The following is a 115,343-nucleotide window of genomic DNA, read 5'->3' on the forward strand; positions in this document are numbered from 1 at the left end:
TACAAGATCAACTCGGTGGACGCGCTAAATGCCCTGCCCGTCTCGCCGGGCGGCGGCTCCGGTGTCGCCACGCCGGCCACCATCGGCGCTCCGCCGCAACCGCAGGCCCAGCTCCTGTCCAACGTGGCGCAAATCCAGCACGGCAGCTCGCCCGCTGTGACCAACCACTACAACGTGCAGCCGGTCTACGACGTGTACGTGAACCGCTCTGCACGGCGTGATCTGGGCGGCGTCGCTTCCGACATCCAGACCATCCTCAATCGCTTCCAGGCCTCGGGCAAACTGCCCAAGGGCGCAACCCTGACCATGCGCGGCCAGGTGAAGAGCATGAACGACAGCTTTACCGGCCTCGGCCTCGGCATGCTCTTCGCCGTGGCACTGGTCTACCTGCTCATGGTGGTCAATTTCCAGAGCTGGCTTGACCCGTTCATCATCCTTATGGCCTTGCCCGGCGCAGCTTGCGGCATCCTCTGGATGCTCTTTCTCACCGGTACCACGTTCTCCGTGCCATCGCTCATGGGCGCCATCATGACCGTTGGCGTGGCTACTGCCAACTCCATCCTGATGGTCACCTTCGCCAACGACCAGCGTTCCGCCGGCTTGAACAGCGTGCAGGCCGCGGCGGCTGCTGGGTTCACGCGCCTTCGCCCGGTTCTCATGACCGCGCTCGCCATGATCTTGGGCATGCTGCCCATGAGCCTGGGCATGGGCGAGGGCGGGGAACAGAACGCCCCGCTCGGCCGCGCCGTGATCGGCGGCCTCCTGGTCGCCACCGCCACCACCCTCATCATCGTGCCGATCTTCTACTCGCTGCTGCGCAAGGCTCCTCCGCTGGGGGCCGCCGCAGAGGCAGCGGAAGAACATGACGTATTGCAGGCCGTGTAACCGTTTCGCTCACGTAGCCAAACCAGCAGGCTCCGAAGCCTGAATCCAAGCAAGGGACACTCGCACGACCCATGGCACAGAACTTTATCGACGCCCCTTCCGAGCAGCAGCACGACCCGCGCACAACACCGGCCGATCCGGCTCCGCCGCAACGCGGTACCGTGATCGCCGTCGCCGCGAGCTTCCTCCTGCTGGTGCTTGTCGGCATCGCCTTCCTTATTCCAAAGCTGCGCCATCGCGACGCTCTGGTCACCGAGGCTCGCGAAACCATGGGTCCGCCAGAGGTCGATGTTGTGCGGGTGCAAACCGGCAGCGCGGAGTCCCGCCTGGAACTGCCCGGCACCGTGCAGGCCTTTGAGCAGACACCTATCTACGCACGCACCTCCGGCTATATCCGCAAGCGCTACGTGGATATCGGCGATCACGTTCGCGCCGGCCAGTTGCTGGCAACCATCGAGGATCCGCAGACCGAGCAATCACTCCGTCAGGCCCAGGCATCCTTGCTTCAACTCAAGGCCCAACTGCTGCAGGCCCGCGCCAACGCGCACCTTACTACGCTCAACAACCAGCGCTACGAGCAGCTTTATCAGCAGGGCGTCGTCTCCCGCGAATCCGCCGACCAGCAGGCCGCGCAGTCCGGTGCCAACGATGCCACCGTGCAAGCCGCCCAGGCCAACATCGCCGCCGGCGAGGCCAACGTCCGCTCGCTGCAGGAGCAGGCCGGCTTCTCCAAAGTCGTTGCACCCTTCACTGGCACCATTCTCAGCCGCGGCATCGATAACGGCTCGCTCATCTCTGCCGGTTCCGCTACCTCCGTGACGCAGTTGTTCACCATCGGCCAGTCCGGCACGGTGCGCGTCTTTACCAACGTGCCGCAGGCTAGCGCCCCGGCCGTACTCACCGCGCGCACGGCGCAGGTGCAGTTCCGCGAGCTCCCTGGCCAGACCTTCACGGGCACCATCGCCAGAACGTCGTCGTCCATCGATCCCAGCTCCCGCACCCTTCTTGCAGAAATCGACCTTCCCAATTCGGATGGCCGCATTCTTCCCGGCATGTTTGCGACCGTGCTCTTCAACACGCGCAGCACCACGCCGCCCCTGCTCATCCCGGCCAACGCGCTGCTGGTACGCTCCGCGGGGCCGCAGGCCTTTGTTGTCGATTCCAACCACATCGCGCATCTTCGGAACCTCACCCTGGGACGCGATTTTGGCGCATCCACAGAAGTTCTCAACGGCCTGCGTCCAGGCGATATGGTCATCCTCTCGCCGGGCGACAATGTGACAGACGGCGCCAAGGTCGATCCGCACACGCCAGCGGCAGCCGCGGCCAGCTAACCCGCCCGGCGTACCATCTTCCTCGGAGTCAAAGCGCGAGTGATGCAGGACAGCAACGAATCCGGAGACGTCGTCCGCCTGAGCGGACTGCGCAAGGTATATCGCGGGGCCAACGAAGTGGTCGCTCTGGATGGCATCGACCTCGTCGTCCCACAGGGCCGCATCTTTGGCTTGCTAGGGCCCAACGGTGCCGGCAAGACCACGACCATCTCCATTTGCACTACGCGCGCGCTACCTACCGCTGGAAATGCCCACATCGCGGGCGTCGACGTGGTGCGCAACGCCGCTGCGGCCCGCCGCTACATGGGCGTGGTGCCGCAGTACAACACTCTGGAACGCGCCTGCACCGTCGAGGAAAACATCTACTTTCACTGCCTCTACTTCGGCTTGGCCGCGGCCGACGCGAAGCAGCGCACGGCGCAATTGCTCGACCAGTTCCACCTCTCCGAGCGCGCCAAGGCCTACCCCAATCAGCTCTCCGGCGGCCTCGCCCAGCGCGTCCAGATCGCTCGTGCCATCGCGCACCGCCCGCGCGTGCTCTTTCTTGACGAGCCCTCCGCAGGCCTCGATCCACAGAGCCGTCTCGCCATGTGGGAGGCGGTGCGCCGCCTGCACGAAGAGGGCATCACCGTCGTCCTAACTACGCACTACATGGAGGAGGCCGACGATCTTTGCGATCGGCTCGCCATTCTCGACCACGGTCGCATCCTGGTCCAGGACACGCCCGCCGCGCTGAAAGCCTCGCTTGGCGCGAGCACCGTCTATGAACTCGCCTTGCGCGAGGACGCCACTGCTCTACGCGAACAGCTTGGCAGCCTGCCGGGCGTCACCAGCGTGGAGCAAACGGCCACCGGCTTGCGCCTGCTCGGCACCGGGCAGGAAGGGCTGCTTCCGGAAGTGGTGCGCCGCGCCGGCACCTTCGGGCTTCGCGACCTGCGCATCACAGAGCCCACGCTCGAAACCGTCTTCATCCGCCTCACCGGGCGCGAACTCCGCGAGTAGAAAGGTCCGCATGAGCACCGCCGCACCCACGCTTTCTGTACCCGTGTCCACCGGCAGCCAGTATGCCCGCGCTTTTGGGGGCATCCTGCTGCGCGACCTGCATGTGCTGCGCCGCGAGCTGGTTCCGTTCGTTATTCGCGTCTGCATGAATCCGCTGCTCTTCCTCTTCGTCTTCACCTACGTTCTGCCGCACATGAGCGGCGCGGCTGCCATGAATCCGACTGCGCACATGGCCGAAGGAACGGGAGCAAACTTCTCCACGGTGCTCCTGCCCGGGCTCATGGCAGTGGGCATCATGTTCTCCGGCATAGCCGCGGTCGCGCTTCCTCTCGCGGTTGACTTTGGCTCCACGCGCGAAATCGACGACCGCGTCATGTGTCCTCTGCCGCACGCGTTTGTCGCCATTGAAAAGGTCGTCTTCTCGGCGATGCAATCTGTCGTCGCAGCCGCTATCGTCTTCCCGCTGGCGTACTACATCCCGTCCACGCCCGTGTCGGTCCACGTCACCAGTTGGCCTTACCTGATTGCGATCGTCATCTTGGCTTCGCTCACGGCGGGCGCGCTCGGCCTCGCCATCGGAACGGCGGTCAAGCCGCAGCAGATCGGCCTCATCTTCTCCGTGATTGTCATTCCGATCACGTTTCTCGGCTGCGTCTACTACCCGTGGGCCGCGCTGGTACACCTGCGCTGGCTGCAGTACCTGGTACTGATCAACCCCATCGTCTACATGACCGAGGGTCTGCGCGCCTCGCTTACGCCTGCGCTGCCGCACATGAACCCGGCGGCGATCCTGGCCATGCTGTTGGTTTTCCTGGTGGGTCTCACCGCTGTGGGCGTGCGCGGCTTCCGTCGGCGGATCCTCAGCTAGGCCGAGGCGCCTGCTTCACGAGGCGTGGCCTCTCCCGGGCGCGGCATGCGCAAGATCACCGGCCCGCGCGGAACTCCGCCGTTGGGAAAGAACAGGCGAAACACCGTTCCGGTCGGCCGCTGCTGCACCAGTGCGATGGTCGTAGGCGCGACCGCAGCCCGGCTGCGTACCTGGATGGTGCCGCGATGCTTGCCCACGATCTCCGTGCTCACCCACAGTCCCAGTCCCGTCCCCGTCGCCTCTTTGGTCGTAAAGAACGGCTCGAAGATCCGTTTCCGGACCGCCTCCGTCATTCCCGTACCCGTGTCTGCGACGGTGATCCAAATCCCACCCTCGTCGCCTCGCGTTCCCCGCCGCACCCTCAGGTGCAGCGTGCCGCCGTGGGGCATCGCGTCCGCTGCATTGCCCACCAGGTTAGCCAGCAGTTGCCGCAGCTCGCCCGTATACCCAAACACGACCACGTCTTCGGCGATGCGCTTGCGCACCTGAATACCCGCCGCGTGCAGTTTGCCCTGGTGCAGCACCAGCACCGATTTCAGCACGTCGGCGACGTGCGTGTCAGAGGGCAGGCTCGACTGCCGGTAGAAGCGTAGCGTCTGCTGTGTAATCTCCGACACCCGGCTCAGCTCCTGCTGGGCCATCGCCACGTAGCTCTGCGAGTCCGGTGCCAACGTCTCATCCAGCGACAGCAGATACAGCAGGTTGGTGACGCTTTCCAATGGATTGTTGATCTCGTGGGCGATGGAGGCCGCCAGCCGTCCCGCCGCCGCCAGCTTCTCCGACCGTCGCAGCGCCTCTTCTGAAAGTAGGCGCTCCGTCACCTCGGTGACGATCACCCCAACCCACTGCACACCACCGTCGCGGTTGCTAATGGGATAGAACGTGTCGCGCCACGCGCGCTGCTCGCCAGGCCGCCCCGGCATTTCGCCCTTGATCTCACGATCGTGAACCGCTTCGCCTGTGCGGAAGACGTGATCGATCCAATGTTCCTTTTGCTCCGCGACGCTCAGCGAAGCCCCCGGTGGCATCAGGTCGCGGAGCCTTTTTCCACTGTGGGCCGCAACAGGCACGCCGTGCGTCTCTGCCAGGGTCTGGTTCACGCGCACGTACCGCATCTCGCGGTCAAAGAAGGCAAAACCTACTGGCGCTACGCTCAGCATCGAGTCCAGCAGCGCAAGCGTGTCCTGCGTGCTTCGGCGCTGCTGCTCCACCTCGCCCACCATCGCGTTCACGCCTTCGGTCAGCTCCGCAGTTTCACCCTCCCCGTGCACGGGCAAGGGAAACGCGGACAGATCAAGCGGGTTCGCTACGACACCCAGCGAAGCTCGCCGCAGCCGCCGTAGCGGCCGGGCTATGTCCGTCGACAGCGCCCAGATCAGCAGCAGGTTCCCCACCAGCGCGCATACCGCGTACAACCCTGCATACTTCAGCACTGCGCGGGGCGCGCGGTTGGAGGTGTAGACGTCCGGGTATGTCCAGATGATGCCGCGAACGTCACCGCGCACAAACGGCAGCACCGCAACCATGTGGCCGCCTTCCAGCGACAGCACCCGGTACCCCGGGTGAACCTTCAGGTCAAACAGCAGACCACGCTCTTCCGGCGATAAGTCGCTAGGCAGGGAGGGGTTACTCACCCGCAGCGTATTCCCGTTCTCGTCCGTGAGTCTGGCGCCGCGCAGCACCGTGGTAATCGCAACACTCCGGAACACGGAATCCAGTTGCCCGGCGTCGTGGTCCTCCATCGCCTCTCCGGCGAGCGACGCCAGCACGCCGGCCTGGCTCCGCAGCCGATCCGCGCTTCGCTGATCGTTCAGGGCCAGCTCCCGGCGCACGCCAAACAACAGGAAGCACGCAAACACCACCACCTGCGTCACAAGGGTGCCCGCGATAAACCGGCCCAGAATGGATCGCGGCATCACTCCCATGCCGTACGCTCCACCAACCCGGTAGGGCCTCGCTTACGGCCCTGTTTGGCCGGCCGCATCAGGCAGCCATTCCTGCCGGTATTTTGGCCGAGAGATCCCGTGCGATCAGCGCTCCGTGAAAGCGCCCGTTCTCAATGAAGATCTCGTTTGTTCGCTCGCCCGCCACAATCACGCCAGCAAGATAAATGCCTCGAACGTTGGACTCCAACGTCTCAGGATTCACCATCGGGCAGCGACCGTTGTCGGGGTCCAGGGTCACACCCATGCGTTCGATGAATCCAAAGTCAGGGTGGTACCCCGTCAGCGCAAAGACGAAGTCGTTCGGCACCGTCAGCGTTCCTTCCGGTGTCTGCAGCGTCACTTCATCCTCTCGGATCGACTGCACCGTGGAGTTGAAGTGGGCCCGGATCTCGCCGTTTTTGATCCGGTTCTGGATGTCTGGCAGGATCCAGTACTTCACGTGGCGATGCATCTGCGGCCCCCGGTGCACCAGAGTCACCTTGGCGCCGTGCCTCCACAGGTCCAGCGCGGCAATCGCGGCAGAGTTCTTTCCGCCCACGACCAGCACCTCCAACCCGAAAAACGGGTGCGGCTCATTGTAGTAGTGGTGCACCTTCGACAGGTCCTCGCCCGGCACATCTAGGTAGTTCGGCAGGTCGTAGTACCCGGTTGAGACGATCAATTTGCGTGCGCTCAGATCACTCTTCCGGCCGAACCGATCCGTCACATGAACCCGGAAATCGCCGTCGCTGCCGCTCACGCCATCCACCCGGTGATACTGCCTCACGTCCAGCCGGTAGTGCTCTGCCACTTTCCGGTAGTACTCCAACGCCTCGCTGCGGGTCGGCTTCTGATTCGGACTGGAGAAGGGCATGTTTCCGATCTCGAGGAGTTCGGGCGTCGTGAAGAATGTCATGTGGGCCGGGTAGTGGAACAGGGAATTGCACAAGCAGCCCTTATCTACCAGCACCACCCGTAACCCCGCATTCTGCGCGTCAATGGCGCATGCCAGCCCGGTGGGCCCCGCGCCGATCACCACAACGTCGAAAACACTTTCGGCCATTCCTTCATTCCACCACACCCAGCCGCGCTCTTTCGGCGTTTCAGCTCACCAATGTGCGCCGTCTGCGGCTCACTGCATCCTGATTGCAGTGCATCGTTCGGCGGGCGATGGCATCTTGTTCAGGCGAGAGGTCTTTGGAAATGCCTGATCTGGAACACGTGAAGCACGCCGTGACGCACCTGCCCGTCGAACGCACCATCCTGCATCGCTGGAGTCCACGCGCCTTCTCAGACAAGCCCGTCTCCGATCAAGACCTGCAGACCATCTTCACCGCAGGCGCATGGGCCGCGTCATCCCAGAACGAGCAGCCATGGCGCTTTCTGTTGGGGCGCAAGGGCGACCCCACCTACGAGAAGATCTTCAACTCCCTGGTTCCTGGCAACCAGCTTTGGGCCGGATCGGCGCCGGTTCTTTTCGCTGCATTTGCCAAGAAGACCTTCACCAAGGGCGGAGCTCCAAACCGCACGGCGCTTCATGACGTAGGCGCGGCCTGCCAGAACATGGCGCTTGAGGCTACGGCCCTCGGTCTGCACATACACGGCATGGGTGGTTTCGACCCGGTCACCCTCACCGCTTACTTCGCGGTCCCAGCCGACTTCGAGCCCGCAGCCTGCTGGGCTCTGGGCTACCTGGGCGATCCCGCAAACCTGCCCGACAAATACCAGGGTCTGGAGCAGGCTCCGCGTGAGCGGCGCCCCCTTTCCGATGTGGTCTTCGCGGAGCATTGGGAAGCGGCCGCAACACTCTAACCGCGTGTGCTTTAGCATCGGCCCATGCGGATTGTGCGCATTCTTCTGCTCGTGCTCCTGGCCTTCAGCGCCCTGTTCTTCGGGGCGCTGATCCGCTCGCGAACGTGGGGCAAGCGCTTTGTGGCGCTCCACCCCGGTGACACCCGGGCCACCGTTCTGCAGCGTGCCGGCCAGCCCTCGCGGACCATGCAGTGCGCCGCGCTGCCGGAACCGCCGGACGGCTGCCAGACGGTGCTCGTCTACTCCGGCCCGCTCTCCACGATCATCCCGGAGTTCTGGCTGACGCCGCTGGACGCGAACGACCGGGTCCTCCGCGTGCTGCACACCACGCGCGCCGATTGACGCGCCGCCGGGTCCGTACCTAAGCGAAGATCGGCACGCCCGCCAGGCTGCCTTGTGCAATGCGCTGGGACCACTCCGCCGGACCGGTGGTATGTACGCTTGTCCCGTCCGCACTCACGGCTACGGTCACCGGCATGTCTTCCACGGTGAACTCGTAAATGGCCTCCATGCCCAGATCCTCAAACGCTAAAACCCGCGACGCCTTGATCGCTTTCGACACCAGGTAAGCCGCTCCACCCACGGCCATCAGGTACACGGCACCGTTGTCGCGAATGGCTTCGATGGCCGCCTCGCCGCGCTCGCTCTTGCCCACCATACCCAGCAGGCCAGTGCGCTCCAGCATCAGCCGCGTGAACTTATCCATGCGCGTGGCAGTCGTAGGACCGGCCGGCCCAACGACCTCGTCGCGTACCGGGTCCACCGGCCCAACGTAGTAGATAAAGCGATTGCGGAAGTCCACCGGCAGCGCCTCGCCGCGCGCCAGCATGTCGGCCATGCGCTTGTGCGCCGCGTCGCGCCCGGTCAGCAGCTTTCCGCTCAGCAACACCACTTCGCCTGCTTTCCAGGTCGCAACCTCTCCCCGCGTTACCGAATCCAGGTTCACGCGCCGGGCGTTCGTGGGGTTATAGGTCAGCTCCGGCCAGTCACTCAGCGATGGCGGATCCAGCTTCGCCGGACCCGATCCGTTCAGCACAAAATGAGCATGCCGCGTCGCCGCGCAGTTTGGGATCATCGCCACCGGCAGATTGGCCGCGTGGGTCGGCGCGTCCAGAATCTTCACATCCAGCACGGTCGTCAGGCCACCCAGCCCCTGCGCACCAATGCCCAGCGCATTCACCTTGCGATAGAGCTCAATGCGCAGCTCCTCGGTCTTGTTTTGAGGCCCGCGCGCGATCAGTTCCTGCATGTCGATCGGGTCCATGAGCGCCTGCTTGGCCAGCAACATCGCCTTCTCGGCCGTGCCGCCGATGCCGATCCCAAGCATGCCCGGCGGACACCACCCCGCACCCATCTGCGGCACCATCTTCAGCACCCAATCGAGGATGGAGTCCGACGGGTTTAGCATGGCGAACTTGGACTTGGCCTCGCTGCCGCCACCCTTCGCCGCAACCGTCACCTCAACCTCGTCGCCCGGAACCAAGTCCACGACGACAACACTGGGCGTGTTGTCTTTTGTGTTCTTGCGGCTGAAAGCCGGGTCGGCCAGCACACTCGCCCGCAGTGTATTGTCCGGGTCGTTGTACGCCCGGCGAACGCCCTCGTCGCACATCTGCTGCAGGCTCATCTGCGTGATCGCACCGCTCGCATCCACAAAGCGCACGCCCATGCCCACCTTCAGAAATACCGTCACGATGCCGGTGTCCTGACAGATGGGCCGGTGTCCCTCGGCGCACATGCGGCTGTTAATCAGGATTTGCGCCATCGCATCCCGAGCCGCTTCCGACTGCTCCAACTCGTGCGCCCGGCTCAAACTCCGGATGTAATCGGTCGGGTGATAGTAGCTGATGAATTGCAGTGCGTCCGCAACGCTGGTGATGAAGTCGTTTTCCTGAATCTGCGCCATGTGTGCCTAAGCGCTATTGTAGAAGCCCTACCGGACCTGGGCGCCGATCTGCTGCAGCATGCCGAGCTGATCGGAGCTGCCCCATCTTTCGACCATCTTTCCACCCTCAAATCGTGAGATTTGCATCCCGCGGAAGCGCACGCTTTTGCCCGTGGCCGGGATGCCCATCAGCGGACCCTGGTGCGTGCCCGTGAAGGTGTAGGCGAAGGCTATGGTATCCCCGTCCTGCACCAGGGTTTCGAGCCCCACGGCCATGTCGGGGAACGCGTCTCGCATTTCCGTGAAAAGGGCGCGATAGCCGTCCGGTCCGGGTACCTGCCCTGGGCCGGGATCGTGCTCCACGCAATCGGACGCAACCACATCGTTGAAGAGCTGGTATTCACCGGTGTTCACCGCTCTGGCGAACGTTTCCAATGCTGCCGCACTCGCTTCCTTGCTCATTGTGCCTCCTGTGTTGGAACGTCTTCGCCCATCTTGCCTGACTTGGCCATCTTGCCAGACACTCGGCCAGCCTGCCTAATTTCGGCTTCTGAGATCTGCTACCCGCCTCCGAAGGCGGAGAAAGGCCGGCCAACGCCGATCTTTCCTGAATCTGCGAACTGTTCGTTTTCAGAGAGGACGCGTGTCATGCTTCAGCGAATTCAGCCTCCTCTTCCACTATCGCTGCCGTCGGATTCGCCAGAATCTGCCGCAATGTGCTCTTCAGCTTCGCCGCCTGCAGGAATAGATCGTGCTCGGGCCGGCCGCTATCCTTCACATCCGGAGCCTTGAAGTAAAAACTGAGCCAGTCCTGCACCCCTGCGTGCTTCAGCGAAGGCGTGCGCTGCGCCAGGTCCAGGAACAGGCAAAGATCCAGCGCCAGCGGAGCTGCCAAGATCGAATCGCGGCACAGGAAGTCCACCTTCAACTGCATCGGGTACCCCAGCCAGCCGAACAGGTCGATGCTGTCCCAGCCTTCCTTGTTGTCGCCGCGTGGTGGGTAGTAGTTGATCCGCACCTTGTGGAAGATGTCGCGGTACAGCTCGGGGTGTTTCTCCGGCTCCAGGATGTACTCCAGCACGCCCAGCTTCGACTCTTCCTTCGTCTTGAAGCTTTCGGGATCGTCCAGCACCTCGCCGTCCCGATTGCCAAGGATGTTGGTCGAATACCAGCCGTTAAGCCCCAGGGATCGCGCCTTCAGCGCCGGCGCCAGCACTGTCTTGATAAGTGTCTGCCCGGTCTTAAAGTCTTTGCCGCAGATCGGCGCTCCCATCTGCTGCGACAACTCACGCAGGGCAGGAATGTCGGCCGTCAGGTTGGGCGCTCCATTCGCAAACGGCACTCCTTCTTTCAGCGCCGCCCACGCGTACAGCATCGAGGGCGAGATGCTCGGGTCGTTGTCCACCATGCCGCGCTCAAACGCAGCCAGCGTCTGGTGTACGTCCGTCTCCTTCAGGAAGATCTCCGTCGATCCGCACCAGATCATGACCTGCCGGTCCGTCTTCTGCTTGAAAGCGGCAATGTCATTGCGGATCTGATTCGCCAGATCGCATTTGTTCCGCCCGGTTTTCACCGTCTTGCCGTTCAGCCGCTTCACATAGTGCTGGTCGAACACCGCTGGCATCGGTTCAATGCTCTCCAGAAACGGCTTGATCGACTCCAATTGCCACGGGTCCAGCACCTGCGCCGTGCGCGCCGCGTCGTACAGGTTGCCGCCGAAGATGTCCCACCCGGTGAAGACGAGGTCATCCAGCGCGGCTAGGGGCACGGCTTCCTTCACCGGTACGGTCGTCTCGCCCATCTTCAAGGTGTCCATTTGGGTCAGCGATCCGACAGGCTGAGCCAGCCCTCGCCGCACCGCGACCACGCCCGCAATCAGCGTGGTCGCCACCGCTCCCATGCCGGGAATCATGACTCCCAATTTGCCCTGCGCCGGTGCGATCTGATTGTCGTGCGGCGATGCCGTTCCACTCATGTACTCACTCCCTGTTACGACTCCTCTCGTTTCGAAGCGCCGTTTCCAAGCTCACCGTAGACCGCTTCCGTTGTGGATGCAAATCTTTACGGAGCAATAACTTACGTCTAATTTGGAGCGTTACCGCTAACGTAGCTTTACGTCACCGCTGTCGCAGAAATTTCACAACCGCGTACCATGGAGAGCGTGAAAAACGTGCCAGAGGTCGATTTGGTTGGCGTTGGCCTCAACGCGACCGACACCGTCATCTCGCTCTCGGCCTTCCCGGCGATCGGCGCCAAAATCGAGTTCGACGATCTGCACGTTCTGCCCGGCGGCCAGACCGCCACCGCGGTCGTTGCCTGCCAGACGTGGGGCATGCGCACGCGCTACGTCGGCAAGCTGGGCGACGACCACGCCGCGCAGATGCACCACGAAGCCTTCGCCGCCGCCGGGGTTGAAGCGCGCATCCTTACCGCACCCAATACGACCAGCGCGCAATCCATCATCCTGGTCGATGGCAGTGGCGAACGCACCGTCCTTCTCAAGCGCGACGAGCGCACCAGCCTCGCTTCTACGGACCTAAAGCCCGAGTGGATTCAGACTGCGCGCGCCCTGCATGTGGACGGCTTCGACACAGCGGCCGCTACGTGCGCCGCCGCCTGGGCCCGCGAAGCCGGCACGCCTGTCATCGCCGATCTCGATGAGATTTATGCCGGTGTTCATGACCTCCTGCCGCTGATTGACTACCTCATCGTCAGCCGCGACTTCCCGCGTCGCCTTACCGGCGAGCGCTCGCTTGAGAAAGCCTTGCAGCGCATGCAGCAAGAGTATGGTTCCAGGCTGACCGCCGCGACACTCGGCCACGATGGCGTGCTCGCCTGGGACGGCACCCGCTTCCACTATCGACCCGCGTTCCTCGTTCCTGTGGTCGACACGACGGGCGCTGGCGACCTCTTCCATGCCGGCTTCATCTACGGCCTGATGCAGGGCTGGCCTCTGGACCGCCAGCTCGACTTCGCCTGCGCCGCCGCTGCTCTGAACTGCACGGCCGCGGGTGCGCGTGGCGGGATCCAGGCAGTCGGCGCCATCGAAGCGCTGATGCAGGACGGCGATCGTTACCCCGCGGCTTACCCCGCGCCAAAACACACCGTGTTTGCATAGGCTCCGGAACCATCGCACCCCGCGCTATTCCGGGCAACCCGCTCCGATCCGGGCTGACCTGACGCCTGTGAAAGGTTGGCCTCCACCCATCCGCGATCCCGCATCCTAACCACACAGATGGAAGGGGGTCCGCATGGATCTGGAAATTACTGGCAGGGGAACGACCGTCACGCAAGTTTTGCGGCAACAGGCAGAAGCTGGGCTGGAGCGTATTGAACGCATTCTTGGCCCCAAAAGCTCTGCCAAGGTGGTGCTCACCTGCGAGAAGAACCGCTGTGTCGTTGAAGTCGCCATCCACAATGTGCTGGGTGACCTTTCCTCCCGGTGCGAGGCCAAGGTGCCCATGCACCAGGAAGCGCAGGAGTTGGCGGCCGCACTGGCCGAGGCCCTGAACAAGGTCGAGTCGCAGGCCCTGAAATCCAAGAAGAAGATAGTGACGACTCGGCATCATCCGGAGCAGAACGCTCTGGGCTCCATTCGTCTGCAGAGCGATGACGACATCGACGTAGGCGACATCGATCCGGAATCGGAAAACTTGGGACAGAGCAAGACCGGAGTCGGCAAAGCGATCAACGCCGTGAACGACGGGGAACTGCACGAAGAGCAACAGATCGCATAGATCTTTACGCTGTTTACGAGAGAGCGCGGTCACGGCCGCGCTCTTCCGTTTCCGGGACGGTGAATCATTGCACCGTCAACTGCGTGGCCCTCCCACGCAGCGTGCAGGATGCTAGCATTTGCGCATGCCGGGAGACCCAGAGCAGAACCTCTCACAGTTCAACGCGCAACCTGAGCCAGCCGCGGAGACCGCTCCTGAGACTCCCGCTGCCGGCGAGCACAAGAGCCCAGCCACTCCCACCGCGCACACCCAGCAGCAACTCATCATCCTGACCGGCATGTCCGGAGCCGGCAAGCAGTCCGCTCTGCGCGCCTTTGAAGACCTTGGTTTCTACTCCGTAGACAACCTGCCGCTGGAACTCATCCCGCAGTTCGCCGAGCTCATCAGCAGCTCCAGCGAGATTCATCGCGCCGCGCTTGGCATCGACGTGCGCGAGGCGCAACTCGATCGCTTTCCGCAGATCTTGAAGCAGGTCCAGCCGCTGCTGCCCACCACCGTCCTCTTCCTCGACGCAGCCGACGATGTCCTCGTGCGCCGATATTCCGAAACACGTCGCCCGCATCCGCTCGGCCGCGACGAAGGCGTGCTCACGCAGATCTCCACCGAGCGTCGTCGCCTGGAAACCATCCGCAACGTCGCAGACGTTCTGCTGGACACCACGCGCTTCAACGTCCATGAACTGCGCGCTCACATCAACGCACAGTTCGGCCACGAGTCGCAGCAGCAGGCCATGCTGCTCTCCGTGATGAGTTTCGGCTTCAAGAACGGCGTTCCGCCTGAGGCCGATCTCCTGCTGGACGTGCGCTTCCTGCCCAACCCGCACTTTATTCCCGAGTTCCGCCATAAGACGGGGCAAGACGCCGGCGTCGCCGAGTACGTGAAGAGCTTTCCGCAGACCGGCGAGTTCCTCGACCGCACCACGGACATGCTGCTCTTTCTGCTGCCGCACTATGTCCACGAAGGAAAGAGCTACCTGACCATCGCCCTGGGATGCACCGGCGGGCAGCACCGCTCCGTAGCGCTGGCCGAAGAGCTGGCAAAGCGCTTGACCGCCGCAGACTATCGCGTGAAAACCTCGCATCGCGACATGCCGCGCTAAAGGCAAGCCACGTCGAACCCGTCGGCTACTACAATCGAAACAAGTGTTCACGCACACAGGATCCCGCAGGATGGCTGGCGCATGAGGCGCATCTGGCGGCTGTTTCTTTACCAGCGTCCCTACCTCTTCTACACGTTCTGCTCCATGTTGCTCATGGCGGTTGTGGGCGCCATGGCCGCGCTGCGCATCCTGCTCGTCAAGCCGATCTTCGACAACATCCTCAGCGCCGAGTCCTCTGACCGCAGCATCCTGCGCTTTCCCATTCCACATACCACGCATGCGCTCGATCTGCGCCCGTTTGTTCCGTCGTTTATGCACAACGCATGGACCACGGTAGCGTTCATCCTGGTCCTCTCGGCCTTTCTGAAAGCGGCCTGCGACTACGCCGGCACTTACCTGGTGAACTACGCCGGCTTCGGCATGGTCACCGATCTGCGCAACGACCTCTACAACGCGGTCCTGCGCCGCTCCACCGCGTTCTTCCAGCGCTATACCACCGGCGCCCTGCTTTCCACGCTCATCAACGACATCGAGCGCGTGCAGATCGCCATGTCGAGCGTCCTGTCCGACTTTCTGCAGCAGATCTTCACCCTGCTCTTCACCGCAGCCATCGTGATCATCTACGGCGGCAACCTGGCATGGGTGCTGCTGTTCTTTGTGGTCATTGTGATCACCTCCGCGCGACGCATCGGACGCCGCGTGCGCGTGACCACGCGGGGCGGTCAGGACAAACTCGCGGAAATCCAGAACATCCTCCACGAGACCCTCACCGGCAACCGCATCGTCAAGGCGTTCGGCATGGAGTTGTGGGAGATGGCGCGCTTCCGCCGTGCCGCGCGCCGCCTGTTCCGGGCGAATCTGCGCAGCATCGGCGTGCAGGCGCTGTCATCGCCGCTTATGGACGCGCTTGCCTCCATCGCGATCGCGCTTCTGCTGAAACTCGGTCGCGACCGCATCGTTTCGCACCGCATGACGGCAGGCTCGTTCATCACGTTCCTGATTGCCGTCTTCACTCTGTACGATCCGGTTCGCAAGCTGGCCATGTTCTACAACAACTTCCAGCAGGCCCTGGGCGCCAGCGAAAAGATCTTCCAGTTCCTCGACGAAGAAGATGAACTGCCTGAGTCTCCCTCGGCACATCGCCTGCAGGCATTCAAAGAGTCGATCCAGTTCCGCAACGTGGGCTTCTTCTACAAGGACGAGGAAGATCTCACGCCGCGTCCCGTTCTTCGCTCCATCGACCTCACCGTCCAGCGCGGTGAACTGATCGCCCTGGTGGGACCAAGCGGGTCAGGCAAATCCACCCTAGTGAACCTGATCCCCCGGTTCTTCGACCCAACATCCGGAACCATCCAGATCGACGGCCACGATCTCCGCGAGGTGAATGTGGGCAGCCTGCGCAGGCTGGTTGGTACGGTCACACAGGAAACGGTGCTGTTCAACGACACCGTCCGCAACAACATCGCGTACGGCCAGCCGAATGTGTCTCTCGACCGCGTTCAGGCCGCGGCGCGAGCCGCCTTGGCGGACGACTTCATCTCCGCCATGCCCGACGGCTACAACACGATCCTGGGCGAGCGTGGCCATCGCCTCTCCGGCGGCGAACGCCAGCGCATCGCCATCGCGCGCGCCCTGCTGAAAGACGCCCCCATCCTCATCCTCGACGAAGCCACCTCCGCGCTCGATGCAGAGAGTGAATCCCTGGTGCAGCAGGCCCTTGCGAATCTCATGCAGGACCGGACCGCGCTCGTCATCGCCCATCGTCTTTCCACAGTGCGCCGCGCTGATCGCATCCTTGTTCTGGAAGCCGGCGAAATCGTCGAGTGCGGCACCCACGCGGAACTCGTCAACGCCGGCGGTCTTTACCAGCGGCTGTATGAACTCCAATTCGATACCGGCGATGCGTCCGCGTCACCGGGGGAGAGCATGCCCCTGCAGCCGCTCAGCACCTGAGGTTCATTTTGGAACGGAACGCTTCAACGGAAGGACGCTCCTGCCACCTCCGTGTCACTCCAAAGCTGCGCTCCGCCAGCGTATAAACAAGAGCGATGGCTGGCATTCTCTTCATCATCTCCGCCCCCAGCGGCTCCGGAAAATCCACCCTCGTCGACCAGTTGCGCCGCCTCGTGGAGGGGCTCGATTTTTCCGTTTCTTACACCACCCGCGCCCCGCGCGGATCCGAAACAGACGGCCGCGAGTACCACTTTGTCTCTCGCGAGCGCTTTGAAGAGATGATCGCGGACGATGCGTTCCTGGAGTGGGCTGACGTCTTCGGGAATTACTATGGCACCGCCCGCTCCGCGCTCGCGCTCGCCGCCGAACACCATCGCGATCTCCTGCTCGACATCGATGTGCAGGGCGCCATGCAGGTAATCGAGCGCATGCCTGAAGCCACTTCCATCTTCATCATGCCGCCCAGCCCTGCCGTGCTCGAAACGCGTCTGCGAAACCGCAGCATCGCGGAGCACATGACCGACGAAGCCGTCATTCAGCGGCGTTTGCAGCAGGCGCGTGGAGAGTTGGAGTGGTTGCGTCACTACCGCTACGCCATCGTCAATGACGTTCTGGACACGGCGGTGGCCGAGCTGCGCAGTGTGGTGCTGACCGCCCGGGGCGAAGCCGACGCCGACCTGCTCCGGGTAGCGCGCAGCTGCGAGACCCGGGAAGGCTCGATGCGGCTGGCCAACGCCCTCAGCACCTTCGCAATCGCCCAAACGGTGTAGCGGGTCGGTACAAAAATAACGTCCACTGCCTGCGCCATTTCGCGCTCTTTGGAGTAGAGTAGCGGCAAGCAGCTACTCATTTTCCCCAACGCACGCGGTTGCATAGGAGTGCATCATGCAGATGGACGACTCATTGCTGAATAAGTACAGCCTCGTCAAAGGGGCGGCACGTCGCGCGCGCCAGTTGCAGAATGGCGCAACACCGCTCATCGCCACGACCAGCATGAAGGCATGCCGGGTCGCGCAGGACGAGATCCGCACCGGCCAGGTGCGCTTCGTCGTTCCGCAGCGACCGGAGCGGGCACAGCCGACGATCCACATCTAACTACCCACCCGGCGAGCGGAACCGCTCGCCGCTACAATCGCGCTATGTCCACCGTCTCGCGTGAACCGTCCGCCCCCTTGCCGCACCCGGACGACCTTCGCGCCTATGTGGACTACCTGCGCGACCTGGGCGTCTACGATCTGATCGCGCAATCCGAAGCTTCCTCGCCGGATGCCGCGATCGCCGCTTGGCAGGAGACTCACCTGCGCGCGGCTCCTGACGGGGCAGCGAGCACGGTCGTTCGCACAGACGCTGCTTCACCGAGACCTCCGATTTCAGGGCAGGGAACCGTCGCGCGCCCTATCGCCCCGGCACGGCCGCCGCAACCTGCACCGGCAAGGCCGCCTGTGCTCAGTCCGTTCGATCAGGCGCAGCAACGCCGGGTTGCGCCTACGCCTTCTGCCCAGCGCCAAAGCTCCGGTCCGGCCATTCAGATCACGCCGCCCACAGCCGCAGGCGCGGCACCCGGACCCGCCGCTGCGCCCCCCTTGGCTGGCGTTCCGTCGGCGCTCACTCCAGACATGCCCGCACCCACACCGTTCAACCAACTGGCGCCGCTGCCGTCCGCGCGCGTCGCTCCTGCTGACAAGCCGGTGGCACTCACCGCTCTGCGCGAGTTCATCGGCGACTGCACCCGTTGTCCGCTTGCCTACGCCGGCCGCCACAGCATCGTCTTCGCCGATGGCGATCCGAATGCCCGCCTCATGTTCATCGGCGAAGGCCCCGGTGCGGACGAGGACGAGCAGGGACTGCCCTTCGTCGGCAAGGCCGGCCAGCTCCTCAACAACATGATCTCTGCCATGGGCCTCAAGCGCGAGCAGGTCTACATCGCCAACATCGTGAAGTGCCGTCCGCCCAAGAACCGCGTCCCAGAGCCGGTGGAGGCGAACACCTGCTCGCAGTTTCTCCTGCAACAGATTGACATCGTGCAGCCGGAGGTGATCGTCGCGCTCGGCGGCACCGCCGCCACCTACCTGCTTGGCGTCAAGCAGTCGCTAACGTCCTTGCGCGGCCAGTGGTTTGACGTGCGCGGCGCGAAGTGCGCAGTCACTTACCATCCCGCCTTCCTCCTGCGTGACCCGCGCCAAAAGGGCGAAGCCTGGAAAGACCTGCAGCGCGTGATGGCAGAACTCAACCTGGCACCGCCCGCCCGTACCTAGTGGCGCGGTGCTCCGCGCGTCAGGCGTCCAGCTTGCCCGCATAGCGCTGCTGCACATGCTGGCTTACGTAGGTGCTTAGCCCGCGTCCGGCCATCGCCCGCTCCCGCATCGCGCGCACGTGCGCTGCACCCGGCCTGTCGTGCGTGTACAGGTATACGCTGCCGTCGCTGAATCGCAGCGCGATGGCATCCGGCAGCAAGGCAAACGCGCGCACACCGGTCTCCCGACCTCTCCCGTAGCTTCGCCACTCGATCTGCACACCGTATCGGATGCACGCCTAAACTAAAGGCGTGGCGCGCTTCGTGGATGTGGCCCTGCCCGTGCCACTGGACCAGACCTTTACCTACCTGACGGACGGCCGGGAGCCGCAAGTTGGCGCGCGCGTGCTTGTGCCGTTCAGCGGCCAGCGGCTCATGGGTGTGGTCCTGCGTGCGCATGACGAGGAGCCCACCACCGGCTTCGAACTCAAGGCCATCCAGCAGGTGCTCGACGACACAGCCCTGCTGCCGCCGGAACTTCTGCGCCTCGCCCACTGGATCGCTCAGTACTACGTCGCGCCGCTCGGCGAGGTCCTGCGAGGCATGCTCCCGCTCAGCGCCGAGGTCCGCCGCACCTGGCTCTATCGCATCACCGACACCGGCCGCAAAATCCTGCACGAGGGGGCAGAGAAGGGGAGCAGCCGCCGCTCGCGGCTCAGCCCGGAAGACCAGAACCGCGAGTACGCCGTGCTCAACCGCCTCGAGTCCGGCGAGCCCACGCGCATGGCCACCCTGCGTTCCGCCACAGGCGCGAGCAAGGCTTTGCTGGAGGGCATGGTCCGCAAGGGCTGGCTCGCTCGGGAGGCCGAAGCCGCTGAACGCGACGCCGCGCGCACCGAGCGCGTCATCGTCACCGTTCCAGACGTTCGCCTCCCCAAACTCAACGACAACCAACTCGCCATTCTCGCCGAAATGGCTGGTGCTGGCGGCGAGCTGTCTGCGGCCGCGCTGCGCCGCAACCTGCGCGAGCGCACCGCGATAAACGCCGACGGCGCGCTCGTTCCCGCTCCGATCCCGGACTCCACTGTCGCGACCCTTATCCGTCGCGGCATCCTGCGCGCGGAAGAGCGGCCTCTCAGCTTCCACCTCGGCGGCGTGCACGCACCCGGCAAGAAGCATGCGCACGAGCACACTCTCAATCCCGGCCAGCAGGCTGCATTCGAAGCCATCCATGCCGCGATGCAGCGTGCGGCCGCCCCAGCCCAGCAGCCGGCAGATGCAAGCCCCGCTGGCTTCGCTCCGATGCTTCTCTTCGGCGTAACCGGCAGCGGCAAGACCGCCGTTTACGCGGCCGCCATGCGCTCCGCGCTCGACCTCGGCCGCTCGGCGCTCCTGCTCGTTCCGGAGATCGGCCTTACTCCATCCATGGCCGGCCAGATGCACGCCGCCTTCGGGCACGACGTCGCCCTGCTGCACTCGCAGCTCACGCCCGACGAGCGCGCCGAGCAATGGCACCGCATCCGCCGTAGTGAAGCGCGCGTCATCATCGGAACGCGCTCTGCCGTCTTCGCGCCCATCGCGAACCTCGGCCTCATCCTTGTCGACGAGGAGCATGACGGCAGCTACAAGCAGGAGGAGACACCGCGCTACCACGCCCGTGACGTCGCCGTGATGCGTGCCAAGCTGCTCGGCATCCCCATCGTCCTCGGCTCCGCCACACCGTCGCTCGAAAGCTGGCACAACGCCGAGCGCAACCGTTACCGGCTCCTGCGCATGGACGAGCGCGTTGGCAACCGCCCTCTTCCACCGGTCGAACTGGTCGACATGCGCGAGGAGTTCCGTCAGACCGGCGAAGACGCGCTCTTCTCCCGCGAACTCATCACCGAAACGCGAGCCACGCTTAACCGAGGCGAGCAGGCCATCATCCTGCTCAACCGGCGCGGCTACTCCTACGTGGTCATGTGCCGCTCCTGTGGCGAGCGCATCGAGTGCGAGAACTGCGCCATTGCCATGACCCACCATCGCCCCGCCGCCAACAGCGACCTGCACGCTCATGCGGGCGAGCGCCTGGAGTGCCACTACTGCGGCGCGCTCCGCCGTGTTCCGCAGAAATGCCCGCACTGCCAAAGCGAGCACCTCTACTTCTACGGCGCCGGATCACAGCAGGGCGAAGAACGCCTGCAGGCCATCTTTCCCGAGGCACGCATCGGCCGCATGGACCGCGACACGGTGCGCGGCCGCGCCGACATGGAGCACCTGCTCCATCGTCTGCACGCCGGCGAAATCAACCTGCTTGTCGGCACCCAGATGATCGCGAAAGGCCACGACATCCACGGCGTCACCACCGTCGGAGTTGTCGGCTGCGATCACGCGCTCGGCCTGCCGGACTTCCGCGCCGCGGAACGTGTCTTCCAACTGATTACGCAGGTGAGTGGCCGCGCCGGCCGCGGCGACGCTCCCGGCCGGGTCATCGTGCAAACCTTCCACCCCGACCACTACGCCATGCGCTTCGCCGCCATGCACGACTACGTGGGCTTTGCGGACAAGGAGAAGCAGTTCCGCCGACCGTTCCTCTACCCGCCCTTCGGCGTTCTCACGAACGTGCTCACGCTCTCGGAAACCATGGGCGAAGCCAGCGAATGGGCGCACCGCCTTGGCCAGCACCTGCACAGCGCGGCAAACCCCGGCGTTCGAGTTCTTGGCCCCGCGCCTGCGCCTGTCTCTCGCCTCAAGCGCATCTTCCGGTTCCACATCCTGCTCAAGGCAGACACGCGCCAACACATGCAGGCAGCACTGCGCCGCCTGCTTCACTTCGCAGACAGGGAAGGTGTGCCTCGCCGCAACCTCGTCATCGATGTCGATGCGATCAGCCTGTCGTAGCAGCTCTTTGCAGCGGCGGCTCGCCTGGCGAGCCCGAAGCTATTCGTCGTCCTCGGAACCGTCGTCTGCCGAACCGGCAACTCCGTCCAGGGCTTGCAACTCGCGGCCCGGCTTGAACCGCACCGCGCGGCCGGGCTCAATCGAGACCTCGCGACCGGTCCTCGGATTGCGGCCGATGCCCGTCTTTCTGGGCCGGTTGGAAAACACGCCAAATCCGCGCAGTTCGATGCGTTCTCCGTCCACGAGCGCACGTTTCATGCTGCGGAACACAGCCTCCACGGCCTGCTCCGCTCGCACCCGCGGAACGCCGCGGTCGACCACTCGCTGCACCAGGTCCTGCTTGATCACTGTGTCGCGTCCTCCGGCCGCCCGTAGTCGGCCAGTGCCCTTGATGGTAGGAACCTGTTCCTGTCATGTCAATGTGGAAGGGAAGCCTCATTCAATGCACCCTGACGTAAGATGAAGCGAACCCACTCAACCTTGAACCCTGCGCGGCAATCCCGCACAGGCTTTACCTTGGAGCAGCATGTCCATCAAGAGCGATAAATGGATTCGCGAACAGGCGCAGCAGCACGGCATGATCGAGCCATTCAGCGAAAAGCAGGTGCGCTCCGGCTGCATCTCCTACGGTTTGTCTTCCTACGGGTACGACCTCCGGGTTTCCAACGAATTCAAGATCTTTACCAACGTCAACAGCGCGATCATCGATCCCAAAGCCTTTGACGAGCGCTCCTTTGTCACCGTAGAGGCAGACAGCGTCATCGTCCCGCCCAACTCCTTCGCTCTGGCCCGGTCCATCGAATACTTCCGCATTCCGCGTGATGTGCTGACGATCTGCGTCGGCAAGTCTACCTACGCACGCTGCGGCATCATCGTAAACGTGACGCCGTTCGAGCCCGAGTGGGAGGGCTTCGTCACACTGGAAATCTCCAACACCACACCGCTGCCGGCGCGCGTCTACGCCAACGAAGGCCTGTGCCAGATTCTCTTCTTCCAGTCCGACGAGCCGTGCGAGGTAAGCTACGCCGATCGCGCCGGCAAGTACCAGGGCCAGGTCGGCATCGTGTTGCCAAAGCTGTGAGTGCCACGCTCGAACGCCTGCGTATCGGCGTCATCCTCGCAGACCCGCTTCGGTTCGAGGGGCTCGTCGCGCTCTTCGGCGACACGGCAGACCTCCTTCCCATGCTGCCGACCGATGCTGTCCGGCGCTCGGACCTTTCCCTCCTCATTCTCGAAGCGAGTGAGGAGCTTTTTGCCCTGCTGGCGGCCTTTCGCCGTGCCCGCGCCGGCTTGCGCATCCTCGTGCTCGGCGAAAGCGCCGACCCGGCTTACATCTCCCGCGTGGTTGCCGCCGGCGCCAAGGGCTACATGCCCCGCAACGCGACCGTCGCCGAGATGCAGATGGCCATTCAGGTCGTCGCGGACGGTTCCATCTGGGCACCTCGGAAAGTTCTGGCAGGCCTGATCGACACCCTGTCCACAACGGAGCCGGTGCGTCAGAGGGTGCAGTTCACCCCCCGTGAGCGCGAAGTGCTGCAGCTTCTGGTGCTTGGCAGTCCGGACCGTGACATCGCCGGCGCCCTTGGTCTCAGCGTGCGAACTGTGCAGGGAATGGTCCGCGCTCTCTTGAAACGAGTCGGCGTCAGCAACCGGGTAGCGCTGACGGTCTATGTCATGGAAAAACACCTTATTTCCTAGTTACGCATCAGTAAACCCGGAGGGTTACGGAACCCGGCTGCGGTCCGTAACTTGTTGCACCTCAAACCTCGGCGCATCCTAGATTCACGTAACACAGACCTGGGAGAAGAGGGGCTGTGGCGCATCGGGCCAACCGGTACGCTTCAGCCCCATTTTTTTGTCTGTGCGCCCGCATCCAACTTTGTGCCTTTTCGCCACATCACAAAGAAACGTGCTGGGTGCGTAACGCGTCGAGGCACAAACGGAGGAACAATGAAGCAGTTTGCGACCTGGATGTGTGTCGGTCTGATGACGCTTGGGACCGTGTCCCAGGCGGTTGCACAAGACAAGGCGAAATTGGACGAGCGTCTTACGAATTCCAAGAACGTGCTGGACGAAATCATGGCGACCCCGGACAAGGCGATCCCGAATCAGATCCTGTCCCAGGCGAAGTGCGTTGTGGTCATCCCGGCGTATAAGAAGGGTGCCTTCGTGGTCGGCGCGCAGTACGGCAAGGGTGTTGCCACCTGCCGCACGCCTAAGGGCTGGAGCGCTCCCGTGTTCGTCAAGCTCACCGGCGGCAGCTTCGGCTTCCAGATCGGTGGACAGTCCACAGATCTGGTTCTGGTTGCGACCAACCAGGGTGGTCTGCAGCACATGCTCCAGAACAAGTTCAAGATCGGTGGCGATGCCGCAGCTTCCGCAGGCCCAGTAGGCCGCAATGCCCAGGCTGGAACCGATTGGAAGTTGAACGCCGAGTTCCTTACCTGGTCGCGTTCCAAGGGCCTCTTTGCCGGCATCGACCTTGACGGCACCGTGCTGGACGACGATTCCGACGATATGCGTGGCTTCTACGGTGCGGATCAGCCCTTCAAGACCGTGCTGACCGGTGGTGTCCCCACTCCCGATGCAGCCAAGCCCTTCGTGCGTACCGTGGCCAAGTACTTCGTGGCCACCAAGTAGTTCTCGCGCTCGCGGCAGAATGCAGGAAGCCCGCCGACCCCGGCGGGCTTCTGTGCGTTCGCTACACTGACAATCGTTGGCAGCCCAGATTCCCAACCGAACCGTGAGCCTGCGGCACCGCCTCGAATACGCGGTGCTCCGGGGATTGCTCGCTCTGCTGGCGGCGCTGCCCCGCAGTTCGGCTCGGGCCCTCGGTGCGGCGTTTGCGCAGATGCTCGGGAGCCGTCTGCGTGGGCTCCGCCGGTCTGCGCTCCGCAATCTCAGCATCGCATTTCCGCTCATGCCGCTCGAACAGGCAGACCGCCTCCTGCACCGCATGTATCGCAATCTGGGTTGGCTCTTAGCGGAGTTCGCCCACATGCCCCGGTACACCGCGGAGTTTGTGCGAGACGAACTGATCCGGTACGAGGGGCTCGAACACTACGACTCCGCGATGAAGCGGGGCCGCGGCGTCCTCGTCCTGACCGGTCACCTGGGAGCGTGGGAGCTGTCCAGCTTTGCCCATTCGCTGCTCGGCCGGCCCATGAGCATGGTGATCCGCCGCCTGGATAACCCCCTGGTGGACGAGTACGTCAACCGTATCCGCTGCATGCACGGCAACCGGATCCTGCACAAAGACGATTTTGCGAGGGCGCTGCTGCGCTCCATGCATGCCGGCGAGGCCGTCGGCATCCTTATGGACACCAACATGACGCCGCCCCAGGGTGTCTTTGTCCCGTTCTTCGGGGAACTCGCCTGTACTGCGTCGGGCGCGGCGCGTGTGGCCCAGAAGACCGGAGCGGCCGTGCTGCCCGGCTTCCTGCTCTGGCACGACGACGAGCAACGTTATGTCCTCCACTTCGGCCCGCCACTCGACTTGCAGGACACGGGCGATACTGAGGCGGACGCCGTCGCTAATACCGCCCTCTTCGCCCGCGTTACCGAAGACTACATCCGCCAGTACCCGGATCAGTGGCTCTGGCTGCACCGCCGCTGGAAGACCCGCCCGCCGGGCGAACCAAAGATCTACTGAAGAGCCCTGCAGGCTGGCCGGCTCGTCGGGTCAGCTTGCGTGCCGCCTTTCGTCAAGGCCTCACGAGCCCACTCCGGACCTCTATGTTTGCGAGACATTGTCATTCGCCGCAAACATTGTCATCCTGAGCAGAGCCAAAAACTGCTCTCTTTCTGGAGCAGTAATCGCTTCAGAATCGGAACCGAATGCCAACACTGCACGAACTGTATGACTGGATCGCAGAGGCCGGCCCGGCGCAGCCTGCCTCATCCCTAGCGGCACCCGTGAACGTCCAGCGCGTAACCAGTCTGGTCGACGCCACCGCGAACGCCGCCGTCTTCGCCAGTGATGCCGCGACGCTTCAACAAGCGATTGCGACAGAAGCCGCGCTCATCTTCGCGCCGATTGGCTCGTCCGCGGATGACGACCGCGTGCTCCCGGTCCGAGACCCGCGGCTCGCCTTCACCTTGCTTGCGCACCGCCTGCGCCGCACCCCTGCGCTCGGCACCCACCTTACCGCGTCCATCGATCCGGGCGCCGAACTCGCGGCTGACGTCGAGATCGGTCCTGGCGCTGTGGTCGCTGCTGGCGTGCGCATCGGGGCAGGCTCGCGCATCGGCGCGCGCGTCGTCCTGGAGCGGGGAATCACTCTGGGTGAGCGCGTCACCGTGCAGTCCGGTGCGGTCCTCGGCTCCTATGGCTTCGGCTACGCGCGGCGACCCTCCGGAAGCTACCTTCTGTTCCCGCAGCAGGGCACACTCGTCATCGAGGACGACGTCGAGATTGGCGCAAACAGCACCATAGACCGCGGCGCGTTGGGCGAGACCCGCATCGGCGCGGGCACCAAGATCGACAATCTCGTCCACATCGGTCACAACTGCCGCATCGGACGCAACGTCATCCTCGCCGCACAAACCGGCATCAGTGGTTCGACCGTGGTGGAAGACGGTGCCATCCTGGGAGGCCAGGTCGGAATCGGCGAGCACGCCACCGTGGGTCCGGGCGTCATCCTGGGCGGCGGTGCCGGTGTCCTCAGCGGCAAAAAGCTGTTCGGAGCGGGGCAGGTCTTCTGGGGGCGTCCCGCGCAGCCACTGCGACAGTACCTGCGCGACCTCGCCCGCCTTCGCAAAGGCGCTTGAAAGGCGAGCCATCAACTGCGAAAAGCCCGGCATCTCCGGGCTTTTCGCATGAACCACTCGGGCGCTAGTTCGCTACGTTTGTGGAGGCGTCCATGTATCCCACGTCGATCGCGGTTCCCTGAACCGTGATGTCGGTGTTGTCCAGCTCAGAGCTGTCTGCCGTGTGGAAGGCATGCACCTGGCCACCATACGCCGTGTAGATCTTGTGCTGCCCTTCGACCCAGCAGATTCCGGTCAGGCTGCCGTAGTAGTACGGGTCCAGGTTCTCGTTGGGGTTCGGCACCGTCGGGCTTCCACCCGGCGTCACGTTCGGAACCACATTCGCCGTCTTCGCAGACGTGTTGAACACGCTAAGGCAGTTGTAGTTCTGGCCTTTGGCCTGCCGCTCGCCGCTCGCGCAGTTCTGCGACCCGATCCACAGGGTGTTGTCATCCGCGAAGAGCATCTTGGTGTGCGTGCCATCGCTGATGCTGTAGGTCCCGCTGGGTGCGGTCGCGCCACTCGGCAGAACCGAAAGCACGCCGCTGAAGTACCCGTCGCTCAGCAATTGCTGGCCCGCCACATACACGGTGCTGCCATCGGAGATCGCGGCCGTGGCACCGGGCACATTCACCGTCTGCACGATCGGCGTGGTGTAGGTCGCACTGGTCGGGTACGCATCCGTGCGCAGGCTGGCGGTGTTCGCGAAGTGGATCGCCGGCTGTGCGTCCGTTCCGGTACCGCCGCATTCCCGTCCGCAGCTCAGAATGTAAGCCTGCGATCCATCGGGCGAGAAATACGCGTATTGCGGACGATGGAAGGCCGGCTCGCTGATGGTGCCGTTTGCCTGCGACGATCCCACCGGGAGAACGCAGTACACAGGCAGGTTCAGCGGCTGGCAGTCCACCGCGCCGGCTGGCGGAGTCTGTCCTGTATTCAGGCGCAGCAAGCGGTACACATTATCCGTGTTGCGCGTCATGATCAGCACCACGGTGTGCGCCGGGTTCACCGCTACCCGGTAGGCTCCCGGCAACGAGAAGTTGTACTGAACACCCGCTCCCAGGTCGTCCACCAGGAACAGACCAGAGGTCTCCTCGGCGGCGTATGCAAAGGCCCGGTCGGACGGCACAAACAACGAAGTGGGCAGCGTAGCAAACACGCTGGATGCTAGAGTCGCGCTGGTGAAGGCCTCGGTCGCGTAGCTGATGGTGCCTACGCTCCTGTCGTTGGCGAAGACGACACCGATCTGCTGCTCCGGGTAGTTGAACAACTGCAGCGGCAACCCGGTCGTGCTGAAGCCGCCAATGGGGAACGTGCTGTTCGGCTGGTACACGTTGAACCGGATGTCGCGCTGCGCATCGATGATCTGCGCCGCTCCGCTCGTGAGCGCACTGCTGTTGCCCAGCACTACCAGCACGCGCTCCGTCAGCTTCGATGGCGGGATTGCCCTGCCGGCGTAGTTGTACTGGGTGGTGTGGTACGGATTGTCACCGCAACCGGCGACCAGGGCGGTAGCGGCAAGCAGCAGAAGGGCGGCAAGCCACCGCGCGGACACAAACTTTTTCAACAGAACAGACCTCAATGCAGCGCGGCGCACAGCGGCTCGCAGATGGCAAAAGTATACCAAGCAGCACCGCTCTCCCCGCCTCGGGATGGCGGTTAGACGCACGGGCGACGCACACGACACCCGATCCGGGCTTTTGCCGTGCAGGTATTCTTAAAGGCAGAGCCAGTGGCGAGTCAGCCTCCGGCTGCGCCTGCATGAGCTCACCTTTGTCAGCCAATTCAAACTCCAGGGAAACGGATCCGTTCCGCGCCCGCCTCGCCTCCGGCAAGCCGTTGCTGTGCGACGGCGCCATGGGCACCATGTTCTATGCGCGCGGCGTCTTCATCAATCGCTGCTACGACGAGTTGAACCTCTCCGAGCCGCAACTGGTCCGCGACTTGCACGAGGAATACCTGGCGGCCGGTGCGGAGGTGATCGAGACCAACACCTTTGGCGCCAACTCCGTTCGCCTGAAGCGCTTCGACCTGCAGTCAAAGGTGGCGCAGATCAACACCGCCGGCGTCCACTTGGCCCGTGCCGCCGCAGATCTGTATCGCGAAAAGCACGCGCACCAAGCGCTGGTAGCCGGTTCCATCGGCCCTCTCGGTGCCCCTGCCGGTTCGTTGAACCCCGACGCCATGCAGGCGGTCTATGCGGAGCAGGCGGCAGCGCTCGCCTCCGCCGGAGTCGACCTGTTCCTCATCGAAACGGCAACCAGCCTCGCGGAGGCGCTTGCCGCCGTGCACGCTGCCCATGCCTCCGCGCCGAACGTGCCTGTGGTCGCCATGATCACCGTTACCGACAGCGGCAGCATGGCCGACGGCACCACACCGGAGCAGGCCGTAGCCGCGCTCCAGGACGCGGGTGTGGTTATCGTCGGCTGTAACTGCAGCGATGGCCCCAACCTGGTTCTGCAAACCCTGGAACGCATGCGCGGCAGCACCACGCTTCCGTTGGCGGCCATGCCCAACGCCGGTGTCCCCAATTGCGTGGACGGCCGCAGCATCTATCTCAGCTCGCCCGAATACCTCGGCAGCTTTGCGCGCAAAGCCGCCCGCCTGGGCGCTCTTCTGGTGGGTGGCTGCTGTGGCACCACGCCGGCCCATATCAAGGCCATGCGCTCCTCGCTGCGCGCCATCCAGGCGCAGGCGGAGGGCCTGCAGGCCACCTCAACCGCGCCCACTGCGCCGCCGGTCGAGCCCGCGCCCTTGGGGCAACGGTCCCGCCTCGGTGCGCGCATCGCCAGCGGCGAGTTCGTCGCCATGGTCGAGATCGTTCCGCCGCGCGGCATCGATTGCAGCAAGGAACTCGCCGGCGCCCGATTGCTGCGCGACATGGGCGTCCACGCCATCAACGTGCCCGATTCTCCCCGCGCCAGCGCCCGCATGAGCGCTGGCAGCCTCTGCGTGCAACTGGAACGCGAGTGTGGCGGAGAGCACGGCGTGGAGACCGTCTTGCACTTCACCTGCCGCGACCGCAACCTGCTCGGGATCCAGAGCGATCTGCTTGGCGCGGCGTCGCTCGGCCTGCGCAATGTGCTGTGCCTCACGGGCGATCCGCCGAAGATGGGCAGCTACCCAGACGCAACCGCTGTCTTCGACGTCGACGCCGTCGGCCTGACCCGCATCGCCCGCGACCTGAACCACGGCCTCGACCTGGGCGGCCAGCCCATCGGCCAGTCCACCGGCTTTGTCCTCGCCTGCGCCGCGAACCCCGGTGTGCCCGATCTCGACGCCGAGGTCCGCCGCTTTGCCGCCAAAGTTGAAGCCGGCGCGGAGTTCGCCATCACCCAGCCCGTCTTCGACCTGCATCAGCTCGAAGACTTCCTCCGCCGCATCGAGAGCTTCCGCATTCCCGTGGTCGCCGGAATCTGGCCGCTCACCAGCGTCAAGAACGCGCTGTTTATGCGCAATGACCTCAAGGTCCACATGCCCGACGAAATCATCGACCGCATGGGCCGCTGCACCACACCAGAGGCCTCGCGCGAAGAGGGCGTCCGCATCGCGCAGGAGATGCTGGCGGTTGTCCGTGACAGCGTGCAGGGCGTTCAGGTCAGCGCTCCGTTCGGCCGCTATGAACTGGCCGCCAAGGTCATGGCAAACGTTCTATCGCCGCCGAACACCCAGGAGGCACAGCTTGCCGAACACGTTTGAAGACAACCTGAAGCAACTGGAAGCGATCGTCGAACGACTGGAGCGCGGCGAACTTGGCCTGGAAGAATCGTTGCAGCTCTTCGAGCAGGGCACCCATCTGAGCCAGCAGTGCAAGGCCGACCTGGATGCCGCCGAAGGCCGGGTTCAGGTCCTGCTGCAGCGCGGCCGCGAACGCGTCGCTGAAGATCTGGACCTGAACAGCCCGCCCACAGCTTAGGCCGCCGTCGCGCCTAGCTGGAGCTAACGACCGCCCTCAAGCGCGATTCGACCCTCTGCCAGGTCTCGCACCAGGCCGATGTCTGCCGCAAGAAAGTCGTATCCCGGCAGCGATTCGAACTCCGACCAGCGCACCTCCTGGAAGATGCGGTTGTCGATCTCGCCTTCAAACCGCCGGACGGCAAAGAACTGCAGGTCCACCGCGCCGCCGTTCCGATAGTTGTGCCGCACCTGCGCTACCGGTTCGCCAATCTCGGCCGTAATGCCAAGCTCTTCGTTCAGCTCCCGCCGCAACGCCTGTTCCGCAGACTCACCCGGCTCGATCTTGCCGCCGGGAAACTCCCACTTCAGCGCCATGGGTTGGTCTGCCTTGCGCTGGCAGATCAGAACCTCTCGCCGGCCTTCCGCTTCCCGCAGGATCAGCCCGGCCGAGACCATCCGCAGTGTGCGCGGGCGCGCGCCATCGCTTGCGCGAGATCGTCCGCCGTTGCTGCCCAGTCTGCGAATGCGGTTCTTCAAAGCGACGGAACTCCCTCTGTACTGGCAGGTTAGACGGAAATACTCGCGGCTGCACTCCCGTCCTTTCGCTTTCGCGGCTACGCGGGCCCGCTGGAACTCGGAAAGTACACAGGCCAGCCCCGCTGCCGGGCCACTGGCAGCAGGCCTTCGTTGGGGTTAATCGCAAACGGGAAGCGCGCCACCTCCAGCATGGCCAGGTCGTGGATGCTGTTTCCGAACACCGCATCCGGCCTCACACCCGAGCGGTGCAGCGCCTCGGCCTTCTTCTCATCGCTCGGAACATCCACCAGCCGCTCGGTCAGCAGACCGTTTTCGGTCGCGATGCAGGCGGCCAGCACCCGGTCCGGCACAATTCCAAGATCGCGAACGCCGGCCTCGATCACCCAATTGTTGGTTGAACTTACGGCCCAGATCTCCGCGCCGCCTGCCTTCAGCTCGCGCACCAGGCTGACCATGGTCGGAAAGAGGTGGGGCTCCACATGCTCCCGGAAGTACCGGTCCGCCGCGTCACGAATCTTGTTTTCGGGGATGCCGCTGTAGATCTGCACCATCTCTCCGCAGATCGTGATCTCGTCTACCTCGCCCGCGTGGTACGCGGCGTGGCGGGCCTGCAGCGTGCGCGCCCGTTCCGGCCGCAAGAGCCCGGTCTCGATAGACCAGTCCATGAAGCCCGAACCTGCATCGCCGGGCCAGAGCGTACCGTCAAAATCGAAGACTGCAATGCGCGGCTCAGCCCGCCGCACTGCGGCCAGGAACTCGGTTTCGGTGAGGGCTCCGGCGGCGGCTGGCGCGTCGCCAGCGAAGGAGGATGTCTCAGGCATACCCCTATTGTCGCAAGCGGAATAGCCCAGCGAAACCTCTACTGAACCGTTTCACCGGAGTTTGCATCTATTGTTATGTTAGGTCGGCACGCAGGCCGGCAGAAGGTGGGGGGAAATGGCGGGTCAATTCGTCGGCGAAGTGAACGATGCGGAGTTCGAGCAGGCCGTGCTCAAGAGCGAACAGCCGGTTCTGGTGGATTTCTGGGCTGCCTGGTGTGGACCGTGTCGCGCGCTTGCCCCAGTGGTCGATCAGGTTGCCAGCGAGTACCAGGGCAAGCTCAAGGTCATGAAGATGGATGTGGACCGCAACAACGCCACGCCCGGCCGTTACGGCATTCGCGGCATCCCGGCGCTGCTGCTGTTCAAGGATGGCAAGCTGGCCGACCAGATCGTCGGCTACGTGCCCAAGGACACCATCGACAAGTCCGTAACCAAGGTGCTCAGCGAAGTGATCGCGTAAGCGATACGCACTGGCACCAAGTTAAGAAAGGCCCGGCAATGTCCGGGCCTTTCTGCTGTCCGGCATCTAGGTAGACTCGTCCTATGCTCGATTGGGCACTCTTCCGCCTGTTCACCGTCGCGGTCCTGATCCTCGCGAACGCCTTCTTTGTGGCCGCGGAGTTTGCCGTCGTCAGTGTTCGCGAGACCCGGCTGGAGCAGATGCTTGCCTACAACCGCGTGGGTGCCGCCGCGGCCCTGCGGCTCAAGCGCGAGATTGATGACTTCCTCGCCGCCAATCAGCTCGGGGTCACCTTGTGCTCGCTTGCCCTGGGCTGGGTGGGGGAACAGGGTGTGGCGGAAGTCCTCGTTCAACTGCTGCATCGCTGGCACTGGTTCGCGCACAACGCCTGGCTCCAGCAGCACACGGCTGCGCTGTCCCACACTCTCGCTTCTGTTCTCGCGTTCACTATCATCACCTTCCTGGAAGTCGTTCTCGGCGAGCAGGTACCGAAGTCCCTGTCCCTGCAAAAGGCCGAGCGCATCGCCCTGGCGATTGCCGGCCCCATGGACATCTTTATTCGCCTGGTCCGGCCCGCCGTGCGCCTGCTGAAGCGATCGACTGGGCTGGTCCTTCGCCTGTTCCGCGCGCCTCTCCGTCCGGAGACGGCCGAGGTCCACTCACCGGAAGAGATCAAACTGATCGCCTCAGCCACCCGCAGCAGCGGTCTGCTGCCAGAGTTTCAGGAGCGGCTGATCCACCACGCCATTGATTCCGAACACGTCACCGTCCGCGAGATTATGACGCCGCGCGGCCGCATGTTCTGCCTGCCGTCGGACATGCCTGTCGATCTCGCTTCGGCCCGCATCGTCGAGGAGCAGCACTCCCGCATTCCCGTGTACGATCCTGCGCTCGGCGTTGAACACATCCAGGGCATCGTCTATTCCAAGGACATCTCGCGCCTGATGCAGCTTCGCCGCACCCTGCCCGCCGCCTACGCCGGCACCGGCAACCTGCAATCGATCATGCGTGAAGCTCTGCTGGTGCCCGAGACCAAATCCACCGCCGAGGTTCTGCAGGAGTTCCAGCGCACTCGGCGCCAGATTGCTATTGTCGTCGACGAGTTCGGTTCCACCGTGGGCCTGGTCACCGCAGAAGACGCCCTGGAACAGATCGTCGGCGAGATGGACGACGAGTTCGACGTGCAGGCGCGCGGCCTCGCGGGAGCCGTGGGCGATCGGCGAGTCGTCGACCTAGATGGAACCGTTCCGCTGCGCGACCTTGTGACTCAGCTTCACTGGAAGATTCCTCGCGAAAGCGGCATCGAGACGCTCGCGGGCTTCGTCCTGGCACAGCTCGGCCACTTGCCGGCTAAAGGCGAGACGTTTGTGCGCGGCTCGCGCCGGTTTACCGTCCTGGAGCGCGACGGTCGGCGCATCAGCCGCGTTCGAGTCGAGCACCTGGAATCTGCCGCACCGGTCGAGCACAACCGTGGAGCTGCACTCGCGTGAGCCGTCTCCCCGCGGTCCCCGCATCTGTCCGCAAAGTTCTCCTCGCCCTTCCGGTGCTGTGGGTCATCGTCACGCTGGTGTTCCTGCTGATTCACCTGGTTCCCGGCGATCCCATTGCACAGATGCTGGGTGAAGGTGCAAGCAGCACCGATCTTTCCGCCTTGCGCCATGCCTACGGCCTCGACGCTTCGCTGCCCGTGCAATATGGCCGCTACCTGCGAGGCCTTCTGCATGCCGATCTGGGCACCTCTCTCCGCACTCACGACCCGGTCCTCAGGCTCATCGCGCAGCGCTTCCCCTACACGCTGCTGCTCAGTGTTTGCGCGCTGGTTCTGGCGCTGCTCCTGTCCATTCCCGGCGGAGTCGCAGCAGCCCTGCACCACGGTCGCCGCATCGACCGCGCCATCGGCGTGGTCAGCCTCTTCGGGCTCTCGTTCCCGAACTTCGCGCTCGGTCCCATCCTCATCATCGTGTTCTCCATCCGCTTTGGTTGGCTGCCCGTCTCGGGCGCCGGTGCGGGGCCGCTGTTGGGCAGGGACACACTCCTGCACCTCATACTTCCGGCTGTAACACTCGGCCTTTCGCTCGCTGCGATTCTGACGCGCATGGTGCGCACCAGCATGCTCGAGGAACTCAACCAGGACTACATCCGCACCGCCCGCGCCAAGGGACTTCCGGAGCGCACCATCCTCTACCGCCACGCCCTGCGCAATGCTCTAATCCCCGTGCTCACCGTCGTTGGGCTGCAGTTCGGGTCGCTGCTCGCCGGTGCCATCGTCACTGAGACCGTCTTCAGTTGGCCCGGCCTCGGGCGCCTCACCATCAACAGCATCAGCAATCGCGACTACGCCGTGGTGCAGGGATGCACGCTCGTCATCGGCCTTACCTACCTGCTCGCGAATTTGCTCACCGATCTCGCTTATCGCTGGGCTAACCCGCGCATGCGCTCCTAGTGGTGATGCCTCGCAACTGAGCCTGCACCGTGACCGGCGTTACACTTGGGGCGTGCTGCGTCTAGTTTTTCCCGCCTTCGTGTGCACGACCTTACTCACCGCTTCGAATGCCGCTCTAGGCCAGGCAAGCCCGCCCGCTGAAGTGCGGCCCCCTGCAGTGCGGCCACAGCCGGTCACCCCGCACATGCCGCAGCGATCGCTCAAGGGACTGACCGAGCCAGCCGATCCGGACAACCCGACACCGGCCGCACGCGACTTCACCGATGCGCGGTACCACGTCAGCTTCCACATCCCGGCGGGCTGGAACTTTGAAAAGAAAGACGGCCTGCTCTCCAACTTCGGCGTGGAGACACGCACCTCGCGCGCCCGCTCCGACGTGCGCGGCGTCGCCGAGCTGAACTTCAATCCCTGGCCGCCCACCACGTTCAGCGGAGCGCTGTTCTACTACTCCGTCCTTCCGCGCTCCACCGCCGCCACCTGCGCCGCGCAGACTACGACTCGTGGCATGAAACCGCTCGCGAAGGCCGAGATCAGCGGCATCCCGTTCCACCACGGCCGTGACAATCACGGCGCCGTCTGCACCGAGGCGCGCGACGAAGCCTTCACCGCCATGCGTGGCACGGCCTGCCTCCGCTTTGACCTGGTCATCAACACCTTCTGTGGCGAAACCAGCGGCGCCATGGACATGAACCCCGACCAGATCAAGGACATTCAGACGCGCCTCGCCGGCATCCTCGGCTCCGTGCAGATCGGCAAATAAACGAGGCGGTCGAAGCTTGAGCTGTGCCTACTCCTCCAGCGTCAGGAACTCCACCGCAATCTCGCCTGCGCGCAACCGCACGGTCGCCATGCTGATCGGCAGCTTGAATCGCCGCGGCCCCACGCTGCCCGGGTTCAGGTACGTCACGCCGCGCCGCTCCTCCAGCGCCGGCTTGTGCGAATGTCCGGTCACCACGACCTGCACGCCCGCCGCGAGCGGTTCGATGTCCAGGTCCGCCAGGCTATGCACCAGGTAGAAAGCTGTGCCGCCGATCTCGATCAGCTCGGCCGCGGGTAGCAGCGCACACGATCCGCTGTGGTCGATGTTGCCGCGAATCGCCGTGACTGGCGCGAACTCGCGCAGCCGCTCCAGGATGGCAGGATCACCCACATCGCCCGCGTGCAGAATGTGGTTCACACCGTCGAGGTGCGGCAACACGCTGTCCCGCAACAGGCCGTGGGTGTCGCTCAGAACAGCAATACGCGTATCGGCAGCGCCACTCCTCATTTCGAAGTTGCCATCCCCGTTCCGCGCACGCCTGTACGCATTGCCGCATCCCACTAAAAGCATAACGACTCTGGTTCCCACGGCTGATCGTTATGCCGGGCACCGCACATAATCGGATGCCATGCAGGCCTCTTCAGCAAAGCGCGTGTCCGCGTCGCAGCGGGCCGGCCAGACCGCCGCGTCCGGCAACGCGGAGACAGTGCGCGAGTACCTCACCTGCTTGCGGGTGGAGCGCGGTCTGCGCCCCCTCACCTGCGAAAGCTACGCGAAAGACCTGGAGCAGTTCAGCGAATTCCTCGAGTCCCGCCATCGTCTGCTGCTCACGGCGCAGCACGAAGACGTCGCCGGCTGGATGGAGCACCTGCGCACCCATGACCGCACTGACCGATCTATCGCTCGCAAGCTGAGCTGCCTTCGTGGCCTGTACAAATGGGCCCTGCTCGATCGGCGCATCACACACGATCCCACGCTGCACGTCGAAGCTCCCTCTACCTGGAAAGTGCTGCCCAAAGCTCTAAGCCAGCCCGACATGGCATCGCTCCTGTCCGTGGCGGAGGTCAACGCCAACCATCCCGCAGCCTCTTCGCTTGTCCTGCGCGACCACGCCATCCTTGAAGTTCTGTACGCGGGCGGTCTGCGTGTGGGCGAGATCGTCAGCTTGCGCGTGGAAGACCTCCAACTAGATAGCGGCCGGGCGCACGTCCGCGGCAAGGGCGACAAGGAACGCATCGTCCCACTCGGCACTAAGGCCATCGTCTCACTGCGCATCTACCTGGAGCGTGGCCGACCCACCCTCGTAGGCCGCGGTGTGCAACGGGCTCTCTTTCTTTCGCACACCGGCCGCCCACTCACCAATGCGTGGGTCTGGCGCATCGTCAAGCGCCACAACAGCACCGCCAGCCCGCACAAGCTGCGCCACAGTTGCGCCACCCACATGGTGGAGCACGGCGCCGATCTGCGCACCGTGCAGACCCTGCTGGGCCACGCCGACATCGCAACAACCCAGGTCTATACGCACGTCGCCCTGGGCCGGCTGAAACAGGTCCATGCGCTGCACCACCCGCGAGGCCGGCGACGCTCGTCCTCCTCGCACGAGGAGGCGGCATGACCTGCCCGGCTCGAGACCTCGCCACGCGCTTCCTGCACATGCTCGCAAACGAGCGGGGCGCCAGCGAACACACCGTGCGCGCCTACACGCGCGAGACTTCCGCATTCGCCGAATACCTTTGCGCGACTCTCGGTGACAGCGTCGACCTCCGCACGGTCCAGCACATCCACATCCGCGCGTACCTCGCCGTCCTCTACGACCGCGGCCTCACGCGCAGCTCAGCCGCGCGTGCCCTCGCCGCCATCCGGTCCTGGTTCAAGTGGATGGCGCAGCAGGGCATCGTCGAGCAGAACGCCGCCAGCCTGGTCCGCACTCCAAAACTGCCGAAGCATCTGCCGCGCGTACCCTCCAGCGAGGATGTGAACCGCGTCCTCGACGGCATGGAGCAGGCCACCGCGCGCGCAGCAAAGCCCGGTACACCCCGGCCCGCTCCCGGCGCGGCCCGCTGGCCCGAACGCGACCGCGCCATTTGGGAGTTGCTGTACGGCTGCGGCATCCGCAACTCCGAACTCGTCGGCATCAACCTTGCCGACCTCCACTGGTCCAACGACGCGATCCTGGTACGCGGCAAGGGCCGCAAGGAACGCTACGTTCCGCTCGGCGATGCTGCTGCCGAGGCCGTCCGCGACTACCTTGTCGCGCGCGCCGACCGCCTGACCAAAGCGGGCAAGGGGAAACTCCTGCACGAGGGCCCGCTGCTCATTAACGCGACGGCACGTGGCGCGGCACGCCTCACCACCCGCTCCGTGGGCCGCATCGTCAAAGCCATCGCCATCGACCGCGGCCTATCGGCAGACGTTCATCCGCACACGCTTCGCCACGCCTTCGGCACTCACATGCTGGAGGAGGGTGCCGACCTCCGCGCCATCCAGGAACTGCTCGGCCACGAGCGCCTGTCCACCACGCAGCGGTACACCCAGCTCACCAGCAACCAGATTCAGCAGGTGTACGACAACACTCACCCGCGCGCCTGATTTCCACGACCGCACGGGGAAACCTTAGCGCGATATACTAAGGTGTCGCGCATTGGCTGCGCTGGCGCGCGTCCGTCGCTGCGCTCGCACCGGCAGGCAAGTCACCGCCGGGCCCTCACGCCCGGAGCAGGGATAGAGGCTTTGATCAACAACGTACTCGCCAAGATGTTTGGCACCAGCAATGAACGCGCCGTCAAGCGCATGCAGCCCCTGATCGACCAGATCAACGGCTTCGAGTCATCGCTGACCTCGCTTTCCGACGAACAGTTGCGCGCGAAAACGGTGGAGTTCCGCGAGCGCATCGCGCAACGGATCGCCGGCCTTGAAGACAAGGACGCAATCTACGCCGCCGAAAAGGCCGCGCTCGACGAGCTTCTGCCGGAAGCCTTCGCCGTCGTCCGCGAAGCCGGCAAGCGCGCCGTGAACATGCGCCACTTCGACGTGCAGATGATCGGTGGCACCGTTCTGCACCAAGGCAAGATCGCGGAAATGCGTACCGGTGAGGGTAAGACCCTTGTCGCCACGCTGCCCGCCTACCTGAACGCGCTCGCCGGCCGCGGTGTCCATGTCGTCACCGTCAACGACTACCTGGCCAAGCGCGACGCCGAGTGGATGGGCAAGATTTACGGCTTCCTCGGCATGACTGTCGGCGTCATCGTTCACAACCTGGACGACCGCGAGCGCCGCGCTGCCTACGCCGCAGACATCACCTACGGCACTAACAACGAATTCGGCTTCGACTACCTGCGCGACAACATGAAGTTCGAGCTAAGCGAACTCGTGCAGCGCGGTCACTATCACGCCATCGTCGACGAAGTGGACTCGATCCTCATTGACGAAGCGCGGACCCCGCTCATCATCAGCGGCCCCACCGACCAGACCACCGACAAGTACGAGCGCGTCAACCAGATCATCCCGAGTCTGGAGCAGGGCGAACTCGTCGAGACGCTCGAGACCAAGACGTGGAGCGGTGATTACGTCATCGACGAAAAGCAGCGTGCGGTCACTGTCACCGACGAGGGCTGGGAAAAGATCGAAGGCCTGCTTGGCATCGGCAACATCGCCGACCCGGAAAACTGGGATCTGAAGCACCACGTGGAAGTCGCCATCAAGGCGCATTCGCTCTACAAGCGCGATGTCGAATACGTCGTCAAAGACGGCGAGATCATCATCGTCGACGAGTTCACCGGCCGCCTCATGCCGGGCCGCCGCTGGAGCGATGGCCTGCATCAGGCCGTGGAAGCCAAGGAAGGCGTACAGATCCGCAAGGAAGATCAGACCCTTGCGACCATCACCTTCCAGAACTACTTCCGCATGTACAAGAAGCTCAGCGGTATGACCGGTACCGCCGAGACCGAAGCCTCTGAGTTCGACAGCATCTACAAGCTCGAGATCACGGTCATCCCGACCAACCGGCCGATGCAGCGCATCGAATACCCGGACGTTGTCTACCGCACGGCCAAGGAGAAGTACTTTGCCGTCGCGGACGAAATTGAGCGCCTGCATCAGCAGAAGCAGCCCGTTCTTGTCGGCACCACGTCCATCGAAAAGTCCGAGCTTCTTAGCGAGATCCTCAAGCGCAAGGGCGTTCGTCACGTTGTCCTGAACGCCAAGTTCCACGAGCGCGAAGCGGAGATCGTTGCCCAGGCCGGTCGCCTTGGCATGGTCACCATCGCCACCAACATGGCGGGCCGCGGTACCGACATTCTGCTGGGCGGCAACGCTGACTTCATGACCCGCCAGGAGCTGGTCAAGAGCGGTCGCGCCCGCGCGCTCGAAACACTCGAAGGCGAGATCTCGCCCGTTGCCGGTCCCGGCATGTTCCGCTTCTACTACCAGAACCAGGAGTACGAGCTAACTCAGGCCGAGTGGGACTCCGCGAGCGAAAAGTACAACGCCGCGACCAAGGCCGAGCAGGAAGAGGTCAAGGCCGCCGGCGGTCTGTTCATCCTTGGCACCGAGCGCCACGAAAGCCGCCGCGTCGACAATCAGCTTCGCGGCCGCGCCGGTCGTCAGGGCGATCCCGGTGCTTCGCGCTTCTATCTCTCACTCGAAGACGATCTGATGCGCATCTTTGCGCGCGAGTGGGTCAGCACGCTGCTGCAGCGCCTAGGCATGGAAGAGGGCGTGCCGATCGAGAGCGGCATGATCACCAACCGCATTGCCGCTGCGCAAAAGGCTGTCGAAACCCAGAACTTCGAAAGCCGCAAGCACGTTCTCGAGTACGACGACGTGATGAACAAGCAGCGCGAAGCCGTGTACGGCCTGCGCCACAGCCTGCTCGAAGGCATCGATCAGAAGAGCCTGATCCTCGACGACTACGTCACCAACGAACTCAGCAACATCCTTGACGCTGACGCTCCCGCCAACGTCCACCCCGACCAGTGGAAGATCGATGACATGCGCCAGAAGCTCGGTGACGTTTTCGGCACCACGCTGGACGAAGTCAATGCCGGTGAACTGAACCGACATGAACTCGGCGACTCGCTGTTCGAGAAGCTGCGTGAGCGCTTCGAAGTCAAGGAACAGATTCTCGGGCCAGACGCTCTCCGTTACCACGAGCGCGTCATCATGCTCAGCATCCTCGACGGTCTGTGGAAGGATCACCTCCTCGCCATGGACCACCTGAAGGAAGGCATCGGCCTGCGCGGCTACGCTCAGCAGGACCCGCTCGTCGCCTACAAGCGCGAGAGCTTCGAGATGTTCGAAGCGATGATGACCCGCTTCCAGCAGGACACGCTGCGCAATCTCTTCCGCATGCAGATCCTGGCGCCCAACGGCCAGCCGATCGAAACGCTGGAGCAGTTGCAGCAACTGCAGCAAAGCGCGCAGCAGCAGGCTCCGGCCATCATTCCGCCCGCCGCTCCGCAACTTCCTGCTGACCCGTTCCGCGGCGCCCGCGAACAACGCCTGAACGAGCCCGCAACGACCAACGCTGACAACGGCGTAGTCGAGCGGTTCCCCTCGCAGGGTCGTAACGGCCGCCCCACCAGCAACGGCCAGCCCGCCACCGACGCAAACTCCAGCGACGGCGCCTTCGCCCCCAACAAGGGCCGCCGCAGCCAGAAGCCAAAGCGCACCAGCCGTCAGTAGCTGAAGGTGCCGCTAGGTCTGCGGCCGCAAATCACCAAAAAGAACGAAAGGCTCCTCCTGACTTGGGGGAGCCTTTCCGTTATGTTGCCGACAAGACTTACAAGATCCAAGACGTTGACCTCACCGCAGTGCACGCGCTGACCGGGACGAACGGGAAGGCTACCCGTCCGCAGATGAGCATAGTGGGCGAAGATCCCGGGAGCTATCTCCAGGATGACGAAGTTGCCGTACACACCACGCGCGGTCAGGTTACTCTCGTCCTTATTCGCATGCATGGGCCTTCGTCTGGCTGTCCGTCTCGAGCGTCGCGGACCAGCAGAGCACTGCTGCCAAAGCGCCTTTCACCAGTCCATCTCGCACGCCGTGCCGCCTCCTGAAAACGTTCCAATGTGCAGCGTTTGAGAGGTGCCGATCAAACTTGTGCTTCAAGATATTGGACAAAATCTGGATCTGCCTTGAGCAGTTTCAGAAGTGGAAGGATCACCTTGGGGCCATTCGCGCTATTGGTAAACACAATCACTCCGTCGCGGGACCCGGTCCCGAAGAAGCCGAGCGTAAACACACCCTCGTCAATACCCGTGTGCATCAGGAAGGTCTTGCCATGCATTTTGATCACTTCCCATCCGGGTCCAAAGCCCACCTCGTCGGGGCAGAGCTTCGCTAATTTCCCGACACACATCTCCGCCTTACGATCTGTCAGCACGCTTTCTCGAAGCTGTCGAATGGCTGGCGTCTCACCTGCACCGGTCATCAGGCTCTCAACGAAGCTGGCGTACTGTGTCGGCGTTGTATAGACAAGGTCGGCAGCCACAAACTCAGTCGCGATCACAGGCTGAAGCCAGTGCCCATCCTTGTCCGTCGGCTGCGCAATGTTGCCGGCCATCTAAGGGCGCTGTGTATATGCGGTGTGTGACATTCCCGCAGGATCGAACACCAGCGTTTGCGCAAGCCTTTCGAAGGTCTCACCCGTTCTCTTCTCGGCAAAGCGCGCCACGTACTGATAAGCCTCTCCCGAATACCCGAAGCTTGTGCCGGGGTCGCGCACAAAGACCAGTTTGCCCTTGGTCTCACGTCTCCAATTTGCAAAGCCGGTCTGATGGTCGAGTGCAAGCCGAGGGGTAAGCCTCCTTGCTCTGAGATCGTCCGCAAGGTCTGGATCCACCCAGTCCTTGGACATAGGCTCATCCAGCGAAAGTCGACCTTCTGACGCGAGTCGCAGAACGACCTCGGCCGAGATGGGCTTAGACATGGAAGCGATGTTGTAGAGCGTCGTAGTGCTGGTCGTCTTACCGGGGCTCTGCAGGCCGTAGGCTTCTGCGATCGTTGTCTTACCGCCGTTGATCTGCGCGAAAGAGACGCTGGCCACACGCTCCTGCTGAAGCAGGGCGGGGATTGCCTGCTTGCGATCCGCAAGGGGCGCCTGCGCTGCGGTCGCAAGAGCCGCTACAACGAGAGCTACCGCCCCAAGCAATTGCGGGAAGCGACGTTGAATAGGGAAGGCCAAGGTGGAACTCCTGTGCGCCCTACTTGAGCGGTGAGAACACATACGCTTCGCAACCTGCTTTGTTCCCGGAATCCACCAGGGCAGTCACGCTCGCGTAGCTGTTCTCGTCATGCGCTCAGGTGTCTGAGTGTCTCCGCCGCACACAGACTGCAGATAGCGGGAGGAAGATGGGACCGCTTACTTCAAGAGATCGTCCAGCAGCACCCGCGCCTTTGTTGTCAGCGCCAGCGTCGCGGAATAGTCCGCCGCGTTCCACGAATCGGAGGCGGACTTCAGGAACCGGCGCGCCTGCTCGATCTCTCCCGGATGCGACGCCTGCACCGTAGCGTTGATGCCGGCCAGCCGGTCCCGCTCACGCCGCATTGCGTTTGCCGCACCGTCGCGTGTCGCCGCGGGGTCATCCGTCCCCGAAGTCAACTGGCCCAGGTTCACCGCTGCCGCAGGCGCGCTTGTCGCCGTTGTCCCGGGTGTGGGAGCAGCCGGGGTTCCCGCGGGCGGGACGTTGGTCGCGATGGTGGGCGGCGACGGCCGCCGCGTCACCCGGTGCGTCGGCTTTACCGGTTTCACCACTGGGATGCTGCTCCCCACTGTGACTGCGTCCGGCATGTCGCTGGAGCGGTGGCTCGGCGGTGGCACACTCACCATTACCGGACCGGCGTTCGCGGGCGGAGCTATCGCAGGTGCGATGGCACGCACGGCCGCGTGATGGTGACAGCCGGTCAGAAGGCACACCGCCGCGAGCGCAAACCCCCCCAGGACTCCACGCGCTCTCATGCGTGTGCCTCGGTGGTGCTCGCGCGGTTCTGTCTTCCTTTGCCCAGCGGCAGTTCCACTGTGAACAGGGTACCGTGAAGGTCGTTGCCCGGTGTCGTGTTTGACCTAACTTGCACCGTCCCGCCCATCATCTGGACGATGCGCCACGTCATCGCCAGGCCGATGCCGGTCCCCGTGCTCTTGGTCGTGAAGTACAGGTGGAAGATGCGGTCCAAGAGCTCTGGCGGAATGCCGTGCCCGGTGTCGCGCACGCCGATCTGCGCGGATCCGGAGCTCCGCTGCAGGCTCACCGTCAGGGTGCCGCCCTCGGTCATGGCGTCCATTCCATTCAGCACGATGTTCAGCAACGCTTGGTGCAGCAGCTCTCCATCCACATTCGCCGCTAGCCCCGGTTCGCTATCGTCCAGCCGAATCGAGATTCCGCGCTCCGCGGCATCGACTGAGACGAGTTGCAACACCGCATCCACGATTGGGCGCAGTGGCTGCTGCCGCAGCTCCGGCTCCAGCGGCCTGGTGAAGTCCGCCAGCGTCTGCACCACCCGGTCCAGCCGCGACATCTCGCTTGCCAGCACCTCCACATGCCGCGCCGGGTCACCCGCGCCGGGGTTACGCAGCTTGCCGCGCAACAGTTCCAGGTGCAGCACCATCGCGTTGATCGGGTTCTTCACCTCGTGACCCACGCCCGCCGTCAGCCGGCCGATGCTGGCCAGCCGCCGGCCTACCTCGATCTCCTGCTCCACCGCCTGCTGCGCCGCGGAGTTGTGCAGCGTCAGCATCGCCCCGAAGCCCGCGCGGGGCCCGCCCACCGAAACCGGCGGAAACGTCAGCGTCACCTCCACCTGCCGCCCGTCGGGTAGCGTCGAAGCCGCCCGATGCAGCGTTGTGCGCTCCTGCAAAGCAGTGAGCAGCAGGCTGCCCAGGGGCGTGGAGATCGGGAAGATGTGCGCCAGGTACACACCAGCCGACGCATGGCTGCCGTCCGGCAGGAACTGCTGCACGGCGTCGCTCGCCAGCAGGATGGCGCCCGCCGCATTCAGCAGCAACACACCATCCTGCAGCGTGTGAAGCATCTGCGACAGGTTGCTCTGCAGATCGGTCGTCAGTTCCTCTGACCGCCGCATCCGCTCGTCAATGCGGGCAATGCTCGTGTCCGCCTCGCGCAGCGCATCGCGGCGCCGAACCGGCGTTCCGCGCAGGGCAGGCTCGACCACCGGCTCAGGCTCGACGAAAGCGGCCGGCTTCGCCCCGGAATCCTTGCCCAAATCCTCGAGCCGCCGAACAATTCGCTCCAGCGGGCGCAGCGCCAGCGATGACAGCAGCAGCGCCGCCGCAAACGCGGAACCAAGAGCCAGGCTGCCGATCCATGCCGCTTGTTTCAGCCATGGCTCGAGTGCATTCCGCAGCAGCGTCGAGCGAATGCCGATGTGTGCAAACAGGAACGGCTGCCCGTTCCGGCGCAGAGCAAATCCGGCGTCCAGCACCTCCGGCTTGCCAAAGATCAGCGCCAGTTGCGTTCGCAAGGTGCCATGCACCGCGGCATCGAAACTGGCCCGGCGAGGCGGCCGCTGGCCTTCCAGCAACGGATCCGTGGAGACCAGCACGCGTCCATTCGCTCCGGTCACCAGCACGTCCTGCACCGTGGGAGCGTAGCGAACGATCGCTTCCATGTTTTCGCGCAGGGGTGCGTCGGCCTGCAGGGCGTCCGTCACGGCCTGTTCCAGCGCCGCTTCGCCGCCGCTGTTCGCAGCCATCTGTGCTGGCAGGCCGTTGCTCAGCGCCTGCCGCTCGGCCAGTATCAGGCCTTGCCCCAGGGTGGCGTTGGCCGCCGCGGTTGCATCCAGCCGAACCCGCAGTAACTGCACAAAGAAGATGGAAAGCAGCGCCAGCGTCAGCACCGTGGAGAACACGGTCGACGCCAGCACGAGCTTGGTCTTCAGGCGCATCGCCGGCTGTGTTCTCCTCAGCGACCGGCGTCGCTGTTGTATTCCTTCAACTTGTTCTGCAGCGTCTTGGAACTGATCCCCAGGATCTCCGCGGCCCGGGTCTTATTGTTTCGCGTCGCCACCAGCGTCTTCAGGATCAACTGCTTCTCCGCCTCGTCCACGGTGGTGCCCACCGCAACTTCGACAACGTCCGGTGCGCTCATCCCGGGTTGGCTCGTCGGTACAGCAATGCTGGCCGAAATGGGTGGATGCGAAGCCGCCGGTGCCGCCTGGTGCGGCGGCGGAATGTGCCCGGCTTCGCCAAACCCCTCGGGCAGGTGGTGCAGCGCCAGCCGCTCGTTACCTGCCAGGATCACTGCGCGTTCCATGGTGTTGCGCAGCTCGCGCGCATTGCCGGGCCAGGGGTAACTCTGCAACCGGGCTAGCAGTTGCGGTGTAATGCCCGGAACGCTGGTCCCGTGCCGCTGGTTCATGTCGGTCAACATGGCAGCCGCAATCAGCGGGATGTCCTCGGCATGGTCCCGCAGTGCCGGCATCTGGATGTGGAACACGTTCAACCGGTAGTAGAGATCGCCACGCAATTCGCCGCTCGCAACTGCCTGCTGCGGATCCTTGTTGGTCGCGGCGATTACGCGCACATTCACCGGCGTCTCTTCGCGAGCACCGAGCCGCCGCAGCTTGCGATCCTCTAAGACGCGCAGCAGCTTGGCCTGTGTGGCGGCGGGCATCTCGCCGATCTCGTCCAGCAGCAACGTTCCATCTTCGGCCAGTTCGAAGCACCCTGCGCGGCGCTCCTGCGCCCCGGTAAACGCGCCACGCTCGTGCCCAAAAATCTCGCTCTCGATCAGCGTTTCCGGGATCGCCGCGCAGTTCACCGCTACAAACGGCTTGTTCTTGCGCCCGCTGAACTGGTGCAGCGCGCGCGCCGCCAACTCCTTGCCCGTGCCGCTCTCGCCCGTAATCAGCACCGACACGTTCGTGGGCGCAATGCGCTCAATCGTGCGGAATACAGACTGCATCGCCTGCGACCGGCCGACCAGCGGGCCCAGGTGGTCCATGTCGTCCGTGGTCGCAGCACCCGTCGCGGGTCGACCACCCTCCGCGGACGCGGGCGCACTGTCGATCTGCTCGGAAGCATTCTGCAGAATCGTCTTCAGCTTCGCCGGATCGACGGGCTTCTGCAGGTAATCGAACGCGCCCATGCGCATCGCCGTCACTGCGGAGTCGATCGCGCCGTGCGCTGTCAGGATCACGGCCAGAAAGCTCTGCGGCAGCTCGCTCAGCCGGTCCAGCAATTGCAGGCCGTCCATGCGCGGCATCATCAGGTCGCTCACCACAATGTCTGGCGACCAGCGCTGCGCCATGTCAAAGCCTGCAGCACCATCCGCCGCGGCCTCCGTGCGGTAGCCCCACGACGTGATCAGTTCCGCCAGGCCCGCGCGGGCGTTGGCTTCGTCCTCTACGACAAGCACTTTCTTAGGTGGCACGATCTTCCTTTCAATCCTCTGATGCTCGCAGCAACCGGCGGTTTGCGTCACGCGCAACATCGTCGCCCGGGTATGCTGAACAGGTGCTGCCCTACGAAATCTCTCCCGCCGAACTCGCCTCGCTCCAGCGCGAAGGCAAAGCACCCACAGTTGTGGACGTTCGCGAGCCGTGGGAGGTATCCACCGCCTCACTTCCCGGTACCGTCAACATCCCCATGGGCGAGATTCCATCGCGTGCGCACGCCGAACTCGACCCCGACGCTCCCGTCGTCATCCTCTGCCACCACGGCGCACGCTCGCTCAGCGTGACCAACTGGCTGCGGAACCAGGGTTTCGATCAGGCGCAGTCGCTCGCCGGCGGCATCGACCAGTGGTCACTCGAAATCGACCACTCCGTCCCGCGCTACTAACCGGAACGGCTCACCCCCGCACTGCTTTGAAGCGCAGCCGGACGTAGTCCGCCCACCACACCCCTGCGCTGTCGCACAGCACCGGCCGCAACAGCGCAACCACCTCGCGCACCACCGTCTCGCGCGCGTCGTCTGGCAAGTCCTGCAACACACCATTGCGAAACGTCCGCAGCCAGTCCTCCATGCCGCCCGGCAGCCGCGTCGGCCGGGGGATCAGCGCCATACGGTCCACACGAAAGCCAGCACCTTCCAGCAGCGCCGTGTACTCGTCCTTCGACGGGAAGAACGAAGCCGCGTGCTCCTCCGCATCAACGCCGTATGGCCGCAACACGGCCTGCAGCGCCGTTCGAATCGCCGCGATGTTCCCCAGGCCGCCCATCTCCGCCACGAACCGCCCGTCCGGCCGCAACGCCCGAAACACACCGGCCAGCACCTCGCGTTGTGACCGCGTCCAGTGCAGCGCCGCATTCGAAAATACCGCGTCGAACTCACCGGCAAAGGGCAGGGCAGTCATGTCGGCCTGCACCGTGCGTACGCCGCGCGCCTCGGCAGCGGCCAGCATCTGCGGCGACCGGTCGCACCCGATCATCTCCGCTCCGCTCTCTTTCATTCTGTCCGTCAACGCACCATCGCCGCAGCCCAGGTCCAGGATGCGCTCGCCCGATTTCGGCGCCAGCAGTCCCACCACTTCCATCGCCAGGTCCGCGACAAATCGCCCGTTCTCGGCGTATCGCTGCGCATCCCAAGTCTGCCCGCTCATTCCTAACCCTCCATTGCCCGGCTATCCTTAGCTTGACGCGCAACGTGGTCCGGCAGCCACGTGTATGCGCAAAAGGAATGAGGCAAGAAGCATGCTTGAACAGGCGCTGGCATTCGCCGCCACACATCAGGACTCCGCACTGGAAGAACTCAAGGCATTTCTGCGCATCCCCTCCATCTCCACCCTGCCAAACCACGCGCCCGACGTGCGCCGCGCCGCCATCTTCCTGGCCTCCGAGCTTCGCCGCATCGGCATGAGCAACGTAGAGGTCATCCAGACCGCCGGCCACCCGCTCGTCTGCGCAGACAGCCTGCAGGCGCCGGGCAAGCCGACGATTCTCTGCTACGGCCACTACGACGTGCAGCCGCCCGATCCGCTGGACGAGTGGGTCACGCCACCCTTCGAACCCGACGTGCGCAACGGCAACATCTATGCGCGCGGCGCCGTCGACGACAAAGGTCAGCTCTGGATGCACGTGAAGGCGCTCGAAGCCCTGCTGCAGCAGGGGCCGCTACCGGTCAACGTGCGCTTCATTGCGGAAGGCGAAGAAGAGGTGGGAGGCGAGGCGATCGCCGCCTACCTCCGCGAGCACCCGGAAACGCTCCAGGCCGACGTGGCCCTGGTCAGCGACACCGATATGTTCGCGCCCGACCTGCCGACCCTCTGCGTTGGCCTGCGCGGCATGATCTACACCGAAATCGAGGTCCGCGGCGCGCGCACCGACCTCCACAGCGGCATGTACGGCGGCGCTGCCCCGAACCCGTTCTTTGCCTTGGCGCAAATCCTCACCGGCCTCAAGGACGCGGAAGGCCGCATCCTCATCCCCGGCTTCCTCGAAAAGGCGGAAAAGCCCACCGAAGCCGAACTCGCCGCCTGGCAACAGCTCCCCTTCGACGAAGCCGAATACCTGCAACATGAAGTGGGTTCGCCCGCGCTCACCGGGGAACCCGGCTACACCGTCCTCGAGCGCCTCTGGTCGCGCCCCACGCTGGAGGTCCACGGCATGCCCGGCGGCTTCACCGGCGCTGGCGCCAAGACCGTCATCCCCGCCAAGGCCACCACCAAAGTCTCGATGCGTCTCGTCCCGGGCATCACCCCAGCAGACGCCTTCTCCATGCTCCAGAGCGCAGTCGCGAAACTCACCCCGCCCTCGGTCACCAGCGAGGTCCGGCTAATCCACTCCGGCGACCCCGTCGTCGTCTCGACCGACAATCCATTCGTCGCCAGCGCGACCGAAGCGATGCGCCAGGTCTTCCACCGGGACACCGTCTTTGTCCGCGGCGGCGGCTCCATCCCCATCGTCGGCGACTTCCAACGCAACCTCGGTATCCCCACGCTGCTCATGGGCTTCGGCCTGCCCGACGACAACCTGCACGCCCCCAACGAGAAGTTCCACCTCGCCAACTTCTATCGCGGTATCGAATCGCTCATCCGCTTCTTCGTCCTCGCCGGACAGGCATGATCGGCAACCCGGCTGCCGACGTGACGGGCTACGTGCTGGCCGGCGGACGCAGCAGCCGCATGGGCCAGGACAAGGTTTTTGTTGAGATCGACGGCGTGCCGCTCATTCAGCACGCCGTCGCCAAGCTGCAGTCGGTCTGTTGCGACGTCCGCATCCTGAGCGGACCGCTCGATATCAATCGCGACGCTCTGCTCTCGTCCTACGCCCGTCCGGTCCCAGACTCCGGGCCGGAATACGACGGTCCTCTGGCCGCGCTCGCAGCCGCTCTCCGCGACCTCCCGACCCGCTACGCACTTTTGCTCGCCGTCGACCAGCCCCGCATGTCGGTAGACGCGCTCGCCCACCTGGTCGCCTCTGGGGTCGGCGCGCTGGCTCTTGCGGCCTGCTACTCGCAAAACGAAATCCCGGAGTCGCTCCCGCTGCTCGTCTCGCGGGAACTGCTCAGCCCCATCCTCGCCGCACTCGGGGCAGGGCAGCGCCGCCTCCTGGACACCGTTCGGGCCTGCTGCGCCGATCTCGGACAGCCGCTGCTGACCGTCAGCGCCGCCCGGTTCCCGCCCGAAATCTTCCTCAACGTGAACACGCCAGGTGACCTGAAACGCTACAGTGGGCAAACTTCATCGAACCATTCCGCCCGCGCTGCATCTGAAAACAAGAATGGATGACAAGCAGCAGGTTCCGTCTGGCGATGCCGGCCGGAGCGCGGATGCCGCGGCCTCTGGCTCGGCGGAGAGCAACGCGCCCGGTGAACAGTCTGCGTCTGCCGTCCATACCGATGAGAGCAGCGAGCACCTCTACTCGCCCCCGGTCGTCGTAGACGAAGAGGCCCTCAACAAGCCACTCATTGACGAGGTCACGCCGGACGTCGCCCAGGAAATCGGCGAGTTCATGCAGGAGACGGCCGAGCAGAATGTAGAGCCGGAGAACGTAGCCCCCACCTCCAGCTACATTGCTTTCGACAACGTCTGCAAGTCCTTCGGCGACTTCAAAGTTCTGCAAAACGTCAGTTTCTGCGTCAATCACGGCGAAACCCTCTGCATCCTCGGCCGCTCTGGCGTGGGTAAGTCCGTTTCGCTGCAGATGCTCATGGGATTCCTGAAGCCGGACTCCGGCTCCATCAAGGTCGCGGGCGAAGAGATCACCGGCTTCACCGAAACCCAGATGCTCGCCATTCGCCGCAAGGTGACCATGGTGTTCCAGAACGGCGCTCTGTTTGACTCTGTCAGCGTCGGCGAGAACGTTGCGTTCCCTCTGCGGGAAAAGGGCGAACTAGCCGACGAGCAGATCCGCCAGGTGGTCAAGGGCCTCCTCGAAATGGTCGGCGTCGCCGGCATGGATGACCTGCTGCCCAGCGATCTGTCCACCGGGATGAAGCGCTCCGTCGCCATTGCCCGCGCCCTCGCCGCCCAGCCGGAGGCCGTGCTTTACGACGAGCCGACCACCATGGTCGATCCGCTCATGGCGCACCTGCTCGGCGACCTCATCGAGCGGCTGAAGCGCCAGCTCCACCTCACCAGCATCGTCGTTACTCATGACATGCGCTTTGCCCGCAAGTTGGCCGATCGCGTGCTCTTCCTGCACGAGGGCCATGCCCGCTTTTTCGGCACCATGGACGAGTTGGAACATTCCGAAGACGAGGTGTTGCGCGATTTCCTCGCTATGGACGAATTGTTGTATCCCACCTAGCAACTTCCCGTGGCGGAAGGTGTCGTTAGTCCAGAACGGGAGAAATGCAACTTCCGTGGCAGCCTGCGTCACCTCGTCTTCCGGTATGCTCAAGGCAGAGATGTCGCTCTGAGGCGACCCGTCTTTCACGATTCAACCCTTCTCCGCCTGGGTTTCAACTAAGCCTCGCCCGACCGCCCGTGGCGGCCGGCCCGCAGTGAACCTTGGGCGTGACGCATGATGATTCGTGATATAGCGGACCAGGCTTCTTTCGGTGGCTCCACCTTTCGATTAGAGAACACGCGTTCTGCGCCCGGCCTGCTCGGCAAGCCTTCCGTTACCGGCACCGCCTGGGCCGTCCTCGACGTCATCACTGCCCTCATCGCCAGCCTCATAGCTCTTCGCTTTCGCAGCGAAGTGGCTGAAAGCAGTGGCGTACTTGACGCCATTGGCGTGCGGCAACAGCTTTGGGGCGAGTTCGGCCTCTATCTGGCCTGGTTTGCGGTCTGCCTCGTTTTCTTCACCCGCTCCTACGGGCTTTACGGTCCCATCCAAAATCGCAGCGGCCTCCACGAACAGCGCATGACGCTTCAGGCCACGCTGATCAGCGGCCTGATTCTCTGCGGCACCGTCTACCTTTCGCGCGGCGAGGTCGTTTCCCGCATTGTCGTCACCCTCTCTGTTCTTCTTACAGGGGCCATGCTTTGTGCCCGCCGCGCCCTGTGGCGATCCCTGGTCTACAGCCGCTATCGCGACGGCCTTGACACCCGCAGCGTCCTGATCATCGGTTCCGGCCGCGTCGGCCAGGCCCTCCGCAACCACCTGGAATCGCTCCGTCATCTCGGCTTCCGCTTCCGCGGTTTCATCTCCCTCTCCGGCGCGGAAGAAGACAGCCGCGAGCCCGACATCATCGGCAACGTCGGAAACTGTCTTCAACTGGCTCGCGCCCTGTTCGTCGATGAGATCTTCATCTCCGTTCCGGCCGACAAACAACTCGTCATCAACCTGGTGCAAGAGGCCCGCGCTCTCGGCATCGACGTCCGCGTCGTTCCCGACCTCTACGACGGCCTCGCCTGGAACGCTCCCGTCGAATACGTCGGCCAGTTCCCAACCATCCCGCTGCACCGCCGCGAGTTTCCCATCGGTGCGTTCATGCTCAAGCGCGTGCTCGACATCACCGTTTCCAGCGTTGCCCTTCTGCTGCTTTCGCCCATCCTGCTGATCGTCGCCCTCTCCGTGCGCCTGGACTCCGCCGGTCCCATCCTCTACCGTGCCAAGCGGATCGGCCGGAAGGGCCATACCTTCTGCTGCTACAAGTTCCGCACCATGGTTCCAAACGCCGACGCTCTGCGCGAAACCATGGATCACCTGAACGAGCGCAACGGCATCCTCTTCAAAGTCAGCAACGATCCTCGCGTCACCCGCGTCGGCCGTCTCCTGCGCAAATACTCGCTGGATGAGCTGCCCCAGCTCTGGAACGTGCTCCGCGGCGAAATGAGCCTCGTCGGCCCGCGCCCGCCTCTCGCCGCCGAAGTCGAGCAGTACGAAGTGTCCCACCTGCGCCGCCTCGACGTTTTGCCCGGCATTACCGGCCTTTGGCAGGTCGAAGCCCGCCAGGACCCCTCCTTCGACAGCTACATCTCGCTCGACACCGCGTACGTCGAAAACTGGTCCCTCTGGCTCGATCTCAAAATCCTCGTCCGCACGTTCAGCGTTGTCCTCAGCGGCACGGGCACCTAGCGCGCGGCTGGTCCCAGGTCCGCTGCCTGGACCGCCCCGGTAAAATAGCTTCAATGAAGATCGCGCTCGCCCAGCTCAACCCCACGGTCGGCGACTTCGCCGGCAATGTGCGAGATATGCTCCGGGCAGCGGAGGCCGCCGCCCAACAGGGCGCCCGCCTCGTCCTCTTTCCGGAACTCGCCGTCTGCGGCTACCCGCCCAAAGACCTCATCGAGAGCAGCGATTTCCTACACGCCGCCCAGCGCGCCGCCGACCAGATCACCGCGGCGTCAGCCCGCCCCGACATGCCGGCAATGCTCTTCGGCTGCCCGCTCCCCTTCGAGAAACGACCCGGCAAGCTCGCGAAAAATGTCGCAATCCTCTGCGCCAACGGAGAGGTCCTGCTGGAGCAGCAGAAAATGCTCTTGCCGTTCTACGACGTCTTCGACGAACAACGCTACTTCGAACCCGGCACCGAGCAGCATCTGGTCGAACTCGACGGCGAGGTCCTCGCCATCACCGTCTGCGAAGACGCTTGGAACGACAAGGATTTCTGGCCCGAGCGCTGGTACGAGAACGACCCCGTCGACCGCCTGATGCACCAGCGCATGCCCGATGGCCGCGCCCCTCAGATCATCCTCAACATCTCCGCGTCACCGTACTGGGAGGGCAAGGAAGCGATCCGCCGCGAGATGCTGGCCGCGGTCGCCCGCCGCCACAACGTTCCCGTAGCCATGTGCAACCAGGTCGGCGGCAACGATAGCCTGCTGTTCGACGGCGGCTCGTTCGCTCTGCGTTGCGACGGCGAGCTCGCCGCGCACGCCAGGACCTTCGAGACCGATCTCGTCTTCTTCGACAGCACCTGTGACCAGCCCGCGCTAGTGCCCAACTCCGAGCCCGACATCGCGCAGGATTGGCAGGCGCTCGTCCTGGGCACCCGCGACTACCTGCACAAGACCGGCTTCACGCAGGGCCTGGTCGGCCTCAGCGGCGGCATCGATTCCGCGCTGGTCGCGGCCATCGCGGTCGAAGCGCTCGGCGAGGAGAACGTCTTCGGCATCGGCATGCCCAGCGAGTTCTCCTCCGGCCACTCCATCGACGACGCACGCGAACTCGCCAGCAATCTCGGCATCCGCTTCGAGCTCCTCCCCATCCGCCCCGGGGTCGACGCGATGTCCTCCGTGCTCGACCCCGTCTTCCACGGCACGCCCTTCGGTCTTGCCGAGGAAAACCTGCAATCGCGCCTGCGCGGCGTCCTGCTCATGGCCGTCTCCAACAAGTTCGGCCACCTCGTCCTGACCACCGGGAACAAGAGCGAAATGGCCACCGGCTATTGCACGCTCTACGGCGACATGGCCGGCGCGCTCGCCGTCATTGGCGACGTCTGGAAGACACGCGTTTACCAGCTCGCGCACTACGCCAATCGCAACGGCATCGTCATTCCCGAAAACACCATCAGCAAGCCGCCGTCCGCCGAGCTTCGCCCGGGTCAGCTCGACACCGACTCGCTTCCGCCATACGAGATCCTCGATCCGCTTTTGCAGGCCTACGTCGAGCGCTACGAGTCGGCGGAACAGATTGCGACAGCACAACACCTCGATCTCGCTCTCGTCGAGCGCGTCCTTCGCCTCGTCCAGCGCAGCGAATACAAGCGCCAGCAGGCCGCACCTATCCTCAAGATCACCCGCAAAAGCTTCGGCCCCGGCCGCCGCTTTCCACTTGCCGCAAAGTTCAGCAACAGCAACGCGCCGCTCCCTTCCGCAATGTCATCCTGAGCGTGGCGAAGGGCCTGCTTTCTTCTCGGTGCGGCAGAGAGTCTTACGGCCGGACCAGGACCCGCACGAAACCAAGGATCATCCGACACATGAAGCTGCCTGCCATCCTTCTCTGCGCCGCCGCCCTCACCGCCTCCGTGGCCATCGCGCAGGGCACACCTGCGAGCCCCACTGCCCAGACCACCCCGGCCGCGCCCGCCGACATCTTCCCGCCAGCGAATCCGAAGTTCTTCGACGCCGCGTCGCCGACCACCGCCGAGGTGAACGCCTTCCTGAACGTGATTTGGGGCTACGACCAGAACCGCACCTGGCGCGTCGAGGCCATCCAGAAAACCCGCGCGGCCAATGTCGCCAAGGTGACCGTCTTCGTCGCCGACAAGAGCCAGGGCAACAAGGTGGAAAGCCTGCGCTTCTTCACCACGCCCGACGGCAAGCACGCCATCGCCGACGCCGTATTTTCCTTCGGACCGCACCCCTATGACGATCTGCGCGCCATGCTCGCTCAGCGCGCCGACGGCCCGTCGCGCGGCTCCGCCAACAAGACGCTCGAACTCGTCGAGTTCGCCGACCTTCAGTGCCCGCACTGCAAGGAAGCCGCGCCCGTCATCGCCGACCTTCAGCGCGACTTCCCGGGCGCACACTTTGTGTTCCAGAACTTCCCGCTTGTCGACATCCATCCCTTCGCCGGCCAGGGTGCTGCCTACGGCAACTGCGTCGCGCAAGCCAAGGGCGATGCGGCCTTCTACACCTACATCGACAACGTCTTCGCGCACCAGGAGTCGCTCACGCCCGAGCTCGGCCAGCAGACCCTGGACAACGCCGTAACAGCCGCCGGTGCAGACCCCGCCGCCGTCAAGGCCTGCGCCGCCTCACCCGCCGCCCAGGCCAAGGTCGCCGCGCAGATCAAGCTGGCCGAAGACGCCGACATCGAGCAGACCCCGACCCTCGTCATCAACGGGCACCCGCTCGCCTTTGGCGCGATCCCCTACGAACAGCTCAAGCAGATCATCGCCTGGGACGCCAAACAAACCGGAGCCGCCTCCGCTCTCGCCGCCAAGTAGTCCTGGACGTCTTACGGCAATCGGAGCCGGTGACGAGAAGCGGTGTTCGCCCGCATCATTGAAGCGCGGTCAGTGCGTTATCGCGGGTGTGAGTTGCTCGTTGACCACACCGGTTCCACCAGTTCTGTGCGCAGGAGAGGACCGCCGAGGAAGAGCGGGCTCTCCGACTTGATGAACGCGGTGACCTGGCCGGCGCCGATCCACACTTCGCTGTCCTCCGGCTCTTTTCCGATTATGGGAGCAACGATCCCGGCGATCCCGCCCAACTCGACGTGGATCTTGTACTTCTGCGCCCTGTTCGATAGACCTGCGCTGCGGAAGGTTTCAACGCCATCCGGTTTGAAGGACAGGTGAACCAGCCTGGGCTTGGGTGTCGCCGCCAGGTAGCTAATCTTTGTCTCGGGCGCTTGCGGGGAAAGGTTCTTGGCTAGGTCAAGCAAGATACCGTTGGACAGATCGTTCGGTAAGTCCATGTGGCTGGTGTCGATCTTCGGCTTACCACTATCCATGTAGCGAACAGTAACTTCGCCACTTCGCGCGTTGATCATCACATCCGCAGGTTTCGTGAAGCTTGGCCCCTTTTGGATGTGGTGATCGCTCACCAGCCGAAAGTGGCCAGCCTGCGTAAAGACCGTCGTCTCGTCATCGATCGACCCGTCTTTGAAGCGGTAAACCAGTCGCGACGTGATAGTTCCGCTGCGAATGGTTTGGGTCAGGTCGCCGGAGGCCAGCAGCTTGCCATCCGGACTCCGCAGCGCAAGATAGCCATGGACAGATCCTTCCGGGTAGCGAACCGCAACAGGCTCTCCAGCGGAAAGCGCGGGCAACAGGGCAGCGCCCGTAAGCAGCAGAGTGCGGAGGATCATAGGCGTTAGATGCTGCCGTGATAGCTAGGCGAAACCCTGGTAGTGGCGAAATCGGCCGAAAGAATGCTCGCTTTGCGCTTCTAGCTCGCCGCCAGGAACGCGAACCGCGCCAGGAACACTGCCGCCAAGACAAACAAGAGCCAGTCCTGTCGCCGCGCGCGCCCACTGAACAGCCGCAGCACCGCGTACGCGCACAGCCCGATGCCCAGCCCGTTCGCAATGGAGTAGCTCAGCGGGATCACCACCAGCGTGAGAAACGCCGGGATCGCCACCACCGGGTCTGCCCACTCGATCTCCGCGATTGAGCCCAGCATCAGCGCGCCCACGATGATCAGCGCCGGCGCCGTCGCCGACGCCGGGATCGGCCCGACCAGCGGCGCCACAAACAGCGCCGCCAGAAAGCATAGCCCGGTCACAATCGCTGGCACACCGGTTCGTCCGCCTGCAGCCACTCCCGCGGCCGACTCGATGTACGAACACACCGTGCTCGTTCCCGTCAGAGCGCCTGCCACGGTCGCCGTCGCATCCGCAAAGAAGATGCGCTCCAGCCGCGGAATGCGGTCCTCATCGTCAATCAGTCCGGCTCGCTTGGTCACCGCGATCAGCGTCCCGATGTTGTCGAACAGGTCGACAAACAGGAACACAAAGATAATCTCCAGCCCGCCCAGCTTCAGCGCCCCGCGCACATCCAACTGCAGCGCCGTCGCCGTCAGGTCGTGCAGCGCATAGTGCTGCGGCTGCCAGTGCACGCGCCCCAGCACAAACGCCGTCAGCACCGTCCCCGCGATCCCAATCAGGATCGAAGCCCGCACCCGCAGCGCCTGCAGCACCGCGATCAGCAACAACCCGAACAGAGCCAGGAGCGTATCCGGCGCGCGCAGGTTACCCAGCGTCACCGCCGTCGCCGGGTCCTTCACGATGATGCCCGCCTCGGTTAGCCCGATGAACGCGATGAACAGCCCGATACCGCCCGCTACCGCCGCGTGCAGTTCGCGCGGAATCGCCCCAACCAGCAATTGCCGCACACCACCCAACGTCAGCAGCAGAAACACCACGCCCGACAGAAACACCGCGCCCAGCGCCGTCTGCCATGGCACATGCATCTTCAGGCAAACCGTATAGGTGAAGTACGCATTCAGCCCCATGCCCGGCGCCAGCGCCAGCGGATACCGCGCCAGCACGCCCATCAGCACCGATCCAAAGGCCGCGCACAAACATGTCGCCGCCGTCACCGCCGCAATCGGCATGCCTGTCTTTGACAGGACCGCCGGGTTCACAAAGATGATGTAGGCCATGGTGACAAACGTCGTCAGCCCGGCCAGCACCTCCGTGCGCCACGTGGTCCCAAGGCGTTCGAAGTCGAAGTAGCGCTCGATCGCTGCGCGCACGCCTTACCCAAGCTCCGCCGAGGAACCCTGCAGCGCCAGCAGGCGCTCCCACAATTGCCGCAGGCCCTTGTCCTGCTTGCCCAGCTTGGCAGAGCAGGGAATCACCGCCTCCACGCCATGCTCGCGCTTCAGCGCCGCCACCGACTTCGCCAGCGCGTTGCTCGACAGCCGGTCGCTCTTCGTCCCGATCACCACAAACTCGCGACCTACCTCGCGCAGGAAGTCGATCAACTGCCCGTCGCTCGCCTGCGGCGGAATGTTCGTGTCCACCAGGCAGCAGCACAGCTTCAACTCCGGCCGCTCCGCGAGGTATGGATCGATGAATGCCGGCCATTCCGCGCTGATCGACTTCGAAATCTTCGCGTACCCATACCCCGGCAAATCCGCAAACACCAGCGACGGCAACGCCTTCACCTTGCCGCTCGCGGCCTCTTCATACAAACCAAAGAAATTGATCGACCGCGTTCGCCCCGGCGTCGATGACACCCGCGCCTGCGTCTCGCTCAGCAGGGCATTGATCAGGCTCGACTTGCCCACATTCGACCGGCCCAGGAACGCCACCTCGGGCGCCCCGCCCGTCTTCGCGGCAGTGGGGAACTGGCCCGCCGCAAAGGCCGACAACAAGAACTGTGCGCGTAGCCGCATGCTCCAAGTGTACGGTCCAGCTCCGTTGAGCCTCCGCATCTCGCGTTACACTCCACGCATGATTCGCCACCTGCGACAGGCTTTCAATCACAACTACACCGACGCCGCCTACCAGCACCTGCTCGCCGACCTGAATCGCATCACCCGCACAGAACTTTCTATCCGCGTGGCTGAGACCCCGGTCTTCCTGCCCCAGACCATGCTGCAGCAGATGATCGACGCCGGCGCAGCCATGACGCACCAACTGGTTAGCGATACCGAGTACCTCCAGCAGGCCGCCGCGACGATCCCACCGGCCTTTCGCGTGGCGAACCAAAGCGCTCGCCCACACTTTATGACCGTCGACTTCGGCCTCGTCCACACCGGAGATGGCTCATGGCAGGGCGACCCCGCCACTCTTGAGCCTCGCCTCGTCGAGCTCCAGGCCTTCCCCTCCGTCTTCGGTCTCCAGTCGCTGCTCGGCCAGCTCTATTGCAAGCACTTCAATCTCTCCGGCAGCGTCGCGCAATATCCCAACGATCTTGATGAGACCACCTATTGGCAGCTCCTCCGCCAAACGATCGTTGCCGACCACGATCCTGCCAACGTCGTCCTTCTGGAAGTCTCGCCCGACCAGCAGAAAACCCTTCCCGACTTCCACATCCACGAGGATCGCCTCGGCATCGCCACGGTGGACATCGCGCACGTCCGGCAGCGCGGTCGCCACCTCTTCTACGAACGCGACGGCGTCGAGACACCCATTCGCCGCATCTACAACCGCTCAATCGCCGACGAGATGGTCCGCAAGTCCATCCAGCCCGGCTTCGACCTCACCGCCGACCTCGACGTCGAGTGGGCCGGTCACCCCAACTGGTACTTCCTCATCAGCAAGTTCGCTCTGCCTTACCTGCGCCACCCCTTCGTCCCGCCTGCTGTCTTCCTCAGCGACTTTCTCAACGGCAGGAGCCGGGACCGTCTTTCCGCCGATCGTTCGCAATGGGTCTTCAAACCGCTGTTCTCGTTCGCCGGCAAGGGCATCGAGTTCGGCCCCTCCGACGAAACCCTCGCCGCCGTCCCCGCAGCCGAGCGGGCCAACTACCTCTTGCAGCAGCGCGTCGCCTTCACGCCCACCGTCGACACACCCTTCGGCATGACCCAGGTTGAAGTTCGAATCATGTACGTCTGGCCCGATGGCGGCGACCTCCAGGCCATCCAGACGCTCACCCGCCTCGGCCGCGGTGCCATGATGGGCGTCGATCACAACCGCAATCAGCAGTGGGTGGGAGGCTCGGCTGGCCTCATCGCCTGAAACTCTTCGACTTTTCGCCGGTGACTGTGGTAACAAAGGGTAAGCATGTACGTAACTCGAAGACGAGCGGTGCCGGCGCCACCTCCCGCCGTCAACGACCCATTGCGCGCCTCGGTTCGCTTTCCGCTGCAGTTGCCCGTTCAACTTCACGCTGGCGAAGCCGTAGTCGCTGCAACTACCGTCGACGTGTCCGCCACAGGCATGCTGTTTACCTCGGAAGATGTGCTCGAGGTAGGCACGGAATTGGATTGGGAACTGTTACTGCCCGCTGAAGCCATGGGCACAGCGGCCGACATCAGCGTCCTCTGCCACGGTCGTGTCGTTTGGGTCCAGCACGAACCACCCACTCGCATGGCCGTGATGATCGATCAGTACCGGATGAAGGAGAATGCGCCATGACTGCAAATGGCCCCATCAACCCCACTACCGAAGCCGCACCCAGCCCTGAGATCCGGGTCATCCTTGCAGACTCGCAGGCCATCTACCGCGTCGGCATGCGCAAGGTCTTCGCCGTCGAAGACGACATTCGAGTCGTTGCCCAGGCTGAAACCCTGAACAACCTCTACACCGCACTGCAGCGCTTTCCGACCGATGTCGTCGTGCTCGAGGGACAGTTGCTCGCCGGCACCATCGACGCCATCCCGGAGCTGGTGCGCCGCGCGCCGGACGCCAAGATCATCGTCCAGGTTGTGGAAGTGGACGAATCCACCACGGTCGAGCTCTACCGCCGCGGCGTCCGCGGCGTCGTGCCCCGCTCCATCTCGCCAGACATGCTGATCAAGTGCATCCGCAAGATCGCTGCGGGCGAAACGTGGATCGATAACCAGTCCGTAGGGTGGGTCATCGAGGCCTACCGTTCTCAAGCGCAGCAGCTCACTTCGCCACGCGCTCAGCTCAAGTTTTCGCCCAAGGAGCTTGCCGTCATCTCCTGTATCACCCGCGGCATGCGCAACAAGGAGATCGCGTACCAGGTCGGCACCACCGAACAAGTGATTAAGAACTACCTACGGAAGATCTACGACAAGCTCGGCGTCTCCGACCGCCTGGAGCTGGCTCTCTACTGCATGCACCACCAACTGCTGAAGCAGTATCCCGCCGACGCCATGTTCGACCTGGCGGGCGATCCCGTGGCCGAACCCCTCAGCGTCCGCATGTAACTACCCTGTGTTGCAACAGCAAAGGGGAACGCCCATAGCGTTCCCCTTCTTGCTGTGCTAGTGCAGATTTACTGCTTCGCCACTTCCAGGTCGATGGTGAACCGTACTTCGTCGCCCAGCGTGGGCGCGCCGTACTTCTGCCCGAAGTTGAAGTCGCTGCGCTTGATCGTACCCACGGCCGAGAAACCGCTGACCAGCTTGCCGCCCATGCCCTTCTGCGGCGCCGCGGGACCGTCCACATCCAGGGTCACCGGCTTCGTCTGTCCGCCCAGCTTCAGATCGCCCACAATCTGCAACTTGCCGTCGCCGTTGCGCTTCACACTGGTCGATTTGAACGTAAGCGTCGGGTACTGATTCACATCGAAAAAGTCCGGACTCTTCAGGTGCTCATCCCGCTTTTCCTGGCCGGTGTTCACCGTCTTCGCATCGATCACGGCCTCCACGTGCGAGGCGCCGACGTTCTTGTCGTCCCACACCACGGTTCCGGTCACGCCCGAAAAGCTTCCGCGCACCGTGCTGACACCCAGGTGCTTGATTGAGAACTCCACGCCCGAGTGCGCCGGGTCGATCGTCCATGTGGACGCCTGCGCAAACGCAGCGGGTACAGCAAGCCCCGCGAGCAGCACCGCGGCTCCGGTCGCAAAGCGACGAACGCTCTGAATCATCTTTCTCCTCCTAGTACAACGACGCCGTTGCGGCAAGTGCGCGGGTCTGAAACTCGCTCTGCCCGCACCACCAGCGGTTGAACTTACTACAGCAGATGAGTGGCCGAAATTGGCGATGCAAAATTATTTCGTTATCGTACCTTTTTCGGCGCGCGCCCCGATCCTATCCGGTGTGCGACGATGACCACACCCGTTTATGGCCACTCACGCACCCGCTGGAATCGCCTCCGCCATCCGTGACCTCACACCCCGCCAGCGGAATGCCTTCATTGCCTGCTTTCTCGGCTGGTCGCTGGACGCCTTCGACTTCTTCATCCTCACCTATTGCCTTTCCGCAGTTGCTGCCGACTTCCACGTCACCATCAAGCAGGTCTCCGAGGGCCTCTTCTGGACACTGGCCATGCGTCCTGTCGGCGCTCTTCTCTTTGGCTTACTGGCCGAGCGTTGGGGTCGCAAGCCCACGCTCATGCTCAACGTGGTCTGCTTTGCGGTCTTCGAGTGCGCCTCCGCCTTTGCACCCACGCTGACCAGCCTGCTTGTGCTGCGCGCCCTGTTCGGCATCGCCATGGGTGGCGAGTGGGGCGTCGGCGCCGCGCTCGCCTTTGAAACACTGCCAGCCAAGGGCCGCGGCTTCTTCAGCGGTCTGCTGCAGGAGGGCTACAACGTCGGCAACCTGCTCGCCGCGGCTGCCTACTGGCTTGTCTTTCCGCACCTGCACGGCACCGGCATGCTCACCAACTGGCGCGTCATGTTCCTTCTCGGCGCGCTTCCCGCGCTGCTCGTCTTCTACATTCGCAGCGGTGTGGACGAGTCACCCGCCTGGCGCGAGCGCGAAGCCGGCATCACTCCTCGGAAAGCCCGCGCCACCGGCCTCCTGCAGTACGCTGGCACGTTCGCCATTCTCATCCTGCTCATGACCGCCTTTGCCTGCTTCAGCCACGGCACGCAGGACCTCTACCCAACCTTTCTCGAGAAGGGCAGGGGCTTCACGCCCGCCGTTGTCGGCAAGATCTCCGTCGTTGCAAACATCGGCGCCATCCTCGGCGGCATGGGCTTTGGCGCCTTCTCCGAACGCCTCGGCCGGCGCTGGACCATCATCCTCACCTCGCTCATGGCGATCCCGATGATCCCGCTCTGGGCTTGGTCGCACAGCGCCGTCATGCTCGCCGCTGGCGGCTTCCTGATGCAGGTCATGGTCCAGGGTGCCTGGGGCATCATCCCCGCGCACCTCAACGAACTGTCTCCGCCGGCCGTCCGAGCCATCGTGCCTGGCCTCACGTACCAGCTCGGCAACCTCTTCGCCTCGCGCGAGGCGCCCATCCAGGCCGGCCTCGCCGCCACCCACTTCGGAGGCTCGCTACAACCCGTTTTGGGCTGGACTGTCGTCGTCGTCGCCCTCTCCGTTTCGCTCTTCACCTTGCTCGCCGGCGAGCGTAAAGGCCAGGACCTCTCGTCCGCACACTAGCAACGCCGTCACCAGGACGCCCATCGCCTAAAATAGCCGCAGGACCTCCGTTTGCCACGCATTCACTTCCAGCAACAGCTCGCCACGCTCAAGGACAAGCTCCTGGCCATGGCCGCGCTCGCGCAGCAATCGCTGGAGCTGAGTGTCGAGGCCTTCCTGACCCGCGACGCCGCACTTTGCGACCACGTCCTCGACATCGAGCAGGCCATCAACGCCGCCGAGCGCGACGTGAACCTAATGGCCTGCGAGCTCTTCGCCAAACAGCAGCCCATGGCCATCGACCTCCGCTTCCTCATCGCCGTCCTCCGCATCAACGGCGACCTGGAGCGGATCAGCGACCAGGCGGCAAACACGGTAAAGCAGTGCCGCGCGCTTATGGAAGTCGAGCCCGACGGCCTCAACCCCGAGGAACTGCCCGGCGACATTGCAGGTATGGGCGACATCGCCCGCCGCATGATCCGCAACGCCATCCGCGCCCTGCTCAACGCTGACCCGGACCTTGCCGAAGAAGTGCTCACCATGGACGACGACATCGACCGCCTGAACCGCGACTCGCAGGCGGCGCTGCTCGACGCCATGCAGCAGAACCCCGACCGCACCGACCAGGCGCTGAACTCCATCATTGTCTGCCGCAACCTGGAACGCAGCGCCGACCACGCCACCAACATCGCCGAAGACGTCATCTTCTGGGTCCGCGGCTCTGACGTTCGCCACAGCTTCTCCGTCAGCGAGCAAGCCTCCGCGGCGGTGGCGTAAGCATGGTCCTTTGCATGCAGCGATGTTGTGGTCTGCCACTCTAGCCTCCGCGCTCGGGAGACGTAGCCACACCGGCATTCTCCAACAGCCCCGTTCTGAGCACACCACCGAAGCAACGTCGCTTTGTCACTCGTACGCACCCGCAGGAGCACCACGAATGCCCAATGAATCCTTCCTCGGCGACGCCGCCGAAGGCCTCGACAAAGTTCCATCCCCACCCGCCGCCGCCAAAGAAACTAAGGCGCAAAAGGTCGAGCGCCTCAAGCGCGAGCTGAATCCGTGGGAAGCCTGGTCGCAGGTGCGCCGCTTCGCCGCCGAGGGCCGCGAGTCCGTGCTGCCCGAGTGGGCCGGCACCTACTTCAAGTGGTGGGGCATTTACACCCAGGGCGACGGCATCGGCGCCGTGGGCGGCGTCGGTGGCGAGGGCAAAGCCACCGAGTACTTCATGATGCGCGTCGGCATTCCCAACGGCATCCTCACGCCGCAGCAGCTCCGCACCATCGCCGACATCACCGAGAAGTACGCCCGCGGCATCGGCGACATCACCACGCGCCAGAACATCCAGATGCACTGGCTCACCATTGAATCGCTCCCGCTCGTCGTCGACGCGCTCGAAGCCGTCGGCCTCAGCCCCAAGGGAGCCTGCGGCGACGTGGTCCGCAACGTCACTGGCTGTCCGCTCGCCGGCACCGACCCGCACGAAATCCTCGACGCGTCGCCGCTCGCCCGCAAGGTCGCGGAGACCCTCACCGCGAATCCCGAGTTCGTCAACCTGCCCCGCAAGTTCAAGATCAGCATCACCGGCTGCCCCGTCTGGTGCTCCTACCCGGAGATCGACGACATCGGCCTGACGGGCGCGGTGCGTGACAACAACGGTCAGCGCGAAGTCGGCTACAGCATCCGCGTCGGCGGCGGCCTCTCCAAGGAGCCCCATTTCGCCGTCCGCCTCAACGCCTTCGTGAAGCCCGAGCAGGCTGAGCAGGTCTGCATCGAAGTCGCTCGCATCTTTCGCGACGCCGACCCGCTGCGCGAAAGCCGCAACGCTGCCCGCATGAAGTACCTATTCCTGAAGCAGGGCTGGACCGCCGAGTCCTTCCTCGCGGAGCTCAACCGTCGCCTCGGCTACGATCTCGATCCAGCCGCGGACGAAACGGTACCCAACGACCTCTATCGCGACCACACCGGCGTCAACCCGCAGCGGCAGCCCGGCCTGTCCTCCGTCGGCATCTCCGTCCTCCGCGGCCGCCTCACCTCCGCGCAATTGCACTCGCTCGCCGACCTGGCCGAAGAGTTCGGAGCCAAAGGCGAGCAGGGAAGCACCGGCGAGCTCCGCTGCACCGTGCAGCAGAACATCCTGCTCATCAACATCCCGAACGACCGCGTCTCCGAACTCGTCGAGCGCATCCACGCCCTCGGCCTCCACGTCGAAGGCACGAACTTCTGGCGCGGCACCGTAGCCTGCACCGGCACGGAGTTCTGCAAGCTCGCCATCGCGGAAACCAAGGGCTTTGCCCGCTGGCTCACCGACGAGATGGACGCGCGTCTGCCCGGCTTCGACCAGCAGCTCCGCATCAACGTCACCGGCTGCCCCAACAGTTGCGGTCAGCACTGGATTGCCGACATCGGCCTGGAAGGCAAGAAGATCAAGCACGAAGGCAAGATGGTCGACGCCTTCTACTTCTGCGTCGGCGGTGCTCTCGGCCAGCACGCCAACTTCGCCCGTCCTGTCGGCTATCGCGTCCCTGCGACCGAAGTCCCCGAAGCCATGGAACGCCTCCTCCGCACCTATCTCACCGGCCGCACCAGCGCCTCCGAAAACCTGCGCATGTACTTCGCCCGCCACACCGACGAAGACCTCCGCAACCAACTCGCCGGCACGGTTGTCGCCGCGGTAGAACGCGACCTGCCAACCCGCCCCACCCCGTCCAACGTGGGCTGAAATGGACAGCGCGATAGTTCCTTGGTTTAGGCGCAAGGGCTGGAAGAAGCTCGCCGCGGAAACTCTGACGCTTGCGGCTGCTCACATTGCGCTCTACTTTGTCTTCCGTAGCCAAGCAGAGACACCAACTCTTGCTTTCTGGTCTTCAGTTCTTGCTACCCCTTTCTACTATCTCGCCCTCCTGAGCCTCTGCTTAAGCAATATGTCCTTGGCTTTCATCAAAGAGGTAAGCGGACTAAAGCCCGCCCAGGGTGTGACGAATCCTTTTCAAGACACACGCGTCGTGGCTGCATACAGCACGAGCCATCCTAATTCTGTAGCAATGTATGTCTACCGCATGAAGTACCTTGCCCTTATATTCATGCTTTTTGCAGGGATCCGTCTGTGGTCCACTTGGCCTGTCCCAAATTGGGCGTGGAACCGTGCAGTTCTCAGCAGTCTGCATGTGGTGCTTGTGCGATGTTCACCGCAGCTATGCCACTTCGGGAAGTTGCGATCCTGACGACTACAGCAGAGGTCGAGACAAGCCTTGACGGCTGTCGAGGCCGCACATCCGGCCCCGACTAAGATCGAAAGAATATGCCCGGTCTCTTTCCAATCTTCCTCAAGCTCACCGCGCGCCCTTGCCTCGTCGTCGGCGCCGGCAGCATCGCTGAAGGCAAGATCGTCTCCATGGTCGAGGCCGAAGCCGACGTCACGGTTGTCGCCACGCGCGCCAGCAGTCGCGTGCAGCAACTCGCGGCAGACGGCGCCATCCGCCTTCACCTTCGCCCGTATCAGACCGACGACATGCAAGGCATCTTCCTCGCCGTAGCCGGCACCGACGTGCCCGAGGTCAACCGTCAGGTCTTCGCCGACGCCCAACAGCGCAACACACTCATCAATGCCGTCGACGATCCGCCCTACTGCGACTACTACTTCCCGTCGATCGTTCGCCGCGGTGACCTGCAGATCGCCATCTCCACTGCCGGCGAGAGCCCCGCGCTCGCGCAGCAACTTCGCAGGGACTTGAACGAACAGCTTCCGCTCGACCTCGGTCCGTGGCTGATGGAGCTCGGCCGTCTCCGCCGCGAAGTCCTGCAAATGGAACCGCTCGGTGAGCCGCGCAAGCTCCTTCTGCACCAGCTCGCCACGCGCGAGGTCTGCGGTGCCGAGGCCTGTCCTTCCCGCCAGATCGCCCGAGCCCACGCTCGCGAGCATTACCCGGATCGCAACCCGGCTCCAGGAATCGAACACGGATGAGCACCGCACCGCAGAAGGGAACCGTCTATCTGGTCGGTGCCGGCCCCGGCGACCCTGACCTGCTCACCCTGCGCGCCGCACGCCTCCTCGCCACCGCAGACCTCGTCCTCTACGACGACCTGGTCTCGCCCGAAGTTCTCGCCCTCTGCGGCCCGCATACGGAACGGGCCAGTGTCGGCAAGCGCTGCGGCCGCGCCCGCATCACGCAGGACGGCATCCACGCGCTCCTCATCGACGCCGCCCATCGCGGTCTGTCGGTCGTCCGCCTCAAGTCCGGCGATCCGCTCATCTTCGGCCGCGCCGCCGAAGAACTGGAAGCTCTCCGGACCGCCGGCATTCCGGTCGAAATCGTGCCGGGCATCTCCGCCGTTTTCGCGGCCGGTGCCGCCGTCCAGGTGCCACTCACGGACCGCAACACCGCCTCCAAGCTCATCCTGGTCGCCGGTCACCCTGCCAGCCACAAGACCCCACCCAGCAGCCGGAATCCGGCCGATCCCGAAGCCGAATCGCTGCTCTGGACCGGTCCGCTCCCTGCCGACGCCACCCTCGCCATCTACATGCCGGGCCGCAGCGCTGCCGCTATCGCGGAAGAACTTCGCCGCTCCGGTGCTCCCGAAGACCTGCCCTGCATCGCCATCTCGCAGGTCGCCACACCGCGGCAGCACATCGCCGCCGCCCGCCTGGCAAACTTTGCCGGTATCGAACTTGGCCTCACTCCCGTCCTCATTCTCGCGGGCTATGCCATGGGCGCGCTGCTCCCTGAAAATTAAAGCTGCTGCACCGGCATCGGTGCACACCCGCGCAACTCCCATCAGCACAGGAACTTACACGTAAATACCGGTAGTAGAAGAACTTAGCGTCCGTCCCAAGCGCAACTCCGCTAAAATGAGGAACTTGCAAAAAGCAGGGGAGGGGGCACCCATGCGCATCCATCTGGTCGACGGCACCTACGAACTCTTCCGCCACTACCACGCCCTGCCCAAACTGCAGGACGGCCAAGGCCGTGAAGTCGCCGCCGTGCGCGGCGTTCTCGCCTCCATGCTCTCGCTCGTCAAGGAAGGCGCAACGCACATCGGCATTGCCACCGACCACATCATCGAGTCGTTCCGCAACGACCTGTACCCCGGCTACAAGACCGGCGCTGGCGTACCCGAAGACCTGATGGCGCAATTTCCGCTGCTCGAGGAAGCCTTGCGTGCCCTCGGCTTGGCCGTCTGGGCCATGACCGAGTTTGAGGCCGACGACGCCCTCGCCGCAGCCGCACAGAAGGCCGCGGAAGACCCGCGCGTCGAGCAGGTGCTCATCTGCACGCCTGACAAAGACCTCGCACAGTGCGTCGTTGGCGACCGCGTCATCCAATTCGATCGCCGCAAGCGCGAAGCTCGCAACGAAGCCGGCGTCGTTGCCAAGTTCGGTGTGCCGCCCGCATCCATCGCCGATTACCTCGCCCTCGTCGGCGACACCGCCGACGGCTATCCCGGCCTGCCCGGCTGGGGCGCAAAGGGCACCGCAGCCGTCCTCGCGAAATATGGCCACATCGACGCGATCCCCACCGACTTCCGCACCTGGAACGTGCGCGTGACCAATCCCGCAGCGCTCAGCGAAACTCTGCAAAGCCGCATGGAAGACGCGTTGCTCTTCCGCACCCTGGCGACGCTGCGCACCGACACCGACGTCTTTGCGACCGTGGACGATCTGCAATGGCGCGGACCAACCGATGCCTTCGAACCGCTCGCCGCCATCCTCGACGCGAATGTGAAACGCGAAACTGGCCGAGGCGCCAAGCTCAAGGTTTAGCGGGCGCTCTGTACCCGTGCGTTACGGGCCAGCAGCGCTCGCCCGTTATTCTCAAGGACGGTTCTGTGTAGGCGGCAGATACCCGTAAAGCAAATGCTTTGACCTCGTCTCGCGGAAGGCCTGAAGGCCCGCTTCCCACATCGCCGCAATCTCATGCGGATCCTTGCCCGCCTGCAAAGCATCCAGCGTCGCCTGGTTAAGCAGGATCCCGTTCGCCTTCGCCAGCAAGAACTGTTGCGGGTATTGCGCGTGCAGGGCAGCAAGCAGTTCCAGGCCGAACTCAGCCGCGTCGAACCGCTCGCGGTCATTCACCGTGAAGCGCAAGCCATGCACCTGCTGACCGGCAAACGGGTACGGCTTGGTTGGCGTGAAGCTCGTTGTGCTGACTTCAACGCCAACCAGTTTCCGCGCATTGAGTGCGTCTGCAAGCTTCTGCGCTTCGGCATCACTCGCGATCCAGGCTGCACCGATCTGCTCAAACGGTGCGTCTGTTCCTCGGCCAACTGAGACGTTCGTGAACTCCAGAAATGCGAGGCCTGGGTAAAGCGTCGCCGCCTCAAGCCGCTGCAGATTCGGGCTAGGATTCACCCATACCAAGCCTGCCTCGTCGTACCACAGCCCGCGCTGGTAGTTCGCTACAGGGACGACGCTGAGATCGCATTGCAGGTGCTTCTCGCCATGAACGTAGCGTGCGAGTTCACCCAGCGTGAGCCCGTGCTGCGTCGGCTCCTGCATGTAGGCGATGTAACGTTCCGTGCCCGCGTCGTTGACCGGCCCGTTCACGATCTCGCCACTCAGCAGGGCAGGGCGATCCAGCACCATTACGAGGGGCTTGTTGCTCGCCTGCGAAGCGGCTTCCAGAAAGTACCCCACCACGGTCTCGTACGTGTAAAAGCGAACGCCCGCATCCTGCAGATCGATGAACACCGCATCCAGCTTCTGCATGTCGGCTTGCTTTGGCCGCCGGTCTTCCGGCTTTGCACCGTAAAGTGAGAGCACCGGCAGCCCGGTCGCGCTGTCGGTTGCATTGCCGATGCCCTCGCGGTCTTCGACACCGGCGAGGCCGTGCTCCGGCGAGAAGAGCGTCGTCAGCTTCGCGCCCGCCACTGCCTTCGGCAGATCCTGCGCGAGTACATCGACCGTACGGCGGCCGGCCGAGTCCACGCCCGTATTGTTGGTCAGCAGCCCAACCCGCAGCGGATGCCCGACCGCCTGTTGTAGCTGGCGAAGCCGCTCAAACCGTATTTGCTCCAGGACGTCGATGCCGGTGAGCACCTTGCCTCCGGTGGCGTTCGCGCCAGCGTATGGCTGGTACAGATGCAACGCTTGGGCGGCTGCGGTCGCGACCTTGCCACGAAGCGGTGTGATGGCTTTGCCGCCGCGGGGATGCACAGCATTCGCGAGCAGGATCACGTACGTGTTGGATCGCGGATCCATCCAGATCGACGTTCCGGTGAATCCCGTGTGTCCGAAGCTGCCCACCGGAAACACGGTGCCGCGCGGCCGCGAGAAAGGCGAATCAACATCCCATCCAAAGCCACGCAACCACTTGCCGCGCGCTGGCTGCTCCGGCTCGCACATCAGCCGCAGCGTCTCTGTCTTCAGCGGAAACACACTCGGGCGGCCGGCCAGGCGATCCAGCAGCGCCTGCGCGAAGACCGACACATCGTGCGCAGTTGAGAACACACCCGCGTGTCCGGCAACACCACCCATGCGGCGAGTAGTTGGGTCGTGCACAATGCCGCGCAACAGTTCATCGTGCGTCATGGGTTTGTCATCGTTATGCGCCGTAGGTGCAATGCGCGCCATCTGTGACGGCGAGGGCAGATAGCCCGTGTCGACCATGCCGAGTGGTTGGAAGATGTGCTTTGCGGCGTACACCTGAAGCGGTTCGCCGCTAAGCTTCTCAACCAGCGCACCCAGGGTGATGAAGTTGATGTCGGAATACTTGAAGGTGACGCCCGGCGGTCCGTACGGAACGGACTCCATGGCGCGCTTCACGCCCTCTGCCTTGCCGCTCCACACGTCCTTCAGGTTCACGTCTTCGCTCAAGCCGGAGTAGTGGGTCAACAGTTCGCGAATCGTGATGTTGCTCTTGCCGTTTGCCGCAAAGTCGGGCAGATACTTCACCACCGGATCGTCGAACTGCAGCTTGCCCTGTTCGTACAACTGCATGATCGAGGTCGCGGTACTCAGGCATTTCGAGAGCGAAGCCATGTCGAAGATCGTGTCTTCCGTCATGGGCTCGAACGCTGGTTCAATTGCCCGGTGTCCGTAAGCGTGGTGATAGACAACCTGTCCGTTGTGCCCGACCACTAGCACCGCGCCGGGCAGGTCATGCTCCGCAACCGCGTCGTTGATCAGCGTATCGAGCGGGGAAAAGTCGTATCCCGTGACGGCGGCCTGCGTCGGTGCTGGAACCTGCGACACGAGGGAGGAACCCGGCACCAAGAGGACTCCACATACGACGATCACGATTGCGCGTTGCCGAGCGCGCCCGGGCAGGCTCGCCAGCGCTCCTACGGCAAAGGTAACCACCGAACCAATCAATACATACCAGGTGTACGCCACGTGCGGTGCTGCAAGGACCACGTCATGATCTCCACGGTGAAGGACAACGTTCATGCCCGCGGGCGCGAGCCAAAGGAAGAGATTGAGCGCAAAGCCAACAATCATGCCGGCGATCGCTCCACTTTGCGTGGCAAAGCGAGTCAGAGTTCCCAGAAGGAAGACGCCAAGCAGGGAGCCGTACGCGACCGAGGCGATTGAAAGACCCGTCTCGACAACGTGCCCCTTGCCGCCGTTTTCCACGGAGTAGACCGCAATTGCGAACAGCACCAGTGCCCATAGGAGCGTGCTGGTGCGAGAGAGCAGGTTGCGTGCCCGATCGCTGCTGGCCGGCCGCAGCTTCAGGTAGAAATCCACCACGGTTGTGGAAGCAAGGGAGTTGAGCGCGGCAGATAGATTGCTCATGGCAGCAGCCAGGATCGCGGCAATGAGCAGGCCGGCAACGCCGACCGGCATCTGTTGCACGATGAAGGCGGGGAAGATGCGGTCGGCCGCATGCACGGTCTGCGCCGCCGGATGCTGGCCATAGAACGCGTAGAGGCCGGAACCGATCAGCAGGAAGAGCGTGAACTGCAGCAGCACCACGCCGCCCGAGGCGAGAAGGGCAACTCGCGAGTCGCGCAGATTCTTCGCTGCAAGCAGGCGCTGCACCATCAATTGATCGGTGCCGTGCGAGGCCATGGTGAGGAACGCGCCGCCGATCAGGCCCGCCCAGAAGGTGTACGTCGACGTCAGGTTCAGGGTGAAGTCGAGCACATGGAGCTTGCCGGCTGCGGCGGTCACGGCGTGAATCGTGGACCAGCCGCCGCTCACTTTGCCGCCCAAAGTAAAGAGGGCGACCAGTGTGCCTCCGATGTACAGGAGCATCTGCACGACGTCGGTCCAGATGACCGCGGTCATGCCGCCCTCAAACGAGTACACCACCGTCAACGCCATGATGATGGCGATGCTGACGATGTCGTTCGTGCCGATCGCAAGGCCGACAACGATGCTCACGGCGAAGACGCGCACGCCCTCTGCCGCAGCGCGTGTCAGTAGAAACAGGCCGGCGGTCACCTTGTGCAGCACAGGGCCGAAGCGGCGATCAATCAGCTGATACGCGGTAAACAGTTCGCCCTGAAAGTAGCGCGGCAGGAAAAGAACGCACAGCACGACGCGGCCGACCATGTAGCCAAAGACAAGCTGCAGGAACGTCCAATTGCCACCAAAGGCGATGCCGGGCACGCTGATGATGGTGAGCGTGCTGGTCTCTGCCGAGACGATGGACAGCGCGATGGCCCACCACGGCACGTTACGGCCTGCCAAAAAGTAGCTGGACAGCGATTTGTCCTGCTTGCGAAAGCGCAGGCCGAAGAGTGTGATGCCGAGCAGGTACGCGGCGATCAGAATCAGGTCAAATGTGTGAAGCCGCGTGGGCATAGCGTTGAGTGTAGGCGAAGGGCAGGCCAATTGGATTAGGCAAACGGCAGGTGTTCGCCCCGAAGCACTGTACCGCGGAACGCTCCGGCTTTGTCGAACACCGTGAAGCTGGCTTCGGCGCCAGGAACCATGCCGGCTTGCTCGTCGGCAAGCCCCAGCAGAGCAGCCGGATTGTGCGTGGCCAGGCGGACCGCGGTGGCGAGGGAAGCGCCGGTGAACGCTTGCAGGTTCGCAACGGCTCGCTGCATGGTCAAAACGGAACCGGCCAGCACGCCGCTGGAGGTGCACACGCCATCGCGCACCGTCACGTCCAACTCGCCTAGCTTGTAATCGCCATCGGGCATGCCGGTCGCAGCCATGCCGTCGGTGACGAGGATGGCCCGGTTCTCGCCCTTGCTGCGGAACCAGAGCCGCACCGCCTCAGGTGTGGTGTGGATGCCGTCGCAGATCAGTTCCGCAAACAGGTCCGCGTCGTCCAGCGTGACGCCGAGAATGCCCGGCTCGCGGTGGTCGAGCGCGCGCATCGCATTGAAGGTATGCGTTGCAGAGACAGCCTGTGTGGGAGCGGCCCTGCGCGCCGTCGCGATTCCACTGCGTGTCTCCGCAGCCGTGGCGTTGGAGTGGCCCATCGACAAGCGCACGCCTGAGGCAGCGGCATGCGCGATCAACTCCGTTGCGCCCTCCGTTTCAGGAGCGATGGTCATCAGCCGAATGTGACCGCGCGCTGCCTGCTGAAAGCGATCGAAAAGGCCGATCGACGGCGGCAGAATGTTGGCCACGGGGTGCACGCCACGCTTTGCATGCGAGATGAAAGGGCCCTCCAGGTGTATGCCGATTGGGCGTGCACCTGCTGCGGTTGGCTCACTCTCGATGCTGTCCGCCAACGCTTCGAGAGCGCTAAGCGTGTGATCGATCGGCGCGGTCACCGTCGTGGCGAGGAAGCTTGTCGTACCGAAGCGCGCCAGCATGCATGCGGTGGTTTCCACCGCATCCTGGGTTCCTTCCATCACGTCGCGCCCGCCCGCGCCGTGCACGTGGACATCCAAGAAACCAGGCGCAAGGGTGGCGTCGCCCAGATCGAGTGTGTTCGCGGGCAGCTCTGCTTCCGCACGCGTCGAGATGCGCTCGACGACGCCGTCGCGCACGAAGAGTAGCGGCTGATTGAGCGCTCCGTTCGGCAGCAGCAAACGCGCTGCGGTGATCGCGGTGTGCGGCATCAGCGTGCCGTTCCGGTGCTGCTTGCGGGCGCAGCCGGTGCCTGAGGAATGCCGAGTTGCGATGCTGGCGGTAAGGTGCTGGTCTCGCGCCAGCCGCGCAGTGCGGCGCGTACCTTGTCACCGCGCTCAATCCACAGATCGGTGTTCAGTGTGTAGCGCTCGCTCATGTTGTGCAGGTAGTAAGGCCGGTAGCTCTTCAGCCAGGCTTGTTCGTACAGGTCGCGCATCATGCTGTACTGGCTGCGCAGGTCTTCCATCTTGCCCTGTACGCCGTTGGGATGCGCAATGCCGTTCACGTCGCGTAGCAGCTCGCTGCGGTCGGTGCGAACCTTGCTGGCCTGCAGGGCGTATGCGTTGGCGTACATTGTGGCGATCTCGTCGCTGATCTGGAACTTTTGGCCGATCATGCCGATGCGGCGGGCAGCGAGTTCCATCACGTCGAGGGCGTCGGGTTCGCGAAGGAAATTCGCCTGGCGTGCTTCGCGCACCAGGATCAACGCCTGTTCCGCGTGCAGGCGAAGCTCGCGGTTCAGAGGCCGCATCTTGGCCGCGATCGTCTGACCTTCGGGCGTCCAGGGGTCCACCCAGAAGAGGAAGTCATTCGCGTCACCGCCCTTGGTGACCACGTCTTTCAGCAGCGCGTGGCAGGCCGTCAGCTCAAGTTGTGCCTGGTCGATTTTGCCGGTCGGGTCGCCATGAAAAGCGCGGCCGAACGATCGTTGAAACTGCGGAATCGAGGACTGCCCTGGTTGCCAGGCCGCTGCCGCGCCAAAGAGAACGCCGTACCAGTTCGCATTGAAGAGCGCCTCGCCGTCGTCGTCCCAGATAGTGTTCAACTGGCCGGTACATCCGCTGGCCTGGGCCTGCGCGGTGAAGCCCTGGATATTTGGCAGCGCCAAATTGTTGTCGGGCCAGGGCCGGTTCCAGTTGTTCACGCCGGGCGCAACCCAGCACTCCATGCCGGCGTCGGTGTACGGCTTCACGTAGGTCGTGAAGCTGGGATGCGGGTTGTATTCCCACGCAACCGCGATGGTGGAGCGCTTGAACTCCTCCGGCGCAGCCTTCAACAGGGCGGGCTCGTGCATGGCAATGTCGCCCCAGAACAGGTAGCGGCGGTTCAGCGGTTTCAACGTAGTGACGATGCGCTGCAGGAAGTCCAGGTAGACGGCGCCCAGACCGCGGGCGTCCACGTCTGCCTTGGTCTGGCCTTTGCCCAGCTCCAGCGTTTCATCGGCGCCCAGGTGCAGCAGCGGGGAGGGGAAGTCCTGTGCCAGTTGGCCGAACATGCGCTGGATGAACGGCAGCGTGCCCGGTGCGCCGGGGGCCAGCACGTGGCCATGCGGCGTTTCCGCCAGGTCGGCATACTTTTCCCAGTTCAGCATGAAGTGCAGGTGGCCAAAGGCCTCCTGCTCCGGCACGATCGTCACGTGGTACTTGGCGGCGTACGCGACCAGCTCGCGCGCCTCCGCCGGTGTTATTGAGCCGCCCGGCGGCGCTGCCAGCGGGTCGCTGGTGTACTGCAACGTGTTCTCGAAGTAAGGCGAGTAGACGTTGACCTTGTAATTGCTCAGGAGGCGGATCTGCTTCTTCTGGAACTCAAGCGTGGGGACCGGGCCGCGAGAGACGTCGTCGTGCAGGCCGCGGTACTTCAGCGCAGGCCAGTCACGGACGCTGGCCAGGTGCAGCACGGGGCCTGTGTTCGCGGCGCTGTCAACGAGCTGCTTGATCGTTTGCGCACCGTAGAACACGCCGGCAGGCGTTGCGCCGATCACAGCCAGACCGCTGCCGCGCGGAACGATGACGTAGCCCTCGGCCTGCATTTCGGGCGACAGAGCGGCGCCGCCGAGTGCGGCACGGCCTTCGCTCGAGCTACTGCGCAGAAGCGTGATGCTGACGGGCGCAGCCGCTGAGACTGCCACGCCACGCTCACGCAGGCCTTCCGCCAGGTCCTGCGCGGCAAAGCTGTCGTCCGCGTCACAGCCGTTACACAACACGCTGATGCCGTTGGAAAGCGGGACTGAGCGCTGATCCTGCATTTCGCGAGGCATGGGTACTAAGGCCAATTGGGCTCGCGCTGCCGCCGAAATCACCACGGCAGACAGGGCAAGCAGGGAAGCAAAGCGGGACAACGACGGCATATCAGCAAGCTAAACCCAAATGGGCCGTTATGTCCGGGGCGCCTGTCGGCAGTGCTGTCCCCGAGAACCTGCGATGATCCCGGGCAGCGATCCTGCGGCGTCAGCCAGTTCGCCACGCCATTTGATAGGCTTGCTGTGCCCGGAGGGGTGAAAAACGTTTCGCTCCGTCCTCTATGCTCAGGAGAACTCATTCCATGCTGTTGCACGAAGACAGGCTGTTTCCGGCAGAAGGCACCGCGCGCGAGGTCGCGCGCAAGCTGTATGCCGTGGCGCGTGATCTGCCCATCATCAGCCCGCACGGCCACACCGACCCCGCCTGGTTTGCACAGAACGATGCGTTTCCCAATCCCGCCGCGCTGTTCATCCAGCCCGACCACTACATCTTCCGCATGCTGTACTCGCAAGGTGTGTCGCTGGAATCGCTCGGCATCGGCAGTCACCGCGCTGACCCACGTGAAGTCTGGCAGATCTTCGCTCGCCATTACTACCTGTTCCGTGGCACACCCACGCGCATGTGGATCGACTACGCATTTCGTTCGCTATTCGGACTAGAAGAGCGACTGAGCGAAGCGAACGCCGACGTGTTCTACGACACCATCGACAAGGCCCTGCAAACACCGGCGTTGCGGCCGCGTGCGCTGTACGACAGCTTCCGGCTTGAGGTGCTGGCGACCACCGACTCACCGCTGGACACGCTGGAGCACCACAAGGCCATTCGCGAATCGGGATGGAAGGGCCGCGTCGTTCCGACCTTCCGGCCGGACGCTGTTGTCGACTTTGAATTTGCAAACTTCCGCGGCAACATAGACAAGCTGGGCGAGATCACCGGCGAAGACACCAGCAATTACACCGGCTATCTGAACGCCCTCCGCAATCGTCGCGCCTTCTTCAAACAGATGGGTGCCACCGCGACGGATCACGGACACCTGACGGCGCGCACCGCAGACCTGTCCAAGAGTGAAGCCGAGGCACTCTACGCGAAGATCTACGGCGGCAAGGCATCGCACGAAGACGGCGAGCTGTTCCAGGCGCAGATGCTGACCGAGATGGCTGGCATGAGCGTGGAAGACGGCCTCGTGATGCAACTGCACCCGGGCTCCGTGCGCAATCACAACTCTGGCCTGTATGAGAAGTTTGGCCGCGACAAGGGTGCTGACATTCCCGCGCCGACCGAGTACGTCCGCAGCCTGCGGCCGCTGCTGACGAAGTACGGGAACGAGTCGAACTTCACCTTTGTGCTGTTCACCCTGGATGAGTCCACGTACGCCCGTGAGCTCGCTCCGCTGGCCGGCCATTATCCTTGCTTGCGCCTTGGTCCGGCGTGGTGGTTCCATGATTCGCCCGAAGGCATGATGCGGTACCGCGAACAGGTGACGGAGACCGCCGGCTTCTACAACACGGCCGGCTTCAACGACGACACGCGCGCCCTGCTCAGCATTCCTGCCCGGCACGATGTCGCTCGCCGTGTGGATTGCGCGTTCCTCGGTCGCCTCGTCGCCGAGCACCGCATCGACGAGGACGAGGCATTCGAGCTGATCGAAGATCTGACCGTGAACCTTGCGCGCAAGGTGTACCGCCTGTGAGCACCTTGCTCGCCATCGGATCGCCGCAGACGGAGCTGACGCCCGCCGAGGTGGAGAAGCACCTGCGCGAGGCGTTGGCAAAGCTAGGCCCGCGCAAGAAGGTGCTGGCTCTTCCACCGGATTTCTCGCGCTTCCACTCGCAGGCCGGTCTGTTGACCGAGCTGACGTGGCGGCACTACGGCGACGCCCTGACCGACGTGCTGCCGGCTCTCGGAACGCACAAGCCGATGACGGATCGCGAGATCGCGACCATGTTCGGCCAGACGCCGCGCGAACTCTTCCGCGTGCACGACTGGCGCAACGACGTGGTCACGCTGGGCGAGGTGCCGGGCGAGTTCATGCACGAGGTCAGCGAGGGCAAACTCGACTACACCTGGCCCGCGCAGGTGAACAAGCTGGTGCGTGACGGCGGACACGACCTGATCCTGTCGATTGGCCAGGTGGTGCCGCACGAAGTGATCGGCATGGCGAATCACAACAAGAACGTGTTCGTGGGCACCGGCGGTGTCATGGGCATTCACCGCTCGCACTTTCTTGGCGCGGTGTACGGCATGGAGCGCATCATGGGGCGCGCCGATACGCCGGTGCGCGCTGTGTTGAACTATGCCAGCGAACACTTCGCGCAGAACCTGCCGATCGTGTATGTGCTGACGGTCGTGGGCAAGAACGCAGCGGGGCAGCTTGCCATCCGCGGCCTGTTTATTGGCGACGACCTGGACTGCTTCTACAAGGCCGCGGAACTCGCCCTGCAGGTCAACTTCGTCATGATGGATCGCGAGATCAAGAAAGCCGTCGTGTACCTGGACCCGCATGAGTTCAAGAGCACGTGGCTGGGCAACAAGAGTGTTTACCGCACGCGCATGGCGCTGGCGGATGAAGGCGAACTGATTGTGCTGGCGCCCGCGGTTCACGAGTTCGGCGAAGACCCGACCATTGACAAACTGATCCGCCGCTATGGGTACTACGGCACGCCCAAGACGCTGGAGTGGGTCAAGGAAGACCCCGAACTTGCCGGTAATCTGAGCGCGGCGGCACACCTGATTCACGGGTCCAGCGAGGGCCGCTTCCAGATCACATACTGTCCGGGTCACCTCTCGCGCGAGGAGATCGAGAAGGCGGGTTTCCAATACGGTGATCCGCAACAAATGATGCAGAAGTACAACCCGGACAAGCTCAGCGACGGATGGAATACCGTCGATGGCGAGGAGATCTTCTACGTGTCGAATCCCGGGCTGGGGTTGTGGACGTACAAGGAGCGTTTTCAATGACGGCAGGCAGCACGGAGACCGCGCGCCGTCGACAGATCTTCGTCCTCATGGGCGTCAGCGGCTCCGGCAAATCGACCATCGGCACGCTTCTAGCCCAGCGTTTGCACATCCCGTTCCTGGATGCGGACGACTTCCACCCGCAGGCGAACAAGGACAAGATGCACGCCGGTCATCCACTCACGGACGAGGATCGCTGGCCGTGGCTTGCCACGCTCAATCGCCTGCTGCGGGATCATGCGGCGCAGGGCACCGGGTGCGTGCTCGCCTGCTCCGCGCTTCGCGAGGTGTATCGCGACAAGCTGGCAGACGGCTTGCCCCCGGGCACCGTCGACTTCGTCCTGTTGCAAGGCTCGCGCGAACTGATCCAGAGCCGCCTCGCCCAGCGACGCCACGAGTTCATGAACAGCAAGCTGCTGGATAGCCAGTTTGCCACCCTTGAGACGCCGGACGACGCGATCAAGGTCACAAACGATCGCAGTCCCGACCAGGTCGTCGACGACATCCTGCAACAGGAACACCTGGCCTGAGCCAGCCGCTTCAGGTCATTGCCAAAGGAGCAAACATTTTGGGTAAGAACTTATTCGATCTGACCGGCAAGGTTGCCGTCGTCACCGGCGGCACCTCCGGCATCGGTCTGGCCATTGCACTTGGGCTGGCCGACGCAGGAGCGCACGTGATCGCTAGCTCGCGACGCATGGAGCAGGTGGAAGAGGCCGCCGCGAAGATCGAGGAGCGTGGCGTGCGCACCCTGCGTCTCGCCTCTGACGTGAAGGATCGTGCCTCCCTGCAGCAGCTTTGCGACGCCACGCTGCAGCAGTTCGGACAGGTGGACATCCTGGTCAACTCGGCTGGCAAGATCAAGCGCGAGCCTACGCTCACGGTCAGCGAAGAGACCTGGAACGACATCATGGACACGAATCTGACAGGTACCCTGCGCGCCTGCCAGATCTTCGGCAAGCCCATGCTCGACTGTGGCTACGGACGCATCGTCAACATCGCGTCATTGAACAGTTACGTGTCGCTGAAGGAAGTGACCGCGTACGCATGCAGCAAGGCCGCGGTCAACGCCCTAACGCGGTCGCTCGCAGTGGAGTGGAGCAGCAAAGGCGTGACGGTGAACGCGGTTGCGCCCGGTGTGTTCCGCACCGCTCTGAATGCGGAGCTGCTGGACAAGAGCGAGCGCGGCAAAGAGTTGCGCATGCGCACGCCCATGGGCCGATTCGGACAAACCGAAGAGACGGTGGGCGCAGCGGTGTATCTTGCCAGTGATGCCGCCAGCTTTGTTACCGGCGAGACCATTGTGGTCGACGGCGGCTTTCTCGCCAGCGGCGTGAACCAGTAGCTTCAACGAACGATCAAGGAGCCGCAATGTTTCGCACCCTTTCCTTCGCTACACTCGCCATCGCGGCTGCGGTCGCGTCAGTATCGGCCCGCGCTCAGGCCACGCAGCCGCCCATGGACACCAACCCAATCGACGTGCGCACGGCCGCGCAGATCGACAAGCAGGCGCACGAGTTCCTGGAGCAGGCGCGCACTAAGCCGGATGGCGCAGTAAGCACGACACTGGAGCGCTACCCCGGCCACCTGACCATGCTGACCGCGCGCACCAAGCCCGGTGGGGCCGAGCTTCACAAGAACTGGAACGACTTCTTCTTTGTGCTCGACGGCGAGGCCACCGAAGTAACCGGCGGCACCATTGAGGACGCGAAAGAAACCACTCCGGGCGAGATCCGAGGTAAGCGCGTGGTCGGCGGAACGGAGCACCCCATGCACAAAGGCGACGTGATCCACATTGCGCCCGGAACGCCGCACCAGACCGTGGTCCCCGAGGGCAAGTACTTCCTGTACTACGTCGTCAAAGTGCAAGTGCCCGACGCAGCCGCAGCCAGCAATTAGGAGAGCACCATGAAGTTGTTGCAGATGGCGGATGCTGTTCGCTACCCGCGCATGACCACGGCAGAGTTGCGCAAGACCTTTCTGCTGGAGGATCTCTTCCAGCCCGGCAAGATCGGTTTTACCTACGTTGACCTGGATCGCACGGTGATCGGATCGGCCGTACCGGGTGCCCAGCCGCTTTCCTTGCCCACCGACCCGGCGCTGCGTTCGGACTTTTTCCTGGAGCGCCGGGAACTCGGCGTTCTGAACGTAGGCGGCAAAGGCACGGTCAGCGTGGACGGCCAGACCTTCGCGACGGACAAGCTGGATTGCTTATACGTGGGCCGTGGCAGCAAGGAGGTGACGTTCAGCAGCGAAGCGGAAGACGATCCCGCGGCTTTCTATCTGCTCAGCTATCCGGCGCACGCGCAGTATCCTACTGCGATGGTCAAGTTTGCCGACCTGCAGCCGCTTCACTTGGGCGCTGTTGAGACGTGCAACAAGCGGTCCATCTATAAGGCCATCTATGCCGACGGTCTGAAGAGCTGCCAGCTTGTCATGGGCTTCACGCTGCTTGAGTCCGGTTCGAACTGGAACACCATGCCGCCGCACACACACTTCCGCCGGTCCGAGGTGTACCTGTACTTCGATCTGGACCCGGCGCACCGGGTCGTTCACCTGATGGGACCGCCGCAGGAAACGCGGCACCTGCTGGTCAGCAATCGGCAGGTAATCGTATCGCCTGGCTGGTCGATTCACGCTGGTGTGGGCACCAGCCGCTACGCCTTCTGCTGGGGCATGGGCGGCGAGAACCAGGCCTACGACGACATGGACGGCGCACCGATTGCGGAGCTTCGCTAGTCATGCGGACCGATCGGGAATCATCGGAACTCCTCCCCGTCCGCCCGGCCAAGGAATGTCGCTGGGATCTCATGAGTCTCGGCGAAGTGATGCTGCGCTTCGATCCCGGCGAGGACCGCATTGCAACCACTCGCAGTTTCCGTGTGTGGGAGGGTGGGGGCGAATACAACGTCGCGCGCGGTCTGCGGCGATGCTTCGGTATGCGCTCTGCAATCGTGACCGCGCTCGTTGACAATCCCGTCGGTCGCCTGGTGGAAGACCTGATGCTGCAGGGCGGTGTCGACATCACGCAGGTGCTGTGGCGAGACTACGACGGCATCGGCCTCGAAGCGCGCAATGGCATTTACTTCCTGGAGCGCGGCTTTGGCGCGCGCGGCGCGTTGGGAAGCATGGACCGGGGTCATACGGCGATCTCGCAACTCAAGCCGGGCGACATTGATTGGGGCCGTCTGTTTGGGCAGGCCGGCTCCCGCTGGTTCCACACCGGAGGCGTATTCTGCGCGCTCAGCGAGACCACGCCGCTGGTTGCGCGCGAAGCCATGCAGGCAGCCAAGCGGCATGGCGCGATCGTCTCCTACGATTGCAACTATCGTCCGTCGCTGTGGAAGGCGCGTGGCGGGCGGCTTGCCGCAACCCGGGTGAATCGCGAGCTCGCGCCCTACGTCGACGTGCTGTTTGGGCACGAAGGCGACCTCTCTCTTGAATTGGGAGAACACTCCAGCGGGCCGCCGTCGCACACGCCGGAAAGCTACGCTGCCATGGCGGATCGCGTCATGCAGGCCCACCCAAACTTCCGTGTCATGGCAACGGCCACGCGCCGACCGCGCACGGCCAACCGCAACGACTGGGGTGGCTACGCGTTTGCCAACGGCCAGCTCTACGTGGGCCGTGCGATGGAAGACCTGGAGATTTTCGACCGTGTTGGCGGCGGTGATTCCTTCGCTTCCGGTCTGATCTACGGTTTGCTCTCGGGACAGGATGTTCCGTACGCCTTGCAATGCGGCATTGCGCACGGCGCACTGGCCATGACGACCCCCGGCGATTCCAGCTTTGCCACGCTTGCTGAAGTGGAGCGCCTGATGGCGGGTGCTGGGGCGGGAGTTCAGCGGTGAGTGCGAGGGACGTCATCAATCTGCAGCAGAAGCTGAACGCCGTGAAGGAACACTGGCGTCCGCACGTCGTCGCCGAACTGAACGGCCAGGAGGTCAAGGTGGTGAAACTGCTGGGAGAGTTTCCCTGGCATCATCACGACGACGTGGACGAACTCTTCATCGGCTGGCGCGGTACGTTCCGCATGGAGTTCCGAGATCGATCGGTCAGCATCGGTCCAGGGCAGTGCCTGGTTGTTCCTCGCGGTGTCGAACACCGGCCCGTGGCCGATCAGGAAGCCGAGATCCTGCTCTTCGAGCCTGCTGGCGTGCGCAATACCGGCAACATTCTGGACGATCGATTCACCGCGCCAAGCCCCGTTCACATTTAGCACCCACCATGCCAGGAAGACCTATGCAAAAGTCCGACGTCCTGAAACGCATGCAGCAAACCGGTCTGGTTCCGGTCCTGCGCGGCTCCTCCACCGAAGAAGCTCTCAGCATTGCGCGGGCAATTGCTGCCGGCGGTGTCAACGTGCTGGAGGTGACGATGACAGTGCCCGGAGCCATGGAGGTGATCCGGAAGCTTGTGCGCGAGGAGCCCCAAGTGCTGGTGGGCGCAGGCACCGTGCTCGATCCGGAGACCGCCCGCATCTGCATGCTGGAGGGTGCGCAGTTCATCGTCAGCCCGGCTACCAACCCGGCGACCATCGAGATGTGCCGCCGCTACTCCGTTGCGATCTTGCCCGGCGCGCTTACACCGACTGAGGTAGTCACGGCGTGGCAGGCGGGCGCGGACGTGATCAAGGTCTTCCCGGCGAGCGCCATGGGCGGCGCCAAGTACCTGAAGAGCCTCAAGGCACCGCTACCCCAGGTGGAGCTCATTCCGACCGGCGGAGTTTCCGTCGCTACGGCGCGCGAGTTCCTGGAAGCGGGTGCGTTCGCGTTAGGTGTTGGAGCCGATCTGGCCGACCCTAGGGCCATCGCTTCCGGCACGCCGCACACGATCACGGAGACCGCGCGCAACTACCTGCGCGCTATTGCTGATTTCCGCGCCACCACGGCACAGGTGCAGTCGGACTAGGGGAAATCTCCGGCTGCTAGGCAGGCGGCCGCACTGCCCATAGGGCGGGCTGCGTCACTGGATGCTCGCGCCGTATCTCGGCATCTGCAGCATCGGCTGGCTTCATCGCCTGCCACAGGTCCACATAGTCCTGCCGGTTCCACGCGCGGCCGCCCAGCAGCAGCACGTTTTCACGCATCGGCTGCTGGCTGAACCGCCGTGTGTCCGCGGGGTAGGGCCACTGGCCACGGCTTTGCAGAAACGGGTAGGCCCATGCAACAGCTGCTCGCATGCCTCGCCCGTCGGGCAAGGTGAACGGCCAGGCGCTCTCAAACGGCGTACTCACCGACTCGCACACGCTGCCCATGCATTCCAGCAGCAGCATGGATTCCGCATACGGTCGCTGCGTCGTCAGCGCATACGGGAAATAGCCGTCCAGGTGCAGTTGGCGCAGCAACTTGTCCCGGAAGCGATGACCGCAGTCGCGCCACACGGCATCATTGCGCGCGAAACGCGCGAGCTCGCTCGCCTGCATCGTCCAGAAGATTGCGTCGGCACGCGTGCTGTCGCGCGCCACGGCGCCGCGCGCGGACTCGCTGAACCAGCGCAGGAGCTCGGACGCCCATGCCCGGACGCCGTCGGCCAGTGCCGGGTCTGTCCCAGGCGCGGCGCACACAAACGAAGCAGCCCGCGCGAACTCAGCCAGCGCAAGCGTGAAGCGCAGCGGATTCAGCCGCAGGTCCGTCTCGGTTTTGGCTGCGGTTGCGCTCCCATCAGCCGTGTTGTCCAGCGTTGGTGTCATGCGTGTCTGCGGTGTGATGCACCATGCCTGCAGTTGCGCCTGAGCCCGTTCGAGATACTTGCTGTCTGAGGTCAGCCGCCACGCTGCTATCAGAGCCGCCACAGCCGCCGCCATGCGGGACAGCAGATCCGCATGCCCCGTAAAGCCGGTGACATCTCCGGCCGCATCGAGCGTGGCGTCACAGAAGAACCCATTGCCGCTCTTGGCGCCCGGGGCAGCAACGCTAGTGATCGTCAGTATGGGCCCGCTGAGCGCGGCATCCGCGGCTCGAATGGTCCGAGCACGGTCGAACTCCGCTACGTTGAAGTGGACACCTGTGGCCTGCGCGGCCATGCGCCGCAAGCAGCCGAATGTGGCCGCCATTGTGGCTCCGCTGAGCGCCTCCCTGCGAGTCATGCGCCTCATGCCCTCGAGTGTAACGGCGAGCAGAGAGACTTGGTTGCGAGGGCGTCAGCGCGGCTAGCGCGATCGGGGCGCAGCACCATCCGGCGCAGTTTGCTGCAAGTGCTTCCGCGCTTCCCACACCTTCACGTATTTCCAATGCACGTAGATGGCATGGTTCAGGTGAAAGATGAGACCTTCCGGACCGTCCAGGAAACCAGCGCGCAGCACATAGTTTTTGAACCAGCCGAACGCCGGATTGACAAAGCTGGTGGCCAGCAGCAACCACGACGGCCGGTCCTGCAGCTTGCGCGTCAGGGCCGCTACGGTGCCGGTGGAGTACTCGTTCATGTGGTCCAGGTAGTTGGCGAAATCAGGGTATCCGTAGTGCTGCAGATGATGCGTCAGCCGGCCTTTTCCGCTGTCGTACTGCGGCGTACCGTGCGGGCCGATGCTCTCGTCCACCATCGTCACGCCGCGCCTCCAGAGCCGCAGCTTGTCGTCCGGGTACAGCCCACCGTGGCGCATCCATCGCGTCAGGAAGATGTTGAGCCTCGGGATCCAGAAGGCCTCTTTGTCGGCGCTTTTTACAGCCTGTTCGATTTCGCGAGCCAGTTCCGGTGTGACGACTTCATCCCCGTCTAACAGCAGGATCCAGTCGCCCGTGCACTTCCGGATGGCAACGTTCTTCTGCTCCGCGTGCCCCTTGAAGTCGCGATTGAAGTAGTGCTCGGCACCGTACTCGCGCGCAATCTCCGGAGAGCGATCTTTCGATCCGGAGTCCACAATGACGATCTGGTCGATCCATCCCTGCAGCGCTGCCAAGGTGCGGGGCAGGTTCTTTTCCTCATTCGTGGCGATCATCGCCACGGAGATGGTTGGCCGGTCAGGATGTGCGCTCGTCGGCATCGCGCTTGATTGTAGCGAAGCCGCGAGCGCAATCGCAGATCAGGCGCTGCGTCGGTTGAACGTGACTGAATTCGCCTGGTCGATGCTGGTCAGCAACAGCGACGACACGTTCACGTGCGCCGGGCGCGTCACGGCATACCGGATCGCGTCCGCCACATCCTCCGGAGTCAGGGGTGTGATGTTCTGGTACACCTTGGCCGCGCGTTCCTTGTCGCCGCGGAAACGCACTTCGCTGAAGTCGGTTTGCACCATGCCTGGATCTACGCTGGTGACACGCACGGCGGTGCCCATCAGGTCGATGCGAAGGCCCTCGCTGATCGAGCGCTCCGCCGCCTTGGTAGCGCAGTACACGCTGCCGCCGGCGTAGGCCAGCCACCCCGCGGTGGAACCCAGGCTGACCACGTGGCCGGCATTGCGCTGTACCATGCCGGGGACCACGGCCCGTGTCACGTACAGCAGGCCCTTGGTGTTGGTGTCAATCATCTCTTCCCAGTTTTCCGGGTCGTCCTGCCACAGCTTTTCCAGCCCGCGCGCCAGGCCCGCGTTGTTGACCAGGATCGCGATCTCCGCAAACTCCTTCGGCAGCCCTGCAATGGCTGCCTCGACTTCGTGGCGCTGCCGGACATCGAACGCCACGGGATGCACCGCTGCGGCACCTGCCTGTTTCACCGCTTCGACCGTCTCCGTCAAGCGGTCCAGCGTGCGTGCCGTCAGCACCAGGGCACACCCTTCCTCCGCTAGTGCCAACGCCGTTGCTCGCCCAATGCCTGCGCTTGCGCCAGTGATCAGCGCCACCTTCCCCTGCAAGTTCTGACCCACGATCTTCACTCCTGCTGCCTCTAGCAATGAGATGCAAAAGCGAAGGCCGCTCAACAGGAGCGGCCTTCGCTGTACGGGTTTGGGTCTCTACTGCGCCGGGCCTGCCGGTGCAGCCGTGCCGGTCGGCGCAGCGTTCCCTGCTGGAGTCGCGGTCGGGTCCTGCGTCTGGACGCCGATCGACGGGCCGGAAACGACCATCTCCACACGGCGATTCTGCGCTCGTCCCGCGGCGGTGCTGTTGTCGGCGACAGGGTTCGTCTTGCCATAGCCGACAGCGGTGATGTTCGCCGCGCTGACACCCTGCTGCACCAGGAAGTCCTGCGTTGCCCGCGCACGGCTGTCGCTCAGCTTCTGGTTCAGTTCGTCGCTGCCGACCGAGTCCGTATATCCCTCAATCTGCAGGCGCAGGTCCGGGTATTGCTGCAGGATCGCGGAGACCTTGGCGAGCGAGATCTGTGCGTTCTGCTTCAGCGTGTACTTGCCCGTGTCGAACAGAACATCGCCCAGGGTGACGATCAGGCCGCGAGCCGTTTCCTGCGTCGCCAGCACGGCATTCAACTGGGCGCGCAGACGTTCGCGGATGGCGACAACCGACTGCTTAGCCGCGTCCGCCTGTGCGCGTGCCTGGTCTGCCGCAGCCTGTGCGTTGGCCGCATCGGCCTCGGCCCGTGCACGCTGGGCTGCTTCGCGATCCGCCGCTGCCTGCGCCTGTGCCGCTGCTGCCGCTGCCTGCGCCGCCTCCAGTTGCGACTGCTGCGCCTGCTGTTCCGCCGCATGACGCGCATCGATTTGCGCCTGCTGCGCCAATTGCTGCTGCTTGCGCAGGCTCAGGATGCGAGCATCCTCAGACCGCTGCACGGCCTCGCGAGCATAGGTGATCTCCATCTTCTCGTCGCGGTGCTTGCTCGCGTCCATCTGGTCGGCGTTCTGCAGATTGGTCCGCACCTGCGAGAGGATGTCCGGTGCAAACTGCTCTGCACCGGCCATGCGGGCAATGTTGTACGCATTGTGTGCCTCGTACAGCTCCAGTGGGCTGTGCTCGTTGCGGGTGATGGGGTCCATCACTGTCTTCGGGCCGGCAGTCTGCGCGTAGGCTCCGCGTGGCAGCAGGCTGAAGTGTGCGTTCACTTTCTCCAGCACGCCTTCAGTACGGTCATTGATGATTTCATTCTGCGCGACAACCAGGTCGCTGGGCACACGCACCGCGAAGTAGGGTTCTGCCGTGACGATCATGCCGAACGACTGCAGATTTGTGGTGACCGTCATGTCCACCTTGCCGCCGCCACCGGTCGGCAGCACCTCGCCCAGGTTGCTGGGCGTGCCGTCGGGCGTGATCGCCCACAGCACATAGGTCAGGTACTCCTGGCCAAATCCGTTGGCGGGCGTCAGGCCATCCAGGTGCAGGTTGATCGTGATGCGGCCCTTTTCGCTGTCCACCTTGGCATTACCCCGCACACTGGAGGCGAGTGGTGTGCCGACAAAGTTGATCTTGGTGGAGCCGCTGCGATGGAAGTAGTTGACCGCGTCCAGGTCGCGCGACACGACGTTCACGCGGTACAGCGGAACTCCGTTCAACTCACCAGCGGGACGCGCGGTCTGGCCTGCATTGCTCAGGCCCGCGGTCGGATTCGGTTCCTGCGCATGGAGCGCGGGGGCAGAAAGGGTAGCGGCAAGCGCCACACCCGACACAAAGATGCCGAGTCGGCTCATCAGTCGGCTTGGCTTGCAAATGGAACGGTTCACATCTGTGGTCACAACGACACTCCGGCGGCGCACCGGTTGTGCGCCTGTTATCACGGATGCGCTGCGGTGTCGAGGTGTCGCCTTCCTACCACCTTTGTGTCGCGTTCTAACCCACTCGCTTCCAGGCGGGAAACAGGTGCGTCTAAACCTGATCCACCAGCTTGTGCGAGATGGCAAACAGTGCCAACTCCAAGCGCGTGGAAACGCCGGTCTTGTCGAACGTGTTCGACAGGTGGCGCTTCACCGTCTCTTCCGAGATGTTGAACTGCTTCGCGATGTCCTTGTTTGAGCAGCCCTCGACGATGCTCTGCACCACTTCCAACTCGCGCGGCGTCAGGCCATAGGTCTTCTTCTCGGGAACAGCGGCCGCCTTCTGCATCAGGCCGTGCAGCGCCTGCAGCAGATTCATCACGCGCTCGCCGCCAATCCAGTAATCGCCGCTGTACACCGCGCGAATGGCCTCCGACAGATCGCCTGCGACCGAGTCCTTCAGCACAATGCCGCGGGCGCCGATCTGCAGCGCCTCAATCACCTGCTGGGTAGAGATGGTGCTGGTCAGCAGAATGATCTTGATGCGCGGAGACTTGCCCATGATGGCGCGCATCGCTTCCAAGCCGGGCAGCCGTGGCATCTGCACGTCCAGCAGCAGGATGTCCGGTTCGTGCTCGAGGGCCTGAGTGATGGCTTCATCGCCATCGTTTGCTTCGCTGATCACCTCAAAGGCGGGATCCTGCTGAAGCATGTTCTTTACGCCGAATCGCACCACCGGATGGTCGTCCGCAACGATCAGGCGGATTGTGCCGGTGGGGCCGCTGCTTAGATCATTTTTTGCGCTGGTCAGTACGTTGGCCACGTGCGTCTTCTCCGGGGGGCTGTAACACAATCGAGCCTGTGTACGTTCGCCTAAATTGGGAACAATGTTTCCAGCATAAGGCGAATCTCTTCACACGCAAGGTACATCTGTCGCACTGTTTCGTCCAATGAACCTCCGGAGGACACCACGGGTGTAGTTTCTGCAATTGCGGCAAGGGCGGCCAGGCGTTGAGCGCCGATCATGCCGGCAGAACCTTTCAGCGCGTGAGCCTCCTTGCGGAAGGTACCGTCGTCGCCCTGGCTGAGACTCGTCTGCAGTCGTTTCAGCCGATCGCCCGCGTCCGCCAAGGCAAAGGCATACAGGTCTTTGGCTCGCGCGCCCATCTGCTGTTCGAGCTTCAACAGGGTTGCCGGCGCGATCACGGCGAGATCGTTTTCTTCTCGCGTCGTGGACGCGCCTGATTGCGCCATCCCCACTCTGCGCGAGCCGCTTGAAGCGCCGGCTCGCCATTGCTCCCACGCCGCACGCACGTCCGCTGGCGCCAATGGTTTCTGCAGGACGACATCGTACGCCACTCGCTCTGCCGCACTCGCTTCAGACGCGGACATGGCGAAGCGGCCGGCATTCGGTGCTACCTCTCGGAGTGCATCCGCAAGCGGCGCCCCTTGGATGCCAGGCAGGCGCAGGTCACACAGGATCAGGTCCGGAGCAGTCTCGCCCTTGCCCAACATCTGCAGAGCTATCTCACCGCTCTCGGCCGCGCTTACCTCCCAGCCGTCCAACTCCAGCAGCAAGGTCAGCACCTCGCGCGTCGTTGCGTCATCTTCCACCAGTAGCAATGGCTCACGGTTCACCCCAGAACTGTAACGCTGCGGATGCCTATCTTGAAACAGAAGCCGCTGCAACGGTGTCTACTGGGACAACACGGGATGTCCGCCACTCTCATCGCCGCGCTGCTGTTGACCCCTCCCGGCAAACCGGCCGGCGGCTTTCGTTGGCAACGCATCATCACGCCGCCGCGCGGAGTCGAAACACAGCAGGCGTGCGTTGTGCTGGACGCCGCGACCTTTGCGAATGTCGCACCGGCTCTGCGAGATCTGCGCCTGTTTCAGGACGGCACCGAGCTGCCCTACGTCATCGAAGAGAGTTACGACGAGCGTGCCCTGAACAGCGGTGTTACGTCGGACGACGATCGTTCCGAATATGAGCCGGTCGCCCGGAGCGAGATGTCCGGGCGCATGCCGGGCGGGGCCCCTGGGAACGGAGACCTTTCACCTTGGGGACACGGCCGCGATGGATACGGTGCCCGCCTGCTCGTTCCGCCCCATGTGCCGATCGAGCGCATCCGGATCGAGCCAGAGCTGAATGAGTCTCGCCACCTCCAGGTGTTCGGACGGACCTTCGGGGACGGCAAGGTGGAACAGGAGCAGCATGACCTTCCTGCCGGTCAGACTTCGTACGCGTTTACCCTGGGTGCGAACCTGCAGCATGAAGCCGAAGTGACCGTCACGGACACCACGCCGGGGCCTCGTAGCGAGAGCGTCATTCTGGAAATGCGCAAGCGGTCCTTGTGCTACCAGCCGCGTTCCGCTTCGCCTCTGGTGCTCTACCTTGGTGGCGGCCAGGGCATCTCCGCGAAGACGTATGGCCTTGCGAACGGCTTCTCCGTCTCCGCCAACCGGCCCTATGCGACCATGGGCCCGCTGGAGCCCAATCCTGACGTGGACCATCCAGCCCAGCACGCGGTGTCACGCCTGCTCATCGCTATCGGTGTGCTCGGCGCAACGCTGCTGCTTACGCTGTGGATCGGTCTGGAGCTTATCCGCAAAGACAGGGGCCGCCCGACGGCGGCCCACTCATAAGCGAAGCTCCAGCGTCTACCGCAGCGCCTCGTCCACCTCGCGATAAAAGTCCGGCCGCTTCAGGATCTCGCGCGGCTTCGAACCATCTGCCGGACCTACCAGACCATCGCGCTCCATCAGATCGATCAGGTGGGCGGCGCGGCCGTATCCAATGCGGAGCCGGCGTTGCAACAGGGAAGTGCTTGCCTTGCCGAACTCGAAGATCAGGCGAACGGCATCGTCGAACAACTCGTCGCCGTCATCCTCGCCCGGCTCCATGCCGTCGCGCCCGGCCTTCTCATCCTTCGGACCTTCCAGGAAGCCCTCCACGTACTCCGCCTCGCCCTGACCTTTCCAGAACGAGACCACGTCGCTGATCTCCTTTTCCGTCACAAACGGTGCGTGCACACGCTGCAGTCGCGACGTTCCCGGCGGCAGGAAGAGCATATCGCCGCGACCCAGCAGGCTCTCTGCACCGTTCGAGTCGATGATCGTGCGCGAGTCCACCTTGGTCGCCAGGCGGAAGCTCATGCGCGTCGGCACGTTGGCCTTGATGAGGCCGGTGATCACGTCCACGCTGGGCCGCTGCGTTGCCAGGACCAGGTGAATACCGACCGCGCGCGCCATCTGCGCCAGCCGCGTGATCGACTCTTCCACGTTGGCCTTGTCCAGCATCATCAGGTCGGCCAGCTCATCGATGATGATCATGATGTACGGCAGAGGCTCCTGCTCTTCGCCGTCTTCGTTGAAGAGCTGACCGCCGTTCTCAAATAGCTTGTTGTACTGGTCCAGGTTGCGCACGTGCCGGGACGCGAGCAGCTTGAGCCGGCGCTCCATCTCGCGCACAGCGTTGCGCAGCGCGTTCGCCGCCAGCTTCGGTTCCGTGATGATCGGTGTGAACAGGTGTGGAATGCCCTCGTACATGCCGAGTTCCACGCGCTTGGGATCGACCAGGATCATGCGCACCTGCTCCGGCGTCGCCTTGAACAGAACGCTCATGATCATGGCGTTGATCGCCACCGACTTACCCGACCCGGTCGAGCCCGCAATCAACACGTGCGGCATGGCGGCCAGGTTCGCCGTGACGATGCGGCCGTTGATGTCCTTGCCCATCGCCATTTCGACCTTGCTCTTCGAGTTGGCAAAGCCTTCGCTCTCGACCACGTCACGGAGCCAGATGGTTTCGCGCTCGTGGTTCGGCACCTGAATGCCCACGGTCGACTTACCGGCCATGCGCTCGATCAGGATCGACTCGGCGGCCATGGCGAGGCACAGGTCATCCGCCAGTCCAGTCACGCGCGAGTACTTTACGCCGGCGTCGGGGCGGAACTCAAACGTCGTCACAACCGGACCAGGATTGATTTGCGTCACCTGACCGTCCACGCCAAACTCGCCGCACTTCTCCACCAGCACGCGGGCTTCTTCGCGCAGGGCGTCTTCGCGGATCGCGGCATGCTCCTCGTTGCGGTAGAGCAGGGAACTAGGCGGCAACTGGTATCCGCGCACGCTCTTCGCGGTCATCTGCACGGGCTGCAGGTTTTCATCGGCCCGACGCCCAAACGAGATGCTCTGCTCCGCGGGCGGTTCCGGTGCCGGTTCGGCCGCAGCAACCGGCTTGCGCGGAGCGGGAAAGGGCACCACCTCTGCTCGCGGACTCGCCGCCGTCTTGGGCTCGGCAGCTCTGGGAGATTGCAGCCAATCGAACGGTGATTCGGCGTGGAGTTCGGGCTCGGGCGCATTCCAGTCTTCGAAGCCAGCCTGGGCGGGCACCTCCGGAAACTCGGCCAACTCGGCTTCCAACTGCGAGTCGGCAGCCTGCTGCAGATGCGCGGGCAGGGGAGCAAACTCCGGCTCGGGGCCGGCGTCCACATCCGTGCGCGGCATTTGCGAAAAGAGGCTTCGCGACACCGGCAGCGCCTCTGCCACCGCTGCTCGGTCAGCCCGGATGCCTTTCCGCCAGAAGCCCCACTTGGCAAACAGACCGCCCAGCAGCGACCCATTCTCTGCCGCGCGACGCGCAGCCTCGGCCTTCTGCTCGGCGGCCTGCTGCTTGGCAAACTCGCGCTCGCGGCGGGTCTCCAATTGGTCCGCTTCCGCGTCGGACTGGCGATCGCGCCAAGTCTGCCAACGGTTCCGCAGGCGGCTCACCACGCCGACCCGCTCGGTCGCCCACTCCTGCGCCGTGTTGAACATGAAGGTGGTCGACAGGTACGCGGCGATGGCGACCAGTAACCCAGCAACCACGCAGGCTCCGGGATATGCCACGACCAGCAGCAACAGGTGGGCGAGGACGGCACCGACCACACCACCCACTGGCAGCGCGCCTTTGTACCGCAACCCTCCGGGCAAGAGTGCCAGTGCCACCGGTGCCGCCAGCATCCACAACACCAGCCCCAGCGTCCGCGCCAGCGGCGATCCCTGCGCGCGCGAACGAATCCAGCAAACGCCTAGACGGATCACCAGCAGCGGCAGGGCAAACGCGGCCACGCCCAGGATCTGCAGCAGGGCATCGCTCAGGCTGGCGCCCAGCCGCCCCACCCAATTGCTCACGTGCGGCGCTCCCGCCGCGCTGGCGGCCGCCAGCGTGTTGAGGGACGGGTCGCCCGGATGGTAGCTGACCAGCGCCAGCAGAAGGAGCACGCCCGTGACCAGCACGGCCATGCCAAGCACCTCATTCACGCGGCGGTGTCGGGTGGGTGTGCTCTCCAGTCGGAGTGGTCGCATCGCTTGGGGTTCCTCCATCAGACACGCAGCCGCTGACCCATCCCGGCGCCAGACAGAAAACGCATCATGACTCAATTCTCGCCGGAGAAGAAGTGGCGAAGGAGGTGAAACTTCAAGGGGAATCACGCGAGCAACCCGTTCCCGCGCACCTGCTTCCTATGCTCCAGAACACGCCCGGCAGGCCCAGAGCCGCGGGTCCTTAGAAAAGCGAGACAGGGCAAGCGGGCGCGGGTTTTCGCGATTTCCTCCGCTTGTCGCCGGCAAAGGAGAATCGCGTCAGCCGGCGGACTGCTTGTCCTGATCGCCCACCCGCAGTACCGAGACACACGAGTTCACACGAATTTGTTGCAGCGGTTTGCGCTGCAAAGCCGGCAGATGCCGGAACAGAAAGGAAGCACCATGGCTGAGTTGCTGAAGGAAACCGAAGATACCCTCCGTGGCCTGATCAAGGTTCTGATTGATAGCCAGGCAGGGTTTCAGGATGTGGGTGAGCACATCCAGGACGACACGCTGAAGAAGTTCTTCCTCGCGGAAAGCCTGAAGCGCGCCTCGTTCCGCGGCGACCTGGAAGATGTGCTTCACAAAGAAGGTGTGAAGGACGTAAAGGAGTCCGGCACCGTTGCCGGTTCCATCCACCGCGGCTGGGGCGATCTGAAGGCCAAGCTGGGTGGCGGCGACCACACCCTGCTCGAAACTGCTGAGAGCGGCGAAGACACCATCAAGAAGGCATACGCCGAGGCGCTCAAGCTTGAGCTGCCGCTGCCGGTGCACCAGCTACTCAGCACTCAAGCCGCGCACATTCAGACCTCGCACGACTACGTGAAGGCCGCGCGCGACAGCCGCAAGTCGTAAGAGGAGGCGCGCCGGGGCAGCAGCCTCGGCTCCCTTCGCCTATCAGGGTTCCCCGGCCGCAACGGAGTCGGGAACAACCTCCGCACCGGACCGCTTGAAGCGCGGTTTCTGCGGAAGAAAGCCCCGCCCGCGGCGGGGCTTTCTTTATTAGCCTAGCTAAGCTCCTGCCCGAGACCCACCATGCCGCAGTCCAAACTCGCTCGCGCCGGGCTCTATGTGCAGTCCGCGTTCTACTTTGTGGCAGGCGGCCTTCACCTTTGGCGACCTCGCTTATACCTGGCGATCATGCCAGATCATTACAGCCATCCGGTCGCCTGGGTCGCCGCTACGGGAGTGGCCGAGATCGCCGGAGCCATCGGCCTGCTGCTGCCCGCGACACGGCGAGCCGCCGCAATCGGCATCATACTCATGCTGGTCGGCTATTTCGACGTTCACATTTTTATGCTGCAGCACGCCGGAGACCGATTCGCGAGCATCCCGCACTGGGCCCTGATCGTCCGGCTTCCGCTGCAACTCGTTCTGATTGCCTGGGCAGCGGCGTATGCTCGCCGGTCCCGCTGACCAGGCCTACAGCCGGTGCTCGTGCAACAAGAACAGCAACACCGCTCCCAGCAGAATGCGATATACCGCAAACACGGTGAAGCCGCGCCTCCGCACCCAATTCAGGAACCACGCCACTACGACGTAGGCCACGATGAAGGAGACGGCAGTGCCGATAATCAGCACCAGCCAGCGCTCCGGACCCATGGTCAAGGGCGCCAGCGCCTCGGCTCCGACCTCGTGCGAAGGATGCAACGCCTTCAGTAGGGCGTAGCCGGTCGCCACAATCATGGTCGGAATGGAGAGCAGAAACGAGAACTCGAGCGCCGTCGCTCGATCTGTGCCGGCAAGCTGCGCCGCCGCGATGGTGCTCATGGATCGCGACGTTCCCGGGATCACCGCGCTTAATACCTGGCAGAGACCGATCCAGATCGACTGGCCCAGCGTCATCTCTTCCACGTGTGTTGTCCGCGGTTCCCGCCGCGCCGCCCACGCATCTACGGCCCACATAATCACGCCGCCCACCAGCAACGCCAGCGCGATCACCGTCAGGTCTTCCAGGTTCTTGCCGACGACCTTGGTCAGCAGCTTCGCCGGAATGGCGGTGCAGACAAACGCGACAGTCACCAATGTCAGCGGATGCGTAAGCCACGTCTTCTCTCCGCGCTCACCCTGTGGAAAGGTGCGGAAGAACCGCACGATGCGGCCCAGGAACAGCAGCATCAGCGCAAGAATGGCGCCCAACTGGATCACGATCGTGTACATCTTCCAGTACGGGTCGTCCAGCGGCACGTGCAGCAACGCCTCAGTGATGCGCAGGTGCGCCGTGGAACTCACGGGCAGGAATTCGGTCAGGCCTTCAACAATGCCCAGAACCACAGACAGCAGATACTCGTTCAAGCGTGCTCCACAGCAAACGGGATCGGGTCCGGCTGCGCGAGCGACGCACCCCCGATCTAGTCGCGGTCTGTGCCGTAAATCGCGATGCCTTGCTCCACCCTGTATACCAGAGCCTGCGCGCGTGCCGTGTAGTCGCTTGCCGGGAACTTCGCCAGCATCTGGTCGCGCAAGGCATGCGCATGCTGCGCGGCGGCGTCGGCCCTCTTGGTGTTGTCCTCCGCGCCGTACATGGTTACCAGAACCCCTTGGCGATACGCCGCGTTCCAAAGCGCCTCGGCCGTTTTCGGCCCGTCCGGGTAAGCATTAGCGTACTTCTCGTACACCTCGCTCTCCAGCGCCGGGCACTTTGGCAGACCCTGCCAGTCTCCGCACAGTTTCGCGTCCAGCAGATCGAACGCGGCCAGCGCCGCATACTTTGTGCCCGCCTGCTGCTTGACTACCTTGCGCAGCGCGTCCTGGTACAGCTTGGGCCGGTTGTTCGGGTCTGGATCGCGGTAGCTCGGCAGCGTGCGCGCGTCGAACTTCTCCTCCTGCCAGCGAATGTCGGCGGAGCGCCAAGCGCTTTCGCCAGCCAATGGGGAGCTGGGGAAGTACTCCGCCACGCGGCGGTACAGCAGGTGCGCGGAGCCGGCGGCGATCTTCGGAGCATGGGGCTCCGCGGCATCTGCTTCCGCACTCGCCGCAGCACCATACAGCAGCCGGTCGCCGTTCGGCGTTGCCGTGCTCACCACGCCCTTGTTGCGGATCCAGCCTGACCGCGGCACTGCATTCTCGTTCTCCGCAAACTCCGGCTCGTCGTCCGTGTTCTTTTCCTCCACGTCGGTATTAGCAAATACTTTGACCCACGGACCCGAACGGCTCACGATGACCACCTCGTGGCCTGGCGTTACTTCGCTCACCTTTTGCGAGTTTGCGTCCGCATCCACATACACGATGGCCGTGTGCAGCACCGTCGCGCGCTCTCCAGCGTGCTGGTTGGGCGATTGCGCCGCCGCAAACGTGGTAGGAAGCAGGAAGGCGACACTCAAGCAGGCGAAAAGACGCATACACGAGGTTAGACGCTACGACTCCGCTTCGATCAACTCCTGTCGCAACGCCGGATCGATGTTGCCACCACTCACGACACAGACGACGTTCTTCGCGGCAGGCAGGTCATCTCCGTGGAACAGAGCAGCAGCCAGGGTTACGGCACCGCTCGGCTCGGCGACCAGGTTCGCCGCGGTCAGCAGCAACCGTGTCGCGTCCAGGATTTCGTCTTCAGTCACCGTCACAATCCCATCCACATACTTGACGATGTGGTTGTACGTGCGCTGCGCCAGGCTTTGCGTGCGCAGGCCATCCGCGATCGTCTTTACCGTCTGCGTACCGGGCCACTCCACAATCTGGCGCTTGCGAAAGCTCTCCGCCGCATCGCCCGCCAACTCCGGCTCGGCTCCCCACACCTTCACGCCCTCGCGTGATGATTTGATTGCGGTCGCGATGCCACTCAACAGCCCACCGCCGCTCACAGGGCTCAGGACCAGGTCGACTTCCGGCAGTTGCTCCAGTATCTCGAGCCCGCACGTGCCCTGGCCGGCAATGATCAGGTCATCATCGTACGGCGGCACCAGCACCGCCCCGGTCTCGCGCACAATGCGATCGGCGGTCTGAATGCGTTCCGTGCTCGCGGGTCCTACCAGCACCACCTCGGCGCCGTAGCCTGCGGTTGCATCGCGCTTGATACGTGGCGCGACCTCCGGCATCACGATCGTCGCCTTGGCGCCGTGCGCCCGCGCCGCGTACGCCACACCTTGCGCATGGTTCCCACTGGAATGCGCGACTACGCCACGCTGTAACTCTTCGTCGGTCAGGCTCGCGACTTTGTTGTACGCCCCGCGCAGCTTGAAGGAGCCGATCGGCTGCTCGTTTTCCGCTTTCAGCCAGATGGCAGGGAGGTTCTGCGGCAGCGCAAAGCCCAGCCCGCGCGCATGCTCCACATCCAGCCGGTACAAGCCCGTGCGCACCGCGACACCCGCGATGCGCTCACGCGCCTGTTCGATCTGTTCCAAGGTCACCAGCGGCAGGGAAGTCTCCATGCCCGATTCTTTCACGCGCCGTACCCGCTGCGCCTCAGCGCTCGATTGCGTGCAGCACTCGCGCCATGAAGTGAACCAACTGAAACTCATCCCAGGCGCTTGGCGACTTCTGCATGTCGATGTGCGAGAGCACGGGGCTCACGAGCGCTGCCTGAAGCGTGGTGCTGCGCAGTTCGCTCGCCATCCACAGCGTCTCGGCGGCGGGAATGATGTTGTCTGCCTCGCCGTGCAGCAGAAAGACCGGCACCGTCAGCTCGCCAAGGTGCGTCTCGGGCGACAGGCCGGCAAGTTCCTTCTGGTGACGCAGCGCACTGGTCCGCAGCATGGCCTGCACAGCGGTGCTGCCGGCGTCCATCAGTTCCGCTGCCTCAGCCTGTTGCCGGGGAGACAGGTCTTCCATCGCGTCCTGCTCGGCCTGCTTGTCCTCGTACAGGTGGGCGCGCAGCACTTTGCGAATCGCCTCAGTGTCGCCGCTGGGCACAAACTCTTCCACGTGCTCGTATTCCAGAACCAGCGGACCGTATTCGTGCGCAGGCAGCGTCTCCAGCGAACCGTCGGGACGCGGTGCTTCGCCGGTGCGGTAGTACGCCGCAACGCGCTCCATCGCATCCTGCGCACCCACGGCCAGCAGCACCTTCATCGATGGCCGGTACGCCGGATTTGCCGCCGCCACCAGCGACAGGCCGCCGCTGAAGCTCAATCCCAGCACGCCCACCGGCTTGCCCTTGCGCTGTGCAAACCATTTGGTGGACGAACCGATGACCGCAACACTGCTTTCGCTGATGTGGTAGTCCTTGATGTCCGGCAGCTCCGGCGTCAGCACTTGCAGCCCAACGCTCGCCATCGCGCTCGCAAAGCTCATCAGCCTTGGCTCGTTCATGCCCAGGTGGTGCACACCATGAAACACCACCAGCCCGGGCGCGTTCGGGTGCTTCACCGGCGTGTACATGCGCGCCAGCACCGGCCCGGCATCGGTTTGCAGAGTCAGATCCTGCGTGGTGAACGGCTCAACCGTGATCGCGCGAATCGGCGCGGGTACCGTGTCGCCGCTCATCAGCTTCAGCGCGGTCAGCGCCTGCAGGTGGACGTGAATCAATGGCCACGTGATCAGCAGCAGCAGGGCGACAACAAAAACAGCGATGCCGCTCCATACCCAGCCCGCGCCGTAGCGGTCGCGCGCCTCATCGTACCGCGCACCCAGACGTTCGCCCAGCAGGGAACGTCCGGTCGCAGCGACTCCGACATCGCGGTGCCGTCGTTTCAGGATGGATCGCGGACGTGGAAAGCGACGCGGCATCGATCTAGGACCAGGCCTCCACAGGCGCAGCGTTCAGGGTCAGATCTCCAGGATGACAGGCATGATCATCGGCCGACGACCGGTGCTCTTCTGGATCTGCCGCTTCAGGTCCGACCGTACCTTTTCCTTAATCAGCATCCAGTCGCGCCGCTCCTCAATCGAGCTCGACTCGATCGTATGCGCAATCGTCTGCCGCAGCTCGGTCGCCATGGCTTGTTCATTCACCGCAAAGCCGCGTGTCACAATCTCTGGCGCGCCTTGCTGTCGTCCGGTCATCTTGTCGATGGTGATGATCGCCAGGACCAGGCCGCCCTCACTCAGGTGCTTGCGGTCGCGGATGATCATCTCTTCCACGGCCTCAGTCGCCGATCCCGAATCGATCAACACACGTCCGGTTGCCACCTTGCCCGTCTTGCTCATGCTGCCGGCGGTCAGCTCGATGACTTCGCCGTCTTCCACCAGCATCGCCTGCTGAGGAATCCCGGTGCCCACCGCCACTTCCACGTGCTGCGTCAGATGCCGGTAGTCGCCGTGCACGGGAATGAAGTACTTCGGGCGCAAGAGGTTGATCATCAGCCGCAGCTCTTCCTGCGATGCGTGTCCGCTCACGTGAATCAGGCCGGACCGGCCGTCGTCGTGAATCACGCGCGCTTTGCGGCGGTACAGGTGATCGATCACGTTGTAAATCGGCTTCTCATTGCCCGGGATCACACGCGATGAGAACACCACGGTGTCACCCGCTTCAATGCGCGCATGCTTGTGGTTGTCCACCGCGGCCCGGCTCAGCGCGCTCATCGGCTCGCCCTGCGTTCCGCTGATCAGCACACACACCTTCTCCGGCGGCATGTCTTTCAACTGTCCGCTATGAATCAGCAGGCCGGGCGGCGGGTCGATATAGCCCAGATCCTGCGCAATCTCCGTAGCGTTGTCCATGGAGCGGCCGATCAGCGCGACCTTGCGGCCATGCTTGTGCGCCAGGTCCATGGCCAGCTTGATCCGGTGGATCGAAGACGAGAAGCACGTAAAGAACAGCCGGCGCTCGGTCCGCGCAAAGATCTCATCCAGACGCGGCAGGACCGCCAACTCTCCCGGCGTAAAGCCAGGCCGATCCACGTTGGTGGAGTCCTGCATCAGCAGCAGAACGCCCTCTTTGCCCAGCTCGGCGAAACTCTGCAGATCGAACGGGTGTCCGTCCGGGCTCGACAGATCAATCTTGAAGTCGCCCGTGTGCACGATGGTGCCGACCGGCGTGCGGATCGCCAGCGCCACGCAGTCCACCAGCGAATGCGTCACGCGCAGTGGCGAGACGCGGAACGGCCCAAGCTCAAAGCTCGAGCCCGGTAACATTTCGATCAGGTCGGCATCGTCCAGCAGCTTGTGCTCTTCCAGCTTGCCTTCCACCAGCGTCAGCGTGAACTCGGTGCCGTACACCGGCACGTTCAGCTCGCTCAGGATCCACGGCAGGCCGCCAATGTGATCCTCATGCCCGTGGGTCAACAGAATGCCGCGCACCTTCTCGCGGTTCTCTGTCAGAAAGCTGATGTCAGGCACGACGATGTTCACGCCGAGCATGTCATCCTCAGGGAACATCAGGCCGGCATCGATTACGACGATGTCGTCCTTCCATTGAACGGCCATGCAGTTCATGCCGAACTCCCCCAGGCCGCCCAGGGGTACAATCTTCAACGTTTCCAGACTCATTCGACTTCAGCGTAACACCGCTGTCGTGACGGCATGGGCCGTTCGAGCGATCGCGCCGAGCAATTTCGAGCCGAAGTGAACCCGGCACGCCGCTCCGGGTGGCCGATCGTTTACCGATCCTCGCCGCGTCAGGAGGGCAGGGCGCTATGCAGAGAGCCGGTTGGCCGCGCCTGCCGCTGCAGAACGCGGATACGTTTACCAAAGTAGGATCCCGTAATCGTCTTCCAGATACCGATCAGGCCGAAAAGGTAGCAGGCGGCCATCGCGTGCTGCGGAGCGATCAGCATCGCGACGATGGCGACGGCAACGCCACAGCAGGCAGTAGCACCTAGATCGACCATCTCACCCCGGACGATCAGCCGCTCCAGTTCGTCCAGTTGCAGGGCATCGCGCTGCCGCCAGCCATTCCAGTTCAACAGAAAGAGGAAGAGGTAGATGGCAGTGAACCCGAGCGCGTACGTAACCGTAAGCTGGCGGAACTGGTACGCATGGGTGATCGGGTGGTGTTCCGTGTGCTCCGTGTAGAACTGCGAGGTGAACAGCGTGAACAGGAACTTGAGCGGGTACACGTAAAACAACACGGTAAACAGCAGGGCCGCATTGATGACGATGGTCGCCAGATCGTGCAGGCCGAACCTGCGGAAGAATCGGAAGTGCGACAGCCAGACCGTCATCAGGAACAAGAAGCAGATGGAGAACGGCAGGAACCCCAGCAGGACATCCTGCAGTTCGTCGAAGGTCTTCGGCACTTCCAGCGACGCCACAATCAGTGTCAGTGCGAAGCCGAACACCACGTCGGAAAAGCCGTCGATCCGCGACATCTCCTCACCACGTAAGCGGAAGCCGTCTTTGCCGACCAGAGCGTGTGTGATCTGCATAGGAGTGCCGACAGCCTAGCGCAGCAGGTCTTCCAACACCAGAGATAGTTCGGTTTTGCTGTCGCGATACTTCACGATGATGGGCGTGTACACGCTCAGTCCCTGCGTGCTTCCCTTGGTCACGGCGCGGGACCCAGGCACAACCACGGCTCCCTCCGGGATGATGAGCGGCGACTCCGCGGAGGCGCGCAGCACGGTGTCGTTCACCACGTCGTACACGGGGGTCCCGCGAGTCAGAATCGTACCGGCAGCCAGCACCGCGCCCTTGCGCACGATCGTGCCTTCGTACACGCCAGTGTTGCCGCCCACCAGAACGTCATCTTCGATGATCACCGGCGTTGCATTCACCGGCTCCAGCACACCACCGATCTGCGCCGCCGCACTCAAGTGAACGCGCCGGCCAATCTGCGCGCAGCTTCCCACCAGCGCGTGCGAGTCGACCATCGTGCCCTCGTCCACATACGCTCCCACGTTCACATACATGGGCGGCATGCAGACCACGCCGGCAGCCAGGTACGCACCCGACCTCACCGACGATCCGCCCGGCACAATCCGCACGCCGTCTTCTGCCGTCCACACCCGCGCCGGATACGTGTGCTTGTCCACAAACGACCCCGCACCCATTTCCGTCATCGCGCCCAGCCGAAAGCCCAGCAGGATGCCCCGCTTTACCCAGGCGTTCACCTTCCAGCCCAAGGCGCTTGCAGCGTCCGGCTCGGCGGAACGCAGCGTTCCGCGCTCCAGAGCTTCCCGCAACTCATGAAAGCTGTCCAGGGCTTCGCGCTCCTGCGCGGCGGCCGCGCCAAGCGCGAAAAAATGCTCAATCCGGCTCTGAAGCGAGCCAGCGGAAACGTCTGCAACCGGGGTCATATCGCGAGTTTATCAATCGTCCCGGTGCGCGCCGGCATCTCAGCCCACGATGGCTGCGCCACACCACTATCCGACGACACCGGATGGCCGCTACTTCGTCGTTCGCGGCCGCTTGTGGCGTTGTCCCAACCCGCATCTCTCGGAGGACGAGCGGCTAAAGCTCGTGCACGAACTGATGCAGGCACGGAGCGCCAAAGGACGAGCCATGCGCGCTGGCGATCTTGAAGCACGGGAGCTGGCACGCCGGCGGGTGGACGCCGCCAAGCACGCCCTCGGCGAACGCGGAAAGCCCTGGTGGACTGACGGCGCTCCCGACTACAACCGGCACATGGTGCGTAACTCGCCCTATGCCGGCTGGTTCGCCACGCTGGATTAATAAAGAGAGCTAAGCTCCCACTTCCTGCAGCAGCCGCTGCAACTCATCGCGCAGCGCTTCCGTGACCGGCACCAACGGCAGACGCACCGCATCGCTCTCGATCCGCCCGATGCTGTGGAGTAGCGACTTCACCGGGCACGGATTGGGCTCGCGAAACAGCGCGGTTGTCAGCGGCGCAAGCTTGCGTCCCAACGTATGCGCGGTGCTCCAGTCAGCTTCGGCAGCGCTGCGCGCCATGCGAACAACCTCGGTCGGCGCTGCATTGGACACTACCGAGATCACGCCCACTCCACCGGCCGCCAACACCGGCAACGCCAGGTAGTCGTCCCCGGCAAACACCCGAATGCCCGCCGGAACGCGCGCGATCAGATCCGTGATCTGCGGCATGCTCCCGCTGGATTCCTTCACGCCCACGATGTTCGGGCAAGCCCCGGCCAGCTCGACGACCGTAGCAGGCTCCAGGTTCGCCGCCGTTCGCCCGGGGATGTTGTACAGCAGCACCGGCACTGGCGCGACCGCATCCGCCACCGCTTTGAAGTGCAGGAACTGCCCGCGCTGGTTTGGCTTGCTGTAGTACGGGTTCGCGGTCAGGATTCCGCCCACGCCCGGCACCGCGGCCAATGCCTTTGCCCTGCGCACTGCCTCAGCCGTGCTGTTGTGGGTGCATCCTGCAAACACCGGCACGCGCCCGGCGGCAGCCTCGACTACCGTCTGCACTACTTGCAGCGTCTCGTCTTCAGAAAGCGTTGCCGCTTCGCCTGTCGACCCGCACGCCACCAGCAGCGAGATGCCGCTAGCGATCTGCCACTCGGTCAGCAATCGCAGCGACTGCAGATCCAGCGATCCGTCCGCGTAAAAGGGTGTAACGAGTGCCGTACCAACGCCGCCGAGGTCTTCCTGTGTCTTCATTTCCGCAGTCGAGTCTACCGCGATTCTCCCTTCGACGAACGCGGGAGCGGCGCGTGCATACGCGCCACGTGCTGCGTGCCCAGCCAAGGTGCGATCCAGATCACCGTGACCGACGCCGTAAGCGCAAGCGAGAACAGCGGGTGCCAGTAAGCCGCAGGAACTGCGACGACGTACAGCAGCAGCGAGCCCACATGTTTCGCGACCTCGGCACGATCGTTCTCGCCAAACGTGCCGGTCTGCCGCTGCACACGCAGCAGCGTCATCCTCAGCAGGCCAAAGCTCGCGCCGGTCAGCAGCATCATCACGGCATACTGCATCACGGCAAACGCGCTGAACTGCTTCTCGTCCACGTACTCCGTCGACAGCGGAATGAGCGACGAGATGAATAGCCACAGCAGGTTCGTCAGCAGGGTGGAGTAGTGAACCCGCTCCACCCTGCGCAGCAGCTCGTGATGATTCAGCCAGTAAATGCCGATCATCACGAAGCTCAGGAAGTACACGCCCAACCGCGGCGCGATCTCACGCACCGCCGGCCAGCCATCGGTGTGTGGCACGTGCAGCTCCAGCACCATGATGGTGATGATCACCGCAATCACACCGTCAGAGAACGCCTCCATCCGGCCGGTCGGCAGGGTTCGAGCTTCAACGCTCACCGAACTAGACCCACTCGCCTTGCCGCATCAGCGGCTCGCTCGTGCCATCCGTGCGCACGCCGTCCACGTCCACCTCGCCCGACCCGATCATCCAGTCCACGTGAATCAGGCTGGTGTTCGCGCCCTTCGCGGCCAGTGTCGCTTCGTCCATGTGCTCGCCTTCGCGAATGCAGGTGGCGTACGCCTGGCCCAGCGCGATGTGGCTCGCCGCGTTCTCGTCGAACAACGTGTTCCAGAACAACAGGCCGCTCTGTGCGATTGGCGAGGAGTGCGGCACCAGGGCCACCTCACCCAATCGCGAGGCACCCTCGTCGACGCTGATCAGCTTCCGCAGCGCATCCTGCCCAGCCGAGGCGTTCGCCTCCACGATGCGGCCGCCTTCAAACCGTACCTGGATGTTTTCGATCAGCGTGCCCTGATGCGACAGCGGCTTCGACGCGCTCACCGTCCCACTCACGCGATCCTTGTGCGGCGTGGTGAAGCACTCTTCCGTCGGGATGTTCGCGTTGCAGAAGATGCCGTTGCCGCACACGCCACCGCCGCCGGCCCAGAGGTGATCATCCGCCAGGCCGACGGTCAGGTCTGTGCCCGGCCCGCGGAAGTGCAGGGCACTGTATCGCTTCTCATTCAGCCGATCTACTTGCGCTGCAATGTTCTGCCCATGCTGTTTCCAATCCGCCACTGGATCGTCACCCGTGATGCGCGATGCTTTGAAGATTGCCTCCCAGAGCGCCGGTACAGCCTCCGCCTCGTGCAGATGAGGGAAGACCAGCTTCGCCCACGCGGGCGTCGCACCGGCCAGGATCGACCAATTGATCGCATGCCGTGTGATCGGTTCCATCGCGGGCTTCATCGCCTTGCTCGTCGCCACGTTGGCCCGGCTCACCTTGGCCGGATCTTGGTCCTTCAGCAGCGCTGGATTGGCACCCGCGATGCCCAACCGAGCCGCACCCGAACCATACGCCGCCGCAATGCCGTCGGCGAGCCACTTCGGCGTGAAGTCAAAGCTCGCGTCAGGCGCGTACTTATAGCGCGCCAGGATCGTCTCATCGTCCGCGTACAGCGTCGTCACCGCCTTGGCGCCGGCCTTGTAGGCGTGTTCGGTGATGCGCCGGACGAACGGCACGTGATCCAGCGAAGCGCTGATCACCACTTCCTGCTCGGGTTGCAGGTTGAGACCAACACGCACCGCAACCAGCGCCAGCCGGTCCAGCTTTTCTTCAAAGGTCAATGTTCCAAACGGCTTGGCAGGGGCTTCAACGGTGCTCATGGCACTCAGTCTAAGCTGCTGAGCCCGTGCCGTGCGCTCCCGGACCGCAGTCCGGGCCCACCTGCGCCTCTACCGCTTCAACTGCGCGTACACGTCCCGAAAGTCATACACGCCAGTCCGCCCGGCCAGCCACTCCGCCGCGCGCACCGCGCCTTCGGCAAATCCACGCCGAGAGAACGCCTCATGCGTTAAAACGATACGGTCCGCGTCGCTACGCGCTTCAAGGATGTGCAAGCCCGCCGCATCACCCTCGCGCTTCGACGTGATCGGCACCTCATTCGGGCCCGCACTCACCGCCTGCTGCAGAGAGATCGCGGTGCCGGAAGGCGCGTCCAGCTTCGTCACGTGGTGCGTCTCTTCGATCGCAAACGTGTACCCCGCGTCGCGCAGAGATGTTGCCATTTCTTTCGCAAGCTGAAGCATCATCTGCACACCAACGGAAAAGTTGGTGCCGTAGAGCAGGCTCGCACTGCGACGCTCCGCCAGGTCGCGCATGTCGCGCAGGCTGCCGTACCAGCCCGTAGTGCCCACCACCACCTTGGCCCCGTTTGCCAGCAGCGCACGCAGATTCGTCTGCACCGCTTCCGGAGTCGTGAAGTCGATCGCCACGTCGAACCCCGCCACAAACGGGGCGGTCAGCGCTGCGCCGTTCGGGTTCTCTTTCGCGTCCAGCACGTGCACGCCGTGGCCGCGCTCGTGCGCCACCTCTGCAACCAGGTTGCCCGTCTTGCCGTGACCCAGAACCAGAATCCGCATGTGTTTCTCCTCGGTACTACGGTCGGCAGAGCCGTGCCCGCTACTGCTTGGACGCTGTCATGGCGTCCACGTCAAAGATCGCCGGATCGGGATCCGTGAAGAATGCCGCATGCAACGAGCGCACCGCCTCCTCCACATCTTCTTCCTCGATCATGAAACTCATGTTGATCTCGCTTGCACCCTGCGAGATCATGCGCACGTTCACGTGCCCCACCGCGGTAAACACCTTGCCGGCAATGCCGTTGTGTCCGCGAATGTCCTCGCCGACCATGCAGATCAGTGCCTTATTGCTCTCGAACTTCACATCCGCGATCTGCCGCAGGTCCGCCGCAATCGCAGGCAGGCGATCGCTCGTGTCCACCGTTACGGATATCGACACCTCGCTCGTCGAGACCATGTCGATCACAACGTGGTGCTTGTCGAATACGTCGAACACAGCCTTCAGGTACCCGTGCGACATCAACATCCGGCTCGCGACGATGTCCACAATCGTCAACCGCTTCTTGACCGCAATGCACTTGAACGGCGACTTGCATGGCGGAGCCACCGCCGTAATGCGTGTGCCCTCGTTGGTCGGATTTCGCGAGTTCAGCACCCACACCGGGATGTTCTGCTGCACCGCCGGCAGGATGGTCGCGGGGTGCAGTACTTTCGCGCCGAAATAGGCAAGCTCAGCCGCCTCCTCGAAGCTCACCGTCTTCACGCGCAGAGCGTCGGGGCAGATGCGCGGGTCCGTGGTCATGATCCCGTCCACGTCGGTCCAGATCTCAATCGCGCCGCTTCGCAACGCGCCACCCACCAGTGCGGCAGAGAAGTCGCTGCCACCACGCCCCAGCGTGGTTGTAACGCCAGCCTCGGTCGCCCCGATAAAGCCGCCCATCACGGGCAGCTTGCCCTCGTTCAGCAAGGGCAACGCAACCTGCTCCATCGCCTTCTCGATCATTGCTTCCTGCGGCACTGCCTTGCCGAAGCTGTCGTCTGTGACGATGCAGGTGCGCGCGTCCACATGCGCGGCGTCCAGCCCTGCATTCAAAAACGCCGCCGCGACAATGCGGCTCGAAAGCCGCTCGCCAAAGCTGACCACCAGGTCGGTCGTGCGCGGGGTCAGTTCGCCCACCGCCGCGATCCCGCGCAGCAGATCGTCCAAGGCGTCGAACTCCGCATGCAGTGCGTTCGACAGCGGCACATCCGCCGCCGCGCTCACCAGCTTTGCCGCAGTCTCGAGGTGTCGTCCGCGCAGCCGCTGGCTCAATGCCAGCGCTCCCGCGCGATCGCCCCGGCCCGCGGCAGCAGCAGCAGCGAGCAAGGAATCCGTCACCTTGGCCATTGCGGAAACCACTACAAACGGGCGCAGGTTCCTGTCGCGCCGGCCGGCGACAATGCCGGCCGTCCTCGCAATCGCGACCGCGTCTTCGACGGACGTGCCGCCAAACTTCATCACCACCACGTCGCCGCGCAACAAACCCGCGTTCCCGCTCATGCCGCGTCCTTCGGCAGCTTGCCGCTACGCGCCAGCACCTCGGCGTTCAGCACCGCCGCGCCTGCCGCGCCACGCAAGGTGTTGTGGCTCAGCAGAACGAACTTCCAGTCCAGCAGCGTGCAGGGCCGCAACCGGCCGACCGTCGTGCTCATGCCATTCCCGGCGTTTACGTCCAGCCGGGGCTGCGGCCGGTCTGGCGCGTCGGTGTAGATCACGGGCGTGTCCGGCGCGGAAGGGAACTGCTTGCCGTCCAACGGCCGGAAGCTCCGCCACGCCTCCAGGACCTCGTCCCGCGTTGCCGGCGTCTTCAGCTTGATGCTGACGCACTCCGTATGACCATCGATCACCGCGACGCGATTGCAATGCGCGCTCACCTTCGCAGAGAGCGGGTCCACCGCCGATCCGGTATACCGGCCCAGCAGCTTGCCGACCTCTTCCTGCATCTTCTCTTCTTCATTCCGGATGAACGGCACCACATTGCCCAAGATGTCGAGCGACGGCACGCCGGGGTAGCCGGCGCCGCTGACCGCCTGCATGGTGCTCACAAACAGGCTCTCGATGCCGAAGCGCTGCTCCAGCGGCTTCAGTGCCAGCACCAGCCCGATCGCGGAGCAGTTCGGGTTCGTGACGATGTATCCGCCACTTGCACGCCGCACCTCCTGCGACTCCAGCAGGCTCAGGTGATCGCCATTCACCTCAGGCACCACCAGCGGCACGTCGGCTGTCATGCGGAACGCGCTTGAGTTGGAAATCACCGCGCACCCGGCTGCCGCAAACTGCGGCTCCAATTCGCGCGCAATGTCGGTGTCCAGTGCCGCAAAGATGATCTTCGGCAGTGCCCCACCCGCCGCAGCAGGCGTGTTCGGCTGCACCACCATCTCTGCCACGCGCTGCGGCATGGGCGTATCCAGCTTCCAGGCGCATGCCTCGCGGTACGTCTTTCCGGCAGAGCGGTCGCTGGCGGCCAGCCACGCCACCTCAAACCACGGGTGCCGCTCCAGCAGTTGCACAAATCGTTGGCCAACGGTGCCGGTTGCACCCAGAATGCCTACCCGTCTTCGCTCCACGTGCGGTGTTCCTTTACGTCTCGTTCGGTCTGTCAAGAATACGTGAACCGGCGCAGCCCATGCTCGGACCTCTTTCACTCGCTGCGCGAACGCGCCGTTCTTGCACGAACAAAGGGCACAGCCTTGGCTGTGCCCTCTCCTGCCAGTTATGCCATCTCGCCCGGTCTAAACGTCGTCCGACCAGCGGCGCTGCACATACCTTCCGCCGATGCCGTACCACGCAATCACCGCCGCTATGGCGTGAATCAGGAACCATCCTGAGATGCCGCTGTCCGTGTACAGCATGTACAGGATCAGGGCCCGCGGCACGATTAGTGCGATCACCGTAGGCAGAATCGGAATGGCCAGCACATTCCCGTGTTGATGGTCCCACCACCAGACCAGCAGGCTGAGCCGCGGCAGAAACAGGCTAATCACCAGGAACCACAGCGGAAACACGTGCGTGGGACCGAAGCTGAGAACTCCAACGTGCATGCAGATCTCCTATTGCGCTTTGTATGTCACAGTGACGGACGAGTTCGTCTGCGGCTTGATGTTCACCTGCGCATGGCGCTCGCCAAGCTTCTCATGCACAAACACCACGTCGTAGCTTCCCTCGGGCAGGCCGCTGATGCTGAAGCTCCCGTCTGGCGCGGTTACGGCAAAGAACACGCTTGGCGCCACGTTGATGAATGCATTCATCCACGGGTGGTTGTTGCAGCGTACCGGAACCATGTTCTCCGGTTCGCGGTAGAACAGGCGCTCCGGCTTCGCGCCCGGACCCTGCGACAGGTCCACATTGCGATTGCCCGCCTGCACCGCCATCGAGTGAACGTTGTGCATCGCGGGATCGGAGTTGCGGAACTCCACCGATCCGCCCGCCGCAACCGCGACCACGTGCGGCTGGAAGCGGCAACCATGCTGGTCGATCACTACGGGTTCCACGGGGGCCTTCAAGTGCGGAGCGCCCTTCACGTACACGAAGACGTTCGCCAGGTGCCCATGATCCACGATCACCTGTTCCGACAGGTTCGGCTGCCCCGCAAGCGAGCACGCTGGATCCTGACTCATGTCGATGGGTACGCGGGCCGGTGCGGCTCCCGCAAACTGAACCACGCCCGTTACCGTGCCGGTGCTCGCCGCGTTGGGCGCGGGATCGTACTTGATGTCGCTGCCGCGATCGACGACTGCACCCTGGCGAATCGCGCCATCCGGCTTGCACCCGGCCAGACCGAACATCGTTCCAAAACACACAGCAGCAGGGAGTATGAGGCGTCGCATCCGTCTTGGGATGCAGCCGCTCGTCACTAGGTTGAACAGAAGGTTACAGCGAACTGTGCGAGCGACGCCGCGGCGAGCTCGACAGCAACTCCCGCAGCTCCGTCTCAAACTCCCGCACGTCTTTGAAATCGCGGTACACCGACGCAAACCGGATGTATGCCACCGTATCCATGTCCCGGAGCCGGTTCATCAGCAGTTCGCCCAGTTCCGTCGTGGTCCGCTCGCGGTCTGGCGAATCCACCACGTACGCTTCGGCCTCGTCCACCAGTTGCTGCAGCTTCGCGGTGGAGATGGGCCGCTTCTGGCACGAGTGCAGCAGCCCGCTCAGCACCTTCTGCCGGTCGAACTTCTCGCGCCGCCCATCCTTTTTCACCACCATGTACGGAATCTCATCGATCCGCTCGTAAGTGGTGAATCGCTTGTTGCACCGCTCGCATTCGCGCCGGCGGCGAATGGAATCCGCCTCTTTGCTTTCGCGCGAATCCACCACTTTGTCCTGCGAGTAGCCGCAGAATGGGCACCTCATGCCAATGCCTCCTCTGCCGACTCGCTCCGCGTCTTCAGGTCCGTCAGGCTCACCCCATCCAGCCGCGCATAGATCAGTCCCGCCGGAATGACGCAAAGGATATTCACGATCAGCAGCAGCGCGCCGCAAGCCGTGGCGGTCGCCAGCGGCGTGCCGTAGAAACCGTGCATCGACGCCGCCGTCGCCCCGATCTGGGTAAACCAGCCCAACACCGGTAGCTGCAGCAGGGAACTGCCCATCGATGCGCCCATCAGCAGCATCGTGCTCGCAAAAGACAATCCTGCCAGCGTCGGTTCCGCTGCGAACGCGTGCACCGTCTGCACGTAGGACAGCGCGATCAGAAGCCACTGAAATACACTCAGCGCGCCAGCCCATGCGGCTACGCCGAAAGAACCTATGCCTTCCAGGCCATCACGAAAGGTCAGCACTTTCTCCTTCAGGCCGGTGCCAAGTTTCGGCGAGATGCGCGATCCAAGCTGCCCTAGTGCCGAAGCGAGGCCTACTCCCGCCACCCGGATCGCCACCGCGAAGCCCGCCAGAAACAGCGTTCCCGCCAGGCTCACCACGCCCACGCGTACAAAGATTTCGTGGTGCGGCATGGTGGACGGTGTGAACGCCAGCGCGGTCGAAAAGATGAGGGCCGCGGCGCCGAGGTCGAACATCCGCTCCAGGGTGTACACCGCGATCTGGCTCGGCAGGGAGGTCTGCGACTTTCGCGCAATCAGGTATGGGCGCGAAAGATCGGCGATGCGACCGAAGATCGCAACCGCCGTAAAGCCGGTGAACTGCGGGCCCAGCAGAAACAGCGGTCCAACCTCTCGCTGCCGGCGCATGAACACCGACCAGCGGTAGCCGCGCACCACGTAGCTGCCATAAATCAACAGGATGCCAGCGACGATGTGCCACCACGCCACACCCTGCATCTGCCGCAGAAACTCGTGAACATCGAACGTCAGTCCGCGTCGCCGCGCCCACCACACACCCAGGCTCGCCAGCAACAGCACGATGGCAAGCACCACCAGGGCGCGGCCAGAACTTTTCTGCTTTGTCTCGGTCATCGTCCGGGCGCGACTCCCACCGCAAGCGCAGCCGCAGCATGCTGCGCCAGCAGCGTCCTCCGATTGAACTCGCGGATGATCCTGGCTACATATAGCCGCGTTTCGCGATACGGCGGCACGCCGTGGTACCGGTCTACCGCTCCCGGTCCGGCGTTGTAGGCCGCCAGCGCCAGCGGCAGGTCGTCGTGGTATCGCCGTAAGAGGCTGTCCAGGTAGTCCGTCCCTCCGCGCACGTTCTGTTCCGGCGCAAAGCTGTCCTTCACTCCCAGAGCCCGCGCTGTTCCGGGCATCAACTGCATCAGCCCCTGCGCGCCGGTGCGTGAAACGGCGTGGACGTGCCCACCACTCTCGGCGTTCACCACGCTGCGCAACAAGTCCACGTTGATCTGCCGGGCAGCCCCGTTCTGCTGGATCAGCTCATCTACATTCAAGGCCATTGCAGAGGCGCTGCCCGCGATCGTTCTGCTCGCAGGAGCCACGCGACCGTCAACGGCATTAGACATTGTCGGCGCTGGCGCGTCCCGTTCCGCCGAGGCGATCGCGTCCGCAGAAACGTCCATGTAATTGCCCGACCCGGCGCTCAGGTACAGTCGCACGTGCTCTGCATCCAGCACCTCGCGGTGATCGCACGTCAGGCTGAAGCCATTTCGCAGCGTGACGCGCTCCTCCGCCCGCGCAGCTGTGCACGCTGCAAGCAGCGCAGCCACAGCCAGGGTCTGGCACAGTCGTGTGCGGAATCGCATACCGTCAGCCTACCGGGGCCAATCGGCGCAGGCAAGGGAGGCTCATTCCACTATCAGGGCAGGCGTCTGCACCGTGGGTGTTGCATCGGCACCGCTGCTGTGGCGTGCGGTCAGCAGCGTCGCGAACCCCACGATCAGCCCGGCGCCAACCCACGCCGTCCAACCCATCCGCTCGCCGAAGACCCACACGCTCAGCGCCGATCCGATCATCGGCTCCAGGTTCAGCAACACGCCCGCCTGTGACGCCGGCACCCGAGTCATGCCCCAGTTCCACAGCAGCGTAGTCGCCGTAGTGCACAGCGCGCCGCTGCCCGCCAGGGCCAGCCAGGCATTCAGGCTCACGTGGTGCACCGGCGGCAATCCTGCGTAACTCACCACAATCACTAGCAGCATGGCCGTGCCCAGCAGCAGGCCATAGCTGCTTACCGCTGCCGGGCTATGCCGGTCCATCAGCCGACGATTCGTCAACACCCAGATCAGTGCCACCAGCATCGCCAGGATCACCAGGGCATCGCCCAGCACGGTCGCCTCGCCCTCCGTCGACGAGGAATGGCTCAACGCAATCAGGCCCGCACCCGCGCTCGAACCCGCCAACGCCAGCCAGCCCACGCGGTCCAGCCGCTCGCCCAGAAACATGGACGCGCCCACCGCCAGGATCACGGGCATTGTCCCCACCATCAGCGCCGCGTGGGCCAATGTAGTGTGCGCCAGGCCGTAGAACTCGACCAGGAACTGAATCGGAATGCCAAACAGAGCGCCCACGCTCAGGGTGACCCAGTCCCGGCCCGTAAACCGCGCCCGCTCCCGCGGCAGAAACGGCAGCACCGCTACCGCCGCAAACAGGAAGCGGTACAGCACCATGAACGGCACGGGCAGCTCTCGCAGCGCGATCTTGCCGAAAAAGAATCCCAGTCCCCACAAAAACGCGGCAGACCCGCAGGCCAGAAAGCCCATGCGAGGATCCCGTCGTACCATCCTTTGCTCGGTGTTCACTGCATTTCAGAGTACCGGTAGCGGCGTTCCATGACGCCATCATGGTCCTCCGTGACCGCTCCGGCCCTGTCCGCCGTTCGTTACCATAGGGGCAATGCGACTCCGGCTGCTTACGGTAATGGCAACGTTAGCGAGCCTGCCTGTGTGCTTCGCCGCCGGAGCTCGCGACGCCGTTCCTGATCTCGCTGTCATGGTGGGAGCGTCTGCACCGCGTCCTTCTCCGGCCACACCTGCGTATCGCATTCCGCTGGACACCCTCGGCTACCGTCCTGTCACCGCGGCCATGCTTCTGCGCGAAGGCTTCGCGCACAACACGCTCGACTTCATCGACAACGACAATGTCCTGCTCACCTTCGCCGCGCACAAACTGGTTCCACGCGAACAGGACGACCCCGAAGGCGACCAGGACCGCCTGATCGAAGCGATCGTCGTTCACCTGCCCGATGGCGCCGTGATCCGGCAGGCTGAGTGGCGCGTGCATGACCAGGCACGCTACCTGTGGCCTCTCACCCACGGCCGCTTCATGCTTCGCATTCGCAACGAACTTTTCTTTGTTGATCCCATGCGGCCGCACGCCACCATGCACCGCCACAGCATGCTCAAGCCAGACGGCGAGCTTGCCGCCATACAAGTCAGTCCGGACGGTGCGACCGTGCTCATCCAGACCACGCCCAAGCGCCACATCGGTGACGATCCGACTCAGCCGCTGGATCACCCGCCCGTGCAGGCGACCTTTTATCGCGTCTCCGACGACGACCATCCGCAACTTCTCGAATTTGCCAAGACTGAGATCAGCCGGCCAGTCGAGGTGCCCTTTACCTCGCGCGGTTTCCTCGACGTGGTCAAGGAAGATCGCCAGCACTGGGGGTTTGACTTCCACCCCTTCGCGGGCGGAAAGATCGAGTTGGCCGGCCTCACCTCGACCTGCCGGCCCGAGGCGCAGTGGGTCTCGGAATCCACCTTTGTCGCCACCGGCTGCCGCGGTATGGACGACCGCCGTCTCCTCTCCGGATTCGATATGCTCGCGCAGGCCAACTGGGTCTTCACCACCGACGACCCGCCGCTCTGGTCCGCGCTCAGCACTGCCTCCGGCGACTCGGGTCGATTCGCCTTCCGCAATGCACAGGAACCGAGCATCTCGACGCAGGACGAGGATCACCCCGCCGACCACCATACCCAGACGGTGCGCGTGTATGAGTTCCAGGGCGGAGTCGAGCTTCTTCGGGTGCCTGTCACGCCGGCCCAGCGCGCCGGCCTCAACTTCGATCTATCACCTGACGGACAGCACGTTGCCGT

General features: G+C 63.9%; 108 protein-coding genes (2 of these 108 cut by a window edge). 58 read left to right on the forward strand and 50 right to left on the reverse strand.

Going from position 1 to position 115,343, the window contains the following annotated elements; translation table 11 throughout:
• The 4 genes from OHL12_RS01540 to OHL12_RS01555 form a co-directional block, all read left to right on the forward strand.
• Window positions 1-885, forward strand: the final stretch of a protein-coding gene (locus OHL12_RS01540; protein WP_263412080.1) for an efflux RND transporter permease subunit. The gene continues 2,418 nt to the left of window position 1, outside the view; the window shows 885 of its 3,303 coding nt (coding positions 2,419-3,303); its start codon lies beyond the left edge, outside the window; the stop codon is at window positions 883-885.
• Window positions 886-956: 71 nt separating this feature from the next.
• A complete protein-coding gene (locus OHL12_RS01545; protein ID WP_263412081.1) occupies window positions 957-2,219 on the forward strand; it encodes an efflux RND transporter periplasmic adaptor subunit in 1,263 nt (420 codons plus the stop codon).
• A gap of 42 nt (window positions 2,220-2,261) precedes the next feature.
• Window positions 2,262-3,221, forward strand: coding sequence for an ABC transporter ATP-binding protein (locus OHL12_RS01550; RefSeq protein ID WP_263412082.1), 960 nt, complete (start codon window positions 2,262-2,264; stop codon window positions 3,219-3,221).
• A 10-nt stretch (window positions 3,222-3,231) separates the two neighbouring features.
• Complete coding sequence (locus OHL12_RS01555; RefSeq protein WP_263412083.1) at window positions 3,232-4,089, forward strand: ABC transporter permease; 858 nt, start codon at window positions 3,232-3,234, stop codon at window positions 4,087-4,089.
• Here OHL12_RS01555 and OHL12_RS01560 read toward each other — a convergent pair.
• Window positions 4,086-6,005, reverse strand: coding sequence for a two-component system sensor histidine kinase NtrB (locus OHL12_RS01560; protein WP_263412084.1), 1,920 nt, complete (start codon window positions 6,003-6,005; stop codon window positions 4,086-4,088). The two genes, OHL12_RS01555 and OHL12_RS01560, sit on opposite strands and share 4 nt — an antisense overlap.
• Window positions 6,006-6,072: 67 nt before the next feature.
• A complete protein-coding gene (locus tag OHL12_RS01565; RefSeq protein ID WP_263412085.1) occupies window positions 6,073-7,077 on the reverse strand; it encodes a YpdA family putative bacillithiol disulfide reductase in 1,005 nt (334 codons plus the stop codon).
• A gap of 140 nt (window positions 7,078-7,217) precedes the next feature.
• On the opposite strand from OHL12_RS01565, the gene OHL12_RS01570 reads away from it, so the two are divergent.
• Both OHL12_RS01570 and OHL12_RS01575 read left to right on the forward strand, forming a co-directional pair.
• Window positions 7,218-7,826: a nitroreductase family protein gene (locus OHL12_RS01570; RefSeq protein ID WP_263412086.1), complete on the forward strand. Its 609-nt coding sequence runs from the start codon at window positions 7,218-7,220 to the stop codon at window positions 7,824-7,826.
• A gap of 24 nt (window positions 7,827-7,850) precedes the next feature.
• A complete protein-coding gene (locus OHL12_RS01575; RefSeq protein WP_263412087.1) occupies window positions 7,851-8,168 on the forward strand; it encodes a hypothetical protein in 318 nt (105 codons plus the stop codon).
• A gap of 19 nt (window positions 8,169-8,187) precedes the next feature.
• On the opposite strand, the gene OHL12_RS01580 is transcribed toward OHL12_RS01575, so the two are convergent.
• From OHL12_RS01580 to OHL12_RS01590, 3 genes are all read right to left on the reverse strand, one after another.
• Window positions 8,188-9,732: a fumarate hydratase gene (locus OHL12_RS01580; protein ID WP_263412088.1), complete on the reverse strand. Its 1,545-nt coding sequence runs from the start codon at window positions 9,730-9,732 to the stop codon at window positions 8,188-8,190.
• A 27-nt stretch (window positions 9,733-9,759) separates the two neighbouring features.
• Complete coding sequence (locus OHL12_RS01585; RefSeq protein ID WP_263412089.1) at window positions 9,760-10,173, reverse strand: ester cyclase; 414 nt, start codon at window positions 10,171-10,173, stop codon at window positions 9,760-9,762.
• A 184-nt stretch (window positions 10,174-10,357) separates the two neighbouring features.
• Window positions 10,358-11,686 carry an inositol-3-phosphate synthase gene (locus OHL12_RS01590; RefSeq protein ID WP_263412090.1) on the reverse strand — a complete coding sequence of 443 codons (1,329 nt, stop codon included), beginning with the start codon at window positions 11,684-11,686 and terminating at the stop codon, window positions 10,358-10,360.
• Between the two features lie 177 nt (window positions 11,687-11,863).
• Between OHL12_RS01590 and OHL12_RS01595 the strand changes: the two genes are divergently transcribed.
• The 7 genes from OHL12_RS01595 to OHL12_RS01625 all read left to right on the forward strand — a co-directional run bounded on the left by OHL12_RS01595 (window position 11,864) and on the right by OHL12_RS01625 (window position 18,755).
• Complete coding sequence (locus OHL12_RS01595) at window positions 11,864-12,829, forward strand: carbohydrate kinase family protein (protein WP_263412091.1); 966 nt, start codon at window positions 11,864-11,866, stop codon at window positions 12,827-12,829.
• Window positions 12,830-12,962: 133 nt separating this feature from the next.
• A complete protein-coding gene (locus OHL12_RS01600; RefSeq protein ID WP_263412092.1) occupies window positions 12,963-13,448 on the forward strand; it encodes an HPF/RaiA family ribosome-associated protein in 486 nt (161 codons plus the stop codon).
• A gap of 124 nt (window positions 13,449-13,572) precedes the next feature.
• Entirely contained in the window at window positions 13,573-14,547 is a 975-nt protein-coding gene (gene rapZ / locus OHL12_RS01605) for an RNase adapter RapZ (protein ID WP_263412093.1), read from the forward strand.
• Between the two features lie 81 nt (window positions 14,548-14,628).
• Window positions 14,629-16,500 carry an ABC transporter ATP-binding protein gene (locus OHL12_RS01610; RefSeq protein WP_263412094.1) on the forward strand — a complete coding sequence of 624 codons (1,872 nt, stop codon included), beginning with the start codon at window positions 14,629-14,631 and terminating at the stop codon, window positions 16,498-16,500.
• A gap of 95 nt (window positions 16,501-16,595) precedes the next feature.
• The gene (gene gmk / locus OHL12_RS01615) at window positions 16,596-17,270 is read left to right on the forward strand and encodes a guanylate kinase (RefSeq protein ID WP_263412095.1); all 675 of its coding nucleotides are present in this window, start codon (window positions 16,596-16,598) and stop codon (window positions 17,268-17,270) included.
• Window positions 17,271-17,385: 115 nt separating this feature from the next.
• On the forward strand, window positions 17,386-17,595 hold the full coding sequence (gene rpoZ, locus OHL12_RS01620; RefSeq protein WP_263412096.1) for a DNA-directed RNA polymerase subunit omega: 210 nt from the start codon (window positions 17,386-17,388) through the stop codon (window positions 17,593-17,595).
• A gap of 44 nt (window positions 17,596-17,639) precedes the next feature.
• Window positions 17,640-18,755 (forward strand): uracil-DNA glycosylase, encoded by a 1,116-nt coding sequence (locus OHL12_RS01625; protein ID WP_263412097.1) that lies wholly within the window; start codon window positions 17,640-17,642, stop codon window positions 18,753-18,755.
• Window positions 18,756-18,774: 19 nt separating this feature from the next.
• Here OHL12_RS01625 and OHL12_RS01630 read toward each other — a convergent pair whose 3' ends face one another.
• A complete protein-coding gene (locus OHL12_RS01630) occupies window positions 18,775-18,969 on the reverse strand; it encodes a hypothetical protein (protein WP_263412098.1) in 195 nt (64 codons plus the stop codon).
• A gap of 76 nt (window positions 18,970-19,045) precedes the next feature.
• Here OHL12_RS01630 and priA point away from each other — a divergent pair, with 76 nt between their 5' ends.
• Window positions 19,046-21,613, forward strand: coding sequence for a replication restart helicase PriA (priA, locus tag OHL12_RS01635; protein ID WP_263412099.1), 2,568 nt, complete (start codon window positions 19,046-19,048; stop codon window positions 21,611-21,613).
• A gap of 39 nt (window positions 21,614-21,652) precedes the next feature.
• Here priA and OHL12_RS01640 read toward each other — a convergent pair whose 3' ends face one another.
• On the reverse strand, window positions 21,653-21,961 hold the full coding sequence (locus OHL12_RS01640) for an HU family DNA-binding protein (protein ID WP_263412100.1): 309 nt from the start codon (window positions 21,959-21,961) through the stop codon (window positions 21,653-21,655).
• 178 nt (window positions 21,962-22,139) lie between these two features.
• On the opposite strand from OHL12_RS01640, the gene dcd reads away from it, so the two are divergent.
• From dcd to OHL12_RS01665, 5 genes are all read left to right on the forward strand, one after another.
• Window positions 22,140-22,694 (forward strand): dCTP deaminase, encoded by a 555-nt coding sequence (dcd, locus tag OHL12_RS01645; protein ID WP_263412101.1) that lies wholly within the window; start codon window positions 22,140-22,142, stop codon window positions 22,692-22,694.
• Window positions 22,691-23,311, forward strand: coding sequence for a response regulator transcription factor (locus OHL12_RS01650; protein WP_263412102.1), 621 nt, complete (start codon window positions 22,691-22,693; stop codon window positions 23,309-23,311). The genes dcd and OHL12_RS01650 overlap by 4 nt, the downstream gene beginning before the upstream one ends.
• Before the next feature lie 252 nt (window positions 23,312-23,563).
• On the forward strand, window positions 23,564-24,253 hold the full coding sequence (locus OHL12_RS01655) for a lipid-binding SYLF domain-containing protein (RefSeq protein WP_263412103.1): 690 nt from the start codon (window positions 23,564-23,566) through the stop codon (window positions 24,251-24,253).
• Between the two features lie 76 nt (window positions 24,254-24,329).
• Window positions 24,330-25,265 (forward strand): lysophospholipid acyltransferase family protein, encoded by a 936-nt coding sequence (locus tag OHL12_RS01660; protein ID WP_263412104.1) that lies wholly within the window; start codon window positions 24,330-24,332, stop codon window positions 25,263-25,265.
• Between the two features lie 185 nt (window positions 25,266-25,450).
• Window positions 25,451-26,383: a UDP-3-O-(3-hydroxymyristoyl)glucosamine N-acyltransferase gene (locus OHL12_RS01665; protein ID WP_263412105.1), complete on the forward strand. Its 933-nt coding sequence runs from the start codon at window positions 25,451-25,453 to the stop codon at window positions 26,381-26,383.
• A 64-nt stretch (window positions 26,384-26,447) separates the two neighbouring features.
• Here the strand turns inward: OHL12_RS01665 and OHL12_RS01670 are convergent, their stop codons facing one another.
• A complete protein-coding gene (locus tag OHL12_RS01670) occupies window positions 26,448-27,929 on the reverse strand; it encodes a hypothetical protein (protein WP_263412106.1) in 1,482 nt (493 codons plus the stop codon).
• 206 nt (window positions 27,930-28,135) lie between these two features.
• On the opposite strand from OHL12_RS01670, the gene OHL12_RS01675 reads away from it, so the two are divergent.
• A complete protein-coding gene (locus tag OHL12_RS01675) occupies window positions 28,136-30,061 on the forward strand; it encodes a bifunctional homocysteine S-methyltransferase/methylenetetrahydrofolate reductase (RefSeq protein WP_263412107.1) in 1,926 nt (641 codons plus the stop codon).
• A complete protein-coding gene (gene xseB / locus OHL12_RS01680; RefSeq protein ID WP_263412108.1) occupies window positions 30,045-30,278 on the forward strand; it encodes an exodeoxyribonuclease VII small subunit in 234 nt (77 codons plus the stop codon). Before OHL12_RS01675 ends, xseB begins: the two co-directional genes overlap by 17 nt.
• Window positions 30,279-30,301: 23 nt before the next feature.
• On the opposite strand, the gene OHL12_RS01685 is transcribed toward xseB, so the two are convergent.
• Window positions 30,302-30,796: a (deoxy)nucleoside triphosphate pyrophosphohydrolase gene (locus tag OHL12_RS01685; RefSeq protein ID WP_263412109.1), complete on the reverse strand. Its 495-nt coding sequence runs from the start codon at window positions 30,794-30,796 to the stop codon at window positions 30,302-30,304.
• Between the two features lie 77 nt (window positions 30,797-30,873).
• Window positions 30,874-31,617, reverse strand: coding sequence for an HAD family hydrolase (locus OHL12_RS01690; protein ID WP_263412110.1), 744 nt, complete (start codon window positions 31,615-31,617; stop codon window positions 30,874-30,876).
• Between the two features lie 115 nt (window positions 31,618-31,732).
• On the opposite strand from OHL12_RS01690, the gene trxA reads away from it, so the two are divergent.
• From trxA to OHL12_RS01710, 4 genes are all read left to right on the forward strand, one after another.
• Complete coding sequence (gene trxA, locus OHL12_RS01695) at window positions 31,733-32,077, forward strand: thioredoxin (protein ID WP_263412111.1); 345 nt, start codon at window positions 31,733-31,735, stop codon at window positions 32,075-32,077.
• Window positions 32,078-32,160: 83 nt separating this feature from the next.
• Window positions 32,161-33,567: a hemolysin family protein gene (locus OHL12_RS01700; RefSeq protein ID WP_263412112.1), complete on the forward strand. Its 1,407-nt coding sequence runs from the start codon at window positions 32,161-32,163 to the stop codon at window positions 33,565-33,567.
• The gene (locus tag OHL12_RS01705) at window positions 33,564-34,520 is read left to right on the forward strand and encodes an ABC transporter permease (protein WP_263412113.1); all 957 of its coding nucleotides are present in this window, start codon (window positions 33,564-33,566) and stop codon (window positions 34,518-34,520) included. The genes OHL12_RS01700 and OHL12_RS01705 overlap by 4 nt, the downstream gene beginning before the upstream one ends.
• Before the next feature lie 184 nt (window positions 34,521-34,704).
• Complete coding sequence (locus tag OHL12_RS01710) at window positions 34,705-35,280, forward strand: hypothetical protein (RefSeq protein WP_263412114.1); 576 nt, start codon at window positions 34,705-34,707, stop codon at window positions 35,278-35,280.
• A gap of 27 nt (window positions 35,281-35,307) precedes the next feature.
• Here OHL12_RS01710 and OHL12_RS01715 read toward each other — a convergent pair whose 3' ends face one another.
• Window positions 35,308-35,787: a metallophosphoesterase family protein gene (locus OHL12_RS01715; protein WP_263412115.1), complete on the reverse strand. Its 480-nt coding sequence runs from the start codon at window positions 35,785-35,787 to the stop codon at window positions 35,308-35,310.
• Window positions 35,788-35,932: 145 nt separating this feature from the next.
• Between OHL12_RS01715 and OHL12_RS01720 the strand changes: the two genes are divergently transcribed.
• The 3 genes from OHL12_RS01720 to secA all read left to right on the forward strand — a co-directional run bounded on the left by OHL12_RS01720 (window position 35,933) and on the right by secA (window position 40,962).
• On the forward strand, window positions 35,933-36,895 hold the full coding sequence (locus OHL12_RS01720) for a tyrosine recombinase (protein ID WP_263412116.1): 963 nt from the start codon (window positions 35,933-35,935) through the stop codon (window positions 36,893-36,895).
• Window positions 36,892-37,869: a tyrosine recombinase XerC gene (locus tag OHL12_RS01725; RefSeq protein WP_263412117.1), complete on the forward strand. Its 978-nt coding sequence runs from the start codon at window positions 36,892-36,894 to the stop codon at window positions 37,867-37,869. Before OHL12_RS01720 ends, OHL12_RS01725 begins: the two co-directional genes overlap by 4 nt.
• Window positions 37,870-38,010: 141 nt before the next feature.
• Window positions 38,011-40,962, forward strand: a complete 2,952-nt coding sequence (secA, locus tag OHL12_RS01730) for a preprotein translocase subunit SecA (RefSeq protein WP_263412118.1) — start codon at window positions 38,011-38,013, stop codon at window positions 40,960-40,962.
• 412 nt (window positions 40,963-41,374) lie between these two features.
• Here secA and OHL12_RS01735 read toward each other — a convergent pair whose 3' ends face one another.
• From OHL12_RS01735 to OHL12_RS01755, 5 genes are all read right to left on the reverse strand, one after another.
• Complete coding sequence (locus OHL12_RS01735; protein ID WP_263412119.1) at window positions 41,375-41,845, reverse strand: serine hydrolase domain-containing protein; 471 nt, start codon at window positions 41,843-41,845, stop codon at window positions 41,375-41,377.
• The gene (locus tag OHL12_RS01740) at window positions 41,846-42,466 is read right to left on the reverse strand and encodes a serine hydrolase domain-containing protein (protein ID WP_263412120.1); all 621 of its coding nucleotides are present in this window, start codon (window positions 42,464-42,466) and stop codon (window positions 41,846-41,848) included. It abuts the gene before it with no gap.
• A 177-nt stretch (window positions 42,467-42,643) separates the two neighbouring features.
• The gene (locus tag OHL12_RS01745) at window positions 42,644-43,240 is read right to left on the reverse strand and encodes a hypothetical protein (RefSeq protein WP_263412121.1); all 597 of its coding nucleotides are present in this window, start codon (window positions 43,238-43,240) and stop codon (window positions 42,644-42,646) included.
• The gene (locus tag OHL12_RS01750; protein WP_263412122.1) at window positions 43,237-45,183 is read right to left on the reverse strand and encodes a two-component system sensor histidine kinase NtrB; all 1,947 of its coding nucleotides are present in this window, start codon (window positions 45,181-45,183) and stop codon (window positions 43,237-43,239) included. The genes OHL12_RS01745 and OHL12_RS01750 overlap by 4 nt, the downstream gene beginning before the upstream one ends.
• 17 nt (window positions 45,184-45,200) lie before the next feature.
• A complete protein-coding gene (locus OHL12_RS01755) occupies window positions 45,201-46,670 on the reverse strand; it encodes a sigma-54-dependent transcriptional regulator (protein ID WP_263412123.1) in 1,470 nt (489 codons plus the stop codon).
• On the opposite strand from OHL12_RS01755, the gene OHL12_RS01760 reads away from it, so the two are divergent.
• Window positions 46,664-47,080 (forward strand): rhodanese-like domain-containing protein, encoded by a 417-nt coding sequence (locus tag OHL12_RS01760; RefSeq protein ID WP_317889790.1) that lies wholly within the window; start codon window positions 46,664-46,666, stop codon window positions 47,078-47,080. The genes OHL12_RS01755 and OHL12_RS01760 overlap by 7 nt on opposite strands.
• A gap of 10 nt (window positions 47,081-47,090) precedes the next feature.
• On the opposite strand, the gene OHL12_RS01765 is transcribed toward OHL12_RS01760, so the two are convergent.
• Window positions 47,091-47,840: a class I SAM-dependent methyltransferase gene (locus tag OHL12_RS01765; RefSeq protein ID WP_263412124.1), complete on the reverse strand. Its 750-nt coding sequence runs from the start codon at window positions 47,838-47,840 to the stop codon at window positions 47,091-47,093.
• Between the two features lie 91 nt (window positions 47,841-47,931).
• Between OHL12_RS01765 and OHL12_RS01770 the strand changes: the two genes are divergently transcribed.
• From OHL12_RS01770 to OHL12_RS01795, 6 genes are all read left to right on the forward strand, one after another.
• On the forward strand, window positions 47,932-49,302 hold the full coding sequence (locus OHL12_RS01770; protein WP_263412125.1) for a dipeptidase: 1,371 nt from the start codon (window positions 47,932-47,934) through the stop codon (window positions 49,300-49,302).
• On the forward strand, window positions 49,299-49,967 hold the full coding sequence (mobA, locus tag OHL12_RS01775) for a molybdenum cofactor guanylyltransferase (protein WP_263412126.1): 669 nt from the start codon (window positions 49,299-49,301) through the stop codon (window positions 49,965-49,967). The genes OHL12_RS01770 and mobA overlap by 4 nt, the downstream gene beginning before the upstream one ends.
• Complete coding sequence (locus OHL12_RS01780; protein WP_317889791.1) at window positions 49,960-50,988, forward strand: ABC transporter ATP-binding protein; 1,029 nt, start codon at window positions 49,960-49,962, stop codon at window positions 50,986-50,988. The genes mobA and OHL12_RS01780 overlap by 8 nt, the downstream gene beginning before the upstream one ends.
• Window positions 50,989-51,204: 216 nt before the next feature.
• Window positions 51,205-52,707, forward strand: a complete 1,503-nt coding sequence (locus OHL12_RS01785; RefSeq protein WP_263412127.1) for a sugar transferase — start codon at window positions 51,205-51,207, stop codon at window positions 52,705-52,707.
• A gap of 53 nt (window positions 52,708-52,760) precedes the next feature.
• A complete protein-coding gene (locus tag OHL12_RS01790; RefSeq protein ID WP_263412128.1) occupies window positions 52,761-54,461 on the forward strand; it encodes an NAD+ synthase in 1,701 nt (566 codons plus the stop codon).
• A gap of 89 nt (window positions 54,462-54,550) precedes the next feature.
• On the forward strand, window positions 54,551-55,522 hold the full coding sequence (locus OHL12_RS01795) for a DsbA family protein (protein WP_263412129.1): 972 nt from the start codon (window positions 54,551-54,553) through the stop codon (window positions 55,520-55,522).
• Between the two features lie 77 nt (window positions 55,523-55,599).
• Here the strand turns inward: OHL12_RS01795 and OHL12_RS01800 are convergent, their stop codons facing one another.
• From OHL12_RS01800 to yihA, 3 genes are all read right to left on the reverse strand, one after another.
• The gene (locus tag OHL12_RS01800; RefSeq protein WP_263412130.1) at window positions 55,600-56,388 is read right to left on the reverse strand and encodes a hypothetical protein; all 789 of its coding nucleotides are present in this window, start codon (window positions 56,386-56,388) and stop codon (window positions 55,600-55,602) included.
• An 80-nt stretch (window positions 56,389-56,468) separates the two neighbouring features.
• Entirely contained in the window at window positions 56,469-57,776 is a 1,308-nt protein-coding gene (locus tag OHL12_RS01805) for an NCS2 family permease (RefSeq protein ID WP_263412131.1), read from the reverse strand.
• A 3-nt stretch (window positions 57,777-57,779) separates the two neighbouring features.
• Window positions 57,780-58,421, reverse strand: a complete 642-nt coding sequence (yihA, locus tag OHL12_RS01810) for a ribosome biogenesis GTP-binding protein YihA/YsxC (RefSeq protein WP_263412132.1) — start codon at window positions 58,419-58,421, stop codon at window positions 57,780-57,782.
• A gap of 58 nt (window positions 58,422-58,479) precedes the next feature.
• Between yihA and OHL12_RS01815 the strand changes: the two genes are divergently transcribed.
• The 3 genes from OHL12_RS01815 to OHL12_RS01825 all read left to right on the forward strand — a co-directional run bounded on the left by OHL12_RS01815 (window position 58,480) and on the right by OHL12_RS01825 (window position 60,866).
• A complete protein-coding gene (locus tag OHL12_RS01815; protein ID WP_263412133.1) occupies window positions 58,480-59,709 on the forward strand; it encodes a hypothetical protein in 1,230 nt (409 codons plus the stop codon).
• Window positions 59,710-59,778: 69 nt separating this feature from the next.
• Window positions 59,779-60,108: a PilZ domain-containing protein gene (locus tag OHL12_RS01820; RefSeq protein WP_263412134.1), complete on the forward strand. Its 330-nt coding sequence runs from the start codon at window positions 59,779-59,781 to the stop codon at window positions 60,106-60,108.
• On the forward strand, window positions 60,105-60,866 hold the full coding sequence (locus OHL12_RS01825; RefSeq protein ID WP_263412135.1) for a response regulator transcription factor: 762 nt from the start codon (window positions 60,105-60,107) through the stop codon (window positions 60,864-60,866). The genes OHL12_RS01820 and OHL12_RS01825 overlap by 4 nt, the downstream gene beginning before the upstream one ends.
• A gap of 68 nt (window positions 60,867-60,934) precedes the next feature.
• Here OHL12_RS01825 and OHL12_RS01830 read toward each other — a convergent pair whose 3' ends face one another.
• Complete coding sequence (locus tag OHL12_RS01830; RefSeq protein WP_263412136.1) at window positions 60,935-61,531, reverse strand: YceI family protein; 597 nt, start codon at window positions 61,529-61,531, stop codon at window positions 60,935-60,937.
• A 196-nt stretch (window positions 61,532-61,727) separates the two neighbouring features.
• On the opposite strand from OHL12_RS01830, the gene OHL12_RS01835 reads away from it, so the two are divergent.
• The 6 genes from OHL12_RS01835 (at window position 61,728) to OHL12_RS01860 (ending at window position 68,730) form a co-directional block, all read left to right on the forward strand.
• Window positions 61,728-62,996 carry an MFS transporter gene (locus OHL12_RS01835; protein ID WP_263412137.1) on the forward strand — a complete coding sequence of 423 codons (1,269 nt, stop codon included), beginning with the start codon at window positions 61,728-61,730 and terminating at the stop codon, window positions 62,994-62,996.
• Window positions 62,997-63,047: 51 nt separating this feature from the next.
• Window positions 63,048-63,752, forward strand: coding sequence for a phosphate signaling complex protein PhoU (gene phoU, locus OHL12_RS01840; protein WP_263412138.1), 705 nt, complete (start codon window positions 63,048-63,050; stop codon window positions 63,750-63,752).
• A 157-nt stretch (window positions 63,753-63,909) separates the two neighbouring features.
• A complete protein-coding gene (locus OHL12_RS01845; protein WP_263412139.1) occupies window positions 63,910-65,691 on the forward strand; it encodes a nitrite/sulfite reductase in 1,782 nt (593 codons plus the stop codon).
• A 579-nt stretch (window positions 65,692-66,270) separates the two neighbouring features.
• Window positions 66,271-66,933 (forward strand): precorrin-2 dehydrogenase/sirohydrochlorin ferrochelatase family protein, encoded by a 663-nt coding sequence (locus tag OHL12_RS01850; protein WP_263412140.1) that lies wholly within the window; start codon window positions 66,271-66,273, stop codon window positions 66,931-66,933.
• Window positions 66,930-67,703 carry a uroporphyrinogen-III C-methyltransferase gene (cobA, locus tag OHL12_RS01855; protein WP_263412141.1) on the forward strand — a complete coding sequence of 258 codons (774 nt, stop codon included), beginning with the start codon at window positions 66,930-66,932 and terminating at the stop codon, window positions 67,701-67,703. Before OHL12_RS01850 ends, cobA begins: the two co-directional genes overlap by 4 nt.
• A 151-nt stretch (window positions 67,704-67,854) precedes the next feature.
• Window positions 67,855-68,730, forward strand: coding sequence for a 5'-3' exonuclease (locus OHL12_RS01860; protein WP_263412142.1), 876 nt, complete (start codon window positions 67,855-67,857; stop codon window positions 68,728-68,730).
• A 51-nt stretch (window positions 68,731-68,781) separates the two neighbouring features.
• On the opposite strand, the gene OHL12_RS01865 is transcribed toward OHL12_RS01860, so the two are convergent.
• Genes OHL12_RS01865 through OHL12_RS01875 form a run of 3 tightly spaced genes read right to left on the reverse strand, consistent with a single transcriptional unit; the run spans window position 68,782 to window position 76,072 of the window.
• The gene (locus OHL12_RS01865; protein ID WP_263412143.1) at window positions 68,782-72,717 is read right to left on the reverse strand and encodes a sodium:solute symporter family transporter; all 3,936 of its coding nucleotides are present in this window, start codon (window positions 72,715-72,717) and stop codon (window positions 68,782-68,784) included.
• Between the two features lie 35 nt (window positions 72,718-72,752).
• Window positions 72,753-73,934: an N-acetylglucosamine-6-phosphate deacetylase gene (gene nagA, locus OHL12_RS01870; protein ID WP_263412144.1), complete on the reverse strand. Its 1,182-nt coding sequence runs from the start codon at window positions 73,932-73,934 to the stop codon at window positions 72,753-72,755.
• A complete protein-coding gene (locus OHL12_RS01875) occupies window positions 73,934-76,072 on the reverse strand; it encodes a beta-N-acetylhexosaminidase (protein WP_263412145.1) in 2,139 nt (712 codons plus the stop codon). The genes nagA and OHL12_RS01875 overlap by 1 nt, the downstream gene beginning before the upstream one ends.
• 194 nt (window positions 76,073-76,266) lie before the next feature.
• Between OHL12_RS01875 and uxaC the strand changes: the two genes are divergently transcribed.
• The 9 genes from uxaC to OHL12_RS01920 all read left to right on the forward strand — a co-directional run bounded on the left by uxaC (window position 76,267) and on the right by OHL12_RS01920 (window position 83,831).
• On the forward strand, window positions 76,267-77,655 hold the full coding sequence (gene uxaC, locus OHL12_RS01880; RefSeq protein WP_263412146.1) for a glucuronate isomerase: 1,389 nt from the start codon (window positions 76,267-76,269) through the stop codon (window positions 77,653-77,655).
• On the forward strand, window positions 77,652-78,923 hold the full coding sequence (locus OHL12_RS01885) for a lactate racemase domain-containing protein (RefSeq protein ID WP_263412147.1): 1,272 nt from the start codon (window positions 77,652-77,654) through the stop codon (window positions 78,921-78,923). Before uxaC ends, OHL12_RS01885 begins: the two co-directional genes overlap by 4 nt.
• Window positions 78,920-79,450, forward strand: coding sequence for a gluconokinase (locus tag OHL12_RS01890; protein ID WP_263412148.1), 531 nt, complete (start codon window positions 78,920-78,922; stop codon window positions 79,448-79,450). The genes OHL12_RS01885 and OHL12_RS01890 overlap by 4 nt, the downstream gene beginning before the upstream one ends.
• 38 nt (window positions 79,451-79,488) lie before the next feature.
• The gene (locus OHL12_RS01895; RefSeq protein ID WP_263412149.1) at window positions 79,489-80,265 is read left to right on the forward strand and encodes an SDR family NAD(P)-dependent oxidoreductase; all 777 of its coding nucleotides are present in this window, start codon (window positions 79,489-79,491) and stop codon (window positions 80,263-80,265) included.
• A 26-nt stretch (window positions 80,266-80,291) separates the two neighbouring features.
• Window positions 80,292-80,819: a cupin domain-containing protein gene (locus OHL12_RS01900; protein WP_263412150.1), complete on the forward strand. Its 528-nt coding sequence runs from the start codon at window positions 80,292-80,294 to the stop codon at window positions 80,817-80,819.
• Window positions 80,820-80,828: 9 nt separating this feature from the next.
• Entirely contained in the window at window positions 80,829-81,659 is an 831-nt protein-coding gene (gene kduI, locus OHL12_RS01905; RefSeq protein ID WP_263412151.1) for a 5-dehydro-4-deoxy-D-glucuronate isomerase, read from the forward strand.
• A gap of 71 nt (window positions 81,660-81,730) precedes the next feature.
• Window positions 81,731-82,771 carry a sugar kinase gene (locus tag OHL12_RS01910; RefSeq protein ID WP_317889792.1) on the forward strand — a complete coding sequence of 347 codons (1,041 nt, stop codon included), beginning with the start codon at window positions 81,731-81,733 and terminating at the stop codon, window positions 82,769-82,771.
• A complete protein-coding gene (locus OHL12_RS01915; protein ID WP_263412153.1) occupies window positions 82,768-83,139 on the forward strand; it encodes a cupin domain-containing protein in 372 nt (123 codons plus the stop codon). The genes OHL12_RS01910 and OHL12_RS01915 overlap by 4 nt, the downstream gene beginning before the upstream one ends.
• Before the next feature lie 23 nt (window positions 83,140-83,162).
• Entirely contained in the window at window positions 83,163-83,831 is a 669-nt protein-coding gene (locus tag OHL12_RS01920; protein ID WP_263412154.1) for a bifunctional 4-hydroxy-2-oxoglutarate aldolase/2-dehydro-3-deoxy-phosphogluconate aldolase, read from the forward strand.
• A gap of 16 nt (window positions 83,832-83,847) precedes the next feature.
• Here the strand turns inward: OHL12_RS01920 and OHL12_RS01925 are convergent, their stop codons facing one another.
• The 6 genes from OHL12_RS01925 to OHL12_RS01950 form a co-directional block, all read right to left on the reverse strand.
• On the reverse strand, window positions 83,848-85,017 hold the full coding sequence (locus OHL12_RS01925; protein WP_263412155.1) for an alginate lyase family protein: 1,170 nt from the start codon (window positions 85,015-85,017) through the stop codon (window positions 83,848-83,850).
• 54 nt (window positions 85,018-85,071) lie between these two features.
• The gene (locus OHL12_RS01930) at window positions 85,072-85,902 is read right to left on the reverse strand and encodes a glycosyltransferase family 2 protein (RefSeq protein ID WP_263412156.1); all 831 of its coding nucleotides are present in this window, start codon (window positions 85,900-85,902) and stop codon (window positions 85,072-85,074) included.
• Between the two features lie 39 nt (window positions 85,903-85,941).
• Window positions 85,942-86,721 (reverse strand): SDR family NAD(P)-dependent oxidoreductase, encoded by a 780-nt coding sequence (locus OHL12_RS01935; protein ID WP_263412157.1) that lies wholly within the window; start codon window positions 86,719-86,721, stop codon window positions 85,942-85,944.
• An 87-nt stretch (window positions 86,722-86,808) separates the two neighbouring features.
• Window positions 86,809-88,431 carry an OmpA family protein gene (locus tag OHL12_RS01940; protein ID WP_263412158.1) on the reverse strand — a complete coding sequence of 541 codons (1,623 nt, stop codon included), beginning with the start codon at window positions 88,429-88,431 and terminating at the stop codon, window positions 86,809-86,811.
• Window positions 88,432-88,606: 175 nt separating this feature from the next.
• Entirely contained in the window at window positions 88,607-89,317 is a 711-nt protein-coding gene (locus OHL12_RS01945) for a response regulator (RefSeq protein ID WP_263412159.1), read from the reverse strand.
• 50 nt (window positions 89,318-89,367) lie between these two features.
• Window positions 89,368-90,132, reverse strand: a complete 765-nt coding sequence (locus OHL12_RS01950; RefSeq protein WP_263412160.1) for a response regulator — start codon at window positions 90,130-90,132, stop codon at window positions 89,368-89,370.
• 75 nt (window positions 90,133-90,207) lie between these two features.
• Between OHL12_RS01950 and OHL12_RS01955 the strand changes: the two genes are divergently transcribed.
• Window positions 90,208-91,140: a hypothetical protein gene (locus tag OHL12_RS01955; protein ID WP_263412161.1), complete on the forward strand. Its 933-nt coding sequence runs from the start codon at window positions 90,208-90,210 to the stop codon at window positions 91,138-91,140.
• A 15-nt stretch (window positions 91,141-91,155) separates the two neighbouring features.
• Here the strand turns inward: OHL12_RS01955 and OHL12_RS01960 are convergent, their stop codons facing one another.
• Entirely contained in the window at window positions 91,156-93,843 is a 2,688-nt protein-coding gene (locus tag OHL12_RS01960) for a DNA translocase FtsK (protein WP_263412162.1), read from the reverse strand.
• A 399-nt stretch (window positions 93,844-94,242) separates the two neighbouring features.
• Between OHL12_RS01960 and OHL12_RS01965 the strand changes: the two genes are divergently transcribed.
• Window positions 94,243-94,695 carry a PA2169 family four-helix-bundle protein gene (locus tag OHL12_RS01965; protein ID WP_263412163.1) on the forward strand — a complete coding sequence of 151 codons (453 nt, stop codon included), beginning with the start codon at window positions 94,243-94,245 and terminating at the stop codon, window positions 94,693-94,695.
• A 180-nt stretch (window positions 94,696-94,875) separates the two neighbouring features.
• The gene (locus OHL12_RS01970; RefSeq protein WP_263412164.1) at window positions 94,876-95,256 is read left to right on the forward strand and encodes a DoxX family protein; all 381 of its coding nucleotides are present in this window, start codon (window positions 94,876-94,878) and stop codon (window positions 95,254-95,256) included.
• Window positions 95,257-95,262: 6 nt separating this feature from the next.
• Here OHL12_RS01970 and OHL12_RS01975 read toward each other — a convergent pair whose 3' ends face one another.
• From OHL12_RS01975 to OHL12_RS02005, 7 genes are all read right to left on the reverse strand, one after another.
• Window positions 95,263-96,135, reverse strand: a complete 873-nt coding sequence (locus OHL12_RS01975) for an undecaprenyl-diphosphate phosphatase (RefSeq protein WP_263412165.1) — start codon at window positions 96,133-96,135, stop codon at window positions 95,263-95,265.
• A 56-nt stretch (window positions 96,136-96,191) separates the two neighbouring features.
• Entirely contained in the window at window positions 96,192-97,181 is a 990-nt protein-coding gene (locus OHL12_RS01980; protein ID WP_263412166.1) for a hypothetical protein, read from the reverse strand.
• A gap of 15 nt (window positions 97,182-97,196) precedes the next feature.
• A complete protein-coding gene (locus OHL12_RS01985) occupies window positions 97,197-98,210 on the reverse strand; it encodes a threonine ammonia-lyase (protein WP_263412167.1) in 1,014 nt (337 codons plus the stop codon).
• A 34-nt stretch (window positions 98,211-98,244) separates the two neighbouring features.
• On the reverse strand, window positions 98,245-99,507 hold the full coding sequence (locus OHL12_RS01990; protein ID WP_263412168.1) for an alpha/beta hydrolase family protein: 1,263 nt from the start codon (window positions 99,505-99,507) through the stop codon (window positions 98,245-98,247).
• A gap of 39 nt (window positions 99,508-99,546) precedes the next feature.
• Window positions 99,547-101,208, reverse strand: a complete 1,662-nt coding sequence (locus OHL12_RS01995; protein WP_263412169.1) for a ribonuclease J — start codon at window positions 101,206-101,208, stop codon at window positions 99,547-99,549.
• A 128-nt stretch (window positions 101,209-101,336) separates the two neighbouring features.
• Window positions 101,337-102,086 carry a TMEM175 family protein gene (locus OHL12_RS02000; protein ID WP_263412170.1) on the reverse strand — a complete coding sequence of 250 codons (750 nt, stop codon included), beginning with the start codon at window positions 102,084-102,086 and terminating at the stop codon, window positions 101,337-101,339.
• 15 nt (window positions 102,087-102,101) lie between these two features.
• The gene (locus OHL12_RS02005; RefSeq protein ID WP_263412171.1) at window positions 102,102-102,956 is read right to left on the reverse strand and encodes a 2,3,4,5-tetrahydropyridine-2,6-dicarboxylate N-succinyltransferase; all 855 of its coding nucleotides are present in this window, start codon (window positions 102,954-102,956) and stop codon (window positions 102,102-102,104) included.
• A 49-nt stretch (window positions 102,957-103,005) separates the two neighbouring features.
• Here OHL12_RS02005 and OHL12_RS02010 point away from each other — a divergent pair, with 49 nt between their 5' ends.
• Window positions 103,006-103,332, forward strand: a complete 327-nt coding sequence (locus OHL12_RS02010) for a hypothetical protein (protein ID WP_263412172.1) — start codon at window positions 103,006-103,008, stop codon at window positions 103,330-103,332.
• 9 nt (window positions 103,333-103,341) lie between these two features.
• Here OHL12_RS02010 and dapA read toward each other — a convergent pair whose 3' ends face one another.
• The 12 genes from dapA to OHL12_RS02070 all read right to left on the reverse strand — a co-directional run bounded on the left by dapA (window position 103,342) and on the right by OHL12_RS02070 (window position 114,008).
• Window positions 103,342-104,241: a 4-hydroxy-tetrahydrodipicolinate synthase gene (dapA, locus tag OHL12_RS02015; protein ID WP_263412173.1), complete on the reverse strand. Its 900-nt coding sequence runs from the start codon at window positions 104,239-104,241 to the stop codon at window positions 103,342-103,344.
• Between the two features lie 14 nt (window positions 104,242-104,255).
• Window positions 104,256-104,894 (reverse strand): TMEM175 family protein, encoded by a 639-nt coding sequence (locus tag OHL12_RS02020; protein ID WP_263412174.1) that lies wholly within the window; start codon window positions 104,892-104,894, stop codon window positions 104,256-104,258.
• 4 nt (window positions 104,895-104,898) lie between these two features.
• Entirely contained in the window at window positions 104,899-106,164 is a 1,266-nt protein-coding gene (locus OHL12_RS02025) for an aminopeptidase (RefSeq protein ID WP_263412175.1), read from the reverse strand.
• A gap of 69 nt (window positions 106,165-106,233) precedes the next feature.
• Window positions 106,234-106,920 (reverse strand): 4-hydroxy-tetrahydrodipicolinate reductase, encoded by a 687-nt coding sequence (locus OHL12_RS02030; protein ID WP_263412176.1) that lies wholly within the window; start codon window positions 106,918-106,920, stop codon window positions 106,234-106,236.
• Between the two features lie 40 nt (window positions 106,921-106,960).
• Entirely contained in the window at window positions 106,961-108,400 is a 1,440-nt protein-coding gene (gene lysC / locus OHL12_RS02035) for a lysine-sensitive aspartokinase 3 (protein WP_263412177.1), read from the reverse strand.
• Window positions 108,397-109,467: an aspartate-semialdehyde dehydrogenase gene (asd, locus tag OHL12_RS02040; protein ID WP_263412178.1), complete on the reverse strand. Its 1,071-nt coding sequence runs from the start codon at window positions 109,465-109,467 to the stop codon at window positions 108,397-108,399. Before asd ends, lysC begins: the two co-directional genes overlap by 4 nt.
• A 165-nt stretch (window positions 109,468-109,632) precedes the next feature.
• Complete coding sequence (locus OHL12_RS02045; RefSeq protein ID WP_263412179.1) at window positions 109,633-109,941, reverse strand: hypothetical protein; 309 nt, start codon at window positions 109,939-109,941, stop codon at window positions 109,633-109,635.
• 9 nt (window positions 109,942-109,950) lie between these two features.
• Window positions 109,951-110,685 (reverse strand): cupredoxin domain-containing protein, encoded by a 735-nt coding sequence (locus OHL12_RS02050; protein WP_263412180.1) that lies wholly within the window; start codon window positions 110,683-110,685, stop codon window positions 109,951-109,953.
• Window positions 110,686-110,770: 85 nt separating this feature from the next.
• Complete coding sequence (nrdR, locus tag OHL12_RS02055) at window positions 110,771-111,253, reverse strand: transcriptional regulator NrdR (protein ID WP_263412181.1); 483 nt, start codon at window positions 111,251-111,253, stop codon at window positions 110,771-110,773.
• A complete protein-coding gene (locus tag OHL12_RS02060; RefSeq protein WP_263412182.1) occupies window positions 111,250-112,311 on the reverse strand; it encodes a lysylphosphatidylglycerol synthase transmembrane domain-containing protein in 1,062 nt (353 codons plus the stop codon). The genes nrdR and OHL12_RS02060 overlap by 4 nt, the downstream gene beginning before the upstream one ends.
• Window positions 112,308-113,054, reverse strand: a complete 747-nt coding sequence (locus OHL12_RS02065) for a lytic transglycosylase domain-containing protein (RefSeq protein WP_263412183.1) — start codon at window positions 113,052-113,054, stop codon at window positions 112,308-112,310. The genes OHL12_RS02060 and OHL12_RS02065 overlap by 4 nt, the downstream gene beginning before the upstream one ends.
• Window positions 113,055-113,096: 42 nt before the next feature.
• Window positions 113,097-114,008, reverse strand: coding sequence for a DMT family transporter (locus OHL12_RS02070; protein WP_263412184.1), 912 nt, complete (start codon window positions 114,006-114,008; stop codon window positions 113,097-113,099).
• Window positions 114,009-114,165: 157 nt separating this feature from the next.
• Between OHL12_RS02070 and OHL12_RS02075 the strand changes: the two genes are divergently transcribed.
• Window positions 114,166-115,343, forward strand: partial view of a hypothetical protein gene (locus tag OHL12_RS02075; RefSeq protein WP_263412185.1) — the 5' portion only. The gene runs 169 nt beyond the window's last position; 1,178 of the gene's 1,347 nt are visible here — the first part of the coding sequence; its start codon is at window positions 114,166-114,168; the stop codon falls past the right edge of the window.

The organism is Terriglobus aquaticus, from assembly GCF_025685415.1.
Taxonomy (GTDB): domain Bacteria; phylum Acidobacteriota; class Terriglobia; order Terriglobales; family Acidobacteriaceae; genus Terriglobus; species Terriglobus aquaticus.

Coding starts and splice junctions, on each gene's coding strand:
- OHL12_RS01665 (WP_263412105.1), top strand. CDS start 25,451: ATGCCAACACTGCACGAACTGTATGACTGGATCGCAGAGGCCGGCCCG.
- OHL12_RS01560 (WP_263412084.1), bottom strand. CDS start 6,005: ATGCCGCGATCCATTCTGGGCCGGTTTATCGCGGGCACCCTTGTGACG.
- OHL12_RS02060 (WP_263412182.1), bottom strand. CDS start 112,311: ATGACCGAGACAAAGCAGAAAAGTTCTGGCCGCGCCCTGGTGGTGCTT.
- kduI (WP_263412151.1), top strand. CDS start 80,829: ATGAAGTTGTTGCAGATGGCGGATGCTGTTCGCTACCCGCGCATGACC.
- OHL12_RS01585 (WP_263412089.1), bottom strand. CDS start 10,173: ATGAGCAAGGAAGCGAGTGCGGCAGCATTGGAAACGTTCGCCAGAGCG.
- OHL12_RS01900 (WP_263412150.1), top strand. CDS start 80,292: ATGTTTCGCACCCTTTCCTTCGCTACACTCGCCATCGCGGCTGCGGTC.
- OHL12_RS01835 (WP_263412137.1), top strand. CDS start 61,728: ATGGCCACTCACGCACCCGCTGGAATCGCCTCCGCCATCCGTGACCTC.
- OHL12_RS01625 (WP_263412097.1), top strand. CDS start 17,640: ATGTCCACCGTCTCGCGTGAACCGTCCGCCCCCTTGCCGCACCCGGAC.
- OHL12_RS01580 (WP_263412088.1), bottom strand. CDS start 9,732: ATGGCGCAGATTCAGGAAAACGACTTCATCACCAGCGTTGCGGACGCA.
- OHL12_RS01940 (WP_263412158.1), bottom strand. CDS start 88,431: ATGAGCCGACTCGGCATCTTTGTGTCGGGTGTGGCGCTTGCCGCTACC.
- OHL12_RS02010 (WP_263412172.1), top strand. CDS start 103,006: ATGGCTGCGCCACACCACTATCCGACGACACCGGATGGCCGCTACTTC.
- OHL12_RS01875 (WP_263412145.1), bottom strand. CDS start 76,072: ATGCCGTCGTTGTCCCGCTTTGCTTCCCTGCTTGCCCTGTCTGCCGTG.
- dcd (WP_263412101.1), top strand. CDS start 22,140: ATGTCCATCAAGAGCGATAAATGGATTCGCGAACAGGCGCAGCAGCAC.
- OHL12_RS01770 (WP_263412125.1), top strand. CDS start 47,932: ATGCTTGAACAGGCGCTGGCATTCGCCGCCACACATCAGGACTCCGCA.
- OHL12_RS01865 (WP_263412143.1), bottom strand. CDS start 72,717: ATGCCCACGCGGCTTCACACATTTGACCTGATTCTGATCGCCGCGTAC.
- OHL12_RS01800 (WP_263412130.1), bottom strand. CDS start 56,388: ATGATCCTCCGCACTCTGCTGCTTACGGGCGCTGCCCTGTTGCCCGCG.
- OHL12_RS01715 (WP_263412115.1), bottom strand. CDS start 35,787: ATGAGGAGTGGCGCTGCCGATACGCGTATTGCTGTTCTGAGCGACACC.
- OHL12_RS01930 (WP_263412156.1), bottom strand. CDS start 85,902: ATGCCGACGAGCGCACATCCTGACCGGCCAACCATCTCCGTGGCGATG.
- OHL12_RS02000 (WP_263412170.1), bottom strand. CDS start 102,086: ATGCAGATCACACACGCTCTGGTCGGCAAAGACGGCTTCCGCTTACGT.
- OHL12_RS01830 (WP_263412136.1), bottom strand. CDS start 61,531: ATGATTCAGAGCGTTCGTCGCTTTGCGACCGGAGCCGCGGTGCTGCTC.
- OHL12_RS01570 (WP_263412086.1), top strand. CDS start 7,218: ATGCCTGATCTGGAACACGTGAAGCACGCCGTGACGCACCTGCCCGTC.
- OHL12_RS01655 (WP_263412103.1), top strand. CDS start 23,564: ATGAAGCAGTTTGCGACCTGGATGTGTGTCGGTCTGATGACGCTTGGG.
- nagA (WP_263412144.1), bottom strand. CDS start 73,934: ATGCCGCACACCGCGATCACCGCAGCGCGTTTGCTGCTGCCGAACGGA.
- OHL12_RS01565 (WP_263412085.1), bottom strand. CDS start 7,077: ATGGCCGAAAGTGTTTTCGACGTTGTGGTGATCGGCGCGGGGCCCACC.
- gmk (WP_263412095.1), top strand. CDS start 16,596: ATGGCTGGCATTCTCTTCATCATCTCCGCCCCCAGCGGCTCCGGAAAA.
- OHL12_RS01790 (WP_263412128.1), top strand. CDS start 52,761: ATGAAGATCGCGCTCGCCCAGCTCAACCCCACGGTCGGCGACTTCGCC.
- dapA (WP_263412173.1), bottom strand. CDS start 104,241: ATGAAGACACAGGAAGACCTCGGCGGCGTTGGTACGGCACTCGTTACA.
- nrdR (WP_263412181.1), bottom strand. CDS start 111,253: ATGAGGTGCCCATTCTGCGGCTACTCGCAGGACAAAGTGGTGGATTCG.
- OHL12_RS01550 (WP_263412082.1), top strand. CDS start 2,262: ATGCAGGACAGCAACGAATCCGGAGACGTCGTCCGCCTGAGCGGACTG.
- mobA (WP_263412126.1), top strand. CDS start 49,299: ATGATCGGCAACCCGGCTGCCGACGTGACGGGCTACGTGCTGGCCGGC.
- OHL12_RS02005 (WP_263412171.1), bottom strand. CDS start 102,956: ATGACCCCGGTTGCAGACGTTTCCGCTGGCTCGCTTCAGAGCCGGATT.
- lysC (WP_263412177.1), bottom strand. CDS start 108,400: ATGAGCGGGAACGCGGGTTTGTTGCGCGGCGACGTGGTGGTGATGAAG.
- OHL12_RS01860 (WP_263412142.1), top strand. CDS start 67,855: ATGCGCATCCATCTGGTCGACGGCACCTACGAACTCTTCCGCCACTAC.
- OHL12_RS01595 (WP_263412091.1), top strand. CDS start 11,864: ATGGAGAGCGTGAAAAACGTGCCAGAGGTCGATTTGGTTGGCGTTGGC.
- OHL12_RS01965 (WP_263412163.1), top strand. CDS start 94,243: ATGGCTGAGTTGCTGAAGGAAACCGAAGATACCCTCCGTGGCCTGATC.
- rapZ (WP_263412093.1), top strand. CDS start 13,573: ATGCCGGGAGACCCAGAGCAGAACCTCTCACAGTTCAACGCGCAACCT.
- OHL12_RS01765 (WP_263412124.1), bottom strand. CDS start 47,840: ATGAGCGGGCAGACTTGGGATGCGCAGCGATACGCCGAGAACGGGCGA.
- cobA (WP_263412141.1), top strand. CDS start 66,930: ATGAGCACCGCACCGCAGAAGGGAACCGTCTATCTGGTCGGTGCCGGC.
- OHL12_RS01735 (WP_263412119.1), bottom strand. CDS start 41,845: ATGGCCGGCAACATTGCGCAGCCGACGGACAAGGATGGGCACTGGCTT.
- OHL12_RS01990 (WP_263412168.1), bottom strand. CDS start 99,507: ATGCCGCGTCGCTTTCCACGTCCGCGATCCATCCTGAAACGACGGCAC.
- OHL12_RS01785 (WP_263412127.1), top strand. CDS start 51,205: ATGATGATTCGTGATATAGCGGACCAGGCTTCTTTCGGTGGCTCCACC.
- OHL12_RS01955 (WP_263412161.1), top strand. CDS start 90,208: ATGTCCGCCACTCTCATCGCCGCGCTGCTGTTGACCCCTCCCGGCAAA.
- OHL12_RS01795 (WP_263412129.1), top strand. CDS start 54,551: ATGAAGCTGCCTGCCATCCTTCTCTGCGCCGCCGCCCTCACCGCCTCC.
- OHL12_RS01985 (WP_263412167.1), bottom strand. CDS start 98,210: ATGGAGACTTCCCTGCCGCTGGTGACCTTGGAACAGATCGAACAGGCG.
- OHL12_RS02070 (WP_263412184.1), bottom strand. CDS start 114,008: ATGGGCTTTCTGGCCTGCGGGTCTGCCGCGTTTTTGTGGGGACTGGGA.
- OHL12_RS01750 (WP_263412122.1), bottom strand. CDS start 45,183: ATGCGCCTGAAGACCAAGCTCGTGCTGGCGTCGACCGTGTTCTCCACG.
- OHL12_RS01970 (WP_263412164.1), top strand. CDS start 94,876: ATGCCGCAGTCCAAACTCGCTCGCGCCGGGCTCTATGTGCAGTCCGCG.
- OHL12_RS01850 (WP_263412140.1), top strand. CDS start 66,271: ATGCCCGGTCTCTTTCCAATCTTCCTCAAGCTCACCGCGCGCCCTTGC.
- OHL12_RS01910 (WP_317889792.1), top strand. CDS start 81,731: ATGAGTCTCGGCGAAGTGATGCTGCGCTTCGATCCCGGCGAGGACCGC.
- OHL12_RS01745 (WP_263412121.1), bottom strand. CDS start 43,240: ATGAGAGCGCGTGGAGTCCTGGGGGGGTTTGCGCTCGCGGCGGTGTGC.
- OHL12_RS01995 (WP_263412169.1), bottom strand. CDS start 101,208: ATGAGTCTGGAAACGTTGAAGATTGTACCCCTGGGCGGCCTGGGGGAG.
- OHL12_RS01845 (WP_263412139.1), top strand. CDS start 63,910: ATGCCCAATGAATCCTTCCTCGGCGACGCCGCCGAAGGCCTCGACAAA.
- OHL12_RS01780 (WP_317889791.1), top strand. CDS start 49,960: ATGGATGACAAGCAGCAGGTTCCGTCTGGCGATGCCGGCCGGAGCGCG.
- OHL12_RS02025 (WP_263412175.1), bottom strand. CDS start 106,164: ATGAGCACCGTTGAAGCCCCTGCCAAGCCGTTTGGAACATTGACCTTT.
- OHL12_RS01610 (WP_263412094.1), top strand. CDS start 14,629: ATGAGGCGCATCTGGCGGCTGTTTCTTTACCAGCGTCCCTACCTCTTC.
- OHL12_RS01825 (WP_263412135.1), top strand. CDS start 60,105: ATGACTGCAAATGGCCCCATCAACCCCACTACCGAAGCCGCACCCAGC.
- OHL12_RS01960 (WP_263412162.1), bottom strand. CDS start 93,843: ATGCGACCACTCCGACTGGAGAGCACACCCACCCGACACCGCCGCGTG.
- OHL12_RS01545 (WP_263412081.1), top strand. CDS start 957: ATGGCACAGAACTTTATCGACGCCCCTTCCGAGCAGCAGCACGACCCG.
- OHL12_RS01555 (WP_263412083.1), top strand. CDS start 3,232: ATGAGCACCGCCGCACCCACGCTTTCTGTACCCGTGTCCACCGGCAGC.
- OHL12_RS01590 (WP_263412090.1), bottom strand. CDS start 11,686: ATGAGTGGAACGGCATCGCCGCACGACAATCAGATCGCACCGGCGCAG.
- OHL12_RS01725 (WP_263412117.1), top strand. CDS start 36,892: ATGACCTGCCCGGCTCGAGACCTCGCCACGCGCTTCCTGCACATGCTC.
- OHL12_RS01890 (WP_263412148.1), top strand. CDS start 78,920: ATGACGGCAGGCAGCACGGAGACCGCGCGCCGTCGACAGATCTTCGTC.
- OHL12_RS01925 (WP_263412155.1), bottom strand. CDS start 85,017: ATGAGGCGCATGACTCGCAGGGAGGCGCTCAGCGGAGCCACAATGGCG.
- OHL12_RS01815 (WP_263412133.1), top strand. CDS start 58,480: ATGATTCGCCACCTGCGACAGGCTTTCAATCACAACTACACCGACGCC.
- OHL12_RS01690 (WP_263412110.1), bottom strand. CDS start 31,617: ATGCCTGAGACATCCTCCTTCGCTGGCGACGCGCCAGCCGCCGCCGGA.
- OHL12_RS02065 (WP_263412183.1), bottom strand. CDS start 113,054: ATGCGATTCCGCACACGACTGTGCCAGACCCTGGCTGTGGCTGCGCTG.
- OHL12_RS01980 (WP_263412166.1), bottom strand. CDS start 97,181: ATGCGTCTTTTCGCCTGCTTGAGTGTCGCCTTCCTGCTTCCTACCACG.
- OHL12_RS01920 (WP_263412154.1), top strand. CDS start 83,163: ATGCAAAAGTCCGACGTCCTGAAACGCATGCAGCAAACCGGTCTGGTT.
- OHL12_RS01710 (WP_263412114.1), top strand. CDS start 34,705: ATGCCGCAGCGATCGCTCAAGGGACTGACCGAGCCAGCCGATCCGGAC.
- OHL12_RS01575 (WP_263412087.1), top strand. CDS start 7,851: ATGCGGATTGTGCGCATTCTTCTGCTCGTGCTCCTGGCCTTCAGCGCC.
- trxA (WP_263412111.1), top strand. CDS start 31,733: ATGGCGGGTCAATTCGTCGGCGAAGTGAACGATGCGGAGTTCGAGCAG.
- OHL12_RS01600 (WP_263412092.1), top strand. CDS start 12,963: ATGGATCTGGAAATTACTGGCAGGGGAACGACCGTCACGCAAGTTTTG.
- OHL12_RS02030 (WP_263412176.1), bottom strand. CDS start 106,920: ATGCGGATTCTGGTTCTGGGTCACGGCAAGACGGGCAACCTGGTTGCA.
- yihA (WP_263412132.1), bottom strand. CDS start 58,421: ATGCGGCTACGCGCACAGTTCTTGTTGTCGGCCTTTGCGGCGGGCCAG.
- OHL12_RS01700 (WP_263412112.1), top strand. CDS start 32,161: ATGCTCGATTGGGCACTCTTCCGCCTGTTCACCGTCGCGGTCCTGATC.
- uxaC (WP_263412146.1), top strand. CDS start 76,267: ATGCTGTTGCACGAAGACAGGCTGTTTCCGGCAGAAGGCACCGCGCGC.
- OHL12_RS02050 (WP_263412180.1), bottom strand. CDS start 110,685: ATGTTCGGTCTGGCCGGGTGCAAGCCGGATGGCGCGATTCGCCAGGGT.
- rpoZ (WP_263412096.1), top strand. CDS start 17,386: ATGCAGATGGACGACTCATTGCTGAATAAGTACAGCCTCGTCAAAGGG.
- OHL12_RS02045 (WP_263412179.1), bottom strand. CDS start 109,941: ATGCACGTTGGAGTTCTCAGCTTCGGTCCCACGCACGTGTTTCCGCTG.